The organism is Anaerococcus sp. HMSC065G05, assembly GCF_001812365.1.
Taxonomy (GTDB): domain Bacteria; phylum Bacillota; class Clostridia; order Tissierellales; family Peptoniphilaceae; genus Anaerococcus; species Anaerococcus vaginalis.
In genome coordinates this window covers 1-85,411 of the sequence record NZ_KV808696.1, presented here as the reverse complement: position 1 = coordinate 85,411, position 85,411 = coordinate 1, and the positions used below count along the sequence as shown (strand labels likewise).

Below are 85,411 nucleotides of genomic sequence, written 5' to 3'. Positions count from 1 at the left end.
TATTGGTGGGTTTGTCGACGCTCTGAGACACCTTTTAGGTGTCTTTTGCTTGCTTATTGAAAGTTTATATTTTTATTTATCTTTAATTATCTTCGTATGGCAATAAAGCTACTTGTCTAGCTCTTTTGATTGCTCTTGTAATTTCTCTTTGATGTTTCGCATTTAGTCCTGTAACTCTTCTTGGAAGGATCTTTCCTCTATCAGAAATAAATCTTTTTAGAGTTTCAATATCCTTGTAGTCTATTACTTTTGAAGGGTCTTTGACAAATGGATCGACTTTTTTTCTTGGTCTGAAATTTCTACGCATTTTATCCTCCTAAAATCTAGAAAGGAATTCTTCCGTCGTCTTCAATTTCTGTAAAGTCATCGTCAAAAAAGTCATCGTTATTATTCATGTTTTGATTGTTATTTTGTTGGAAATTATTTGAATTATTGTAAGAATTTTCTTGGTTCATATTTCCAAAACCATTGTCTTGGTTCATTGGATTATTTTGATATTGACCATCTGATCTTGATTCCAAAAATTCAACTCTGTCTGCAATAACATCTGTTGTGTAGACCATCTTTCCATCTTTGTCTTGGTAAGAACCTGTTTGGATTCTACCATCTATCGCACATTGATTTCCTTTTTTTAGATACCTTGATACATTTTCAGCTTGAACTCCCCACACTGTAATTCGTGGAAAATCGGCTGTTGGACGATTCATTGATTCCATTTCTTGTCGTTTTTGTTTACTTAAACCTCTATCAACTGCTAAAGAAAAACTAACAACTGCTTGTCCTTGTTGAGTGTATCTCAAATCTGGATCTTTTGTTAATCTTCCTATAAGAAAAACTTTATTCATTTAGTCCTCTTTTCTGATTACCATGTATCTAAGAATTAAATCAGATATTCTAAGTCTTCTTTCAAATTCTTTGATGTGGTCACCACTAGCTTTGAAATCAACGATATAATAATATCCTTCTTTGATGTAGTTGATTTCGTATGCAAGTTTTCTTTTTCCCCAGTCATCTACAGATTCTACTTCTCCACTTTCAGCTATAATGCCTTTGAAGATTTCTAAAGATTTATTTCTTTCTTCATCTGAAATTTCTGGTTTGTAAATCAATACTGCTTCGTAGTTATTCATCTTATTCACCTCCCTTTGGTCTTTGACCCCGATCTTTTGTCGGAGTAGAGAATTCTTATCTATGTTACTATAATTAGTTTTAAAAGTCAATAATTTTATTAAATAAATTCGCTAGAATTTTCTATATTAGAAAAATAAATTGCATTTGCAATTGCACGAGCCATAACTTTTGCCCCAAGGCTTCCTACAAGATTTAAATCTGCCTTTATTTTATTTGTAGCAAGAGAGAAAATTGTATCTCCATCCATCATTGTATGAACTGGTCTAATCGCTCTGGCATAGCCGTTGTGAGTCATTGAGGCGATTTTTCTAAGCTCAGTTTTATTAAATTTTCCATTTGTTGCAACAATTCCAATTGTTGTGTTCAAAGAATTTTTTTCAGATATTTTTTCTAAAACTTCAAGAGTTGGAATGAATTTATTATTTTTTAAAATTCCTGCAATTTGTTTATTTTTTTCATCATCAAAAATATCTCCCATGGCATTTACTGCAACAATAGCAGAAACTTTTAAATCGCCAACGCTTATTGTGGCAGAGCCAAGTCCTGATTTCATCAAAAATTCTTTGCCCAAAGCCTTTCCAACTGTAGCTCCAGTCCCTGCCCCAATTATTCCTTGACGATTTTCAGTAAAACTTGCATTTTTATAAGCATCACTTCCCATTTTTTTATCCGGTCTAATTTTGTAAGATTTATAATCCAAATCATATAAAATCGCTTGAGGAACTATGGGAACAATTCCACTTGGAACTTCAAATCCTCTTCCATCTTTTTCTAATTCTTCAACAACTCCAACTGATCCTGCAAGGCCATAAGAAGAACCCCCAGATAAAACTATAGCTGAAACTTCACTTACAGTATTTACAGGATTTAAAAGATCGGTTTCACGTGTTCCTGGCCCTCCTCCTCTTACATCAACACTTGCAGTATTTCCTTTTGGAGGAATTAAAACCGTAAGACCAGTTCCTGCATCAAAATTTTGAGCATGACCTACTTTTATTCCTTCAATATCTGTTATGTAGCCCTTATACATTTTTTCTCCTTATTAAAATTTTAAAAAATATAAATCCTACTTCCTATATCTATCCATCATTTCTCCAAAAACTTCTGCTGATGATGGTGCTGTGTAGGAAATTGCATTTGCTCCTGCATCAATTGTTTTTTTAATTGATTCAGCTTTACTACCGCCAGTTGCTATAATTGGAAATTTATCTCCAATTAATTTTCTAATTTCAGCGACAAGCTCTGGAGTTTTTGGTCCACCAGATACATTTAAAATTTCTGCGCCTGCTTCTATTTTCCCCAAAACATCATCTTTAAATCCAGTTACAGTTGCAATCACTGGTATGTCTACAAATTCTGAGATTGCTTTAATATCTTCATTTGGAATCGGAGAATTTACAACAACACCATAAGCTCCTTCAAGCTCTGCATCAAAAGCAATATATTTTGATCTTGCTCCTTGAGTTGTACCTCCACCAACACCAATAAAACATGGAACTGATGCAGTTGAAATTATTGATTGGGCAATTGTATTTTGTGGAGTGTAGGGATAAACTGCCATGATAGAATCTGCATTTGTATTTCTAATTATTGCAAGATCTGTTGTAAAAAGTAAAGATTTTATTCTTTTTTCGTAAATTTTTATCCCACTTGCCCTATAGATTTCTTCTGGTACTGTGATAAAAGATTTTCTTAGTTTTGAATGTACTTGTGGTACAAATTTTTTCATTTTTTCTTCCATAATTTCTCCTTTACAACTTATATTTTTTTATTGAACTTGTAAAAACAATAGACTCATAGACTCTCAAATTTATATTTTTAAAGATTTCCCTTTGAGAAATATTTCCAACTAGAAATTTCGATTTTCTTATATCAATAAATTTTGGCAAATCTACTATTATATCTTTTTGACAAAGATTATTTAAAATCACAAGAGCTTTTTTCCCATTGTAAAACATATAGGAAAGAACATCTTTATCCTTTAATTTTATGGGAAAATATCCCCCTCTAATTATATCAAGATAATCATATCTTACCAAAAAAATCTCCCTATAAAAATCAAATATTTCCTTTCTTATCCTAGAGTCAATTTTGTCTAAATAATATAAAGTTTCTTTCCCTTCTTTAATAAAAATATCATTTTGCCTTATTAGTGTAATAATAGCTATAAGTTTTGCTGATATTGTGTAAAAATGTTTAAAATCCAAAAAATTAAGACAAGAAAAATCAAAATCATCATTTAAAGAAAATATATTCGAATTTTTATTTTCATTTAAGATAAATTCTTTCAAATTTTCATTTTCCATATTTTTATAAGATAAATCTACAATTTTACAAATATTTTTATATTCTTTCCCATTTTTTGTATTTACAATTAAAATCAGATTTTTGTAAGATTTTTTCAAATATAAAAGGACTTCCCTAAAATTTATTTTAGAATTTTTACAATTATCAAATAAAAATCCATCAACTCCCTTATCAATCCAGAAATTTAAAATTGCCAAAATATTTTTCGCTTCCATTTGCCCATTCATTTTATTTATATCAATCCTTAAAATTATAGACAAATACATCTCGTGGCACAATAAAATTTCTCCTACAAAATCTCTAGTTTGACCCAAATTTTTATCAACTTGCGAATAATCAAAAAAATTCTTTTTATCCTTTTTAAAAATATCTTCTATTATCAAACAATCAATCCCAAGAATTTTTGCAAGCATAAATCTTTTATCAAGATCATAAATATCCACAAAACCCAAATCTGATTTATCTTTATTCAATTTTTTTGGATAAGTTCTATAAAAAATCTCAGCCATAATTCTCCTTATTTCTATATTATTATATTTACAATGCTAAAATATTCAAAAAGTCTAGTGATCAGTTTAATTGTCATTGGAAATAATTTTTAAAAAAATAAAAAATTCTTAGCTTTTAAAAATTTTAAAATAATTTCAAGCCAAATCTATTTAGATTTTTTTCGAAATAGATTTGACTTTTTTTATTTTGCAACCTATAATATAAATAACTATTTAGATAATTATCAAAATAGATTGAAAGGGAGTGATAACTTGTTTTCTGATACTTTTAAAGCTTTATCTGATCCAGTAAGAATTGAAATTTTAAATTTATTGAGAAAAAAAGGATCTATGAATGCGGGAGAAATTGCTGAAAATTTTGACTTATCTAAGGCAACCATCTCCCACCATTTAAAATTATTAAAAAATGAAGATTTAATTTATGAAACAAAAAAGAAAAATTTTATTTATTACGAGCTAAATACAAGTATTTTTGAGGATATAATGACTTGGTTTGTGAAATTTAAAGGAGTAGAAAATGAAAAATAAAATTAAATTTAAAAAAGAAAGTGTAATCTCAGTTATTATTTCTATCTTGTTGTTTGCCCTTGTAAATTTATTATTTTACAAAAAAATGCCAGAAACTTTGCCTACTCATTGGGGATTCAATAACAAAATTGATGGCTATTCAAGTAAATTTACAACCCTAATAACAACTCCCTTGCTTTTGATTTTTTTAAATATTTTTTCTTGCTTTATGCTTGATAACGATCCAAAAAACAAAGATAAAAATAATTTTGTAATAACAATCGGCAAGGCAACAATTCCTTTGGTTATGCTCATAACTTTTGTAATCAGCGTTTTTTATGGGCTTGGAAAAAAGATCAATGTTATGGTAATTATTTCTATATTCGTAGGTTTTCTTTTAATTTTAATTGGAAATTATTTGCCAAAAACAAAAAGAAATTATACAGTTGGAATAAAACTTCCTTGGACTTTAAATAGTGACGAAAATTGGAATAAAACTCATAGACTAGCAGGATATTTTTTTATACTTGGAGGAATATTTTTCTTATTGACTCCCTTTATAGGAAATGAATATTTGATTTTTTTAACATTTATGATAATAGGAATAATTCCTGCGATCTATTCTTTTTATCTTTATAAAAATGGAGTGTAAAATATAAAAATATAAGTCAAACACAAAAAAAGCATTGAACATAAAAGTCCAATGCTTTTTCTAAACCCTTTATTTTTCTTCTTTGAATTGTTCAAGAAGTATTTTTAATTTTTTAGGAATTGGCAAATCCATAGCAAGAGCATTTTCAAGAATTGAAAGTCCCTCATTTGCAATATAAAAAAATATTATCGAACTTCTTATCATAGGCTCATTTTTTATCAAACTTTTATCGCAAATATTTGCAATTCCTACTATTATAAAAATCATAATCTTTTTTAAAATCCCTTTAAAGCCTATTTTTGATGATAATTTTTTCTCAAATCCCGCCCTTATAATTCCAGAAATATAATCGCAAATTACAAAAGCTGTAAGAGAATAAATGAAAATATCCAAATCTCCAAGAAAAAATCCTATTAATGAGCCAAAAATAGTAAAAAAGATTTTTACTAAGTCCTTAAATTTGTCCATACTTTCTCCTTTAAAAATTTTTTCCATAAAAAAATCACCTCCTACTTATAAATAAGTAAAAAGGTGATATTATCCCAAAATATTTAATTTTCAAAAGATTTAAGCTCAATATCTCTTTTGATTTTATTTATTTCCTTAGATTTTTCTTTAGAAAGTTTTTTTATAAGAGTGATAAGTTTTTTTTCAGATTTTTGAATATCCAATTTCTTTTTTCTCATATCAATCCTTAATTTCATATCAGAAAGAGCATTTCTAGGTCTTGAAAATTCACTAAGTTTATAAGGAAGATCTAGAATGCTTGCAAGATTTGGATCAAAAATCAATAAATCAGCATGAAGTTTTAATAAAACATCTTGACTTCTATCAATCGATTTATTAATTACATTATTTTTATTTGATCTTAAAAAATCTCCAACAATATTTCGTCCAACAAGACCAGTAATAGAATAATCAGACGCCTTTCCCACTCTTATACTTGCTCTTTGCAAAACTCCAAGGGCCTCTCTTGCCTCATCAAGCAATTTATTAATTTCTTTTATTCTAGTATTTTCATAATTATAATCTTTCATAAATCTCTCCCCAAATTTTTATCTTATTATATTATACCCAAAAGTGAGCAAAATAACTTTTTGGGTATAGTAATAATAATTAAATATAAAAGGAGATTGTATGGCTTTAATAATTTTATTTAACGCTAATGATATAGAAAAAGAAAAATTAAGAATTTTATGCAAAAAAGAAAATGTAAAATTAAAAATAATTGGCATGGAAGATGTTGAACAAAAAGTAGGCTACCTTGCAGAAATTGATGGTTTTGAAAAAATAGAATCCGAAGGAGAATATATAAAAGAATTTGATTTTACCTTTGCGTTTTTTAAAGATTTTGAAGAAAATGATTTATTTCCATTTATAGATAAAATGAGAGAAAACGGCATTGTGATAGAACACAAAGCAGCAATCACTCCAACAAATATAAAATGGACACTTAGATATTTACTAGAAGAAAACGACCAAGAACACAAAACAATGCAAATTGTAGAAGAAATAAATACCTACTTAGAAAAAGCAAGCAAAATAAAAGAAGAAAGTGGCAAAGAAAATCCAGAAATAGCAAAATCAGTAAAAGAATTAAACCACTACTTCCAAACAGCTGGCGAAAATTTCGATATAAAAATCGCAAAAGAATTTAGAGATAAAATTAAAAATTTGGTAGAAAATTTATAGGTAAAACTCTTACATTAATTTGTAAGAGTTTTTAATTTTAAAAATTCAATTATTTTTATAAAAATCAAAAAATCTTTGCTGCACTCTAAAAGTGAAATATTAAAATATTTATAAATTTATTTGACAAAGTGTAAAAAGCATGGTATTATTTTATCAATACGAAGAAGAGTTTAGTAAATTAAAAAATATTAATCGCAGAGAGGTTTCGTTTGCTGAAAGGAACTATGATATTTTTAATTGAATAGAGGCTTGGAGTTGGAAGTATAATACATAAGCTTCCCGTTGACTGCGTTTTAGTCTTACTAATGAGGCAAAATTTATTTTGCGAATTAGGGTGGCAACACGTTTATATCGTCCCTTTATCGGGGCGTTTTTTTTATAGAAAAATATTAAATTTTTTTTAAAAAATTCAACTGACTACAGATTACATAAATAAATATAAACTGTTATAAAACGCTTAATTTACCTAAAATATATATAAATAAAAAATAAAACTACCTGTTTTTTGCTGGTAGTTTTATTTTTTCAATTTTTATTTTCTTTTTCTTAATAAAGCATACAATAATCCACTTAGTGAGCTTGTTAGAATTATGGATATTTTATTTCCTACTCCTGTTTTTGGATTATTTGATGATGGACTTTCAATTTTTGTTTTGCTTTGATTATCCTTTGTTTTTATTTTTTGTTTAGGTCTTTGTGCTTTTTCTTTGGCTTCTTTTAATTCTTGCCAATAAGCTTTTAAATTAATATTCTCCTTTAAATAAATTTCAGAATTTGGATAATAAATTTTATCTCCATCTTTCCAATACAAAAATTTAAATCCTTTTTTCATTGGTTTTGGTAGTTTATATTTTGTATTTCTTTGTCCTTTTATTGATACATTTCCCAAAACTCCATTTAAATCTCCTCCATCAAGATCAAGATTTATATTTACAGACATAAATCTTTCCAAATCTTTTTGAGCAAAATTGAAATCTGCAAGAGCCATAGCGTATCTTTTTTTAGCTTCGTCAAATTCATCTTTTAATTTATTTGTTTTTTCTTTTTGTCTATCAAGATTTTCTTTTGCCTTATCCAAAGCAATTTGAGCATTTTCTTTTGCCTTTACCTTTTTATTTATTTCTTCTATATTTTCATAACTTTGTGGATTATTTACATCTATATTTTGAGCAATTTCAAAATCAGCCTCAGCATTTGCTAAATTTTCATTTTTCAATTTTAAATTATTTTCGGCATCTTCTTTTGATTTTTTTAAATCTTCAAAAACTTTTTTCATAGCTTTTACTTTTCTATTTGCCTTAGCTAGATTTTCTTTTGCCTTAGAATAACTTTCAAATTCTTGATTTTTTTGTTCTAATAATTCATTTGCTAATTTTAATTCTTCGCTAGCCTCTGCAAGAGCCTTTGCCGCTTCATCTTTTTTATTTTTTAAATCACTTATATTTTTATTTGTATTTTCTATATTTTGATTTAGCTTATTAGTTTCTTCATTTAATTTATTTATTTCTTCATTTTTAGAATTTTCTTCTGATTTTTTGTCTTCTAATTCTTTTTCTTTAGCTTTCAAACTATTTTCTAAAGTTTTTCTTTTCTCATTTAAGCTTAAAATTTGATTTTGAAGATTAATTTTTTCTTCTTCTGCTTTTGTTTTTGCATCTTCTAGTGTTTTTATTTCATTATTTTTATCTTCAAGTTCTTTATTTGTACTAGCTAAATCATTTTCTAGTTTTGTTAATCTTTCTCCGTATTCCTTATTAGAAGCTATGTGATTTGCAATTTTAGTATCAAGTTCATTTATTTCAGCTGTTAAACTATTTATTTCACTTTCTAAGACTTTCTTTTCTTCTTCTAATTTTTGAATTTCCTTTTTATTTTCTTCAAGTTTATTAATTTTTTCTTGATTTTCTTTTTCCTTGTTTGCTATATCTTGCTTTATAGCTTGTAGGTCTTCCTTTTCTTTTTCAATCTCAGAATTTTTAGCTGCAATTTGTTTTTCTAAAGCATCAATTTCTTTTTTTAGATCTTCAATTTTTGCCAAATCTTCTTTGCTAGGAGTTTTTATTCCATTCATTAAATTTTGAAGATTTGTGCAATAATCATCAAAAAGTTTTTCGTATTCTTCTATAGAATGAGCTTCATTATCTTTAGTATAATTTAATTGAAGAGATTGAACGAATCCAAACATTCCAGGTCTTATAGCGTATCCAGATGTATAAGAGTCTCCAAATTTGAATTGCCCCCACATCAAATCATCTACTAGATTTGTGTAGTGTCCTACTTGTTGAAAATCTTTTGATATTCCTGTATCCTTAAATATTTCGTCGCTGTGTAAAGCTATATAGTATCCCATCTCTTCTCTACTTTTACAGCCTTTTGTCCTCAAATAATCAAATAAAATTTTTTCTTGATCCCACCAGCCTTCAATTGCTTCTTTTCCTTTGTCAGATCCACCCCAGTGTAAATTTTCAAAAGGTGGTTGATGAATTCCTGCGTGTTCGATTTTATTAGCTGAATAATTCGCATTTGCTTGGGCAACTGCCATATCAAAATCGCTGATTTGTAGAACACTTAATTTTCTTCCATCAATTCCACCATCTTTTTGTCTTTTTTCATTAACAACTTTTAAAGCCTCAATAGCTTTTTTCATATTTTCAAGACTTCTAGAATCATCAGATGACATATTTCTATTTGCATCCAAATACTCTTGACCAATTTCTTTAGCCCTATCATTGTTTGGAAGTTTTGTAAATACATCAAGAGCTTTTTGTGATTTGTTTTGTTCAAAAAATCCTACAGAGCCTTTAGCCCATTTCTCTTTTGCTTTTTGTTTTTCTTCTTCGCTTACAGTCTTCAAAGATTCTTCTAATCTTTTCAATTCTTCTTTTTTGCTTTTAAGATTTGTTTCAAGCTCTGTTTTTTCAGCAGTTTTTCCCTTAATAGAATTTTCTTTTTCAGTTTTTGCCGTATTAAGATTTTTTATTTTTTCCTTTTCTTTATCTATAGTTTTTTGTAAATTTTCATTTTCTTTGGAAAGATTTTCTATCTTGGTATTATCTGCATTCAGCTTATTTTCTTTTTCAGTTTTGCTTTCTTCTTTTTCTGTTTTTTGCTTATTTAAATCATCAAGTTTTTTGCTAAATTCTTCATTTTCTTTTTTTAGATTTTGAATATCTTCTTGAAGTTTTGATATTTTATCTTCAATAGATTTTTTTTCTGATTTTGATGTTTTAAGATTTTCTTTAATTTCTTTAAGTTCTTGTTCTTTTTCTCCTAACTTATTTTGTAAATCTTTGTAGCTTTGGCTATCTTCGCTTACTTCTCCAATGGACTTTTTTATCTCATCTATTTCATTTGATATTTTCTTTTCTTCATCTTTTATCTTAGCTAATTGTTCATTTGCTGTATTAAGGTCATTTTTCAAATTTTCTTGGTCTTTATTTAGTGAAGCTAATTTTTCTTCTTCTTGTTTTAGGCTTTCACTTTTTTCTTCCAAATCTTTTTGAGCTTGGCTTTCTTTTTCTTCTGCTTCTTTTTTCTTATTTTCGGCATCTTTTAAACTTTCTTCAGCATTTGGATTTTTTTCTTTTTCTTTTTCAAAGTCAGCACTAGCCTTCTTTTCTTCTTCATCTGCCTTATCAAGCTCTTCCTTTGCCTTATTTGTTTTTTCTTCTTTTTCTTTTAAATCTTTTTCGGCACTTTCTTTTTCATTTTTTGCATTTTCTAAGTCTTTTTCTTTTTGGGATTTATAATCTTCTACTGTTGAATCCAAATCTTCTTTTGCTTTTTTATTTTCTTCTTCCAAATTTTTATTTTCTTTTTCAAGATTTTTTTCTTCTTCTTTGGAATTTTCATAATCTTTTTGGCTTTGTTCTAGATTTTTTTCTTCTTTGTCAAGATTATCTTTTGCCTTATCGTAATTTTCTTTTGCTTGTTCGTAAGTTTTTGCCTTTGTGTCTTTTTCTCCAGAAGGATTTTCAATTGTAGAATCTTTATAAACGCTTTCATCAGCTATAGCCTTATTTGCTCCATTAATTATAAATGTGCTTGAAAGAGCCATTATCAAAGCTATTTTTTGTATATTTTTCTTTTTCATTTTACTTGCGAAAAAATCGCAGACCTCCTTTTAAAATATTTTAATTTCTTTTATTATTATATCAGATTACAGCAATAAAATAAATTATTTTGTATAAAAATAAACTTTTTACAATAAATTTTTCAACAAGTCCTTGTCCAAAATATAAATTTCTCTCCCCTTTATTTTTATTATATTTTCATCTGCCATATTTGATAATTCTCTCGAAAGGGATGGTCGTGTTGTTGCTAGAAAATCTGCTAGTTCTTCTCTCGTTTGATCTAAAATAATTTTGCCATCATTTTCTTCTATCAATAAATAATTTCCTATTTTTTGTCTTAGGGTAAATTGGTTGGTTATTTGATTTTTTTGACTTAAAATAAGACATTTTTTGCTAATTAAATCTATATAATTTATCAAAAATGATTTTGGCATAGTTTCATTAATTAATTTTCTAAATTCTTTTATCACTATTAATTTTGATTTTTTTTGAACATAGGCTGAAAAATCGTAAGGCTCTTTTAGGTAAGCATAAACTTCCCCAAAAATTGCTTTTTGATTGAATGTTTGAATTATGGATCTTTTGCCATTTGCATCAAATTTTGCGACTAGAATTGAACCTTCTATTAAAAAATATAAATCTTCTTTTATTTCGCCTTGATTAAAAATATATGAATCTTTTTCATAAATTTTTTCTTCAATTTTTATTTTTTCTTCTAAAATTTTTAAATCTTTTTCTGATAAATTTTTAAAAATTGGTATTTGTCTTAAATTCATTTTCCACCTCTACTAAAATTATATCTTTTATTAAATTTTTTCAAATTAAAAAGCGATGAAGTTTTTTCTCCATCGCTTTTTGCTTATAAAAATTTATTTCTTTTTGTATTAAAATCTAAATTTGATTCAAAAATTTCATCAATTTTTATATTATTTTCTTTTGCCAATGGTTCAATTTTTTCTAAATCTTCCTTATTATATACATAAACTGATACTCCACAAGCATGGCTAGCCTGTCTTGGCGTTGGCGCAAGGGTTGCTTTTATTTTTTCTTTTCTTAAAATTTCTAAAAGCTCTGTCGCAATCATTGCATTTTCTACTAAAATAAAATATTTCATTAGTCAAGCATTTCTATAAATGCACCAATTCTTGTTTTTAATTGTTCTGCATCTTCGTCTGTGTAGTCTGTTTCTATTCCAATGCAAGGAATATTTTCTTCTTTTAATCTTTTTTCTACAAAATATCCTTCTGTATCGTAAATATTACAGAATTTAAGGTTGATGTCGATTACTCCATCGGCATTGTATTCGTGATATAGTCTAATTATATCATCAATTCTTGATGTGTTTGGTGTAAAGCAAGCGCAATTTATACTTCCTAAATATCTTTGTGCAAGATTTTTAACTTCTGTATCCAAATCGCCCTTTGTTTCGTCTACTGGATTTTCTATATATCTAATTCCTGTACACAATTCTTCGCCAACAACTGCTCCACCGTTTGTTTCAATTATTTGGTGTAATTTCCAGTTCGGAATTGAAAGTGGTGTTCCTGTAAGAAGGATTCTTTTTGTTCCTTTTTTAAATACAGATACATTTTCTTTAACTCTTTTGTCAAGTTCATCGCAAAGTTCATTTACTTTTTGTGTAAATCTTACTGGATCATCGAAAAATGAAATTTGTGTAATTAAAAGTGTATCTCTTCCTGAAATTGGAACATTATCTAATTTTCTAAAATCGTATAGTCTTTGCATTGCACGTCTTTTGTTATTTATCATTACAATTGCATCGTGTAAGCTTTCTGCTGTTACTTTATTTCCTGTTAATTCTTCTAATTTATCAATATATAATTTGATTTCTTTTTCCCATTTTTGGAAATCTTCATCTCTTTTCATTTGTGGAATATCCATTATATACATTGGGGCATCTTCTGCCAAAATTTCCCAAGCTTTTTTCTTGCCATCGCAAGTTGTTTCTCCAACAAATAAATCTGCTATTCTAAAAAATGGACAAGTTCTATCAAATCTTGCACCAAGTGATGCTTTTATCAAAGGACAAGTTGCTGTTGGCAATTTTTTCTCGCCACCTGGAACCCAAAATTGTGAGCCTGAGCAAAGTCCTGTAGAAATTCCATTTGCTGCCCAAACAACTTCTTCTGGAACATGGATACAAAAACTTCCTATAACTTTTTGTCCATTTTTTTGAGCCTCAATCAATTCAGCAGGTCTTACTCCGTGAATATCTGCTGTAACTGCATTAAAATAATCCATTTTTTCTGGTCTGTTTTCTTGTGATAAAAAAACATCCCCAAAAGCTTGTGGTAAAACTTCACACAATAAATCGTGCTTATCAAGATCCATACTCAAATCGTCCCACATTTTATGATTTTTATCCATTTTATATCTCCTCATAAGTTAAAATTTTATCTGCCTCATAGATACAATTTTTGAAAGTAAAATCTGGTTTTTTTGATTTACTTATTTTATAATTTTCGTAAACTTTTTTGTCGATAATATCGCTTATAGCAAATGGACAAGTTGCTTTTATAATTTTTCTTTTTATGTTTTTCTTTTTATATTTGGATTTTATCTCTAATAAAAAAGAAATCCTATCATCTAAGTTTTTAATAAATCTTATGTAAAATTCTAATTTATAAAGCAAAGTCCCACTAATATCACTTTCTTGTAAATCTTTTAATATCTGATTAATTTTTTCGATTTTTCCAAGACTTTCAAAATATATTTTTTCATCAAAATTTCTATCTTCCAAATTTTCAAGAAAATTTTTTAAATCTTTCTCATAAACAATTTTTTTGTCAGTATTTTTTTCCAAATACTCATTAAATTTCTTGCAATAATCATCAAGAACAAAAAATTTTGAAGAATATATCAAGGGGCATTTTTTAGTTTTTAGATAGGCAATTGTAGAATTAATTGGATCACATACATTTTCTAATTTGTAGTAATCAAATATATAGCTATCAAGTCCAATAATTGGGTAAACAATAAAACCATAAGAGATCAAGAGAGCATCAAACTTATCTGAAAAAACTCCAACTACATTGTCATTTTCCATTTTTGCACAAATTGCATCCACATAGGCTTCTCTTCTCAAATCTTCTAGTTTTATCTTCATAAAATAGCAGCTCCAATCGCTCCTGCAAATCTGCCATCGGGATGACTTTTAACACTACTGTTAAGTTTTTCTTCCAAAGCTTTCATTATGTATTCATTATTTGAAAAACCACCAGTAAGAAAATATCCATCAGTATCAGATTTTTTTTGAGCAAGCTTTGAAACTTTTGACACAATAGAATTTATAACTCCGCTTGCAATATCTTCTCTTTTTGTTCCTTTTCCCATCAAAGAAACAACCTCAGATTCTGCAAAAACCGTGCAAGTTGAAGAAAGTTCTATGTCCTTGCCTTTTTTTGCCATTTGAAAAAATTCTTTCAAATCAAGACCAAGCCTGTTTGCCATAACTTCCAAAAATTTCCCAGTTCCAGCCGAACACTTATCATTCATCAAAAAATCTACAACCCTATCTTCATTTTGGACAATTATTTTTGTATCTTGTCCGCCAATGTCGATTATAGTTCTATCTTTTGAGCCCAAAAAATGTGCGCCCTTGCCGTGGGCAGTAATTTCTGTAATAATTTTATCAGCAAAATCTACGGCAATTCTACCATAACCTGTAGCTGTGATATGACTTTCTTTTCTATCATATCCCAAATCTTCTAGCTTTTTGATTATTTTTCTGCCAGTTTCTTTGCTATTCCATCCGCTGCTTATAACTTCTTTATAAAGTATTTCATTTTTTTCATTATTTAGGACAACATACTTACTAGCAGTTGATCCAATATCTATACCAATATAATACATATTACCTCTCTACATTTATGATAACATACAAGAAAACTTTTTCCAAATTTGATTTAAAAAATTTTCCAAAATATTTAATTAAATTTTAATTTCAAAATAAAAAATTCCCCAAAAAAATTTTTAAATTTTGGGGAAATATTTTTAAACGTATATAAATTTATTTTTTCTTTTTATGCAGTAATTATTTCCAAATCTTTTTCTACACTTGTAATTGGTGAAATATTGAAATTTTCAACCAAGAAATTTACTACAGTTTCTGATAAGAAAGCTGGAAGTGTTGGTCCAAGATGGATATTTTTTACTCCTAGACTTAATAAAGCTAATAAAACTATTACTGCTTTTTGTTCGTACCAAGCTATATTAAATTCTAATGGCAAATCATTTACTGATTCAAGTCCAAAGGCATCTTGTAATAACAAAGCAGTTTTTACCAAAGAATATGAATCGTTACATTGACCAGCATCTAAAACTCTTGGAATTCCATTTATATCTCCAAGATTTAATTTGTTGTATCTGTATTTTGCACAGCCCGCTGTCAAAATAACATAATCTTTTGGCAATTTTTCAGCAAATTCTGTGTAATATGATCTGCCCTTGTGTCTTCCATCACAGCCTGCCATTACAACAAATTTTTTAATATTTCCAGCCTTAATTTCTTTTACTACATCGCCAGCAAGTGCTTCAACTTGGTTGTGAGCAAAGCCTCCAACAATTTTTGTATTTTCTAAATTTTCTGGAGCCTTGCAAGATTTTGCCATCTCAATAATTTGAGAGAAATCTTTTTTGCCATTTTCATCAGCTTTTATGTGTTTTGCACCAGGATATCCTGCATTTCCTGTTGTAAATAACCTATCAAGATAGTCATTATCTTTTTTAAGTGGAACTATACAGTTTGTTGTCATCAAAATTGGTCCATTGAATTTTTGAAATTCTTCATTTTGACTCCACCAAGAATTTCCATAATTGCCGTGGAAGTGGTCATATTTTTTGAATTTTGGATAATAATTTGCTGGAAGCATTTCTGAGTGAGTATAAATATCTACACCAGAATCTTTGCTTTGCTCAAGTAACATTTCCATATCGTTAAGGTCGTGACCTGAAATTAAAATCGCAGGATTATCTCCAGCAGAAAAGTCAACTTCTGTAATTTCTGGATTTCCAAATTTTTCTGTGTTTGCCTTATCCAAAAGCTCCATTGCCATAAGACCATGTTTCCCAGTTTCCATTGTTAAATTTATTAAATCATTAATATCTTTATCATCTTTTAAAGTTTTTTCCAAAGTTTGGGCGATAAATTTATCAACTTCTTCATTTCTGAAACCTAAAACATTTGCGTGATGATTATAAGCTGCCATTCCTTTTAAGCCATAAGTTACAAGTTCAACCAAAGACCTTTCATCTTCATTTATTATATTTAAAACTCCAACTTCAATAGCTTTTCTTTTTAGCTCATCCCTATCATCACTTGTATATTTTGCTGCATCAGATAAATTTTCAATTTTATTTTCTTTTATTAATTTATCCTTAGCCTTTATAGTTTCTTCTACCTTTCTTAAAATATCTTCCTCATCAAAATTTGCATTTGTGATTGTAACAAACATATTATTTGAAATTAAATCATAATATTTAGAATCAACTTCTCCAATTTTATTTACAACCTCACTAAGTCCTTTTGTAACATAAATTAATAAATCTTGGCTGTTGGCAGTATTTTCATTTTTCCCACAAACACCAACTTTCGTACAACCCTTGTTGCCAGCCGTTTCTTGACATTGAAAACAAAACATAATAAAATCCTTTCTTTTTTTTATCTTTCTTACATTCTTATAATACAAAATAAAAAATATTTAATCGGTAACTTATGTTACAAGAAGAAAATTTTTTAAATCAAATCTCATTTTAAAACAAAATTTATTTTTTGAATAAATTGCTATCTCTATTATAATTAGACTATGAAAAGAAAAGGAGTGATTATGAAAAAAATTATTGCAGTTGATATAGATGGTACTTTGTTAAATTCGAAAAGACAGATTACTGAAAAAACTAAAAATGCTTTGATTAAGGCGCAAGAGCTTGGTCATATTGTTGTTATTGCATCTGGGCGTGATCCTCTTGGGGTTTATCCTTTTGCGGATATTTTGGAATTTGAAAAATATGGTGGGCTTATTTCTAATTTTAATGGTGGAAGAATTACTAATTATAAAACAAAGGATGTGATTATTAATCATCCTATGGATTTTGACCTTGCAAAAGAAATTTTGCAATTTAGCGAAAAAAATCTTTTTATGCACTATATTATTTACACTGAGGATAAAATTATTACAAGTTCTTCTAAAACTTACAAGCTTGAGGAAATTTGTCAAAAGGCCTTTACTCATTATGAAGTAATTGATGATTTGGCTTATAGTTTGGATTTTGCTCCTAATAAAATTTTATTTTCTCAAGATCCTAATTTGATTGATGATGATGCAAAAAAATTAATGGATAAATTTTCTGATAAAACTACTCAGGTAAAATCTACTCCTTATTTTTATGAAATTATGCCAAAGGGAATTGGCAAGGGAGAAAGTCTTGTTGAAATCGCTAAATATTTTGATATGGATATGAAAGATGTGATTGCTTTTGGCGATGAGGAGAACGATCAAACCATGATTGAGATGGCAGGTATTGGTGTGGTTATGGAAAATGGCGCTAATTTTATGAAAGAAAAAGCTGATTTTATTACAAAATCAAATGATGATGATGGAATTGCTTACTATTTGGAAAAATTTGTTTTTAATGAAAAATAATTAAAATTTTTGATTTTTTATTTGATTTGGGTATATTTTAATTGAGATATTTCGAAATATATAAGGAGGAAATATGATAATAGGAATACCAAAAGAGATTAAGGACCAAGAATCTAGAGTTGCAACTGTGCCTGGCGCTGTTGCGGAATTAGTTAAAGCTGGTCATGAAGTTTTAATTGAAAATAATGCTGGTTTAAATTCTGGTATTACAAATAAAGATTATGAAGATGTTGGCGCAAAAATTGTCGATTCAGCAAAAGACGTTTGGGAAAAATCTGATATTGTCTACAAGGTAAAAGAGCCTTTAAAAGAAGAATATAAATATTTAAGAGAAGGTTTGATTTTATATACTTATCTCCACCTTGCAAGTAATGAAGAATTAACAAAAGAATTAGTCGATAAAAAAGTTACAGGCATAGCTTATGAAACTTTAAAACTTGATAACAAATTACCACTTCTAGCTCCTATGAGTGAAATTGCTGGAAGAATGGCTGTTCAAGAAGGTGCAAGATATTTAACAAAGCCTGAAGGCGGAAGAGGAATTTTACTTCAAGGAGTTCCAGGAGTAAGACCTGCTCACGTTGTAATTGTTGGAGCTGGTACTGTTGGAGCTGGTGCTGTAAGAATTGCTGTAGGAATGGGTGCAAGAGTTACAGTTTTGGATGTAAATATTGACGCTTTAAGTAGATTACAAGATATTTTCCCAGATAAAATAGAAACACTCTATTCAAATCCTATAAATATTGAAGATTCTGTTAAAGATGCAGATTTAGTAATCTCCACAGTTTTAATTCCAGGAAGACGTGCTCCTCAACTTATAAAAGAAGATATGGTAAAACAAATGAAAGATGGATCAGTAATAGTTGACGTTGCAATCGACCAAGGTGGTTCAACAGATATTACAAAAGGACATCCAACAAGCCACACCGATCCAGTTTTTGTAAAACACGGAGTAATTCATTATGCTGTTGCAAATATTCCAGGAGCAGTTGCTATGACATCAACTTATGCCCTATCAAACGCAACAACAAAATATGTAAAAACAATAGCAAATCTTGGACTAAAAAATGCCTGCGAAAAATCTCCAGAAATAATTTCTGCAGTTAATACTTACGATGGATATGTTACAAACGAAGGAATAGCAGAAGATAACGGCTACGAATATAAAGAATTAAATATAAAATAAAAATCAAATAGGGACTGTTTGAAAATGAAATAATCATTTCAAACAGTCCCTTTCTTATTCACAAAATATAATTTTATTTCACTAAGCACACTAATCAAAATCAAAAAAACAATTTGGATTCCAACTAAAATCAAAACAATTTTATCATTCAAATCATATTTGTAAAAAACAAACAAGGTCATAGCCATACTAATTATCCCAAAAATCAAAGACAATTTGCTAGCATAAAGATTTCCAATTTTCCAATTTTTTTCATTTTTCATAGAAAGCCTAGTCCTAAAACCAGACCACCTCGAAATTTTTTTATAAGCCTTGTTCTTTAAGAAAAAATACATAAAAAAGAAAGAAATAGGAATAATCAAACATACAAAAAATAAAAACATACCAACCTCCAAGTTTTATCATTTTACTTATACCCAAACTTTTAAAATATTCTTAAATATCTCTAATTTTTACTTAAAATTTAAAAATAATTTATTAGTTCTTAATAAATTATTTTTTCACGTGATTTTTATTTGATAATCCCATATAATCAAAAAAATTGCCCTCTTTACTGATTTTAGTCAGTTAAGAGGGTTCCTTTTAAAATTTTTTCTTTATTATTTTTCCCAAATATTATCTGGGTATAATCCTTGGTCGAACATTTTTTGGAAGGATTTTTGTGCTGGGACTAGGTCCTCTTTGTAAGTTATTCCTATCCACTTATCATTTGTTGGAAGAATTGTTACATCTGCTTTATTTTCTTTTATTAGCTCTCCTATCATTTCTGGAAGAACGTATTCGCATGAATCTAAATTTTCTTTATTTTTTTCTAGATATTTTATAAAATAATCTTCGCTCATATCAATAAATTCTGGGAATGATGCCCAAAGGTTCATTGATACTGTTGTTTCTAGATTAAGTATATCACTATCTAAATTCTCTTTACTTGATATTTTTCCATCTTTTTCTAATTTTATTTCGTGAGTTTCTATTATGTCTACTAATTTATTTTCTTCGTTTCCTATAGATACTCCTCTTGTAACGGCTCCCTTGTCTGATAGGGTGTTTTTTAATTTATATCCTGCCATAGCTATTTGTAGCTTGTCGTCGATTTTTTTATCGCTTGTTACAAGAAATTCGTGTAGGGAATTAAACACGCCTTTTCCATAATAATCGTCTGCGTTTATTATTAAAAATGGTTCTTTTACTATATTTTTTGTAGATAGTAAAGCATCAACTGTTCCCCATGGTTTTTTTCTGTCTTTTGGACTTTCAAATCCTTTTGGCAAATCCATATCTTGGTAAGCATATTCTACTTCTACTATTTTTTCAATTCTATTTCCAATTATTTCTTTAAAGTCTTCTTCTATATCTTTTCTAATTATAAAAACAACCTTATTAAATCCAGCTTTTATTGCATCATAAATTGAATAATCAATTATTGTGTAACCATTATCATCCATTTTTGCAAGCTGTTTTATTCCTTGTCCATATCTTGAGCCAATTCCTGCAGCAAGAACTACTAGTGTTGTATTCATTATTACTCCTTTTCTTCATAACCGTTAGGATTTTGTGATTGCCATCTCCATGAATCCTCGCACATCTCATCAATGCCTTTTTCTGCTTTCCATCCTAATACTTCATAAGCTTTGCTCGCATCTGCAAAACATTTTGCTATATCGCCTTCTCGTCTTTCTACAATTTTATAGGAAATTTTCTTGCCACAAGCTTTTTCAAATGCTTTTAAAACTTCAAGGACAGAATATCCATTGCCTGTTGCAAGATTTATAATTGAAACTCCTTCTAGCTTATCAATTTTATCTACAGAAAGCACATGGCCTTTTGCAAGATCTACTACATGAATGTAATCTCTAACTCCCGTTCCATCAACTGTATCATAATCATCTCCAAAAACTCTCAAATAGTCAAGTTTTCCTACAGCAACTTGGGCGATGTATGGCAAAAGATTGTTTGGAATTCCTTGTGGATCTTCTCCAATTTTTCCTGATTCGTGCGCTCCTATCGGATTAAAATATCTCAAAAGAACAACTTTCCATTCGGGATCTGATTTTTGTAAATCTGTCATAATTTGTTCCATCATGGATTTTGTCCAACCATACGGATTTGTGCAAATTCCTTTTGGAAAATCTTCAGTAATTGGAACTTTTTCTGGATCTCCATAAACTGTTGCTGATGATGAAAAAATTATATTTTTGCAAGAATATTTTCTCATAATCTTTAATAAGGATAAGGTTCCGCTTATATTGTTATGATAATATTCTAGAGGTTTTTTCACTGATTCTCCTACAGCTTTCAAAGCTGCGCAGTGGATTACTACATCTATATTTTCTTTTTCAAAAACTTCGCTTAATTTTTTTTCATCAAGTATATCAGCTTCATAAAAAATTATATTTTTGCCAGTAATTTCCTCTACTCTTTTTACAGAAATTTTTGATGAGTTTGTTAAATTATCATATACTATAACCTTGTAATTTTTATTTAATAATTCAACTGCTACATGGCTTCCAATATAACCTGCTCCACCGGTTATCAATACATTTTTCATTTAAAATCTCCTTATAGAAGAATATTTTTTTGACTTTCTTTATCAAAGAAATGCATTTTTTCTTCGTCTAGGTATATTTTTATTTCCTTATTCTTTTCCAGTAAATTTTCAACGCTCAAAGCGCAAGTGATTTTTTCTTCTTTGCACTTAATGTATGCATATTGTTGAGCTCCTAATAATTCTACAAAATCAACTTGTCCTATTAATGTTGAATTAGTTTTTCTAAATCCATCATATATATGCTCAGGTCTTATTCCACAAACAATATCTTTTGATAAATATCCTAAATCTTGAAGTTTTAATGCTTTTTCTTGACTAATATGGAATTTTACATTTTCATTTTCCATATAATAATCGTCATCTTCTTTTATTATTTTACCACTTATTAAATTCATTTGTGGAGAACCAATGAAAGTTGCTACAAATAGATTTTCTGGTTTTGAATAAACGTTTATAGGAGTATCTACTTGTTGGATAACTCCGTTATTCATAATAACAATTCTATCTGCCATAGTCATTGCTTCTGTTTGATCGTGGGTTACATATATAAATGTTGTTGCAAGTTGCTCGTGAAGTTTTGATATTTCTGCTCTAGTTTGCACTCTAAGTTTTGCATCCAAGTTACTAAGAGGCTCGTCCATCAAAAATACTTGAGGATTTCTCACAATCGCACGACCTAAGGCAACTCTTTGTCTTTGACCACCAGAAAGAGCTGCAGGCTTTCTATCAAGATATTGTTCTAGTCCCAAAACTTCTGCTGCTGCTTTTACTTTTTTATTTATATCTTCTTTTGGAACTTTTGCAATTTTTAAAGCGTAGCTCATATTATCTTTTACAGTCATTTGTGGATATAAAGCATAATTTTGAAATACCATTGCTATATCTCTATCTTTTGGTTCAATATCATTTACTAACCTATCTCCAATATATAGCTTTCCTTTTGATATTTCTTCAAGTCCTGCAACCATTCTAAGAGTTGTAGATTTTCCACAACCAGATGGCCCAACAAAAACAATAAACTCTTCATCTTTTATTTCTAAATTAAAGTCATTTACAGCAGTAAATTTATTATCATATATTTTATAAATATGCTCGAATTTTAATCCAGCCATATCAAACCTCCTTAAACATGTCTTCTATTATATAAAAACAAAACTAAAAGCATAAGCGCTAGTGAAACAAATTGAATTAAAAGTGGACCATAGCCTGCTTTTCTATGTCCTACAAATTGCAAAATAACTCCAAGAACAAATATTATAAAAAGTACAATATTATTTAATTTTTCTTTTTTGTAATAATCCATATTTACTCCTCAAACCAGATAATTTCGCCTGCATCAATTTCTATTTCGTGCGCATTTTTATCTCCATCATAAACAATAGATTTTACTTTTTCATTTGAATTGTTTATTACACAATATTTAGAAATTTCAGGATAAGCAGTTACTTCTAGCCTAATGTCTTTAGCAAAATATTTTTCTAAAATATCTTCCTTATGAGAAACATAGTGAATAGCTCTTTTTAACAATCTTGTATTTTCTAAACTATAGGAAAGGCCCATAGCATAAAAACTTCTTCCTTTTCCATAATCATTTGCTGCCATATAGACTTCATTATTTTCATATTTTAAAATTTGAGTCTTTTCATTTATTGCATAAACATTTGGTTTTTCTTCCCCATATTTATATTCTTTTAAATCTTTAGTTATAAAATGACCTTTAGTTTCTTGTGTAAAATATCTATCAAATCCTTGTGAAAATCCTTTTTCAACATCAACTCCCAATACATCTGCAAGTTGGAAAAATCTTCCTTGATGTTGGTAAGCACTTGGCTCTCCTATTCCAATAAAACCTCCGCCTTCATAAACAAATTTTCTAATATTTGCAAGAACTTCTGGATCTAAGAAATTTTCTCCACCAGAAAATGCAGTATAAGCATCTCCAGCATTAATTATTACATCAATGTCCTTATCAATTCCTTTTTTTACATCTTCAAAATTAATAAATTTAACATCCATGTCCATACCAGAAAGTGCTTCAATTATTCCACTGTATGAATAAGCTAATTTAAACCATTTTCCATGAGCTACAACATAAGCTCCCCAAGTTCTTATAGAGCCCCAAGAATTTAAAATTGCAACTTTACAAGCCTTATAAGGTTTTGCCTTTGATGAAATATCATAAATTTCTCTAAATTCATCTGCAACTTTTGTTATATAATCAATAAATTTTGGAAATTTGTAAGCAAGAGATAAGTATCCGCCATATCCAATCCTATCAAGAGGATTTCTCAATAAAGCACGTCTTGCCTTTACCCAATTATCTTTTGCTTCAATTGATGGGTCATTTCCTTCATAAAATTCATCTGGGAAAAAGTATGGTAAAAATCTCCCCTCTGTCATAGGAACATCTATATCTGAAATTATTCTTAAAGTTGCTCCATCTCCAACAGAGCCAACAACTCCATCAAGTCCTATATTTTTAAAATATTTTCCATAAGGCTCTGTTCCAATCCAATGATCTCCCAAAAACATTATTGCTTTTTTGCCATATTTATGAACAAGATCAACTAATTTTTTTGCCTTATTAGAAACAAATCTTTGTTGAAAATCAATGTAATCTAAATATTTTTTGCTTGGTATTCTGTAATTACTATTATAAAAACCTTGGTCAACAAAATCTTCACTTGTTAATCTATAACCATATTCTTTTTCAAAGGCAATCATAGCCTCTGGGGAAACGCTGTTTGAATATCCAAACCAATCTACATATTTTTCCTTAGCATCTTCATTAAAGAAAAGTGAAAATTGATAGAAAAAAGTTGTAAATCTTACTACATTTGTTTTTGGATTTTCTTGTAACCATTTTTCTAAATTCTTTTCTACAAATTCACTAGATTTTTCATATCTAACATCAAAAGGAATATGATGAGCAACTTCATCTCCCCAATCATTTGTTATATGATTGTACATTTGAACTGGATCCCAAATTCCATAAGCCAAAAAGTTTACTGTATAAACATGATAAGGAATTGTTTTTACACTAACTATATCTTTTTCTTTATCAATTTCCCAATTTGAAGGATCAACAACTTCGCCTGTGCTTCTATCATAAACTTGCCACCATTTTTTTGGATCATAATCATAATCAGCTATTAATTGTTTTTTGTAATAACCTTTTAGAAAATCAATTTTTGTAATATCGCTTGTTGCTGTTACAAAATCACTTATCAAGAAAAATCTAGATCTTTCAAAAGGAACAGTTTCTGCAAATTCGTTGTGACCACGAGTTGGAAAGAAGTTTGTATATATGTCAACTCCTTCTATATCTTTAATCTCATCTGGAAGATATGTTCCATCAGAATCTCTTATTGCATCTGCTCCAAGCTTTTCAAGCATTTCGCAAGTTTCATCATAAAAATTTGCTTCACTTGGAAGAGTCAATCTTCCTCTTTTTTTATCTATCATCCCTTATCTCCTCCTACCATCATTCCTTCAGTAAGTTGTTTTTGAACTAAAATATAAATTATTAATGTTGGTATCATTACAATTACTAGACCTGCGTAAAGTCTTCCATAATTTGCTGCTCCTCTTGCTGCTTGTTGAAGATTTATTAATCCAACTGGCAAGGTTCTTTTTGATGGATCAGTCATAAGAGTTAGGGCTAAAATATATTCATTCCAAAACATCAAAAAATTAAACAAAATAACTGTAATAACTGCTGGTCTTGCCATAGGTATCATTATATCCATCATAGTTCTATAATAACCAGCCCCATCAATATAAGCTGCCTCTTCATAAGATTTAGAAATTGATGAGAAAAAGTTTGTCAAAAGATAAACTGTAAATGGAACTGCTGTTGACGCATATATTAATGCAAGGACAAATCTATTATTTAATAAAGCTAATGGAATAGATTTTGAAACATCTCTTAACATTAAAAATATTGGTATAACGATGTATGACAAGTTTATAAATAAACCTGCTTTTATATATGAAGTTACGAATCTTCTTCCTTTAAATTGCATTCTTGCCAAAATATATGAAAATGGAAGTGATATAAGCAAAAGCAAAGCCAAAGCAATTGCTGTAACTATCAAAGAATTTAAAAAATAATCTCCCATATTAGCAGCGGCCCACGCATCTTTAAAGTTATTTAAGTAAAAACTCATAGGCAAGGCCCAAGGGTTGCCATAAAATTCTGGATTTGTTTTTATTGATGCCATAAAAACCCAAAAAACTGGGACTAAAATTGATAAGGCAAAAATAACCAAACACAAATAAATAAATATATTAAAAAGTTTTGATTTTTTCTTCATTTTTTTCTCCTAGTATTGCATGATATCTCTTTTTGTCAATCTATGAATTATTGCTGAAAGAATAAAAGAGAATAAGAACACGACAACACCAATAGCAAGTCCATAACCAAAAGATGAATTGGTGTAGGCTTGTTCATATTGATAATTTAATAGGGTAAGACTTGCACCATCAGGTCCTCCGCCTGTCAAAGCTTTTATAATTTGGAAAGCTATATTGATATTTGAAATTACATAAAATGTTAATGTAGTTCTAATTGTTTGCCATGTAAGTGGTAAGGTAATATCAAAAAATTGACGAATTTTTCCAGCTCCATCGAGGTTTGCTGCCTCATATAAATGTTCAGGAATTTGACTCATAGTTGACATATACATTACCATATAATATCCAATTGCTTGCCAAATCATTGCAAAGCCAATTGAATAAACAACATACATCCTATCTCCTAAAAAAGGAACATTGGTATGATTACCATTAAATAATCTCATAAATCCATTTATAAGACCTTGATCCATTCCATAAATTGCTGCAAAAATTGATGCAATAACTGCTATAGAAAGGATGTTTGGTATATAAAATATAATCCTAAAGAAATTTTGGCCTGCTATTTTTTCTCTTGATAAAATTGATGCGAAAATAATTGCCAAAAACATAGTCACGATTGTAACTATTACTATTAAAAATATTGTATTTTGAAAAGACCTAATAAAATTACTATCAGAAAATAATAATTTAAAATTAGCTAGACCAACAAAAGTTTTATTTCCAGATAAGCCCCCCGTTTTAAACAAAGACTCATAAAATACATTTATGGTAGGATAGACCATAAAGATAGTATAAAGTATCAATGAAGGTAATAATCCTAAGGCTATAAATCGTTTTTTATCCTTACTATTTTTCATATTAACTCCTTATAAAAATTTAAGGCGGAATAGACCGCCTTAATTATTTTCAATTACTTTTCAGCTTTTACAGCTTCTGATATTTTTTGTGCTGCAGATACTACATCTTTTTGCCAATCTTTTACAGATTTATCTTTATTTGCTACTGAGTTTATAGCATCAAATAATTCTTTTGACATATCTACACCTTCAACTGCTGGAGCTGCTGCCCATCCACCTAGAGCTGCTTTTACATCATCGCCATAGATTGAATAGAATAATTTTTGATTTTCATCTGTTATCATATTTTCAACATCGTTGATTGGTTGAACTGCTCCACCGTTTTCTATAAATGCTTTTGCTGCTTCGTCTGAGTACAAGTAAGCAAGAAATTCTTTAGCAAGTTCTGGTTCTTTTGCAGTTTGTGTTACAAATATTTGTTCAAACCAAGAATATGCATATCTTTCGCCGTCTTTCATTGAAGGAAGTGGCATAAAGCCCCATTCAAATCCATCAGCAACGCCTTTTGCATCTTTCATTTCTTCAACTACCCAAGTTCCGTTTGGCATAAATAATGCTTCGTTTTTCATAACTTGTAGTTGATTTTGTGTAAATGATTCGTTGTTAGCTTGAGCTACTGTATTTGGATTTAAGTATTCCAAAATTTTTCCTACTGTTTCAAAATATGGTGTAGCTTCATTTTCCCAAGCTTTTGCATCGTAGTTCATCAACTTATCAAATAATTCATTTCCACCAATGTTATAGAACATCGCAAATGAGAATGTGTCAAAATATCCTGTTGTAGGATATGTAAATAATGAAATTTTATCTTTTTTAGCTTCTTCACCAAGTGCTAAGAATTCATCCATTGTTTTTGGAAGTTCATATTTTCCGCCACCGTCTTTAAACATTGCTTTGTTATACCAAAGTCCTGTTGGTGAATAGAATAATGGAGCAAGATATGTTTTGCCATCGCCGTAAGGATTTGTTACAGCGGTATCTGTAAATCCTGGAATTATTTTTTCTCCTACAGTTTTTTCTTCTCCTGGAACTTTTTTGTCCAAAACATCGCTTATATCCATAAGCATTTTTTCTTTAATCATTGTTTCTGTAAGACCTGATTCTTGTCCAATATTATTGTAAATTACGTCAGGAGCATTTCCTGCTTGGATTTCTGGTCTTATTACTTCGTGAATATTTTTTTCAAATTTTGCTTCTACTTTTGCGCCTGTCTTTTTTTCAAAGTTAGCTATAACTTTTTTCCAGCCTTTTGTTCCATATCCGCCGTCAAGACCTGCTAGTGTTAATGTCTTACCTTCGAAAGCCTTTTCAGAATTATCTGAACTTTTTTCAGTTTCTGATGACTTGTTTGACGCTGCATTATTGCTAGTATCGTTTGCTTTATTATTTCCACAAGATGTAAGTGCAAATACTGCTAACAATGCCACCAAAGTTGTTTTCCATTTTTTCATATTTTCCTCCTCGTATATGGTAATTACCTATATTGTTATTATAATTAATAACTTTCAAAAAGTCAAGAATTTTTAGAAACATTTTCAAGGCTTATAACGTGAAAATACTTTCAATTTTTTCTTTTAAAAATACCGTTTTCTAGGAAATAATTTCAAAATTTATTTTTTTATTTTAAATTTGAGTAAAAAAATAGAGTTCAATAAATAAACTAATCTTTTTTTATCAAACTCTTGTGTTTTTTATAAATCATAGAATCCTTTTTCATATTTTTTTAAAGAAGATTTATATAAAAAAATTATAGAAATTATTATTAAGCTTATTACAAATAAAAATCCCAAGTAAATATTTGTAAGATTATAAATTAAATACGCAAAAACTCCTACTATTGTCATTGTTATTCCGCTAATTACATAATAACCTACATTTTGTGATGAGCCTTTTGTAAGATCTCTTTCTTTTTGCCAATGAATGTTAATTGAATTTGCATCCATCAAAAGTCCCAAAAAAGATGAAAGAATACTTTCAAGCGTAAAGCCAAAAAATATCGCTAAGATAACAGGGATATTTATTTTAATTATAAATTTTAATACCATACAAAATGAAATATTTATAATTAAATTTACAAGATTTATTGATAGAGCTCTTCCCAAAATATTTTCTTTTGGGCTTATTGGCAAGGTTAGGGTTTGGTACAAGCTTTCTCCTTCTCTTGAAAGGGAAGAATTTATTGCCAAGTCGTTTGCTGTTATGAAAAATCTAAAGACAAATGCTCCAATAATTATAAATAAATATATTTCTACATTTGAAATATCAAGTTTTTTTATAAAATCAAACATTTCAATTGTCCCAAATCCCCATATACATGTAAAAATTATCATAGATGAAATAATTGGAAACAAATATACTGGACTTTTTATAATAGTTTTAAAGTCTTTTTTAAAAATCGCTATTATAGTTGATGATTTTTTGCTTGATATTTTTATATTTTTCTTGTGAATTTTTCTTTTTTCATTTCCTAATAGAGAATCAAAATATATTTTTGATGCAAGCTTTGCCAAAATATATAAGATTAAAAAAGTGTATATATAAAGAAGAAAAGTATAAATAATAAAATCTATTCCACTTCCTCCTAAACTTTTTCCATAAATTCTTGTATGGAAAAATAAAAGTGACAACTTATCTTTATGGTCAAGAAAAATTTTTGCTACTAACTCAACTATATTTTTATCTCCATCTTTCCTATAAGAATAAAAATATATAAAGCCCAAAAGCAAAAGCAAAAATCCATATCCAATAAATTTCAAACTGGTTTTGTAAAATCTTATGTTTGAATACCTCATAATTACCATTATAAAAATAGAAATTATGGCAACTGATGTTACAAATATTGGAAATGAATTTATTATCATGCCAAAAAATCTAATAAAGGAAAATCCCTTATTAAATAAATAAACCAAAATCATCAAAATATAAAAATAAAATATTTCAAATTTAGATAAAATTATGGCAAGAAATTTTGACAAATAAATTTCTTCATCTTTTATTGGCATAGTCATCAATATATTTGTGTCCTTGCTTTTTGAATAATCAGAAATCAAATCAACCGCCGATAAAATTATTGTAAAAATACTTATGATTAGACTAGCAGATAAAAAATAGGAATATTCATCATTTTTCCTTAAATACGAAAACGCCAACAAGGAAAATGTTGCAAGTCCCATAATAGTATAAAATCCATACATCAAAAGTATGTATAAAATCCTAAGTGTATAATCATTTGGAAGTCCATAAACTTTTGTTCCTGGCAAATATTGGGCGATTTCTTCCTTAAAATTTTTCCTAAAAAGAATTTTTAATCTTTTATTTTTCATCTGTAAGCTCCAAAAATAATTCTTCTAGGGATTTACTTTCATTAAGATTTGCTCTCATTTCTGAAAGCGAACCTACTGCTACAATTTTTCCTTTGGAAATTATAGCAAGTCTATCACAAATATTTTCAGCAACTTCCATAATATGAGTTGAAAAGAAAACCATCTTTCCTTCATCTTTTCTTTCTTTCATTATTTTTTTAAGATTAAAAGAAGATTTTGGATCAAGACCAACCATTGGCTCATCTAAAATCAAAAGATCTGGATCGTGGATAAGGGATGCAATTATGGCAAGTTTTTGCTTCATTCCATGAGAATAAGAAGAAATCAAATCAGCCATAGCCTCTCTTATATCAAAATAATCAAGATAAGTATTGAGCCTTTCATCTCTAGTTTTTTCATCAATCCCATAAATATCTGCCACAAAATTTATATATTCAACTCCTGTAAATTTATCAAATAAATCTGGATTATCGGCAAGATAGGAAAATTTATTTTTGTATGAAATAGGATCATCTTCTAATTTTAATCCATCAATACTGATCTCTCCTTTTGTATTTTTGATAAGACCTACAATTGCCTTTATAGTTGTAGATTTTCCAGCGCCATTTGGCCCCAAAAATCCAAAAATTTCTCCATTTTTCACTTCAAAAGAAATATCATCAACGGCAAGCTTGCCATTATTGTATTTTTTTGTAAAATTTTTAACTTCTAACATAAAATCTCCTTTATCTTAAAGCCTATAAAATATTTACCCAACTTCCAAACAAAAAAATCTCACAGAATTTTCCGTGAGATTTTTAAAAATTTATTTAATTTGCGCCATCAATTTTAACAACCGGCTTTTCGTATTCGCCGTGAACCTTTACAGGGTCAACTGTTAGACGAGCAATGTTAAACGCATGGTCTCCGATTCTTTCTACTGTTGATGCAATATCGACAAAAACTGAGCTTGCAACTGTAGATAATTTTTCGCCTTCGGTAAGTCTTCTATAATGAGATCTTCTTAAATTTTGTTCTAATAAATCCAAGTTTGCCTCATCTTCTCTGAGTGTTTCGTACAAGGCTGAATCTTCAGATTCAAAAACTTCTATGGCATTTACATAGTTATGAATTACAAGCTCATAAATACTATTTAAATCAGCCAAGGCCTCATCGTTATATTTTTCTCCCGCTTCATTTATTTCATCAAAATATTCTCCAAGATTTTGAGCAAGATCTGAAACTCTTTCTACATTTATTTGTACTTGCAAATAATTGTGTATATCAGCCTCAAGCTCGCTAACTAAATTTGATTTTGAAATATCTAAGATATATTTTTGAATTTTTGTATCCATTTCATTTACCAAAGCCTCAGCTTGATTGGCGGTTGATAAATCATTTTTATCTCTTGAATTTAAATATTTTTGAGTTGATTTTATAGTTTCAAGAGCAATTTTACTTTCTTTTATGATGGCAGTTTTTGCTTGGTCAAGAGCAGCTGCTGGGAAAGTATTTATTAGACTTTCTTCGAGTTCAATGTCTGAAACGTCAGAGAAAATTGAATCTTTGCCAGGAATAATTTTGTGAAGTATTGTTGATACTTGCTTAATAATTGGAACAAATAAAATCATACCCACAAAGTTAAATGAAAAATGTCCCAAGGCAATAGTCATCATTGGATTTAAGGAAAATTTATCAGAAACAAAAGAAATAAATCCTTCGTAAGGCACCAATAATACCAAAAATATTGCTGAAATTATAACATTAAACAAAACATGGAATAAGCTTGTTCTTTTTGCAGACAAAGAGCCACCCAAAGATGCAAGAACTCCAGTTATACAAGTTCCAATATTTGCTCCAAATAAAAATCCTAAAGAAAGATTTAAGCCAATAGCTCCAGACGCATACAAAGATTGAACAATACCAATAAAAGCAGATGAAGATTGGATAATAGCAGTAAGAACTGCTCCAACCAAAACAGCAATTATAGGATTTTTGCCAAGATTTGTAACTATATCTTCAAAGCCTGGAATATTTTTAAGCTCAGCAAGGCTATCTCCCATCATTTTTAGACCAATAAATAAAAGTCCAAAACCAATTAAAATTTCTCCAATATATTTGCCCTTTCTCTTTTTTGAAAATAAAAAAACAATAACTCCAATAAGGCAAATAAAATAAGATAAATAATCTAAATTAAAACCAATCAAAACAGCTGTAACAGTTGTACCAATATTAGCACCCAAAATTACACCGATTGCTTGCTCAAGGCTCATCACACCTGCCCTAACAAAAGAAATAGCTATAACTGTAGTTGCTGATGATGATTGAATTAATCCCGTAATAACAATTCCAACTAGAACTCCTTTAATAGGATTTGACGTATACTTTTCTACATATCCCCTAAGTTTTGGTCCAGCAAAATTTGTAAGAGAATCCCCCATCAAATTAATACCGAACAAAAATATTGCAAGTCCCCCTGCAATAAGGTTCCATTGCAAAGACGATAAAGTCGATAATTGCATAATTCCTCCAAATAATTTTTTTAAGATAAAAGATTTTTCAAAAATCTCACCTAGTTATAATATTATCATAAAAAATATAAAACAACAATTGAAAAATAAATATTTCAAACTAAAATACAAATTAAAATCAGACAAATATTTTCCCCTTTTAAAATTTTTTTATCTACTAAAAAATTTTTAAAAATAAACCAAATTATAATTAAAAATAAAAAAATCTTAAAAAATAAATATAATTGACAGCTAATGATTATTAGCCTATAATGGAATTAAGAAATATTTCTTAGGAGGTCTAATGAATACAAAAGAAAAAATTTTGTCAAAATCCTTGGATTTATTTTCCAAATATGGATATTCAGATATGTCTATGGAAAATCTTGCAAAAGAAGTTGGCATAAAAGCTCCTTCTATTTACAAACATTTCAAATCAAAAAAAGATATTTTTGATACTATCGTAAAAGATGCAATGATTAGAATAGACAATCAAATTGATGATGTGGATGATTACAAAATAATAAAAAATAATCAAAAAACATTAAATATAGAAAAATTATCTATAGATATTTTTAAATACTTACTTCACGATCCCTTTGTTTCAAAAGTTAGGAAAATGTTATCTATAGAAATGTACAAAAATCCACAAGCCATGCAATTTTATGTAGAAAAATTTATCCATAACCCAATGACAAAACAACAAGAAATTATAAATTATTACGGGCTAAGCAAATTTGCTGATTTGAAAGTTTTATCAACAATCTTTTATTCTCCAATTTTACTTGCAGTAAAATTATATGATGCAAATCCAGAAAAAGAAGATGAGCTTGTAGAACTATTAAAAAAATCCTACGAACAATTAGAAAAAATTATTATATGAAAATTTATTTTTATATTTCAATTACTAAAAGGAGGAATTATGAATATAAACAATAAAGTCAAAACATACGGTGTAGAAAAAACTTTAAAATATGTTCACAAAGACCCAGAAAAAAATTTGAAAAAAGCAATTGATTTAGCAAAAAAAATTTCGCCAAATGATTATAAAACACAAATAGAAACAATAGATAAAGTAATAAAAGATCCAGAAGATGTTTACCATAAATACATATTAAATATGCTAAACACAATAGATCCCGAAGTGTTCGACAAAACAATTATAAATTTTCTATTAAATTCAGTCTTGTTCAGTGAAGATTTAAAAAAAGAAAGCAGAGAAAAATATAAGTGTAATATTCCTTGGACAATTCTTCTAGATCCTACAACAGCCTGCAATTTAAAATGTAAGGGTTGCTGGGCAGCAGAATACGGTAATAGTTTGAATTTATCCTATGAACAAATCGATGATATTATTCGTCAAGGAAAAGAATTAGGAATCTATTTTTACATTTTTACAGGCGGCGAGCCACTTGTAAGAAAAAAAGATATAATAAAAATTTGCGAAAAACACAATGACTGTGAATTTTTGATTTTTACAAATTCAACCCTAATCGACCAAGATTTCATAGACGAAATGCTTAGACTTAAAAATATAGTTCCAGCCATATCCGTTGAAGGAGAAGAATTTACAACCGATGCAAGAAGAGGAGATGGAGTTTATAATAAAGTAATTAAAGCAATGGAATTATTAAAAGAAAATAAACTTCCATTTGGAATATCTTGTTGCTACACTTCCCAAAACTATGAGTCAATAATTAGCGAAGAATTTGTAGACGAAATGATAGAAAGAGGAGCCTTATTTGCTTGGTATTTCCACTTTATGCCAGTAGGAAAAGGAACAGGCAAAGAACTCTTGCCAAAACCTGACCAAAGAAAACACGTTTACCATCAATTAAGAAAATTTAGAAAAACAAAACCACTATTCTTCCTAGATTTTCAAAATGACGCTGAATATATCGGAGGCTGCATTGCAGGAGGAAGAAATTACCTTCACATAAATGCAAATGGCGATTTAGAACCATGCGTATTTATCCATTATTCAGACTCAAATATAAAAGAAAAAACCCTAGTAGAAAGCCTACAATCACCATTATTTATGGCATATCACGACGGACAACCATTTAACGAAAATATGCTAAGACCATGTCCAATGCTAGAAAATCCAAATTTATTAAGAGATATGGTAAAAAAATCAATGGCAAAATCAACAGATATATTAGAAAAAGAAAACGTAGACGACTTATGCGACAAATGCGAAGACTACGCCAAAGATTGGAAACCAGTTGCAGAAGAATTGTGGAATAAATAAACTCTAAAAATAAATCGAATTAGCAAAACTTATTGAAAATAAGAATTTAAAAAAGTGCCTTAAGGCACTCACAACTAAAAAAAACAAATCCTCATGCAAAAATATTAAAATCCTAAAATTTGCATTTGAGGATTTGTTTTATTTAAAACACATTCAAAAAAACTTAATCACTTTTTCCATCTTTCGAATAAATCGTCTCAAGTCTTTCATCTTCATTTACCACTTCCATTTTAATTATTTCATCTCCCGAAACATAGCAGATTACATAAGTTTTTTCACTTACCCCTTGCCTTATTTCAAAAACATTTTCATCCTCTAAGACCTCTCCATTAGCTTTTCCTATTTCATTTAAAAGTTTTTTATAATCAGTACTTTCTCTTATAAAATTTCTAAAAAAATCAACAGAAAGCTTCCTATCAACGGGCTCATATTCTCTTCTATTTCCATACAAAATCATAGTTTTGTAATCTTCACAAGCTTCTTTTTGCACATATATTCCATCTTTAGAATGCCAAAGGAAATATCTGTCTTCGTAAGCATTTTTTATCGCCAAATCAATGATATGAATACCCTGATTTTTTGGATTATTTTTATCCGAAGTTACAACTTTCATATAAATAAAAAATTCTTCCTTACCCTTTTTCAACATCAAATCAGCATCCAGACACCAATAACTCTTATCTTGAATGCCTTGTGTACGAGTCAAAATATCATTCCTATCAAAATCGCTGGATTTAGCATTTGCTTTATAAAATTTCAAAAAATCATCTAATTTCTTATCAAACTTATCCTTATTTCTTACATTTTCTGCAAACATCTTCTTTATAGCTTCCTTATCATTTTCATCAGCTGCACTAAGAAAATCCGTAAGAATTTTAGAAAAATCCTCATCATCAGAAGAAAATAAATAATCAGCCATAAAAGCTCTCCCACATCCAGATAAAAATATGGTAATAAATAAAAAAATTCCTATTATCCTTTTTTTAATCATTAAATTTCCCCAAACTATTCCTATAAAATTATATATCAATTGTTAAAAATTTCACTTAAAATAAAATTCAAGAAAAAATTTCATCAAACAAATCATTTTGACAATCCAAATGCCCAACAAAGCCAACAGGAATTTTCCCGCAAGTTGCATCAATAATCTCCCTTGCACCACTTTCTCCAAAAGCTCCACAAAGCTCAATAACATCAGCAATCCCAATTAAAGATTTAGCAACCACTTTAGCCTCATCCAAATTTCTAACACCAATAATTTCAGCGTTATTATTTTTCCCAATAGCTTTCCTATCAACCTTTGAATCAAAAGGTCCCATAATCAAATAAACAAATTTCATATAATTTAACTCCTTATATTTTCTAATTGCATGATTGTTTATATATTTCTATAAATTACTTCAGATTAAAACAACTTATCATTTTAAAATCCTATTTCAGCATCAAGTCTCTCTTGAATTGATTCATATTTATATCTTTCATATAAGTCATAGTATATTTGAGCTGTTTTAGGGTAAAGAGATTCTAAATATTGAGCATTTCTTTTAAAATTATTAGCTATTTCTGTTTCTTCTTTGCCTCCTGAAAAAATGTATATACCTCGTCTATTGTATATAGATGATTCATATGCATTTATCAATTCATTATCGCCGTATTTCTCAATCATTTGTCTTACTGCAATACATGGTTCATATCCATCCTCGCCAATAGGTGAAAAAGCTAAAAATCTTCCAAGAGTTTTGGTAAAGTAACTTCCATGATTATTTTTATTCAATAATTCCTTATATTTTTTTATCCACAAATCTAATTCTTCTTCAACAACAATTCCATTTTTTTCAGTAGGACAAAAACTAGAACCTTGATTAATTGTAAATAAATATTTGAAAAGTTTTTCATTATTATAATTATCAAGACCTAATTCTTTATCCTTTTTAAAAAATACAGAAATTATATTAGCAAGAATTTCGGGAAATTTTTTAAACATTCTTTGAAAACACTTCATATCTTTTAATTCTAATAAATTATTCGCCATTAAATGTAACTCAATTTTAGAAATTATTTTACATTTTTTTAAATCTTCAATATAAGCATTTTGAATCAAACTAATTAACTCTTGAGCATGATAACTTGCCAATTGATTGTTTTTTGATATAGCAATTGTTCCTATATCTTTTAAACAATCAAATATTTTATCTACAGTTATTTTCCTATTATAATTTATATAGAAAATTTGGCTTATATAAATATCTAAAGTTGCGTATTTTTTACTTTCACTTATAACCCATAAATCATTACATGCATTACAAATAATATATTTTCTCCAAAAAATATTCTTAATTGAATCTTTAGCACTATTTACTAAAGGAATTTTTTTTGTTATCATTGCCTCAATTCTATATACAATTGCTATTATATCTTCTGAATATTCGTCTTCTAATAAATCATCTATTATTAAAGCAAATTTTATTAACTTTTTTATTATTTATACTATCCAAATAATCTAGAGCAAATTGGCCGGATTTTTGTGATTTTAATAGTTTTTTGAATACTTCATAGTCCCATTGACCATCATTCCAATATTTTGCAAGATCCATACCTAATGTTAAATAATCATAACTAGAACAAATTTTTGCTAATTTAGTTAAATCATAGTCCATTTTTTGAAATTCATTAATCTTTTCTTTTATAAGATTTTCTCTAAATATCTTGTTTTCAACTTGACCAGTTTTCTTATCAAAAGTTACAGGGTATAAAATTGGATAGTCATATCCATTTTTAAATAAATAAACATATTCGTATTCTGGTGTACTAATATATATTTTATTAAGAAGTTTTTCATATTCTACAATATTATTCTCAGACATAGACCAGTCTGATGATGAAAAATATCTATGTTTAAAGATAATATTTCGTAGTTTATTTTTAACTTCCATTTTTTCATTATCAGACATTTGACCCAACTCTTCTAATAGCTGATTAAAGATTTTTACTCTAATATTTTTTGTTAATTTACTTGAATAATCAAGCATTTTAATCCAACGATTAGCAGAAAAATCCATATGTTTTAATAGTATTTTCAAATATCCCAACGCTGTTTCTTTCATTTCAGAATATGTAGCATTTTGTGGATTACAGTGTTCTCTATATTTTGGTGTAAATAGTTCTCCTATTATAAAATTTCTATTATTAATCGCTGAAAACAAGTATTCCCATGTGTTATTATAATTAATTTCAAGAGCCACTTCTGCTGCTTTAATTTTTTCTTCAGCTGTTTTTAAATAGGAATAGTTCATCCATACACAAAATATTTTATCAATAGTATCTTTAAAATAATTGTAATTAAATTTTTTTGAGTCTAATTCAAGAAGTATTCTAAAAGATTTCCAGAAGTATTTTTTTTGTGAAATCAACTCTTCAATACCAGATATTATATTAATATAATAATTTCTATCAAAAATTATATCTTTTGATTTTTGATTAAAAAGAGAAAGTAATCCTGTATCTTTAATTAATTCATTTTCCATTCTATCTATTACTTTGTTGGGAGATATTTCACATAATTCAATCCAAAAATTTGATATATAAATCCACTGTTTTCTATTTTTAACACAATTTAAAATATCTTCAACCAATTGATCAAGCGAAGATTGGATTTTTTCATCATTTTTATATGCCCCTTTAATAATAAGAGTTTTTAACATTCCTCTTCTTAAAGTTTCAGAAAAAAATAATTTTTCATTTTTAAGATCTGCAATAATTCTTTCATTTTCATTATATGTAAATATATTCTCCGATTCATTAACTACGATTAGTAAATTTGAAATAAAAGATTTCCATATTTTCTCATTAGTTAATACGTCTATGTAAGACCAAATATTTTCATATGATGCCAAATAGTAATAAATAGAGTTTCTACGATTAACCACATATAAAAAAGGATCTTCAGCTTTAGTATATGGCAAAATTTCTTCTAAGAATTTATCATATGAATCTTCATATAATGATTCAATTATTAATTTATCTCCTTCAATTTCTTGCCAACTTCCAATAAGAAGGCAAGTTTTTTTGGCTTTCTCACTTAATTCATTTACCCACGAAGGTCTTATAAGATACTCACCTTTAAAAATTTTTTTCTTCAACTGACTATATAAACCATTCGTATCAGAAACTAAGGAATAAGAACTTTCATAATCTAGACCAGATCTTTCTAATGATTTTAATAATGTATAACGTGTTCTAGGACGTAATTTTAAAACTTCTTTGTCAAACCTAGGTGTATTTTCATCCCCTACAAAAATATTAGTATTATTCTCAATAGTAACTATTTCGTCAGCATAAAAGTTAGGAATATAAATGTTATCTTTAACTCCCATAGTTTGAAGTTTATTCCAAGAATCTAAATTTTTAACAACATAAATAGGGCGCCTTTCTTTAAGTCTCCACAATTCATTAATTATACAGTATATGGTTTCTTCCTTATTAAAACCACTAACATAAACTACTTCATTATTTTTTAAATCTTTAAATTTATCTTTAAAATGATCATCATCAATAACAAAAAATTCAATTCCTATTGCTGGGGAATTTGTACTTCTTTTTAAATACATATCAATTTCTCCAGAAGATAAAATATCAAGTTTTTCTTTGAAATAAATTTTAAGATCATTTTCAATCTTATCAATACGGTTTTGAAGTTCTATAAAACATTTTTTCTCCTCAGCTCTCCATTCCTTTTGAAAATATTGACCATATTTTTGAGAATCTATATTTTTTAGTTCTTCTAAAACTGTATAAGTTATTCTATATGTATAAGATTCTGCAATTTCATTAGGAATTTCATATTTTTCCATCAATTTCATCAAAGAATTGAATAATTTTGATTTTAAATTATAACCATCTTCCTTTTTTAAATCATTAGCAATCTTGGATAAATTTTTTTTAGATAAAGTTAATTCTAAATCTTTAAAAAACAAATTTGCATATTGTTCATTTTTAATAAAAAATTCTCCAGTTTCAACAATTAACTTCTTCCACTTATGTGATTTTTTGTATCTTTTTACCCAATTCTTAGAAGCTAAATTCAAAATATTAATAGCTTCAGCTCTACCAAATGACATAATAAAATTAAGTAATAATTCAATAGCCATATCAACAACTCCTCTAATAATTAATAAAGTAAATTATTTTTATAATCTAATATCATAATTTTATTTAAAATTAATAATTGACAATTTTTTATTTATAAATAGATATTTATTTAGATATTTATTCCTATTTAAATTAAACTGAACTTAGGTTAATTTTACACATGTATAAAAATCTGTCAAATTATGTAATTCGTTCCTTAAAAATAGTTTAAACTAAAATAAGATAATCCTCAAACAAATAAATATGCAGGATAATATTTAATTCCTAAAAAATCTTATATCATTTTTATTTAAAGCTCCCATCAAATTTTCTTAATTATTAGTTTTTTCCTAATTATAATATTGGATATTTAAGAATTTATTCTCTTTAATAGAACCTACCATATTTTAAATTCCTATTTAACATTTCTTATATAATAAATTAATTACATTTTCACCAATGACATATTAAAAAAATTGAATTTTTTTCTAGATTTTCGTAAAACCATATAATTTTTTAACTTTTTTATTATTATAAGCTAATTTTTAATCCACATTAAATATTTTTAATATTTACACGATTTAATTACTTCTCATATATAAAAAACGACTCATTTTGAGCCGTTATTTATATTCTTTATTCCCATTCTTCTTTTTCAAATGTACGATATATCCCAAACCATTCAAAATACTAGATTCTATTTTTTCTAATACCACTAAATCCATATAATTATAGGGCACTTCCAAATTTTTAGTCCCGTCCAAATACCATAGGAAATTTTATAAATTTTAACTCCTTTAGTTTCCCTATCATCTATCTCGAAGGAGACGTGATTTAATTCATCAAGTCTTTTCATAAGTTTTCCAAGCAGATCAAGCATTTTGTATTTATCTTTTTTCTCTTGGTTTTTGTCAAAAAACACTGGCTGATTATTATAATTTTTTTTGGACATATTCATCATTGTCAACAAGATCTATTCCTGTAACTAACTCTTTATTTTTTGTATCAAAAACATCCTTCCTAAGTGGATCAGATATAAAATCTAACATTATGATTAATTTCTTCATTATCTTGTACCTTCTCCAGGATAAACCGATACTATAAATCCCTTTGTTCCAACCGCATAAAGAACATAATGTTTCCCACCATAGTCATAAACTTTTGTTAGTTTCATTCCATTTTCCTATTTGAAACTAATCTTTCATTTTCAATAACTGATTTTATAAAACTAGGCATTTATTCCTTATAAACGCCAAAAGCCTATTTAAGTAATTGGTATGTATCCGTTGTATTCTTTTATCCAGGCTAATAGGTTTTTTTAGTGAAGATACTATAAGAGCTAAATTTTAATTCTTCTAAATAAATTTTTCTTAAATTATTTGCGATATATAAGTCTCTATTGAATAATATTCATAAACCTAAGGTTTTCTTCTAAGTTACATACATCCACTTCATATTTTAAAATTTTATAATATACACTTTTCAAATCTTCTTTAATATTATAAGTTATTAACTCCTGTGTATTATTTATCATTTGATTAGTAACAAATACCATTAATTTATTTATCAACTCTGCATTATCTTTCGTTATTTCAATAGCTTGTGTGAAAAAATATAAAGTAGATTGCTCTATAGTAAATTCTTTATCAAATTTTTTTAATATTTCCTCTAAATTGCTAGTAAAGTAAGGAAATTTCACTAAAAATTTGATAATAAGGTTTTTTTCATGGTTAGATGTTTTTATTGGATAATTTTCTGCTCGTCTGTCTAAGAATTCTTTTATCCATTTATCAAATATTTCTTTTCTTCCCGCTTTATCTAATTGGTCAATACCTTTTGATAACTCAAAATAATATAATTCTAATGTTTCCTCTGCCATATCACTACTAAATATATTAGGAATATAATCTCTTAAAGGATTTTCTGAAAATTTAAAAATTAAAGATATATATCCTTTTAATATTATTTTTCTTAGATTTTTATCAAATATATCTATATTTTTAATAGCTTCATGATATATAGGTTCAAAAACTAATGCAAATTCTGTATATAAATATGACTGATGTACAAAACCACTCCATGCCATTTTTAGTATTTCATCATCATTGGATTTAAATTTATCTAAAGTAAACTTTTCACACCAATCACTATCAATACTATAAAAGAAAGATGCATTACCTAGTATAACAACTAAAGAATCATTATATCCTTCTTCATTTAACATTTGTTCTAAAAAATCCTTAAATCTATCATCTAAATATTTTTCTCCACTATTCTTTACTGAAATTTCTATTAATTTAATTAATGATAAAACTAAATTACCTTTGGATGAATTCAATGCTCTAGTCATATAATCAAGTGATTTTTCTTCTGTATTACTGGAATACTTCCATAATAAATTAATCTTTTTATAAAAGAAATTTACAAGTTTATCACTAATATTCTTTCTTGTATTTACAATTGAAAAAATAACACGAGATATCTCAAGATTATAGATATCAAATATCGGATTAAAAAATACCCTATTAAAAGTATATATTAACTTTTGTTCAGATAAATTAGATTTTTCTAAAGACATTATAATGCCTCTCCATAAATCGGTATCTAGTTTATTTTCCTTGATTAATAATTCTATAAGCTTCTGTCTAAAATTTTCATTTTCAGAACAAATTTTCTCTAATTTTCTAATCAGCGTTATTCTCTCCGCTCGTTCAAACCCATCTCCTTCATAGGATAATAATTCATCAATAATTCCTTCTAAGTTATTAACGATTTCTATTTCAGTGTATGGTAATTGTGCATCACCCAATCTTACAGTAGTAGGACCAATTGATTTTTCAGGATTTTCTCGTGGTTTAAAATAATCATATCTTTCTTTAATAGAATTTATCTTATTAATAATATCATGATTACTTTTATCAAACCTTTGTAGCCAAATTAGTAAGTTATATTTTTGATAAAAGTATGATTCGTCAGTAAAATTATTAGAAAGTTTTTCTTCATTCATTATTTCATTTAAAAATATTTTTTTATCATCATCTTCCAATTTAGGGAAGATATCTGCATATAGCCAAAATAACTCTTCCCTTAAGCTTAAATCTAGAATTTTAATATTATTAGATTGTAATAAATCTAGTTTTTCTTTACCAGTCAGATTGGAAATTTGTCTTAATATAAATAATGCAGATCTAAGCAATATAGAAATATCTGATGAAATATATGTTTGATACCAATATTCCTTATTCTTATTATCCATACCTAATAAAAGTTCTTTGAAAATAATAGTAAATTCTTCATGATTGCTTAGATACTCTTCAGATATTGGGTAGAAAGAAGCAAAATCAAATTCTTCTATATTAAATCCCATAATTTTGTATCTTTGCAATTTATAAATCTGATTTGAGATATTATTTAATATATTAATATAATATTTTTTTTCGAAAGATTTATACTTTTCCCATAAGTATTCATTTTCATATTTTCCGAATTTAAAATCTATATCTATTTTATCTACCGACATAATGAATTTCTTATTTAATACGAACGATAAACTTTTAGAATAAATTTCGCTTGCCACGAAATCTAATTTAGGTGTATTTAAATAGCAAACATCTAACAATCTATCCACCGAAATAAAATCTAAATTATTGAAGTCAATTAAATTAATTAATTTTTCTATTTTTTCAATTTTAGTATTTTTATTACAAATTATTGTCGCAATTTCTATCTGTAATTGGTTGCTCAACATAAAATCTTTATCATAACAAAATTTCAAAAATAAATCGGTTTTATCTACAATTATTTCTCTAGCAAGCCATTCTATCCTTTGAATACCAAAATCATCTACTTTATTATTAGAAAAAACCTCATCAAAATATCCTTTATTGAAAAGGTATTCTGCCCATTCTCTACTTTTTACTTTTGCAAAGAACTGGTTGGAATAGTGTATATTATTTAATATTTCTTTAATTTCGAAGTCAAACTCATCATTTATTTTGTTGGGTACTTCTTCTGAAATATCCTTAATTCTTAAACTCCAGCTATTATCATCCCTGGTTACCAAATTAGATACTCTAAGTAGGGACTCATATATTTGCTTATAATTATTTTTTTCATGAATTATAGGAGTTAATCCTAATGGTTTATAGTTACTAGCTTGGTCACTACTAGTAAAAATATATCTTTTTTTACCAGATAAATCTGGTAATGACCTTGTAAAATACTTCATTACAATGTCACTATAACTATATCCAATAAAAAGTACAGTATATTCTGACTCAAATAAACCTCTTAAAAACATTGTTATATTTCCATGATACATATAAGATTTTCCAAAATCAGAATCTGTAAGCACAATATCTGTAGGATTATTAACATCACCATGTAAATGAACAATTCCATTAAATTTATCACCATATGGAAATGCTGGATAAGAATATATATTTGCCTTTCTTCCTTTTTTTTCTAAGGCACTTTCAAGCATAATATCATAATTAGTAGTAACAATACGAATGTCTTTTTTAAAAAAATCAATCAAAGTTTCATGATTTGTATTTGGTTGAGTCTGAGTTGCATTGAGTATATCGCAAACTTTACTGTGTACATCATGACCTAAATTTCCAACTCTACCTAAGTATTGCTCATCGGACTCATCATTTCTTTTTTCTTGATTGGTCAATTCAGCTATTTTATCCGAAAGTTCATTAAAGCTAGGTAGATTGGTTGGTTCACTCATCGATATACCTGCCCCACAAAAAATCACAAGTTTATCATTTTTTATTGCCTCTACCAATAATTCAGGGTACTCAATATTTTTTATTATCATTATTTTCCTTCCATAATAAGTATGCAAATTGTTACATTTATATTAATTTCTATTGAATCAATTCCAGATATAATTTCAAAATTATATCACTTACTCTAATCATAATATATTTTTAACTAAAATACATAGTTATAATAACAATTTACGGTTATCATAATCAGCTGTCATTATTATTTGTTCAATCATTTATGGAGTAATATTTTCTTTTCCAAACAATCCTACATTAATGTTTGGAAATTATAAAAGTTCATCAGTATGATACTAATCTTGTTTATTTTTATTTTGATCTAGAATTCTAAATAAATTAATATGCGTTACTCAAATCAGACGTAATATCTAATATTATTTTATTATTCAAATATTTGTTTTTATATTATTTATACTTTAAGTTTTTTTATAATGAAGTCCTTATTTTTTAATTCATAAGTTTGATTATAGATATCACCATATGCCTTTATTGTTAATTCTTGACCATTATTTTTACTTAACTTAAGCACTCACCAGTCTGTCTTGTTAAAGCATTCAAACAAAATATATATTATCTAACAATCCAATAAGGTATTATTTCGATCATTTAGTGGTATAATTATAACATGAAAAAATTTGAAATAACAAACTTAATTAGTTTTATGGAAGTTCTTCAAGAAATAACATCAAATGGAAGTGAATTTTTCTTTAGAGGAGAAGGCGCTAAGTACAAAAAACCTTTACCAGCTAGCGGATATAGAAAAACACAATTTCAAAATTATCTAATAGAAGCTAGACGTGATTACTTTAGAGAAATTGCCTATATGTTAGACAGTGATAGTAGAGAAAATTTTATAGCATATAGTCAACATCATGGATTACCAACAGAACTATTAGATATAACTGAAAATCCAATAGTAGCATTATATTTCGCTTGTGAAAATGATATAGATTCTGATGGAATAATATATGCAATTAGTAATGATCTAAATATAGCCGATCCACTAACTTCTAAAGTATATAATAATGAAGATGACATAGTCTCTATTAATATTGACATGAAGGAGATAGGAAGCCACTTTCAAGAAACCGGAGGAAAATTCTTAAAAATCCCAAATTCAACTTTTTTTGAAAATATTGTGGTTGACTTCTTAGCTCAAGCATCACTAGATAAGGCTTATATAAGTAGTAATAATATTTATTCGAAATTAAAATTATGTAAATATATCTTAGAAGCTCATGATAAAGGCTTTAAAAACACAGTTATACACGAGGATTATAATATAATTAAAAACGAAGAGAAAATAATGGAATTGATGAATCTGTTAGACAGATATTGTAATACAAGTGAAAAAGATGAACTTGAGAAGTTTTATCTAGAATTTTGTAATCTAAAATTTGTCAGAGAAATAATTATAGATACTGATATTAATAAAGATAACCCATATCTTGATAGGATAAACAAATTAAATTATAAACCTTTAATTATACTATTTATATTAGCTTATGAAATACGCGATTATAAATTTCCTGCATTCCCAATAATAATATATAAACCTTCTATAAAATTTGATAGATGGAAAAATCAAGAGGGGTTGTTTATATATCAATTAAGTACTGAAAAAACCTTACCTTCGTCTAAACAAAGCTCCACTTTAAATATTAATGTGATTAAGAAGGTGGTACAGAATATTGATTATGAATATGAGATTGTAATAAGTAATAAAAAACAAATACTTCATGAACTAGATAATATAGGTATAAATAGAAAATTTATATACCCAGATTCTGATAATATTGCTCAATACATTAAAGAAAAATATAAAATATGAAATAAATATTTTATACAATTAAATTAAGACCACTTATATTTAAGGTGCCCCCACAAAATTGGACCTAATAGGGTCTGTAAATAATTTTATTTATCAAGCTAAATCCTGATAAAAGGGTAATGGTTGATACATTTTTATGTATCAATGTTTGTCTATTCCTATAGGAATGGCACTTGTCTTAATTTTACACAACTTTAATAAACTGTAAATTTTTTATAATTTATAGATAACTTACTATTTATTTTCCTAAGTTACCCCCCCTCTTCAAAATATATAGATAACTAGGACAATATTTGAGCCATTCCTCGTAATATGACTTAACAGTTTTTTTGTTATTTCTTGTGTTAATTGATAATGGATTTTCCCATACCCATAGTCTAAATGTGCTTCAAGTTCTGCTTTTGAGAGTTCATTCATTGTTTTGCCTAAAAGTTTTTTAGTGCATTTTGATTATCTTATACATTTTGAGGATTATATTCCTCAGTTAACATTTTAGATATTTTATTTCCTGTTTATTTTAGTCTTCTTCTCGGCATTAAAATTCCTCCTGATTAGTTTTTCTTTACCCTTATCAGGAGGTTTTTATACACAAAATTTTACACAGTCTTTTATTATTCAATTTATTCTTTTTTACTTCCAGTACCATTTTAGTACTAGCATCTGTTTTGCTCCCTATATAGCTTGTAATCAACCATTTTAGAAAATTTTGCTACTATTCCCACTCGTTGCCGAAAGGCTAAACTTAACGAATTTTGTTTATAAAATATATCGTGTAGTCTTCGCAGTATTTTGATAATCCATATTATCATACCTATATGACGAGAATTTATCATTTTTTTATCAGGTACGATAAAACCGATCGTTGCTAGAAAAGAATAATTGCAACCTGATTAGTTCGTTACTAGTGCCATAACATAAGTATCATTTTTTCGCAATATATTTTTGATTTATTACACGCATATTTTTTAGCAATCGTGTGTAGATAGTTTTTTTTAATGCTTACTTTTAATAATGTAACTATACTATTACATAAATGTGTGTGGAAAGTCGGTGGATTGTTGAATAAACATGAAATTTCAATTGAGGTTTTTAATAAAGTCGGAAGTGTTGCAAAAACAACATATTTTGTAGCTCAGGGATTAGAAAATATGAGGTTGTTTCCCTGTGCATTCAAGGCTATTTTGATCTAATCAGAAACGGATTTTAAAATTGCCGAATACTGATGAACTACCCAAATAAATTCTCATTTCAAAACTGTTACCTCAGGGGATAGTCTGCATTGTTTCATTACGGATATAGTGATTTTACTCCTCGTGAATAGTCAGTAGCTGTTCTCCGTTTTTTTTCAAGAGCAATTAAAGCTATGCAGGAAGTACCGGTAAAAGCATATTATATCCAAAACGAGTTTTACCTTTACGGAATTACTGTCGAAGAGTTCAATGGCGTTGCATTAAAAGTTTATGATCGAGAACGAACAATCTGTGACTGCTTTAAGTATCGAACTAAACTTGACAACGAAATATTTAATAAGGCAGTTAATGCCTACGCTTTAGATTTTAAAAATAATCTTACACATCTTTCAAAATATGCAAAGAAAATGGGTGTTTATAAGAATCTTATGAATATTATGGAAGTATTGCTTAACAGATAATAGGTAACATATAGTTATACATCAACTGATTATAAAAGCAATAAAGAGTCTCTAATCAAGGGCATAGCTGAAATAGATAATTATTTTTGATTATAGAATATTTGACACTTTAAATAGAGATAAAGCAATCAATAAAATTCAAGAATTAATAATAAAAGATAAAGAAGTTGAAGAAATTACAATAGCCGAACTTGGAAAATTTTCTATACCGTTTAGTATGTCATCAGACGAGCAAATCGTTGCTGAACTTGATATGCATAAAAAAATTCTGAAAGCAAAATTATTTTGATTGCAATAAAAAGCGAACACAAAAAAGAAAAGAGCTATCGGACTTGATGTCTGATAGCTCTTAATCTTTTGTGCTTATTGAATTGCTGTATAATTTCAAAAAATCTAAAAACTTATGAATATAATATTGATTAATTAAAAAAGGTTTTTTTAGACTTTAACTATCCTGTACTTAAAATTTTGATTTAATTTGGCACAGATTATCAAAAATTAACGAACTATTTTTTTAATTCGCTCTTTATGTCATTTACAAAAAATCCTAATAAATTACCTTTTTTTACCTTTTTTAAGCCCAAGTCTTTTCGCATATCATTCATAATTTCTTCCATTAAGAACAGATTATATTTTGCCTTTTTTGGATCTGAACCATTTTCACGAAATTCAATCCATTTATTAATTACTCGAGAAGAACCCCATAAAGTAATTTGTTTTGAAAATTTGGACAAATCTTCTAACATTTGTTCATCAGAATATGTACCAGGATTTTTTGTATTCTTTTGAACTAGATAAATCATTTCTACAAATTCACCATATGGTTTTTCTCTTTTTTGAGTTAAATATTCTTGCCTGCTTTTTCGATAGTCAACTATTTTAGCAACTACAGAACTTATAATTACACCTATTATAGAAACCACACCAGTTATCAAGGTTACTATTATTACTGCGTCTAATTTTGAAACAACGTCTGTTAAGTTTATAATTCCGTTTATAATTAGATTATATAACAGTTTTAGTAAACATATCAAAAATGCACTTATCACTATAATTAATACCAGTCCTAAAAATATATTCAACTTTGGATGTTTATCAGCAAATGAAACCTCATTATTTTTCAAATGTATACCTCCTTATCAATAATTCACTTCCTAAACACAAACAAATACTCGTGTGCAATCAGCAAAAAATTATATTTTACACTATTTGTTTTCCAATATCCTGTGGCTTTACAGTTGTGCTGTTCTTTTATAATCAATTCTTTAAGAGTAAATCCGACATCTTGGAAAATTTTCATAGCATCAAAAGATAATGGGAGCATATAACCTTTTTGTCTTGTATCGCCCATAAGTACAGCACAAAATTTATCTTTTTTCAAGACACGGTAGCTCTCTGCAGCTACCTTTTTCATTTCTTCAAGAAAATCTTTCACTCTGAGTTGCGACAAATCCCCGTCTATGCCATCGCTATATTTAATTATATAGGCATAGAGCGGGTGGGTGCAAATCAGGTTAATGCTTTCATCCGAAATAAAATCTAAATTTCGGGCATCTCCCTTCCGGATATAACCCTTTCCGTTTGCGCCTTCATGCTCAAAATCTATTTTTTCTTTGCATCTATCAAGTGCAACATCATTGACATCAACGCCGATAATATCACGGTTCAAAAGTTTTGCTTCAACGAGAGTAGTTCCACCACCTGCAAATTAGTCAAGAACTACATCTCCCTCATTTGAATATCTTAATATAATGTTTCGTGTAATATACGGCGACCAATTTCCTCACCATTTTGCATCGTGAGTTGCCCACTCGCCACGCTTTGGGAAAGACCAATGTGTTGTCATTTCCAACTCGAAATAATCAGGTTCCCATTTTGTAATTTTCTTTGCCATTATTCAAAAACCTCTGTAATTATGCCATTTTCCATATCCTTAACATTATAAATGTGTTCCATAACATCAAAGGTTTATTCAAGATTATGGCGAGCACTTGTCCAACCTTTTCCGTCGGTAAACCAAACAAAAGTAAAACCGTCGATTGTATCGATTTCGAGAGCAAGTGTTTTCTAACTGCGTGCTGTTTCGTTTAATTTACTTCCACCGCTGCCGTAAAAATCAGTTTCGATACCATAAATCATATTAGGAGTCTTAACAACAAAATCAAAACGCTTTTCTGTTTTTCCTTGATTTGAAATAGCCGAAAGATCTATGTCCCATTTATCGGTAATCTGATGAATATACATTTCTTTGAAATAGGACTCATCTTTAACAAAACCTGCTTTTTGGATAAAACTTTCAACTAAGTTTTCCATTAAATTACCGCCACGATTTTTACGACCGTTGGAGTCAAGACCTGTTTCAACACCCGTTGCATAATCTACAAGGTTGTTGACAATATGATTTTCTATTAAATCAAAAAGTCCGGTTTTAAGCATAAATATCTTATATTGCTCGACCGAAAGATTAGACTTCTTAAAATTATATGTATAGTCTCCGTCGCCATCAATCGCATATATTTAATTCGACCTAACTGCCAAAAGCAGAGGTATGCACTTCAACGTTTCAGTATATTTGTTTATCAGGTTTTCAAAATCTGTTTCTATGTTATTAGAGCCGATAAGTGAGTTCAAAATATTAAGTTCAATTTTTATACTACCCACATTTTTGTGAACCTTATCAAAATCTATGCAATAACCATAGTCCGCAATACTACCACGAAAGCCCGATAACCAAGCACTAAAATTTCTGTTTGACATATTAACCCCTTCTTCCACTAAATCCCGCTGTGGAAATAATTTTGAAAATATCTCTGTCAGCTTCAAGCAATTCCTCTATGATTTTACCAAACATATAGGCATCCTCTCTATTAGTCTTTTCTTGCAAAGCCAACAATTCCATTAATACATATAGAAATTCAACATCATATTCACCAAAAGGATTCAAGTCAAAATACTGTTCTATTTTAATATCTTTTTCACCGTTTTCAATTAAGGTCTTTAAGGTTTCAAAATCGTTATTTAGAAGCGGCACACAATTATTCCAACAATTTTGTATTGCAAAAAGATATTTCTTTGTAACTTTTTCATTTCCTTGCATTTTCATCATAATATCAACTACCCAATGAATATGTTTCGGTGTTCTAATGCGCTTACCGTCTTTTTTATACTTAATCACGATATCAAACTGAGATAAATTCCCTTGAAAAACATAAATAATATAGTCGGTGAACACAAATTCAATAATTGCCTTTTTCGTGCCATTTTCTATAAGTTTTGTGCCTTTTCTAATATCCATACCAATTCTCCTCAAAAATTACTAATAAGCAATTCCTTAATTTTTCCTCTTGCTTCGCTATTACAGTTAATCATACGAGTTGATTTAACTCGCTTAATTCTATGTGCAGAATAGATATTATCAAAGAAATCATAGTCTGTATTTGAGTTCTTTCGATCGGAATTACTAATTACAATTTATACACCCTTTTTATCCATTTCATCAACAAATTGCTCAAGCTCAATCTGAGCGTCATCATTAAACAAATTCTCAGTATATGCAGTAAAACTAGCTGTATCTGTAATAGGTCTATATGGTGGATCAAAATAAACAAAGGTGTTTTCGTCAATAAAATCAGCTGAATTTTTGTAATCCCCACATACAATAGTAACCTTTTTCAGCTTTCTCGATACGGCTCTTAAATTGTTTTCATCACAAATCATAGGATTTTTGTATGCCCCATAGGAACATTTAATAACCCCTTTTTATTTCCACGGAACAGACCGTTGAAACAAGTCTTGTTAAGGAAAATCATCAATGCCACTTTTTCGATATTGATGCTTTCATTTCCATTGACTTTCAAATCATTAAAACGCTCACGCTTTTTGATATAATACGCCTTGCGATTATCCGTATCTAACGGAATAAAGTCGTTCTGCATATCATAAAGCATTTTAATCAAATCAGCTACATTATCACGAATAATTCGATAGGTATTTATAAGTTCTTCATTGATATCGCTGATATAAACCTCTTTCAAATCATATATGCTGAGAATATCAAACAAAACTGCACCACCGCCAACGAATTCCTCGGCATATTTGGTTGTTTTGCCGTTTCAAAAGGATAATATTGTTCAATTTATTTAATAAACTGACCTTTACCGCCTGCCCATTTCAAAAAAGGTTTAACCGCTTTTTCTTCAGTTCGATTATAACGTGTACTTCTTGCATCTATGGGCTTTTCTGCGGAAGAAGGAATAATCAACATATTGCCGACCATAGTTGCTTCTTTAATTCTTTGTTCAGAACACAAAACTACCACTCTTCTTTGGGAAATACCCTATTTAGTAGCGGTTTCTCTTGCAGACATAAATTCCATACCAAGCTCTTGTTCATATACTGTGTGTCATTTACTACATTGTATTCTAAATCTCGAATAATAGCAATACCATTTTCAGAGATAAATATATTATATAACAAAAAATCAGCCGAGATTGGGTACGAGGATTAAGATGTAGAATTTTTTGATGGAGCAGACTATGAGGTCATGTATTATTTAGACGAAAATAATTTTGAATTATTTCTAGATTCTCTTGGTATATCAAAAAAGATAAAATAAAAAATCATTTAATTAAAGAGTTTGATAAAAATTTTGACTCAAATAAATTTGAGGATTTCTGTAACGAAAAAAATATAAAATTTAAAAGAAATGTTCATATTGGATAAAAACAAAGACCGTAGCTTTTAACTACGGTCTAATTTTTTTGTCCAAATGTAAACCACTTGGAACTATTTTTCTAATTATTCTTTTTTACTTCCAATACCATTTGAGTACCAGTAGCTATTTTTATTCTCTTTATAGCTTGTAATTAAGCCATTTTAGAAAATTTTGCGATTACTCCCATTCAATTGTTCCTGGTGGTTTTGAGGTTATGTCGTAGACTATTCTTCCTACTCCTTTTACTTCGTTTATCATTCTATTTGATAGGGTTTGTTGGAGTTCGTATGGCATATCGAAGGCTTCTACTGTCATGGCGTCTTTGCTTGATACTGCTCTTACCACTACTACGTAGTCGTAACTTCTTTCGTCGCCTTTTACTCCTACTGTTCTTAGTGGGGTAAATACTGTGAAATATTGCCAAATTTCTCTGTTTAATCCTGCATTTTTTACTTCTTCTCTTAGGATTGCATCTGTTTCTCTAACTATTTCTAATTTTTCTTCTGTTATATCTCCCAACACTCTTATTGCAAGTCCTGGTCCTGGGAATGGTTGTCTCCATACCATTTCTTCTGGAACGCCTATGCTTTCTCCAAGGGCTCTTACTTCGTCTTTGAAAAGTTCTCTTAGTGGTTCTACTACGCCTTCAAAAAGCATATCTTCTGGAAGTCCACCTACGTTGTGATGGGATTTTATTACTGAACCTTTTCCTTTTCCGCTTTCTATTACGTCTGGATAAATTGTTCCTTGTACTAAATATTTTGCATCGCCAAATTTTTTGGCTTCTCTTTCAAATACTTCTATGAAGTGATTTCCTATTATTTTTCTTTTTTCTTCTGGTTCTTCTACGCCTTTTAGTAAATCAAGAAATTCTTTTGAAGCATCGACCATTTTTACGTTTAGTCCAATTTTTTTGTATTGTTCCATAACGGATTTTGCTTCGTCTTTTCTTAATAAACCGTGATCTACAAATATGCATTGAAGATCATTTCCTATTGCTTTGTGTACAAGTGTTGCCGCTATTGTTGAATCTACTCCACCAGATAATCCACAAATCATTTTTTCTCCAGCATATTTTTCTTTTATATTTTCTATGGTTTCTTTGGCTAAATCTTTCATTATCCAAGTCTTTTTTGCTTTACAAATATTTAAAACGAAATTTTCTAATATTTGAAATCCGTATTCTGAATGAGCAACTTCTGGATGGAATTGTACGGCGTAGATATTTTTTTCTTCGTTTTCAAATCCTGCTATTGGACAGTTCAATGTCCAAGCAGTTTTTTTAAATCCATCTGCAATTTTTGTTACTTGATCTCTGTGATTCATCCAAATTATTGATTCTTGCGCTACATTTTCATATAATTTTGATCTTTGGTCAACAAATAAAGGAGTTTTTCCGTATTCTCCTTTTTCTGCTTCACTTATTTCTCCATCAAAATGATAAGCTAAAGCTTGCATACCATAGCAAATCCCAAGAACTGGCACGTTTAAATTTAAAATTTCTGGATTTAATTTTAGGCTATCGGCACTGTGAATTGATTGTGGGCCGCCTGTCAAAATTATTCCGTCCAAATTTTCAAGATCGAGAGTTTTTAAGTCAACATCGCAATCATGTAGTGTTGCATAAACTCCCATTTCTCTTATTCTTCTTACAATAAGTTGGTTATATTGGCCACCAAAGTCCAATACCATAATTTCGGATTTTTTTTCCATCTATCCCTCCTATATTTCTCCAAATATTGCAAAATATTTCATATAATCAAGATTATCCATCTTGTAGTAGCTATACTTTATATCTTCATCATACTTTTTAAAGTGTAAATTTTCTATAATAGATTTAAAAGCTCCATTATTTTTTTCTGCTTTTAAATAAATTTCTTTTTTCTCGCCAAGTGTAAAGAAATAATCTATAACTGCCTCAAGGGCTTCTCTTGCATATCCTCTGTTTCTTAGTGATTTATTTATAATTATAAAAAGTCCAACTCCATCATTTTTTTCGAAAGCTTTTATAACTCCTATTGAATCATTTGTTCCTTTTTTTACTATGTGCCAAAAATTATAGTCTTCTTTTTCTTTATAAAATTTTGAAGTTTTTTCAATTACTTCTTCTTTTGTTTCTAAATTTGTAAAATAAAAAAATTTTGAATCTTTTATAAATTCTAGATTTTTTTCTAAATCTTCCTTTTCAAATTTTCTAATAATAAGTCGTCTTGATAAAATAAGTTTGGTATTTTCCATAAGCCTCCTCCACATAAAAAATAAGCTGCAAAAGCAGCATATTTTTTAAGAAAAATTCTTTTTGTAATATTCTAGAACGTCTGTGGCTGTTTGTTCTATTGTATTTAATGTTACATCAAAAACTTTACAATCCAAATCTTCAAAAACTCCCTTTGCGTATTTTAATTCTCTATTAATTCTTTCCTTATCAAAATATTCACTTTTTGATTTTAAGCCAAGGCCTTTTGACCTATCTTCTCTAATTTTTGATAATTTATCAGGATCAATAGTAAGACCTATGATTCTTTTTGGATCAATTTCGAAAACTTCTTCTGGAAGTCTTATTTCTGGAACCAAAGGAAGATTAAAAACTTTATAATCTTTTGTTGCAAGAAGCATAGTCACAGGTGTTTTTGATGTTCTTGAAACTCCAAGTAGTAAAATATCTGCCTCTTTTATTCCCCTTGGATCTTTGCCGTCATCATATTTTACGGCAAATTCTATGGACTCTATCATTGAAAAATAATCATCAGATAATTTTCTTGTGAGTTTTTTCTCTCTTAGTGCCTTTTGCCCTGTAACTTCTTCAAAAAGTGAAAGAGCTGGCCCTAATATATCTATAACTTTTATATTTTCTTCATTAGCTTTTTGTTTCAAATATTCTTCAAGTTTTTTTTCAGCTATAGTTTGGATTATTATTGAATCTTCAGGAATTTTTTCAACAATTTTGTTAATTTTATTTTCACTATCAATATTAAATTTTCTATTAACTTCAAAATTTACATTTGGAAAATGAGTTATTACTGATTTTACAAATGTTTCTGCTGTTGCTCCAGTGGAATCACTGATTATATAAACATTCAATACATCGCAATCCATACTATCACCTATTTAACTAAATCTTTTATATTAAATATTCTAGAAATATTTGTTGCTAGTTTATTTAATAATGCCAACCTATTATTTTTCAACTGTTCATCTTCAACCATTATCATTGTATTGTCCAAATATTCGTTGCCAAGGCTCATAGTAGATGCAATTTCTTCTAGGGCTTTTGTGTATAATTTTTGGCTTAAATATTTTTCGCAATCCAAATTTTCTATAAGGTCGTAGTATTGTTTTTCTAAACCTTGGTCAAGCATTTCTACATTAACTTCTGTATTTTCAAAATCCTTGGTAAAATTATTGATTCTTGTAAAATAATTTAGAATTTCTTCACTATTTTCTTTTTCTACAAATTCTTCAACAGATTTTACTTTTTCTATAACTGATAAAATATTTGTTTCTCCAGTAGCAAGAACTGCATTTACAAAATCATATCGGAAGCCTTTGTCTATGAGCATATTCTTAAGCCTATCAATGAAAAATTCTATTATTTTTTCTAAAGTTTTATCATAATCAAAGGAAATTTCATTTTTTTCTGTATAAACAAAAAGGGCATCTTTGATTAAATCTTTCAAATCAACATCAATTTTATTATCTGCAATTATATTTATAACTCCAATTGCTGATCTTCTAAGTCCAAATGGATCTTGACTTCCTGTTACATAATTTTCTATTATATAAAGTCCAGCTATTGTATCAATTTTATCAGCGATTGATAAAACAATTCCTGCAACTGATTTTGGAAGTGAATCTTCTGAGCTTCTAGGCTTATAGGCTTCTTCGATTGCGTTTGCAACTTGGCTGTTTTCGCCTGAATTTGTCGCATAAATTCTTCCCATTGTTCCTTGAAGTTCTGTAAATTCTATTACCATTTTTGTTACAAGATCTGCCTTTGAAAGATAGGCTGCTCTTAATAAATTATCTGAAACATCTTCTCCAAGCTTAAATTCATCAAGATAATTTTTTGATAGAGAAATAAGTCTTTCAGTTTTTTGATAAACTGAACCAAGTCCTTCAAAAAATGTCAATCTATTAAGCTCTTCCACATAATCTTCTAATTTTTTATTATTATCTATATCGTAGAAAAATTTTGCATCTTCAAGCCTTGCAGTAAGAACTTTTTTGTTTCCATTTATAACATTTTCTTTGGCAAAATCATCCCCATTTCTTACAAGCAAGAAATATGGCATTAATTTTTCATTATCATCTACAATCGGAAAATATCTTTGATGATCTTTCATTGGTGTTACAATTACTTCTTTTGGTAATTTTAAATATTCTTGATCAAGCTCTCCCATCAAAACTGTAGGATATTCGACAATATTTATAACTTCTTCAAGTAAATCTTCGTCTTTTAAAAATTTTCCACCAATTTCTTTGGCATAGCGATTAAGACCTCTTAAAATTATTTCTCTTCTTTCTTTGTAAGAAAGAATTACATAATTTTCTCTAAGTAATTCTATATAATTTTCAATTTTTTCTACAAGAATTTCACTTTTTCCTAAAACTCTGTGACCTTTTGTTGTATTTGATACTTTAATTCCTTCAGCATCAAATTCCAAAATTTCATCATCTAATAAGGATAGAAAATATCTGATTGGTCTTGCAAATCTAATTGATCTTCCTCCCCACCTCATAGATCTTGGGAAGTTTAATGATTTCACAAGCTCATATACATTTTTTTGTAAAACTTCTTTTATTGAATGGCTTTCCTCTTTTTTTTCTACATAAATATATTCTTCGCCCTTAAAATCTTTAATAATTACATCAGAAACTTCTGCTTTTTGTCCTCTCAAAAATCCCAAAAGTGCTTTTGATGGATTACCTTCATTATCATAGGCAATTTTTTTGGAAGGACCTTTTACACTTATAAGTTCATTTGATTTATTTTCTTCAAGTCCATCAAGTAAAATTGCAAATCTTCTTGGAGTGGATTCTACTTTTATTTCTTCTACGCTTAATTTATTTTCTTCAATTAATTTTTTGAATTTTTCTTCAAGCTGTTTTTTTGTTGAATTTATATAAGCTGAAGGAAATTCTTCAACTCCTATTTCTAATAAATATTTGCTCATTACTTATCCTTTCTTAAAAGTGGATATCCTAGTTCTTCTCTTTTTTCAATATAAGATTTTGCAACCTTACTAGAAATATCTCTTACTCTTTTAATATAGTGACTTCTTTCTGATGCAGAAATTGCACCCATTGCATCCAAAGTATTAAAAGTGTGGGATGATTTTAATACATTATCATAAGCTGGATACACAAGACCTTTGTCAATTAATCTGTTTGCTTCTGATTCATAAATTTCAAATAATTTTTCCAAAACTTCGCTATCAGCATCTTCAAATGAATATTTTGAATTTTCATATTCTGGCAATTGGAAAACATCTGAATATTTTAAATCTTTTGACCACTTAATATCAAAAACATTATCTACATTTTGTAAATACATACAAACTCTTTCAAGGCCCATGGTTATTTCTCCACTTTCAAGCTCGCAGTTTATTCCGCCTACTTGTTGAAAATAAGTAAATTGGGTTATTTCCATTCCATCAAGCCAAACTTCCCATCCAAGTCCCCAAGCTCCAAGAGTTGGCGATTGCCAGTTGTCTTCTACAAATCTTATATCGTGTTCTTTTGGATTAATTCCAATTACCTCAAGACTTTTTAAATATAAATCTTGAATATTTTCTGGAGTTGGTTTAAGTAAAACTTGTAGTTGATGATGTTGGTATAATCTATTTGGATTTTCTCCATACCTACCATCAGCTGGTCTTCTTGATGGTTCTACATAAACAACTTTCCAAGGTTCTTTTCCCAAAGATCTCAAAAAAGTATGAGGATTCATTGTTCCTGCACCTTTTTCCAAATCATAAGGAAGCATGATTGATGCACCTTGTTCTTCCCAATATTTTATTAATTTTAGCATTAAATCTTCAAAATACATTTTTTCTCCTATTATTTGACTAATTTCATTACCCAATCAAGTGAGCTAAATTTTCTAATTTCCAAACATTTCAATACATAGCTTACTATCAAATTTATAATTTTTTCCTTTTCAATATTTAAATTAATCTTTGAAACCTCATCAGTTGGAGTATAGATTAATTTTAAAATATACAAATATTCTTCTCTTGTAAGATATACTATATCCTTTTTTATTTTCTTGCAAGATGAACAAACTATGCCCCCATCTTTTATAGAAAAATAAGCATCACTAGGATTAATTTTTGATCCGCACAAGGAACATTCTTTTAAATTTGGTTTAAAACCTGAAAAAGATATGTACTTTAATAAAAAGCAAAGAAAAATATTTAAATAATTTTCACTTGCTTTTTCAAAACTGTCAAAAGTCTTGTCCAACAAATTGTAAACTAAGTCTTTTTGGTCATAATCAATTGTTTTTAATAGCAAATCACAAATTGCCGATTTGTATATTATTATATCAAAATTTTTATTTGATTTCGAATAAGATTTTAATAATGACGCATCTCTTATTCCAAAAAATTTTTCTCCAGACTTATAAAGATTGTATGATGCTTTGACAAATCTTTGGGTTGAAGAAAGATTTGAATTTTTTTTATTCAAAACTCCCTTTGCAATTATGGAAATTTTTCCCATATCTTTTGAAAAAACTTCTATGATTTTGCTTGACTCTTTGTAGGAAAATTCTCTTAAAACAAATCCTTCTACATTTGAATTATCACTTGTAACCAAATCTGTTCACCAATTTTTGTTTTTTACGCCAGTCTTTTTCGACCTTAACCCACAATTTCAAATTAATTTTACTATCCATAAAAACTTCAATTTCGCATCTTGCTTCCATACCGATTTTTTTAATTTTACTACCGTTTTTTCCTATTACTATTTCCTTGTGACTTGGTCTTTCCAAAATAAGACTTGCGTATATGTCATATAAATTTTTGTCTTCTCTTTTTTTGAATTGGTCAATTCTTACAAAAATTCCGTGAGGAATTTCATTTGATAAATTTTTCAAAGCTTTTTCTCTGATAATTTCTGACACAATAAATCTTTCGTTTTTGTCTGTTATCATATCAGACGGATAATAAAGTGGGCCTTCTGGCAAAATTTCTTTTACTGTTTCTATATATTTTCCAATATTTTCATCGTTTAAAGCTGAAATTGGAATTATATAATCAAAAGTATTTAAGCCTATGTAAGTTCTTTTTATTTGTTCAATTTCTCCTTCTTCTAAAAGATCGCATTTATTTATAAGAAGAATTTTTGGAGCATTTACTTTTTCTAAAATTTCCAAAATCATCTTATCAAGTCTTCCAATACTTAGAGAATTGTCAACAATAAAAGTCACTATATCAGAATCTTTTAGGCTATCTTCTGAAACTTCTAGCAAATGTTCTTGAAGTTTATTTCTTGGTGTTTGAATGCCTGGTGTGTCTAGAAAAATTATTTGTGAATTTTCGTCATTATATATTATTTTTATTTCATCTCTTGTAGTTTGGGGTTTGTTTGAAATTATTGAAATTTTTTCTCCCAATATTTTTTCCATCAAAGTAGATTTTCCTACATTTGCCCTTCCCACTACCGATACAAAACCTGATTTCATTTCTCCTCCAAATCTTTTTTTGAAAAGTTATATGGAAGAATATCATCAAGTCCATATATCTTATAATCATCAACTGAGTTGGCTATTACAATTTTTGAATCAGAATCTAAAAACTCTGCCATAAATTGCCTGCAAACTCCGCAAGGATAAGTCATATTACTATCTCCTGTAATAATTATTGTATCAATTTCTCTATCGCCTGCGCTTATTGCTCCTGCAAGTGCAGATCTTTCCGCACAAATTGTCACTGAATAAGCTGCATTTTCTATATTTACTCCCTTGTAAATATTTCCTTTTTTTGTCAAAACTAGGCTTGATACCCTAAATTTTGAATAAGGCGAATAAGAATTTTTTTTATTTTCTATAGCCATTTGTATTAATTCTTTTAAATCTTTTTTCATGAAAATACTCCAAATATTAATAAAGCTGTCGCCGTTCCCAAAATCGCTCCTCTTATAATTTCTGGAAGAGAATGGATATTTGCCTCAAAACGACTTTCTGCAACTATAATTGCAAGACCATAAAATACAAAAATCAAAAATCCTTCATCAATTCTCATTGAGCCAATTGTAGCAAGGCAAAAGGCAATTGATGTGTGTCCTGAAACAAATCCACCATGAAAAGCTGTTCCGTGGCCCTTGTAAAAAATTCCTTTAAAAAATATGGTAGAAATTATTACAATTGATACAGTTATAAGGGCAAGGTGGGATGGTCTTCTTGAAATTCTTAGCACAACTGATGATGAAAAATTTGCAACCTTATCAAAAAATACCAAATAAGCAATAAAAAGTGTGTTCATAGCTGACACAAAAGTTGCCGCCGCAGATAAGTCCTTGCTCGCTTTTGCCTCTTTTGATTTTTTTCCTCTACCACCAAGATTTACGGCTTGTTCAAGCGAAGTATTTAAAAGCTCACAAGAAATTACAAAGGCAATTGAAAAAACCAAAAACATCATCTCTACTCTTGAAACATTTAAAAACAAAGAAATAAATAAAACAAGAATAGAAGTTAAGACATGAAATTTCATATTTTTTTCATTATTTATAGCAAAAACCAAACCCTCAAAGGCATAATCAAATCCTTTTACAAATTTTTCCCCAGGACTTTTTGCTTTTGGAATATATTTTTCCGCCTCATCTTCTTTTTTCTTTTCTTCTTTTAATTCTTTTTTTACTTGGTCTTTTATTTCTTCAATTAATTGTTTTTCATCTTTCATTTGAATACTCCAAGATTTTTCATAACTTCTTTTTCTCTTGCTCTCATAATTTTTTTATCATCATCTTCAATATGATCATAGCCCAAAAGATGAAGAATTGAATGGCAAGTTAAATACATTACTTCTCTTTCAAAAGAATGTCCCAAATCATCTGCTTGCTTTCTTGCAACATCAAGACAAATTACAACATCGCCAAGCATAAGATAGGGTTTTTCCAATATATTTTCCCTATCTTCATTAAAAAAATCTTCAATTGGAAAAGATAAAACATCAGTTACCCTGTCAATTGACCTAAAATCTTTATTTAATTGTCTTATTTTTTCCTCATCAACAAAAGAAAGTGATACTTCACATTTTTTCTCATCAATATCTTCAAGCTTTAAAACTTCTCTAATAACTTTTTCAAGATATTTTTCAATGTTTACTTCTTCTTTTGTTTCATTATTTATTATTAAATTCATTTTTTTCTTTTTCCTTATCTGCCTTATCATAAGCTTCAATTATTCTTTGAACTAAAGGATGTCTTACTACATCGATTGAAGTAAATTCCATAAATTCTATTCCTCTAACATTTCTAAGAATTCTTGAGGCAGATTTCAAACCAGAATTTTTACCACGAGGAAGGTCGATTTGAGTTATATCTCCAGTAATAATAGCTTTTGATCCATAGCCAAGTCTTGTCAAAAACATCTTCATTTGCTCAAAAGTTGTATTTTGTGCTTCATCTAAAATTACAAAAGAATTATCAAGGGTTCTTCCCCTCATGTAAGCAAGAGGTGCAACTTCGATTACACCTTTTTCAACTAAATTTTGATAAGTTTCAAAACCAAAAATTTCAAAAAGTGCATCATAAAGAGGTCTTAAATATGGATCAACTTTATCTTGCAAATCTCCTGGCAAAAATCCCAAACTCTCTCCCGCTTCAACGGCAGGTCTTGTAAGAATAATTCTATTTACCTCATTATTTTTAAAAGCTCTTATCGCCATTGCAACAGCCAAATAAGTTTTTCCAGTTCCCGCAGGCCCAATTCCAAAAACCACATCATTATTTTCAATCATATTAACATAAGATTTTTGACCCAAAGTTTTTGGCTTAATTGGTTTGCCATTTGCTGTTGTAACAATAACTTTATCAAGAGAAGATTTTATAACTTCCTTATTTTCAGAAACAAGCATATCAGAAAAATATTTTAATTTTTGATAGTCAATATTTCCTTCTTTTTTTATTACTTGAATAATTTCTTCAATAAGTTTTTTTACAAGATTTAAATTAACCTCTTCTCCATTTAAACTTATATTTCCATTTTCAGTTTTAATTTTTACATCAAATCTGTTTTCAATATATTTTCTATTTTTATCAAAATTACCGAATAAACCCATAATTATTTCGGTATTATTTATTTCTATAATATCCTTAATTTTAATCACTCCTTTAGTTTATTATACCATCTTAGTTGCAAAAGAAAAAAGATGAGAAACTCATCTTTTTGCCTTTGGCTTTCCTATTATTTCTGAATAGATAATCGCCTTTTTTAATTCATTTTTTTCTAATTTTATTTTTTCATTTTCTTTCCAATAATCTTCGATTTGATTTTTTGAAATTTGTTCGGTTTTTTTGTATGATTTTTTTGCACTTACTTTTTTTTCATTGTAAGCTTGTTGATTTTTTCTTTCAAATCTTTGGTAATCATTTGTGTATGTTTTTTTGTTATTGGATTTATTTTTTGTATCTTTTGCAAGTGATGACATAGCTTGTCCAAATGTCATCTTCTTTTTTAATTTTTTTTGTTTTTTTAGATTATTATTTTCTTTTTTCTCTATATTTTTTAACCAAGTATCAAAATCTGGTGTATCTTTTCCTTCTTCTTTATTATTTTCTTTATCAAGAAGATAAATAAATTTATAAAACTTGGTTTTTAAATTATCTTTTGCCATTAAATTTCATCTCTGCTATCAGTTTCTGATATTTTATTTCTCATTTGAGTGTCGGCGTTTATATTTTTCATATTATAATAATCTAAAACTCCAAGATTTCCGCTTTCTAGTGCTCTTGCAATTGCTAGTGGAACTTTTGATTGGGCTTCTACTACTTTCGCTCTGTTTTCTTGTTCAAGCGCTATAGCTTGGGCACGTCTTTCTTCGGCTTTCGCTTGGGCTATATTTTTATCTGCTTCTGCTTGATCTCTTTGTAATTCTGCTCCAACATTACGTCCTATATCTACATCTGCAATATCTATTGAAAGAATTTCAAATGCTGTACCGCTATCAAGTCCTTTCATTAGAACTGTTTGTGAAATATTATCTGGATTTTCTAAAACTTCTGCGTGCGTATCTGATGAACCAACCGTTGTTACAATTCCTTCGCCTACTCTTGCTATAATTGTTTCTTCGCCAGCTCCTCCTACAAGTCTTTCGATATTTGCTCTTACAGTAACTTTTGCAATAACTTTAACTTCGATTCCATTTTTTGCAACGGCTGCTATGGTTGGTGTATTTATTACTTTTGGATTTACAGAAACTTGAACGGCTTCAAAAACATTTCTTCCTGCAAGATTCATTGCTGCTGCTTGTTGAAAATTCAAATCAATATTTGCTCTTTCTGCTGCAATCAAGGCATCTACAACTTGGTTTACATCTCCTCCTGATAGAAAATGACTTTCCAAATCAGAACTTGAAATTTGAATTCCTGCTTGATGAGATTTAATCAAAGCATAAACTATATGACTTGGATTAATTCTTCTAAATCTCATTGCAACAAGTGAGCCCATTGAAACTGGCACTCCAGATGATCTTGCTGTAATCCACAAACCAATTGGCACAAGTGTCAAAAATACTATTAAAAAAATTACTACTAAAGCTGGTATTATTATCGGCATTATATATCCTCCTTAACATAAATATGTCCATCTTTTATTTCTACAACTTCTATTCCTACATCTTTTTTGATGAAATCTCCATAAGTTTTTCCATCATAAATTTTTCCATCAATTGTAATTCTTCCTGTAGGTCTTAAAATACTTATCGTTTTTCCTTTTTTTCCTAAAAGATATGTATAATCTTTTTGGAATTATATCCTCTTTCCTTAGTTTGAGTATTAACTAGAACAGCCTTGTCAAATAAATTTGCAGAAAATCCTAATCTTACAAAAATTGTTACACTCAAAAAAATTGATGCCGCAGTAATTAGTAAAATCAAAATTCCAAATAGGGAATTATCAAAACTATCAATTAGCGAATATGTCGTTAAAATAATACCCGAAATTCCCATAATACCAAAACCAGGTACAAATAGCTCAATAGCAAGTAACAAAATGCCCGATATAAAAGCTATTATTGTCATCATATCTGCTTCGCCCCTGTCAAGATTTGACTTGTAAAAATATATAAATAAAGCTATTGCTATAAGAGTAAATAAAATTTTTTTATCAGTAAAAATTATAGCAACTATACATATAAATGCAAGCGTAAATGACAGAGCCAATAAAATATCCCCTAACATACTTCTCCTTTCTATAATAAATATTACATTATTTTTATACCCAAATTAAAAATAAAAAAGGAGAAATAATTTTCTCCTTTATACTAATTTATTAAATTTTTTAAAATTAATTTTCATCTACTAATTCTTTTAATCTTCCTGTTAATTTATATGGAACTTTTTTTAATTCTTCTATATTTTTCACTCCAACTAGAGCCATAAATATTTTTATTTTTGTATTTAATTCTTTCAGATATTTGATTGCATAATCGTAATCGCCTCTGAGTAGAAATGACAAAACTTCTCCAGAAATCGCACACATATCAGCTCCAATTATTAGAGATTTGCAAACATCACTCGAATTTCTTATTCCACCGCTTGCTATTAAGAAAAAATCATCAGACAAACTTCTTACATCAAGAATTGATTTTGCCGTAGGTATTCCCCATGAATAAAATTCTGAATAATCTTTGTCAAATATTCTCATATCTTCGATTTCTATAAAATTTGTGCCACCTTTTCCTGCAACGTCAATATATTTTACGCCGATATCTAAAAGTTTTTGACCTACTTCTTTGCTCATGCCAAAGCCAACTTCTTTTACAATCAAAGGCACTGAAATATTTTTGCTAATATTTGCCAAATTTTCAAAATTTTTAGAAAAATCTCTTTCTCCCTCATCCATTACGAGCTCTTGGGCAATATTTAAGTGAGCTTGCATAGCAGATGCTCCTATTAAATCTTTTGCAAATTCAAAATTTTCGATTTTATTTTCCCAACCGAGATTTCCAATTTTTATTACATTTTTATCTTTTAATAGGGAAAAAGACTCTCTTGAATCTTTATCTTTTATGGCTATGGATTCGCTTCCAACAGCCATTGGTATATTTAATTCTCTGCAAATATTTGATAAATCTTCGTTTATATCTTCACTTATTTCAGTTCCACCTGTCATTGCATTTACCATCACAGGCATAGAAATTTTATTTCCCATAAATTCTATTGATGTATCAATTTCATCAAAATTTACATTGCTTAGGGCATTGTGTTCCACATAAACGTTGTTTAATAATGTTTTTGACTTAAATTCACTTCTAAGATAATTTTCAATATGTTCGTCTTTTCTTTCTCTTCTTTTCTCGTCCATTTTCCCACCTGTTAATTATCTTCATTAAGGTTATTCACATCTTCATCGAAATAATTTTCATCTTCTGTATTTTCTTCGTCTTCTTGGTCTATATCTTCATAATCATCATCCAAATATTCTTCGTCTTCTTCATTACTATTTGAATTTTGATAATCTTCATTTGAATTTTCATTATCGTTAGTGTAAGTATAGTTTTGATATTCCCAATAAGAACTATCTTCTTTTTTCCATGATTTTAATTTATATTTTGAAAATACTTTATCAATTATCTTCCAAGTTTCTTCGTAATTAGGAATATAATAGCTTACTCCATCAATATATTGTGGATTTCCTGGAACAGTGTAAGTTTTACATTTTTCTGAAGAAAAATTAGACATTTTGCTAGCAAAATCTATCATAGTTCCCAATGGTAAATTTGTTTTTACATCTTTAAAATATGATTCAACCAAGGAAGTCATATTTATTGTTTTTGATTTTTTTACCAATTCATTTATGATTCCTTTCATAAACTCTTGTTGAGCATTAACTCTACCAAGATCAGCATTTTGGTAAATTTTTCTAGCTCTCAAGTAAGTTAATACATCTTGTCCGTTCATTTTATTCATTCCCGGTCTTATATGTGTATTTCCTTCATCAAGTCTTACTCCTTCAGGAACTTTGTAATTTACTCCTCCAATTTCATCAACTATATTTACAACAGCCTCAAAATTTATTTCAGCATAATAGTCAATATCAAGTCCCAAAAAATCTCTTAAAGTTTTTAACGTAAGTTCAATTCCACCATAAGCATGAGCGTGATTTACTTTTGTAAATTCATCCCTAACCTTTACTCTAGAATCTCTAGGAATTGATAAAATATCAACTTTTCCCGTCTCAGAATTTATTTTACAAAGCATAATTGTATCTGTCCTTGTAGGCTCAGGATTTTCTTTATTTTGACTTGCATCAACTCCAACCAAAAGCACAAGAATTTCGTTATCAACCTTTTTTCCCTTATTATTTTCAGCAGCCTCAGCCCCATAATTATCTATATTTTTTTTATCCTGTAATTTATTTAAATAGGCATTTGAAGAAAAAAATACAAATAATGCCACCATAATCGTTGTTAAAAATCTTTTAAATCTCATAATATCTCCTTCTCATCTTGTAATTATAGCATAAAAAAAGACTTAATAAAAATAAGAAATTTCAAAAAAATATGATATAATCAAATTATGATTAAGCTAATAACAATTGATATAGACGGAACCTTGCTTACAAATACAAGACGTCTTCCAAAAAAAAATAAAGAAATGATATTAAAGGCAAAAAAATTAGGAGCACATATAGCTCTAGTAAGTGGCAGACCATTTTCTGGAATTCTTCCTTATGTCAAAGAACTTGACCTAGAACACGAAGGTCATTTTTCAATTTCCCAAAACGGATCCTATATTTTTGACAACTACACTAAGGAAGTAATTACAGGAGTTTTTCAAAAACCAAAAGATTTAATCAATCTTGATAAGGCTTTAAAAAATTTTAAAGTTCAAGTTTCAGCCATGGATGATGATAGTTTTTATACAAGACATAAAAATCCAAATATTTTGACAAGATTTGATTCTTTTATTACAAAATTAAAATTACAAAAAATATCTTATAAAGATTTTGATGAAGATAAAAATTTTGGTAGATTTTTGGTTATGGGATGGCCTTGGAATATTGAAAAAGTAATGGACAATATGCCAAGTTTTGTAAACGAAAATTATTACTACGCAAAAACTGCTCCAGTTTTAATTGAAGTTATGAACAAAAACGCAAACAAGGGAAATGCCATAAAATTAATGAGTGAAAAACTTGGTTTCAAAATCGATGAAATTATGGCAATAGGAAATGAAATGAACGATATTCCCATGCTAGATATGGCAGGATTTTCCGTTGCAATGGAAAACGCCAACGATTATCTAAAACCCCACGCAGACTATATAACTTTATCAAATAATAAAGCAGGAGTTGGAGAAGCTATAGAAAAATTAATAGAAAATAATTTTGAAAAATTTTAAAAATTTAAATAAAAAAGCATTCCTAGATTTTTTCTAAGAATGCTTTTTATTTTCTTTAAATTTTTTGTATTTTACATAGGCGTTTGCGCCCATTAATATGCTTGCTAATAAAATTATCCACCAATATTTCTTTTCACTTATATATTGAATTACGGTAAGAATTATTAAAAGCACAAAAGTTATTGCACTTGTTATAAATTCCAAAATCCTATAATCTTTGAAAATATTATTATTTGACATCTTTATCTATCACTTCATCCAAAGTTTTCCAAGATAAAAGTGCGCATTTTACTCTTTGTGGCATATTTGAAATATTTTGGAAAGCTGCCGCATCTCCAATTTTTTCCAAATCTTCATCACTTATATCTTCTCTTTTTATCATGCCAATATAAATTTTTGCCATCTCTTTCGCTTCATCAATTGTTTTTCCTACAATTTCATCACACATTACAGAAGTTGCAGCTTGGCTTATTGCACAACCGTGTCCTGTAAAAGCTGCCTCTGTTATTACATTTCCATCATGTTTTAATTCCAAAACAATTTCATCTCCACATGAAGGATTGTGGCCTGGCTCTTTTATATCTGGATTTTCTAAATTTCTTTTATTTTTTTGATTTCTAGAATTTTCTAAAATCACTTGAGTATAAACATCATTTAAGTCCATTAAAGTCCCATCACCTTTCTTACATTTTTAAGCTCTTTTGCAAAATATTCTACTTCTTCTTTAGTATTATATATGGCGAATGATGCTCTGCAAGTTGAAGATACATCAAGATAGGTGTGAAGTGGCATTGCACAATGGTGTCCGCTTCTTACAGCAATTCCTTTCATATCCAAAATTGTTGCAACATCGTGTGGATGAATATCATCAAAAGTAAAAGCTACAACTGATCCTGTATTTCTTTTTTCTGGGAAAAACACTTTTATATTATCAATGTCTTTAATCAAATCATAAGCATATCTTGCAAGTTTATTTTCATGTTCATAAATATTTTCAACACCAATTTCACTCATAAAATCAATGGCAGCAGAAAGTCCTACAACTCCACCTACATCTTGAGTTCCTGCTTCAAATTTTTGGGCAGGTTTTGCAAAAGTAGATTCTTGTTCATAAACATATTCAATCATATCACCACCAAGATTATATGGTTTTAATTTTTCAAGCAAATCATATTTTCCATACAAAATTCCGATTCCCATTGGTCCATACATTTTATGTCCTGAAAAAGCAAGAAAATCACAATCCAAATCTTTTACATCAATTTTTTTGTGAGGAGCAAGTTGGCAAGCATCTACTATTGAAATTGCCCCAACTTCATGAGCAAGTTTTGTAATTAACTTTTGATCAGTCATCTCTCCAGTCACATTTGATGAGGCTGTGATTGAAACAATTTTTGTTTTATCTGTGATTTTTTCTTTCAATTCGTCATAATTTAGAGAATAATCATCATTTAAATAAACATATTTTAAAATTGCCCCAGTTTCTTTGCAAACTCTTTGCCAAGGAACTAAATTTGCATGGTGCTCTAAAATTGAAATTACAATTTCATCACCTTTTTTCAAATTATCACAAGCGTAAGAATAAGCTACAAGATTTAAAGATTCTGTTGCATTTCTTGTATAAATTATTTCTTCATCTTTGTTAGCATTTATAAAATCTCTAACTTTTTTTCTGGTATTTTCAAAAGCCTCTGTCGCCTTCCAAGATAAAAAGTGAGCACCTCTGTGAGGATTTGCATTTGAATATTTGTAATAATCTGCTTGAGCATTTATAACTGAAATTGGATTTTGGCTAGTTGCCGCAGAATCTAGATAAATAACTTTTTTCCCAGTATTTTTTTCGTCCAAAAATGGAAATTCTTTTCTTATTTTTTCTATATCCATCTAATCCCTCGTATTCATTGTGTGAACTTTATATCTTACTTTTTCTCTCAATTCTTCGTGGTCAATTTTATCAATTGTTGGAGCAAAATTTGCTTCAAGCATCAAGCTTTCTGCTTTTCTTTTGGAAAATCCTCTGCTCATTATATAAAACAACATCGCCTTATCAAATCTTCCAACGCTTGCAGCGTGTTCTCCTGCTACATCTTTTTCTTCATTTAATAAAACGGGAGCTGACCTGTTTATGGCATCTGGGCTTAGCATTACTGCATAATCTCCAATTTTTCCATCAGCGTGTTCACATCCTCTTTTAAGATCAACTACACCTTTCCATCTTTTTTCAGCTTTTCCTTTAAGGGCACCATTAAACATACAATTTGATTTTGTTACTTTTGCCTTGTGATCGTTGAAAGCACCAATATCAAGAAAATCTTCGTTTTGTTTGAAATAAACTCCATTTTCTTCAAGATTTGATTCTTCTCCATCAAGGAAATTTCTAATATTTACATAAGACTTGTCTGCACCAAGTTCAATATAAGAAATATCAAAATTTGCCCTGTCGCCAATAATTGATGAAATTTGTTGTAGGTTAAGAGAATTTTCTAATAAATCTACTACTACAACCAATTTTACAAAAGAATCTTCTTCAAGATTTACTCTTATCAAAGAATTTAGGTAAGAAGATTCTCCTTTTGTTTGAGAAAAATTAATTAAAAATGAAGATTTTGATCCTTTTTTTGCATTTATATCAATTTTATTAACCAATTGATTTGAATTTTCGTCGAGATTTAAATTTATAAATTCTAAATCTTTTTCTCCATCAACATCTCTATAAATATCTAAATTATTAAATTCTTTATTTTCTATCAAGAAATCTTTTGAAAGTCCATAATTTTTTTGATTAAAAATTTCATCTAAAGATTTATTTTTATCATTTGAACTTTCAAAATTTTTATAAGCTTTATTTTCATTTAAACTTGGAGCTTTTTTACTATAATTTAACTTGGTATATGACCAAGTAGGCTCTCTCATTACATTTACTTTTTCCATCAGCCATTTGCTCCTTCCAATTCCATATCAATCAAATTATTCATCTCAACTGCATATTCCAAAGGCAATTCTTTTGCAACCGGCTCTGCAAATCCTCTTACTATCATAGATTTTGCTTCGTTTTCTGGAATTCCCCTACTCATTAGATAAAAAATTTGTTTTTGGTCAAGGGAACCAATTTTTGCCTCGTGACCGCAATCAACTTCATCATTTCTAATATCAAGAGTTGGAATTGTATCTGATTTTGATTCGCGTGATAACATTAAGTTTTCACAATCAACGGTTGACTTTGATCCTTTGGCATTTTTACCAATTTTTACATAAGATCTTGTCATAGATTTTCCATTTCCTTGAGTAATGGATTTTGTAAGAGCAGTTGAGTAAGTGTTTGGTGCGTTGTGAATCATTGAACAGCCATTGTCAATATATTGACCGTTTGATGCATAGGTAATTCCTGTATATTCTGCTCTTGCTCCTTCGCCATTTAAAATTGTGGTTGGATAAAGCATTGAAACTTTTGAACCAAATGATCCAGAAATCCATTCAACTTGACCGTTTTCTTCAACGATTGCTCTTTTTGTATTAAGGTTGTACATATTTCTTGACCAGTTTTCTATTGTAGAAAATCTTACTTCAGCATCTTTGTGAACAAATATTTCTACGCTTCCTGCGTGAAGATTTACAACATTATATCTTGGTGCAGAACATCCTTCTATAAAATGAACTTTTGCTCCTTCTTCTGCAATAATCATTGTGTGTTCAAATTGCCCAGCTCCTGGAGCATTCAATCTATAATAAGATTGGAGAGGAATATCTACATTTACTCCCTTTGGAACATAAATTAAAGAACCACCAGACCAAACTGCACCGTGAAGGGCTGCATATTTGTGAAGTGTTGGAGGAATTGCTCTTTGAAAATATTTGTGAACAATTTCTTCATGTTCTCTCAAAGCTGTATCAAAATCTGTAAAAATTACTCCTTGATCTGACAAATGTTTTTGAATTGAATGGTAAACTTCCTCACTGTCATATTGAGCTCCAACTCCTGCAAGAGATTCTTGCTCAGCTTGAGGAATTCCTAACCTATCAAAAGTATCTTTTATTTCTTCTGGAAGAGCATCCCAATTGCTTTTTTTGTCAGTTTTTGGCTTAACATAAGTTGTTATATCTGCCATATTTAATTCAGAAAGATCAGGTCCCCATGATGGATTTTCTGTTTTTTCAAAAATCAAAAGAGATTGAAGTCTTCTTTTTAGCATCCACTCTGGTTCATTTTTCTTTTTTGATAATTCTTCAACTATTTTTTTATTTAAACCCTTGTCGGAAATATCTGAGTATTCAAATTTGTCAATGACATCATAAATACCCCTATCAATATCCTTAAAGGATGATTCATCAAATTTTTTTTCTGTCATATTAAACCCACTCATATCCTTCTTTTTCAATTTTTTCCATTAGGCTTGCATTAGATGTTTCTTTGATTACACCGTCTTTTAAAACATGAACATAATCAACATCAATGTTTTCTAATAATTCATTGTGGTGAGTTACAACTATTACAGCATTATCTTCATTTAAATAATTTTTGATTCCTTCACTTACAATTCTTACCGCATCAACGTCAAGTCCTGAATCAGTTTCGTCAAGCATAGCAAGTTTTGGATTTAAAATTTTTAATTGCAAAATTTCAGATTTTTTTCTTTCTCCACCAGAAAATCCCACATTTACATATCTATTTGCATATTCCTCAGATAATTTTAAATCATCCATTTCTTTTTTTAGTTCTTTATTAAATCCTAAAATTGAAGGTTTTTTTCCTGTAACTTCTTCTTTTGCTTGCTTTAGAAAATCTCTAAGCTTTACACCATTAATCGCATCAGGAGATTGGAAAGACATAAAAATTCCTGCCTTTGCTCTTTTGTCAGTTGTTAAATCTGTTATATCTTCTCCTTCAAAAAATATTTTTCCTTCTGTTACATCATAAACTGGATTTGCCATTACAGCGTTCATGAATGTAGATTTTCCTGAACCATTTGATCCCATTATTACATGAACTTCTCCAGCATTAACTTTTAAATTTATTCCTTTTAATATTTCAGTATCTCCAACTGAAACATGTAAATTTTCAACTTTTAATAATTCTTTCATTTCTTACCTCTTTTTTCCTAACTTTTGAGAAAATAAATTTATATACATTTAAAGTATACTGCTTTAGTACGGATTGTCAAAACTTGAAATCTTAACATTTTTATATGAAATTTTAAAAAATAATTTTTAAATTTTTTTAGCCTTACAAAATAATTGATTTTAAAAATTTTCGCAAATAAAAAACACTTTTTCTATCAAAAGTGTTCTCTAAATAAGTATTAATTTTTATTTTTAAGTAAATTTAAATTCCTAATAATTAGATAATTTATTTTCTACCAAATCAACTAAACTTTTTACAGCTTCTTCTTCGTCATCGCCTTGAGCCTTTATTATAATTTCTTCGCCTTTTCCGGCACTCATAGACAAAACTGACATAATTGATTTTGCATTATAAATTCTTCCATCTTTTTCTACATTTATATCGCACGTATGCTTGACAGCTTCTCTAATAAATATAGAAGCAGGTCTTGCGTGTAAACCGATTTCATTTACAAGCGTAACTTTTTCCTCGTACATATTACCTCCATTAATTGTTGATAAATAAAATTCTATAACTATTATTTTTTTAACTATAATCCTTAAATCTTAAATATATTATACACGTTTTCCTATCATAATACAATACTTGCATTTTTGAAAATAATAGTTAAAAAAATATTAAATTTTTAGAAAATGATTTCCTTTTCTGTAAATATTATAGCACGAAAAAATTTTTTAACAAGGATTTTAAATATCTTACTTAGCAAAATAAAAAAAGAGGTGCAAACCTCTCTGACTGTTGACAAAATATAAACTTTTCCCATTCGACCAGATAAACAACCGCCTGTTTCGATTGTTTATCCCTATTCATCGTGAACAACGAGTGGAGAAATCTCATGAGATCTCTCCATGCGTTCATTTCACTCACACTAAAACACCTTTGCTTTGCAAACTTTTTCGTGCTTTATCACTTAGTTTTAGGGATGATTGTGCCAAATCAAGGCACAACCATCTAGTCAAGATGGTGTCTAGCCTTTTTTTATTTTTAAATTAATAATGAATTACTAAACTGACTTTATCTCCCCTATGAAAAGCTACAAATCTCTTTTTATTTTAATTCTTTTAAAAGTTCTATTAAAAATTTATAATTATTTTCTGTTGATTTTATATTTACTCTTTCTTCTGGGCTGTGAGCGCCTTCTATTTCTGGGCCGAATGATACCATTTGGGTTTGGTTCATATTTTGTTTTAACAAACCACACTCAAGCCCACCGTGAGTTGTTAAAACTTCTGGTTTTTCTCCATTTAATTTTTCCCAAACATTTTTCATCATTTCCAAAAGTTCGCTGTCTTCTCTTTCCCAGCCTGGATATTCATTTGATGTTTCTACTTTTGCTCCAAACATTTCTACTTGTTTTTTTATAACATCTCTTCTAAATCTTTTTGCTGATGTCACTTCGCTTCTTGCAAGAATTACAAAACTTATTTTTTTATCATCTTCTTCAATCAATCCAAGATTTGAACTTGTAACTAAATTTCCAGCATATTTTTTTACAGGTCCATCTGCTACAATCATTGTTGCATTTACAATTTTTTCTGACAAATCTCTTGTTAAAACTTCTCCATCAAATTTACATTCTTCTATAATTATTTCGCCTTTTGGATCTGAATTTTTGTATTCGTGGATAATTTCATCTTTTATTATTTCTAGATTTTTTATCGCTTTTTTTGCATCATCTACTTCTACTATCGCAAATGCTTCTGATGGAATTGCATTTCTTTTTACTCCACCTGAAATTTTTCCTATCCTATATGAATCTAATCCATCAATTATTCTAACAAGTCCCTTGATTGCATTTAATTTGTACTTATCAATTTCCATTCCAGAATGTCCACCTTGGAAATTTTTAAGCTCAATTGAAATAAATTCTCCGTGTGCTTTTTCATATTCTTTTTCAAAAGAATATTTTATATCCATTCCACCAGCACATCCAATTGTAAGAATTCCTTCTTCTTCGCTGTCGATATTTAATAAATATTTTGGATCATTTAATTTTTTTGTATCTAAATTATTAACTCCAACCATGGATGTTTCTTCGCCAGTTGTTATTAAAACAGAAATTGGACCGTGTGAAATTTTCTCATCATCCAAAATTGCAAGAGCGTAAGCTACTGCTATTCCATCATCTGCCCCAAGAGTAGTCTTGTTTGCTCTAAGCCATTCTCCATCTATTACAAGCTCAATTGGATCTTTAGAAAAATCGTGGTCTGAACCATTTTCTTTTACACAAACCATATCCATGTGTCCTTGAAGTAAAACTTCTGGATAATTTTCAAAGCCCTTGCTTGCTTCTTTCTTTATATATACATTTAAAAAATCATCTTGCCAATATTCTAAATTTCTTTTTTTTGCAAAATCTACCAAAAAATTTGAAATTTCTTTTTCATTTCCGCTTTCTCTTGGTATATTTGAAATTTCTTTAAACCAATGAAAAACTTCTTTTGGTTGTAAATCTTTATAATCCATATTTCCTCCTATTTTTATTTTTTTAAATATTATACTTTTAATTGTAGAAATAAAAACACGAAAATTTTCAAAAGAAAATAATAAATATTAATTTATTTTTCAATAAAATCTTCTTTTATTTGCTCTAATTTCCAATATGTAGTAAAATTTTTATATAAAATTAGAGTGGGGAGATATATGATTAATACTTATTTATTATGCGGTGGACCTTCAAGCGAGCATGAAATAGCTCTTAGAAGTGCCCTTAATATTTCAAAAAATTTAGACAAAAACAAATACAATTTAAAAATTGTTTATATTGATAAAAAAGGTAGATTTTCAAAAGCTTTCGATTTTATAAATACAGACGATGAATTTGAGCTTGTAAAAGAATGCAAAGAAAATATTTTAGAATCAATTTCTGATTTTCTTTTAGAATTAAAAGATAAGGATAAGGAAAATACAATTATAATTCCTTGTGTTCACGGAACTTATGGAGAAGATGGAACTATCCAAGGATTTTTGGATGCAATTGACACAGCTTATATTGGAAATGGACTTTTGTCATCTTCTGTTTGTATGGACAAGGTTACCGCAAACGACATTTTCGAAAAAAATAAATTAAAACAAGCAAGATACCTTTATGCTAACGAAGAATCTTTTGACCTTGATTTTGCAAAAAAATGCGAAGAATATATTAAGTTTCCAATGATTGTAAAACCATCAGCAAATGGTTCATCAGTTGGAGTAAACAAGGCTGAAAACATAGACGACCTTTTAAAATTTGGAAAAGAATCTTTAAAATATGATGAAAAAATCTTAGTTGAAGAAGCAATAATAGGTCAAGAAGTAGAAATCGCCATAATCGGCGATAATAAATTAATTGCATCAAAGCCAGGAGCTTATGTAACTGACCATATTTTCCTTGACTATGATGCAAAATATTTTGACAAATCCACAAAAGAAATGCTTCCTTATCCAATGGATGAAAATCTTGAAAAAGATTTGTTAGAATTTGCAAAAAAATGCTACAAGGCTTGTGGCTGCCAAGGATTTGCAAGAGTTGATATATTTTTAAAAGATAATGAATTTTACATCAACGAAATAAACACCTTCCCTGGCTTTACCCCAACTTCATTTTTTGCAAGACTTTGCAAAATTAGTTTTAACCTAGAATTTTCACAAATTCTTGATATGCTAATTGAAGAAGGTTTTAAAAGTTTTCAAAAAAGGAGATTTAAATGATTGAAAGAACTTTAGAAGAAATTGCACAAATGCTTGGTGGAGAAATTTCAAACCAAAAGTATTCTAAAACAAAAATCAAAGGAATATCAATTGATTCTAGAACAATCAAAAAAGATAATCTCTATATACCAATAGTTGGAGAAAAATTTGATGGAAGAATTTTTATAGAAGAATGTGAGAACTCCGGAGCTGTTGCCTTTTTGATTGACGAAAATTACAAAATTCCAAAGTCAATTTCAATTCCCTTTGTAAAAGTTTCTGATACAAAAAAAGCCTTGCAAGATTTGGCAAGAGCATACAGAGATGAGCTTGACATAAAAATAATTGCAATAACAGGTTCAAATGGCAAGACAACCAGCAAAAATTTGATTCATTCAGTTTTATCAGAAAAATATAAGGTAGAAAAAACTCAAGGAAATTTGAATAATGAAATTGGAGTTCCTTTGACTCTTTTGGATTTTTCAGACAAAACACAAATCGGTGTGGTCGAAATGGGCACAGAAGATTTTGGAGAAATTTCTCTCCTTTCAAATATCGCAAAACCAGATATGGCAATGATTACAAATATTGGCGATGCTCATCTTTTAAAATTAAAATCAAGAGAAGGAATTGCCAAAGCAAAACTTGAAATTCTTGAAGGCCTAAAAGATGATGGAACTTTTATCTATAATGGCGATGATGAAATATTAAAAAAAGTTCTTCCTTCCTATACAATAAAACAAAAAACAATAAGTTTTGGAGAAGAAGATGAAGTGGATTTTAAAGTATGCCCAAAAGAATTTTCAAGCACTTACACAAAATTCTCATACGAAAACGAAGATTATTTAGTTCCTTTGCTAGGCACTCATCAAGTTTATAATGGAGCTTTGGCAGTTCTTATTGGAAAATTATTTAATCTTTCTTATGAAGAAATTGATAATGGTCTAGCCAAAGTATCAAATAATGCAAACAGAAATGAATTAATAGAAAGAAATGGCTTTGACATTCTTGACGATGCCTACAAATCAAATCCCCAATCTTTAAAACAAGGACTTGAGCTTGCAGGATTTTTGGATGGATATTTAAATAAAATTGTAGTTTTGGGAGATATGCTTGAGCTTGGCGATGGAGAAAAAAATCTTCATTACAAATCAGGACTTGATATAGATCCAAAAAAAATAAATTATTGCCTATTCTATGGCCCACTTTGCAAAGAAATGTACAAGGCAAGTCTTGAAAATTTCCCAGAAAACAGAAGTTTTTATTTTGAAAACAAAAATGACCTTATAGATAAGTTGAAATTTTTAATAACAAAATCAACTTTAGTTTTTGTAAAAGGTTCAAGAGGACTTCACATGGAAGAAGTTATAGAAGCAATTTATGATTTAAGAGTATAAAAAATAAAAATAGAAAAGATTAATTATTGGAGGAATTATGATATATACAGTTACCCTAAATCCATCTGTGGATGTAATTTTAGAAGTAAAAAACCTGAATATTGGCGATAAAAACCATGTATCTGATGAATTTACCCTTCCAGGAGGCAAGGCCCTTAATGTTTCTAGGGTTTTATCACAATTAAAAATCCCTACAATTGCAACTGGATTTACAGGTGGACATCAAGGAAGATTTATAGAAGACTGGCTTGATAAAGAAAATATCATGACAGATTTTGTAAATATCGAAGAAGAAAATAGAACAAATATAAAATTATTACTAGATAACGAAGAAACAACAATAAATTCAAAAGGTCCAAACATAAGCCACTACGAAGTAGATGAACTTTTATATTATTTATCAAGAGTTGGCGAAGGCGATACAATTGTTATGGGAGGATCAGTCCCACCAATGGAAGAAAAATCTGACAAAGATATTTATTCTAGAATGGTTTCAATAGCAAAAGCAAACAAAGCGCAATTTATAGCAGATATACCAGCAGAATATTTACCAGACGTTATAAAAGAAGGACCAATTCTAGTAAAACCAAACATAGAAGATTTGATGGAAATTTTTGGAACAAAAATTGAAACAATAGAAGATATGGACAAATACGGCAAAAAAATTATAGAAATGGGAGCACAAAACGCCATAGTTTCATACGGCAAAAAAGGCTCAATGTTTTTTAGCCAAAATGGACATTCATATATATCCGAAGAAATTCACATAAATGAAGTAGTAAATTCAGTAGCCTGTCGTGATTCAATGATAGGAGGATTTATAGGAACTTTAGTAAGATCAAGCGATTATCTCGAAGCATACAAAGTTGCCGTAGCAGCAGCAACAGCAACAGCAGAAGTGCTAGACCTACCAACAAGAGAAGAAATTGAAAAAATAATACCAAAGGTAGTAATAAACCAATTTTCTTAAACAAAAGTGTTGGCATAAACCAACACTTTTATTATAAAAAATTTTTTATTAAAGGAGAACAAACAAAAAGGAGAAATAATGAATAAAAAAACTATAAGTATAATGCTAGCTTATGTAGGCGTATTAACCGGAGCAGGACTTGCAAGCGGTCAAGAGCTAATGCAATATTTTATTTCCTTTGGAATATCAGGGCTATTTGGACTTATAGCCATAGGAATTTTGCACGTTTTAGTTGGAGGAATAATTCTTCAACTTGGCTCTCACTATTTAGCAGAAAGTCATATCGATGTCATCGAAGAAGTTTCAAGCAAATATTTGACAAAATTTATGGATTTTGCCCTAATAATTAATTGCTTTTTGATGGGTTTCGTAATGATAGCAGGTGCAGGCTCAAATTTAAATCAACAATTTGGATTTAAACCATGGGTTGGCTCACTAATTTGTACCCTACTAGTAATTTTTATTGGAATGTTAGATTTCGATAAAGTAACAAAAGTAATCGGTGCCTTTACACCTCTAATAATTATTTTTGCTATCCTTGGAGCAATTTATACTTTTATAACCATAAAACCAGATTGGCAAAGTCTAAATCAAATTGGACAAAGTGTAAAATCCCCACTTCCAAACATAGGCTTATCCACGCTAAATTATTTTGGCTTGTGCATGATTAGCGGAATCTCCATGGCATTTGTCCTAGGAGGAAGCAAAACCGACTCAGCCGAAGCAGGACTTGGAGGAATGCTTGGAGGATTGATGGTAGCAATTCTTACAGCACTAGTAGGCCTTACCCTATTTTTTACCCTACCAATGATAAAAGATTCCGACATACCAATGCAAATTGTTTTAGAAAATATCCACCCTGTTTTGGGACTTATGATGTCTTTAATTATTTTTGGAATGATTTTTAACACAGCCATTTCCCTATTTTATTCAGCCGCAAGAAGATTTTCCGATACAGAAAATAAATTTAGAAGAAATTTAATAATATTTACCCTAATGGGTTTTGGACTTTCATTTTTAGGCTTTAAAAAATTAATGTCAATCCTCTATCCAATACTTGGATATTTAGGAATGATACTTACAATTATCCTAGTAGTTGCTTGGTTTAATGAAAGAGAAGAAATCAAACACGAAATGAGAAGAAGATTTGCAATATCTGTTCTTACAAAAAGAAAACTAGATGACGACGAAGAATTTGGAAAAATGGAAAAAGAAAAACTAGAAAGATTAGCAGAAAATTCCATAATAGACAACAAAGAAATAAAACAAGCCGTTCACGAAGAAGTGAAAGAAGAATTAGAAGAAGAAAATAGCGAAGAATAATAAAATTTAGACTGGATAAGGGCATAAATTCCCTTTTCCAGTCTATTTATTTTGCCATATTTTAAAAAGAGATCCCTCCATGCACTCCACTTCGTTTCGTTTAGTCGGGATGGGTAATTCTAAATTTAATTTTATTACTAAAGAATTATTTTATTTTTTAAATTTCTTACACCAATTTCCCAAAATAAAAAAGCTTACTAATCAAAGTAAGCAATTTTTTATATTCCCATAATTAATTTTGCAATTTGGAAATAGCATATTAATCCTATTGAATCTACAATTGTTGTTATTAGTGGACTTGCCATTATTGCTGGGTCAAAGCCTAATTTTTTTGCTCCCATTGGAAGTAAGGCTCCTACAACTTTTGCTATAATTATTATTACAAAAATTGTTATTCCTACTATGGCTGCAACTTCCATAGCTACTCCGTCAAATAATAGGCATTTTAAAAATGCTAAAAATGACATTATAACTCCTACTATAACTCCAACTTCAAATTCTTTAAATACTACTTTATACCAATCTTCAAGCTCTACATCGCCTGTTGCCATTCCACGTATTACAAGAGTTGATGATTGGCTTCCTGCGTTTCCGCCGGAGTCTGTTAGCATTGGTATAAACATATTTAGGGCAATTATTGATTCTATTACCCTTTGACTTGATTTTAAAATTGTTGATGTAAATGAAGCCGAAACCATCAAAAACATTAGCCAAGGCAATCTGTTTTTTGCAAGTTTTAAGGCTGATGTGCTTGAATATTCTTCTTCATCTGGTGTTGTACCAGCCATTCTTTGGAAATCCTCAGTTGTTTCAAGTTCCATTATATCCATAATATCGTCAACTGTAATTATTCCAATAAGCCTTCTTTCGCTATCAACAACTGGCAAAGCTGTAAAACCATATCTTCTAAAAGTTTTTGCTACATCTTCTTGGTCTTCGTAAGCTTCCACGCTGATTACATCTTCATACATCAAATCTTTAACTTTTGTATCTAATGAGCTTGTTACAATCAACCTTAGTGAAACATATCCCAATAAAGATTTTGTAGTATTTGTTACATAACAAGTGTAAATAGTTTCTTTTGTTGAACCTACTTTTTTTATCCTGTCCAAAACTTCTTGGCAGGTCATTTCTGGATTTACTTCTACAAATTCTGTTGTCATCAAACTTCCAGCAGAATCTTCTGGAAATTGTAAAAATTGATTTACTCTTTTTCTCATTTCAGAATCAGAATTTCTCAAAATTCTTTTTACAACAGTTGCAGGCATTTCCTCAAGCGTATCAATTACATCATCGAAATTTAAAGCTTTCACAATAGCATCAAGCTCAGGATCTGTAATAGAAGTCAAAAGTCTGTGCTTGCCATCTTGTTTTAATTCAGCAAACACCTCAGCGGCATCATCTTTTCTCAAAAGCCTATAAACAATCAAGCTTTCTTCATTGTCAAGCTCAGACATAAATTCTTCTATATCTACGGGGTTAGTTCTTCTCAAAGAATCCTTTAAAGCCGGAATATCTTTTTTTTCTAAAAGATTATTTAGTTCTTCAATCCTTTGCTCGCTGTTATAGCTGTTCATAATATCACCCCTTAATTTCTTCTAATAATGTATCCAAAGCCTTATTAAATTGAGTATCCTTGTCAAGATTTTCTATATCCAAAGCTCCATTTTCACTTTTATCTTCAACTTCTACATCAGGTTTTACACCAATTTTGTGAATTTTAGTTTTGTTTGGTGTAAAATATTCGCTAATAGTAATTTTTACACCAGACCCATCATCAAGAGGGAAAAGTTTTTGAACAATGCCCTTACCAAAAGAAGTTTTCCCAACAATTTTTGCTCTTTTTCTATCCTTAAAAGCTCCAGCCAAAATTTCAGACGCAGAAGCAGAATTTTCATTTATAAGAACAGTCATAGGAGTTTTGTCCATTTCCTTGTCGCTTTTTTCAACAATTTCTTTGCCTTTTTTGTCAACAGTTGAAACAATTACACCCTCATCCAAAAAAGTATCACAGATAGCAAGACACACATCAAGCCCACCGCCAGGATTATTTCTAAGATCCATCACAATACCATCAACCTTAGCATCCTTCAAAGCCTTTAGCTCCTTGCCAAATTCTTCCTTAGTAACATCCTCAAATTGTTTTATTTTTATATAGCCGATTTTTTTGTCATCTTTTTCAACAACTTTGCTTTCAACAGTATCAACCTTTACATCGGCTCTTTCAACATCAATATCTTTTTCCTCAGCCTTGCCCTCAGAATTTTTTCTAAGGACAGTAATCTTTACCTTTTCTCCAACATTTCCCCTGATTTTTGACACAGCCTCTTCCAATTGGTCAGAAGAATAAGAAACACCATCAACCTTGGTAATATAATCGCCAACTTGTATGCCAGCCTTTTTTGCAGGAGATTCATCAAAAACAGAAATCGCCTTGATATATCCCTCATCACTAGCTTGAACAGCTACACCAATGCCCGCATATTTCCCATTAACATCTTCCATAAGTTTGTCAAATTCTTCCTTTGTATAATAAGCAGTATAAGGATCGCCCAAATTTTCAAACATTCCCTTCAAAGAACCATCATATAATTGCTTATCCTCATAATCAAAAAGGAAATTCTCATCAATCAATTCCTTCATAGCTTCCATAGAAGCCATGTGCTTTTGATTTTGTTCAGAAATCATACGATTATCATTAGAAGAATTCTTTCCGAGAGTAAAACCCGTAAAGCCAGTCCCTATAATCAATAAAAAGGCCAATAAAACCTTACCAATCTTTTTCATAATACCTCCAATTAAAATTTAAAAACCAAAATATGATTTTTATAGAAATTAAATACCTATCAGTATTCTTATATTTTAACATATATAGACCTTTTTTTAAATAAAAGAAAAAGGCAAAAAAAGAATAAATCAATAAAAACAAAAATTGATTTATTCAAAATTAACATCAAAAATTAAAACCAAAATATTTCTCAACAAAATCTTCTTGAATACCAGCCTTTACACTATTTTTTACATCAATCCCCTTAATTATTTCAATCAATTTCAAAGCCAAAAAAACACTAGCACCAGCGCCCCTTGACGTAAAAATATTTCCATCCACAACAATAAGCTTGTCACTTTTAATTTTTCCAACATTCAAAAGGCTTTTTTCCACACTAGGATGACAAACAAGATTCCTATCATCAACAATACCTGCCCTATCAAGAACAGTTGGCCCTGCACAAATAGCACAAATAATTTTTTTCTCCTCATCAAATTTTTTTACAATATCAATAACCCTTTTATCATCCCTAAGATTTTTCGCACCCACACTACCCCCAGGAATATAAAGCCCATCATAAAAATCCAAATCAATATCATCAATAAGCCTATCCGCCTTAACAATAATATTGTGAGAGCCACAAACAAACAAATCATCGCCAACAGAAACCGTATCAACAAAAATATCAGCCCTTCTAAAATAATCAACCAAAGTTAAAGCCTCAATCTCCTCAAAACCATCAGCCAAAAAAACTAAAAATCTATCCATAAATTCCTCCATAAATCTATTATACCCACACCCAAAAGTCATATAAAAAAATTACATTAATAAAATAAATTTATAATTTTCCATAAAAACTTTTTAATAAAAACAAAATAAAATCAAAAATCTCAACAAAAAAATGAAGACCCGAAGGTCTTCACTAAAAATTATTTTTTATTTTCGAAAAAATTAATTTTCTTCATTTTTTCTTTTTTTAGAAGCGAATAATCCGCTTACTGCTGCAGCCAATGTTGCTAAAATAGTTGCAGAAGAACCTACACCTGTTTTAACATTTTTGCCTGTATTAGAGCTATTAACTCTATTTATGCTTCCACTAGCACCAGCATTTGCTTTTTGATTTACCAAATCATTTCCTTTAATGATGTCAACTGAACCATCTGGATAAGTTATTGTAGCAGTTCCATCTTTTCCAATCTCAACTTTTGTTCCTTGTGGGAATTTATCTTTATTAGCGTCTTCAATTGCTTTTTTAACCTTGTCTTTTTCCTCATCAGTTAAGTTGTTCTTATCCTTAACTTCAGTTTTTGAAGGAACAGTTGGATCAGTTTTGTCTGCTATTGTTTTATTATCATCTTTATCAGAATTGTTGTCATCTTTTCCTTTTTCGTGTCCTTCAACTGGAACTTCGATTTCAACTTTTCCGCCTGGTAGATCTGGATCTTCAATTGTCACAGTGATTGGTCCATCAACATTTGTTCCTGGAGTTACAATTACATTTCCATCTTTATCAATTTCAACCGGAACGTCTTTGCCATCTTCATCTTTAGCTGTAACTTTTGTATCATCATCAGGATTTTCAACTTTGATGCCAGTATCTTGTTTATCATCAGTTGGTTTAACTGGTTTAACATCTCCGCCTACTTTTGTATCCTTACCTTTAACTTTAGTTTCAACTTTATCTGATCGTTCTTTTCCATCTTCTGTTGCTGTTGCACTAATAGTTTGACCTTCTGTCATTCCTTCAGGTGCATCAACAGACCAGTTACCTTGATCGTCAGCTGTAGTTTCAGACCCATCTCCATTTGGATAAAATACATTAACTATTGCATTTGGTTTTGCAGTTCCTGTAATTTTTGTGTCGCCAACTTTTACTGGATTAATTGTTGGTGCTTCTGATTTTTCTTCATCAGCTTTACCTGTTGTTGCTGTTGT

At 28.9% G+C, this 85,411-nt stretch carries 80 protein-coding genes, 2 pseudogenes and 1 other annotated feature; of the genes and pseudogenes, 15 read left to right on the top strand and 67 right to left on the bottom strand.

The genetic code is table 11. The features are described from left to right. Positions 1-82 precede the first annotated feature (82 nt). From rpsR to HMPREF2852_RS03260, 6 genes are all read right to left on the bottom strand, one after another. Complete coding sequence (gene rpsR, locus HMPREF2852_RS03285) at positions 83-307, bottom strand: 30S ribosomal protein S18 (protein WP_019116506.1); 225 nt, start codon at positions 305-307, stop codon at positions 83-85. Between the two features lie 16 nt (positions 308-323). Continuing rightward, positions 324-845, bottom strand: coding sequence for a single-stranded DNA-binding protein (locus HMPREF2852_RS03280; RefSeq protein ID WP_070605918.1), 522 nt, complete (start codon positions 843-845; stop codon positions 324-326). Next, positions 846-1,130, bottom strand: coding sequence for a 30S ribosomal protein S6 (gene rpsF / locus HMPREF2852_RS03275; RefSeq protein WP_019118399.1), 285 nt, complete (start codon positions 1,128-1,130; stop codon positions 846-848). It abuts the gene before it with no gap. A 98-nt stretch (positions 1,131-1,228) separates the two neighbouring features. Further along, positions 1,229-2,161: a P1 family peptidase gene (locus tag HMPREF2852_RS03270; RefSeq protein WP_070605917.1), complete on the bottom strand. Its 933-nt coding sequence runs from the start codon at positions 2,159-2,161 to the stop codon at positions 1,229-1,231. Between the two features lie 36 nt (positions 2,162-2,197). Beyond that, the gene (locus HMPREF2852_RS03265) at positions 2,198-2,872 is read right to left on the bottom strand and encodes a beta/alpha barrel domain-containing protein (protein WP_070605916.1); all 675 of its coding nucleotides are present in this window, start codon (positions 2,870-2,872) and stop codon (positions 2,198-2,200) included. 10 nt (positions 2,873-2,882) lie between these two features. Next, positions 2,883-3,947: an alpha-amylase family protein gene (locus HMPREF2852_RS03260; RefSeq protein WP_070605915.1), complete on the bottom strand. Its 1,065-nt coding sequence runs from the start codon at positions 3,945-3,947 to the stop codon at positions 2,883-2,885. A 252-nt stretch (positions 3,948-4,199) separates the two neighbouring features. Here HMPREF2852_RS03260 and HMPREF2852_RS03255 point away from each other — a divergent pair, with 252 nt between their 5' ends. Both HMPREF2852_RS03255 and HMPREF2852_RS03250 read left to right on the top strand, forming a co-directional pair. Continuing rightward, positions 4,200-4,475: an autorepressor SdpR family transcription factor gene (locus HMPREF2852_RS03255; protein ID WP_026074061.1), complete on the top strand. Its 276-nt coding sequence runs from the start codon at positions 4,200-4,202 to the stop codon at positions 4,473-4,475. After that, positions 4,465-5,106 carry an SdpI family protein gene (locus tag HMPREF2852_RS03250; RefSeq protein ID WP_004839221.1) on the top strand — a complete coding sequence of 214 codons (642 nt, stop codon included), beginning with the start codon at positions 4,465-4,467 and terminating at the stop codon, positions 5,104-5,106. The genes HMPREF2852_RS03255 and HMPREF2852_RS03250 overlap by 11 nt, the downstream gene beginning before the upstream one ends. A 69-nt stretch (positions 5,107-5,175) precedes the next feature. Here HMPREF2852_RS03250 and HMPREF2852_RS03245 read toward each other — a convergent pair whose 3' ends face one another. Together HMPREF2852_RS03245 and HMPREF2852_RS03240 are read right to left on the bottom strand one after the other, a co-directional pair. Next, a complete protein-coding gene (locus HMPREF2852_RS03245; protein WP_070605919.1) occupies positions 5,176-5,574 on the bottom strand; it encodes a phage holin family protein in 399 nt (132 codons plus the stop codon). An 83-nt stretch (positions 5,575-5,657) separates the two neighbouring features. Next, a complete protein-coding gene (locus HMPREF2852_RS03240; protein ID WP_070605914.1) occupies positions 5,658-6,143 on the bottom strand; it encodes a hypothetical protein in 486 nt (161 codons plus the stop codon). A gap of 100 nt (positions 6,144-6,243) precedes the next feature. Here HMPREF2852_RS03240 and HMPREF2852_RS03235 point away from each other — a divergent pair, with 100 nt between their 5' ends. Beyond that, a complete protein-coding gene (locus HMPREF2852_RS03235; RefSeq protein ID WP_070605913.1) occupies positions 6,244-6,798 on the top strand; it encodes a DUF3783 domain-containing protein in 555 nt (184 codons plus the stop codon). A 152-nt stretch (positions 6,799-6,950) separates the two neighbouring features. Next, positions 6,951-7,160: a binding site (T-box leader), on the top strand. Positions 7,161-7,330: 170 nt separating this feature from the next. Here HMPREF2852_RS03235 and HMPREF2852_RS03230 read toward each other — a convergent pair. The 7 genes from HMPREF2852_RS03230 to hcp all read right to left on the bottom strand — a co-directional run bounded on the left by HMPREF2852_RS03230 (position 7,331) and on the right by hcp (position 16,531). Continuing rightward, positions 7,331-10,891, bottom strand: coding sequence for a hypothetical protein (locus HMPREF2852_RS03230; RefSeq protein ID WP_070605912.1), 3,561 nt, complete (start codon positions 10,889-10,891; stop codon positions 7,331-7,333). Between the two features lie 108 nt (positions 10,892-10,999). Then, positions 11,000-11,647, bottom strand: a complete 648-nt coding sequence (locus HMPREF2852_RS03225) for a Crp/Fnr family transcriptional regulator (protein WP_070605911.1) — start codon at positions 11,645-11,647, stop codon at positions 11,000-11,002. Between the two features lie 83 nt (positions 11,648-11,730). Continuing rightward, positions 11,731-11,985, bottom strand: a complete 255-nt coding sequence (locus HMPREF2852_RS03220) for a putative Se/S carrier protein (protein WP_070605910.1) — start codon at positions 11,983-11,985, stop codon at positions 11,731-11,733. Continuing rightward, positions 11,985-13,259 carry a double-cubane-cluster-containing anaerobic reductase gene (locus HMPREF2852_RS03215; protein ID WP_039920570.1) on the bottom strand — a complete coding sequence of 425 codons (1,275 nt, stop codon included), beginning with the start codon at positions 13,257-13,259 and terminating at the stop codon, positions 11,985-11,987. The genes HMPREF2852_RS03220 and HMPREF2852_RS03215 overlap by 1 nt, the downstream gene beginning before the upstream one ends. A 1-nt stretch (position 13,260) precedes the next feature. Beyond that, on the bottom strand, positions 13,261-13,998 hold the full coding sequence (locus HMPREF2852_RS03210) for a hypothetical protein (protein ID WP_070605909.1): 738 nt from the start codon (positions 13,996-13,998) through the stop codon (positions 13,261-13,263). Further along, positions 13,995-14,744, bottom strand: a complete 750-nt coding sequence (locus HMPREF2852_RS03205) for an acyl-CoA dehydratase activase (protein WP_070605908.1) — start codon at positions 14,742-14,744, stop codon at positions 13,995-13,997. The genes HMPREF2852_RS03210 and HMPREF2852_RS03205 overlap by 4 nt, the downstream gene beginning before the upstream one ends. 170 nt (positions 14,745-14,914) lie before the next feature. Then, entirely contained in the window at positions 14,915-16,531 is a 1,617-nt protein-coding gene (gene hcp, locus HMPREF2852_RS03200) for a hydroxylamine reductase (RefSeq protein WP_070605907.1), read from the bottom strand. Positions 16,532-16,717: 186 nt separating this feature from the next. Between hcp and HMPREF2852_RS03195 the strand changes: the two genes are divergently transcribed. Both HMPREF2852_RS03195 and ald read left to right on the top strand, forming a co-directional pair. After that, positions 16,718-17,533: a Cof-type HAD-IIB family hydrolase gene (locus tag HMPREF2852_RS03195; RefSeq protein WP_070605906.1), complete on the top strand. Its 816-nt coding sequence runs from the start codon at positions 16,718-16,720 to the stop codon at positions 17,531-17,533. Between the two features lie 73 nt (positions 17,534-17,606). Continuing rightward, entirely contained in the window at positions 17,607-18,719 is a 1,113-nt protein-coding gene (ald, locus tag HMPREF2852_RS03190; RefSeq protein WP_004839233.1) for an alanine dehydrogenase, read from the top strand. A gap of 38 nt (positions 18,720-18,757) precedes the next feature. On the opposite strand, the gene HMPREF2852_RS03185 is transcribed toward ald, so the two are convergent. The 12 genes from HMPREF2852_RS03185 to HMPREF2852_RS03130 form a co-directional block, all read right to left on the bottom strand. Further along, the gene (locus tag HMPREF2852_RS03185) at positions 18,758-19,054 is read right to left on the bottom strand and encodes an SdpI family protein (RefSeq protein ID WP_261667974.1); all 297 of its coding nucleotides are present in this window, start codon (positions 19,052-19,054) and stop codon (positions 18,758-18,760) included. Positions 19,055-19,318: 264 nt separating this feature from the next. Then, the gene (locus HMPREF2852_RS03180) at positions 19,319-20,239 is read right to left on the bottom strand and encodes a nucleotidyltransferase family protein (RefSeq protein ID WP_070605904.1); all 921 of its coding nucleotides are present in this window, start codon (positions 20,237-20,239) and stop codon (positions 19,319-19,321) included. Positions 20,240-20,241: 2 nt separating this feature from the next. Further along, a complete protein-coding gene (gene galE / locus HMPREF2852_RS03175) occupies positions 20,242-21,267 on the bottom strand; it encodes a UDP-glucose 4-epimerase GalE (RefSeq protein ID WP_004839236.1) in 1,026 nt (341 codons plus the stop codon). Between the two features lie 11 nt (positions 21,268-21,278). Then, a complete protein-coding gene (locus HMPREF2852_RS03170) occupies positions 21,279-22,379 on the bottom strand; it encodes an ABC transporter ATP-binding protein (protein ID WP_070605903.1) in 1,101 nt (366 codons plus the stop codon). 11 nt (positions 22,380-22,390) lie between these two features. Beyond that, the gene (locus HMPREF2852_RS03165; protein ID WP_004839238.1) at positions 22,391-22,570 is read right to left on the bottom strand and encodes a DUF6903 family protein; all 180 of its coding nucleotides are present in this window, start codon (positions 22,568-22,570) and stop codon (positions 22,391-22,393) included. A gap of 2 nt (positions 22,571-22,572) precedes the next feature. Further along, complete coding sequence (gnpA, locus tag HMPREF2852_RS03160; protein ID WP_070605902.1) at positions 22,573-24,732, bottom strand: 1,3-beta-galactosyl-N-acetylhexosamine phosphorylase; 2,160 nt, start codon at positions 24,730-24,732, stop codon at positions 22,573-22,575. Beyond that, positions 24,729-25,583 carry a carbohydrate ABC transporter permease gene (locus HMPREF2852_RS03155; protein ID WP_019118438.1) on the bottom strand — a complete coding sequence of 285 codons (855 nt, stop codon included), beginning with the start codon at positions 25,581-25,583 and terminating at the stop codon, positions 24,729-24,731. The genes gnpA and HMPREF2852_RS03155 overlap by 4 nt, the downstream gene beginning before the upstream one ends. A 9-nt stretch (positions 25,584-25,592) precedes the next feature. Further along, positions 25,593-26,483, bottom strand: coding sequence for a carbohydrate ABC transporter permease (locus HMPREF2852_RS03150; protein ID WP_070605901.1), 891 nt, complete (start codon positions 26,481-26,483; stop codon positions 25,593-25,595). Positions 26,484-26,536: 53 nt separating this feature from the next. After that, entirely contained in the window at positions 26,537-27,934 is a 1,398-nt protein-coding gene (locus tag HMPREF2852_RS03145) for a carbohydrate ABC transporter substrate-binding protein (RefSeq protein WP_019118440.1), read from the bottom strand. A 240-nt stretch (positions 27,935-28,174) separates the two neighbouring features. Then, positions 28,175-29,806: a hypothetical protein gene (locus HMPREF2852_RS03140; RefSeq protein ID WP_070605900.1), complete on the bottom strand. Its 1,632-nt coding sequence runs from the start codon at positions 29,804-29,806 to the stop codon at positions 28,175-28,177. Next, on the bottom strand, positions 29,796-30,521 hold the full coding sequence (locus tag HMPREF2852_RS03135) for an ABC transporter ATP-binding protein (protein WP_070605899.1): 726 nt from the start codon (positions 30,519-30,521) through the stop codon (positions 29,796-29,798). The genes HMPREF2852_RS03140 and HMPREF2852_RS03135 overlap by 11 nt, the downstream gene beginning before the upstream one ends. 94 nt (positions 30,522-30,615) lie before the next feature. Beyond that, on the bottom strand, positions 30,616-32,307 hold the full coding sequence (locus HMPREF2852_RS03130) for a Na/Pi cotransporter family protein (RefSeq protein WP_070605898.1): 1,692 nt from the start codon (positions 32,305-32,307) through the stop codon (positions 30,616-30,618). Between the two features lie 292 nt (positions 32,308-32,599). Here HMPREF2852_RS03130 and HMPREF2852_RS03125 point away from each other — a divergent pair, with 292 nt between their 5' ends. Then, the gene (locus HMPREF2852_RS03125) at positions 32,600-33,178 is read left to right on the top strand and encodes a TetR/AcrR family transcriptional regulator (protein ID WP_070605897.1); all 579 of its coding nucleotides are present in this window, start codon (positions 32,600-32,602) and stop codon (positions 33,176-33,178) included. Positions 33,179-33,217: 39 nt separating this feature from the next. Next, positions 33,218-34,546 (top strand): radical SAM/SPASM domain-containing protein, encoded by a 1,329-nt coding sequence (locus HMPREF2852_RS03120; RefSeq protein ID WP_070605896.1) that lies wholly within the window; start codon positions 33,218-33,220, stop codon positions 34,544-34,546. 163 nt (positions 34,547-34,709) lie between these two features. Here HMPREF2852_RS03120 and HMPREF2852_RS03115 read toward each other — a convergent pair whose 3' ends face one another. The 5 genes from HMPREF2852_RS03115 to HMPREF2852_RS03095 all read right to left on the bottom strand — a co-directional run bounded on the left by HMPREF2852_RS03115 (position 34,710) and on the right by HMPREF2852_RS03095 (position 44,498). Beyond that, positions 34,710-35,465, bottom strand: coding sequence for a DUF5104 domain-containing protein (locus tag HMPREF2852_RS03115; protein WP_261667965.1), 756 nt, complete (start codon positions 35,463-35,465; stop codon positions 34,710-34,712). Positions 35,466-35,604: 139 nt separating this feature from the next. Then, on the bottom strand, positions 35,605-35,886 hold the full coding sequence (locus HMPREF2852_RS03110) for a DUF6506 family protein (protein WP_070605894.1): 282 nt from the start codon (positions 35,884-35,886) through the stop codon (positions 35,605-35,607). 83 nt (positions 35,887-35,969) lie between these two features. Then, a complete protein-coding gene (locus HMPREF2852_RS09860; RefSeq protein ID WP_222563203.1) occupies positions 35,970-36,929 on the bottom strand; it encodes a hypothetical protein in 960 nt (319 codons plus the stop codon). A gap of 58 nt (positions 36,930-36,987) precedes the next feature. Further along, complete coding sequence (locus HMPREF2852_RS03105; protein WP_222563202.1) at positions 36,988-39,693, bottom strand: hypothetical protein; 2,706 nt, start codon at positions 39,691-39,693, stop codon at positions 36,988-36,990. A gap of 1,376 nt (positions 39,694-41,069) precedes the next feature. Continuing rightward, positions 41,070-44,498 carry an SIR2 family protein gene (locus tag HMPREF2852_RS03095; RefSeq protein WP_070605892.1) on the bottom strand — a complete coding sequence of 1,143 codons (3,429 nt, stop codon included), beginning with the start codon at positions 44,496-44,498 and terminating at the stop codon, positions 41,070-41,072. Positions 44,499-45,091: 593 nt separating this feature from the next. Here HMPREF2852_RS03095 and HMPREF2852_RS03090 point away from each other — a divergent pair. From HMPREF2852_RS03090 to HMPREF2852_RS09855, 3 genes are all read left to right on the top strand, one after another. After that, complete coding sequence (locus HMPREF2852_RS03090; RefSeq protein WP_070605891.1) at positions 45,092-46,297, top strand: FRG domain-containing protein; 1,206 nt, start codon at positions 45,092-45,094, stop codon at positions 46,295-46,297. Between the two features lie 1,058 nt (positions 46,298-47,355). Further along, positions 47,356-47,487 (top strand): hypothetical protein, encoded by a 132-nt coding sequence (locus HMPREF2852_RS09995; RefSeq protein ID WP_261667961.1) that lies wholly within the window; start codon positions 47,356-47,358, stop codon positions 47,485-47,487. A gap of 173 nt (positions 47,488-47,660) precedes the next feature. Continuing rightward, positions 47,661-47,948 carry a type IV toxin-antitoxin system AbiEi family antitoxin domain-containing protein gene (locus tag HMPREF2852_RS09855; RefSeq protein WP_222563201.1) on the top strand — a complete coding sequence of 96 codons (288 nt, stop codon included), beginning with the start codon at positions 47,661-47,663 and terminating at the stop codon, positions 47,946-47,948. 506 nt (positions 47,949-48,454) lie between these two features. Here HMPREF2852_RS09855 and HMPREF2852_RS03080 read toward each other — a convergent pair. The 23 genes and pseudogenes from HMPREF2852_RS03080 to HMPREF2852_RS02980 all read right to left on the bottom strand — a co-directional run bounded on the left by HMPREF2852_RS03080 (position 48,455) and on the right by HMPREF2852_RS02980 (position 67,316). Continuing rightward, on the bottom strand, positions 48,455-49,072 hold the full coding sequence (locus HMPREF2852_RS03080) for a hypothetical protein (RefSeq protein WP_070605890.1): 618 nt from the start codon (positions 49,070-49,072) through the stop codon (positions 48,455-48,457). Positions 49,073-49,095: 23 nt separating this feature from the next. Then, positions 49,096-49,617, bottom strand: a complete 522-nt coding sequence (locus tag HMPREF2852_RS03075) for a TRM11 family SAM-dependent methyltransferase (protein WP_369075348.1) — start codon at positions 49,615-49,617, stop codon at positions 49,096-49,098. A gap of 299 nt (positions 49,618-49,916) precedes the next feature. Next, a pseudogene (locus HMPREF2852_RS03070) lies at positions 49,917-50,705 on the bottom strand (type II restriction endonuclease). A 1-nt stretch (position 50,706) separates the two neighbouring features. Then, entirely contained in the window at positions 50,707-51,243 is a 537-nt protein-coding gene (locus HMPREF2852_RS03065) for a hypothetical protein (protein WP_070605889.1), read from the bottom strand. A 176-nt stretch (positions 51,244-51,419) separates the two neighbouring features. Continuing rightward, positions 51,420-52,009, bottom strand: a pseudogene (locus tag HMPREF2852_RS09990) (DNA adenine methylase). A 74-nt stretch (positions 52,010-52,083) separates the two neighbouring features. Further along, positions 52,084-52,257, bottom strand: coding sequence for a hypothetical protein (locus tag HMPREF2852_RS09985; RefSeq protein WP_261667957.1), 174 nt, complete (start codon positions 52,255-52,257; stop codon positions 52,084-52,086). Positions 52,258-52,839: 582 nt separating this feature from the next. Next, positions 52,840-54,375 (bottom strand): glutamine-hydrolyzing GMP synthase, encoded by a 1,536-nt coding sequence (gene guaA, locus HMPREF2852_RS03055; RefSeq protein ID WP_070605888.1) that lies wholly within the window; start codon positions 54,373-54,375, stop codon positions 52,840-52,842. Positions 54,376-54,384: 9 nt separating this feature from the next. Beyond that, positions 54,385-54,900 (bottom strand): GNAT family N-acetyltransferase, encoded by a 516-nt coding sequence (locus tag HMPREF2852_RS03050; RefSeq protein ID WP_070605887.1) that lies wholly within the window; start codon positions 54,898-54,900, stop codon positions 54,385-54,387. 45 nt (positions 54,901-54,945) lie between these two features. After that, a complete protein-coding gene (locus HMPREF2852_RS03045; protein ID WP_070605886.1) occupies positions 54,946-55,758 on the bottom strand; it encodes a pyruvate, water dikinase regulatory protein in 813 nt (270 codons plus the stop codon). 8 nt (positions 55,759-55,766) lie between these two features. Then, positions 55,767-57,836, bottom strand: a complete 2,070-nt coding sequence (gene glyS / locus HMPREF2852_RS03040) for a glycine--tRNA ligase subunit beta (protein ID WP_070605885.1) — start codon at positions 57,834-57,836, stop codon at positions 55,767-55,769. Next, complete coding sequence (gene glyQ / locus HMPREF2852_RS03035) at positions 57,836-58,711, bottom strand: glycine--tRNA ligase subunit alpha (protein WP_019118472.1); 876 nt, start codon at positions 58,709-58,711, stop codon at positions 57,836-57,838. Before glyQ ends, glyS begins: the two co-directional genes overlap by 1 nt. Positions 58,712-58,722: 11 nt before the next feature. After that, on the bottom strand, positions 58,723-59,481 hold the full coding sequence (recO, locus tag HMPREF2852_RS03030; RefSeq protein ID WP_070605884.1) for a DNA repair protein RecO: 759 nt from the start codon (positions 59,479-59,481) through the stop codon (positions 58,723-58,725). After that, the gene (gene era / locus HMPREF2852_RS03025) at positions 59,468-60,349 is read right to left on the bottom strand and encodes a GTPase Era (protein ID WP_070605883.1); all 882 of its coding nucleotides are present in this window, start codon (positions 60,347-60,349) and stop codon (positions 59,468-59,470) included. Before era ends, recO begins: the two co-directional genes overlap by 14 nt. Next, positions 60,346-60,750 carry a cytidine deaminase gene (cdd, locus tag HMPREF2852_RS03020; protein ID WP_070605882.1) on the bottom strand — a complete coding sequence of 135 codons (405 nt, stop codon included), beginning with the start codon at positions 60,748-60,750 and terminating at the stop codon, positions 60,346-60,348. Before cdd ends, era begins: the two co-directional genes overlap by 4 nt. Beyond that, entirely contained in the window at positions 60,747-61,565 is an 819-nt protein-coding gene (locus HMPREF2852_RS03015) for a diacylglycerol kinase (protein WP_070605881.1), read from the bottom strand. The genes cdd and HMPREF2852_RS03015 overlap by 4 nt, the downstream gene beginning before the upstream one ends. Further along, positions 61,562-62,026 carry an rRNA maturation RNase YbeY gene (ybeY, locus tag HMPREF2852_RS03010; protein ID WP_070605880.1) on the bottom strand — a complete coding sequence of 155 codons (465 nt, stop codon included), beginning with the start codon at positions 62,024-62,026 and terminating at the stop codon, positions 61,562-61,564. Before ybeY ends, HMPREF2852_RS03015 begins: the two co-directional genes overlap by 4 nt. Then, positions 62,007-62,945 carry a PhoH family protein gene (locus HMPREF2852_RS03005; RefSeq protein WP_070605879.1) on the bottom strand — a complete coding sequence of 313 codons (939 nt, stop codon included), beginning with the start codon at positions 62,943-62,945 and terminating at the stop codon, positions 62,007-62,009. Before HMPREF2852_RS03005 ends, ybeY begins: the two co-directional genes overlap by 20 nt. A gap of 99 nt (positions 62,946-63,044) precedes the next feature. After that, complete coding sequence (locus tag HMPREF2852_RS03000) at positions 63,045-63,500, bottom strand: hypothetical protein (protein WP_070605878.1); 456 nt, start codon at positions 63,498-63,500, stop codon at positions 63,045-63,047. After that, the gene (floA, locus tag HMPREF2852_RS02995) at positions 63,500-64,441 is read right to left on the bottom strand and encodes a flotillin-like protein FloA (protein ID WP_004839280.1); all 942 of its coding nucleotides are present in this window, start codon (positions 64,439-64,441) and stop codon (positions 63,500-63,502) included. Before floA ends, HMPREF2852_RS03000 begins: the two co-directional genes overlap by 1 nt. Beyond that, complete coding sequence (locus HMPREF2852_RS09980) at positions 64,441-64,554, bottom strand: hypothetical protein (protein WP_261667971.1); 114 nt, start codon at positions 64,552-64,554, stop codon at positions 64,441-64,443. The genes floA and HMPREF2852_RS09980 overlap by 1 nt, the downstream gene beginning before the upstream one ends. A gap of 50 nt (positions 64,555-64,604) precedes the next feature. Beyond that, entirely contained in the window at positions 64,605-65,063 is a 459-nt protein-coding gene (locus HMPREF2852_RS02990) for an NfeD family protein (protein WP_261667953.1), read from the bottom strand. A 106-nt stretch (positions 65,064-65,169) separates the two neighbouring features. Beyond that, positions 65,170-66,189: a type 2 isopentenyl-diphosphate Delta-isomerase gene (gene fni, locus HMPREF2852_RS02985; RefSeq protein ID WP_070605877.1), complete on the bottom strand. Its 1,020-nt coding sequence runs from the start codon at positions 66,187-66,189 to the stop codon at positions 65,170-65,172. A gap of 11 nt (positions 66,190-66,200) precedes the next feature. Next, entirely contained in the window at positions 66,201-67,316 is a 1,116-nt protein-coding gene (locus HMPREF2852_RS02980; protein WP_070605876.1) for an LCP family protein, read from the bottom strand. Between the two features lie 87 nt (positions 67,317-67,403). On the opposite strand from HMPREF2852_RS02980, the gene HMPREF2852_RS02975 reads away from it, so the two are divergent. Beyond that, on the top strand, positions 67,404-68,228 hold the full coding sequence (locus tag HMPREF2852_RS02975) for a Cof-type HAD-IIB family hydrolase (protein ID WP_070605875.1): 825 nt from the start codon (positions 67,404-67,406) through the stop codon (positions 68,226-68,228). Between the two features lie 33 nt (positions 68,229-68,261). Here HMPREF2852_RS02975 and HMPREF2852_RS02970 read toward each other — a convergent pair whose 3' ends face one another. From HMPREF2852_RS02970 to pepD, 8 genes are all read right to left on the bottom strand, one after another. Then, entirely contained in the window at positions 68,262-68,468 is a 207-nt protein-coding gene (locus HMPREF2852_RS02970) for a hypothetical protein (protein WP_070605874.1), read from the bottom strand. After that, positions 68,458-68,892 (bottom strand): Fe-S cluster assembly sulfur transfer protein SufU, encoded by a 435-nt coding sequence (gene sufU / locus HMPREF2852_RS02965; RefSeq protein WP_019118487.1) that lies wholly within the window; start codon positions 68,890-68,892, stop codon positions 68,458-68,460. Before sufU ends, HMPREF2852_RS02970 begins: the two co-directional genes overlap by 11 nt. Beyond that, a complete protein-coding gene (locus HMPREF2852_RS02960; protein WP_070605873.1) occupies positions 68,892-70,112 on the bottom strand; it encodes a cysteine desulfurase in 1,221 nt (406 codons plus the stop codon). The genes sufU and HMPREF2852_RS02960 overlap by 1 nt, the downstream gene beginning before the upstream one ends. Further along, positions 70,113-71,159, bottom strand: coding sequence for a SufD family Fe-S cluster assembly protein (locus HMPREF2852_RS02955; RefSeq protein WP_070605872.1), 1,047 nt, complete (start codon positions 71,157-71,159; stop codon positions 70,113-70,115). It lies immediately after the preceding gene. Further along, on the bottom strand, positions 71,159-72,574 hold the full coding sequence (gene sufB, locus HMPREF2852_RS02950) for a Fe-S cluster assembly protein SufB (RefSeq protein ID WP_039920739.1): 1,416 nt from the start codon (positions 72,572-72,574) through the stop codon (positions 71,159-71,161). Before sufB ends, HMPREF2852_RS02955 begins: the two co-directional genes overlap by 1 nt. A gap of 1 nt (position 72,575) precedes the next feature. Further along, on the bottom strand, positions 72,576-73,307 hold the full coding sequence (sufC, locus tag HMPREF2852_RS02945; RefSeq protein ID WP_070605871.1) for a Fe-S cluster assembly ATPase SufC: 732 nt from the start codon (positions 73,305-73,307) through the stop codon (positions 72,576-72,578). Positions 73,308-73,556: 249 nt separating this feature from the next. Continuing rightward, positions 73,557-73,823, bottom strand: coding sequence for an HPr family phosphocarrier protein (locus HMPREF2852_RS02940; protein WP_070605870.1), 267 nt, complete (start codon positions 73,821-73,823; stop codon positions 73,557-73,559). A gap of 571 nt (positions 73,824-74,394) precedes the next feature. Next, complete coding sequence (pepD, locus tag HMPREF2852_RS02935; protein ID WP_070605869.1) at positions 74,395-75,813, bottom strand: beta-Ala-His dipeptidase; 1,419 nt, start codon at positions 75,811-75,813, stop codon at positions 74,395-74,397. Positions 75,814-75,990: 177 nt separating this feature from the next. On the opposite strand from pepD, the gene HMPREF2852_RS02930 reads away from it, so the two are divergent. The 4 genes from HMPREF2852_RS02930 to HMPREF2852_RS02915 all read left to right on the top strand — a co-directional run bounded on the left by HMPREF2852_RS02930 (position 75,991) and on the right by HMPREF2852_RS02915 (position 80,706). Beyond that, entirely contained in the window at positions 75,991-77,037 is a 1,047-nt protein-coding gene (locus HMPREF2852_RS02930; RefSeq protein WP_070605868.1) for a D-alanine--D-alanine ligase family protein, read from the top strand. Beyond that, positions 77,034-78,413: a UDP-N-acetylmuramoyl-tripeptide--D-alanyl-D-alanine ligase gene (gene murF / locus HMPREF2852_RS02925; protein ID WP_070605867.1), complete on the top strand. Its 1,380-nt coding sequence runs from the start codon at positions 77,034-77,036 to the stop codon at positions 78,411-78,413. Before HMPREF2852_RS02930 ends, murF begins: the two co-directional genes overlap by 4 nt. Positions 78,414-78,450: 37 nt before the next feature. Continuing rightward, a complete protein-coding gene (locus HMPREF2852_RS02920; protein ID WP_019118495.1) occupies positions 78,451-79,383 on the top strand; it encodes a 1-phosphofructokinase family hexose kinase in 933 nt (310 codons plus the stop codon). 78 nt (positions 79,384-79,461) lie between these two features. After that, complete coding sequence (locus HMPREF2852_RS02915; RefSeq protein ID WP_019118496.1) at positions 79,462-80,706, top strand: YkvI family membrane protein; 1,245 nt, start codon at positions 79,462-79,464, stop codon at positions 80,704-80,706. A 218-nt stretch (positions 80,707-80,924) separates the two neighbouring features. Here HMPREF2852_RS02915 and mgtE read toward each other — a convergent pair whose 3' ends face one another. The 4 genes from mgtE to HMPREF2852_RS09780 all read right to left on the bottom strand — a co-directional run. Continuing rightward, entirely contained in the window at positions 80,925-82,283 is a 1,359-nt protein-coding gene (gene mgtE, locus HMPREF2852_RS02910; RefSeq protein WP_004839297.1) for a magnesium transporter, read from the bottom strand. A 4-nt stretch (positions 82,284-82,287) separates the two neighbouring features. Then, a complete protein-coding gene (locus HMPREF2852_RS02905) occupies positions 82,288-83,493 on the bottom strand; it encodes a S41 family peptidase (RefSeq protein ID WP_070605866.1) in 1,206 nt (401 codons plus the stop codon). 166 nt (positions 83,494-83,659) lie between these two features. Further along, complete coding sequence (locus HMPREF2852_RS02900) at positions 83,660-84,244, bottom strand: DJ-1 family glyoxalase III (protein WP_070605865.1); 585 nt, start codon at positions 84,242-84,244, stop codon at positions 83,660-83,662. Between the two features lie 183 nt (positions 84,245-84,427). Continuing rightward, the coding region (locus tag HMPREF2852_RS09780; protein WP_261667948.1) for a MiiA motif-containing surface protein at positions 84,428-85,411 on the bottom strand (984 nt) is incomplete at its 5' end.

Excerpts from the sequence above, each read along its gene's own strand:
- HMPREF2852_RS03240 (WP_070605914.1), bottom strand. The coding sequence starts at position 6,143 with ATGAAAGATTATAATTATGAAAATACTAGAATAAAAGAAATTAATAAA.
- HMPREF2852_RS03125 (WP_070605897.1), top strand. The coding sequence starts at position 32,600 with ATGAATACAAAAGAAAAAATTTTGTCAAAATCCTTGGATTTATTTTCC.
- HMPREF2852_RS03155 (WP_019118438.1), bottom strand. The coding sequence starts at position 25,583 with ATGAAGAAAAAATCAAAACTTTTTAATATATTTATTTATTTGTGTTTG.
- HMPREF2852_RS03105 (WP_222563202.1), bottom strand. The coding sequence starts at position 39,693 with ATGGCTATTGAATTATTACTTAATTTTATTATGTCATTTGGTAGAGCT.
- HMPREF2852_RS03260 (WP_070605915.1), bottom strand. The coding sequence starts at position 3,947 with ATGGCTGAGATTTTTTATAGAACTTATCCAAAAAAATTGAATAAAGAT.
- HMPREF2852_RS03280 (WP_070605918.1), bottom strand. The coding sequence starts at position 845 with ATGAATAAAGTTTTTCTTATAGGAAGATTAACAAAAGATCCAGATTTG.
- HMPREF2852_RS03150 (WP_070605901.1), bottom strand. The coding sequence starts at position 26,483 with ATGAAAAATAGTAAGGATAAAAAACGATTTATAGCCTTAGGATTATTA.
- HMPREF2852_RS03095 (WP_070605892.1), bottom strand. The coding sequence starts at position 44,498 with ATGATAATAAAAAATATTGAGTACCCTGAATTATTGGTAGAGGCAATA.
- HMPREF2852_RS03110 (WP_070605894.1), bottom strand. The coding sequence starts at position 35,886 with ATGAAATTTGTTTATTTGATTATGGGACCTTTTGATTCAAAGGTTGAT.
- HMPREF2852_RS03065 (WP_070605889.1), bottom strand. The coding sequence starts at position 51,243 with ATGGATATTAGAAAAGGCACAAAACTTATAGAAAATGGCACGAAAAAG.
- HMPREF2852_RS03165 (WP_004839238.1), bottom strand. The coding sequence starts at position 22,570 with ATGGATTATTACAAAAAAGAAAAATTAAATAATATTGTACTTTTTATA.
- HMPREF2852_RS03220 (WP_070605910.1), bottom strand. The coding sequence starts at position 11,985 with ATGAAATATTTTATTTTAGTAGAAAATGCAATGATTGCGACAGAGCTT.
- HMPREF2852_RS03045 (WP_070605886.1), bottom strand. The coding sequence starts at position 55,758 with ATGGATTGCGATGTATTGAATGTTTATATAATCAGTGATTCCACTGGA.
- HMPREF2852_RS03005 (WP_070605879.1), bottom strand. The coding sequence starts at position 62,945 with ATGGGTTTATTCGGTAATTTTGATAAAAATAGAAAATATATTGAAAAC.
- HMPREF2852_RS03130 (WP_070605898.1), bottom strand. The coding sequence starts at position 32,307 with ATGCAATTATCGACTTTATCGTCTTTGCAATGGAACCTTATTGCAGGG.
- HMPREF2852_RS02975 (WP_070605875.1), top strand. The coding sequence starts at position 67,404 with ATGATTAAGCTAATAACAATTGATATAGACGGAACCTTGCTTACAAAT.
- HMPREF2852_RS03090 (WP_070605891.1), top strand. The coding sequence starts at position 45,092 with ATGAAAAAATTTGAAATAACAAACTTAATTAGTTTTATGGAAGTTCTT.
- HMPREF2852_RS09855 (WP_222563201.1), top strand. The coding sequence starts at position 47,661 with ATGCAGGAAGTACCGGTAAAAGCATATTATATCCAAAACGAGTTTTAC.
- ybeY (WP_070605880.1), bottom strand. The coding sequence starts at position 62,026 with ATGAATTTAATAATAAATAATGAAACAAAAGAAGAAGTAAACATTGAA.
- HMPREF2852_RS03245 (WP_070605919.1), bottom strand. The coding sequence starts at position 5,574 with ATGGACAAATTTAAGGACTTAGTAAAAATCTTTTTTACTATTTTTGGC.
- HMPREF2852_RS03000 (WP_070605878.1), bottom strand. The coding sequence starts at position 63,500 with ATGGCAAAAGATAATTTAAAAACCAAGTTTTATAAATTTATTTATCTT.
- HMPREF2852_RS02990 (WP_261667953.1), bottom strand. The coding sequence starts at position 65,063 with ATGTTAGGGGATATTTTATTGGCTCTGTCATTTACGCTTGCATTTATA.
- HMPREF2852_RS03140 (WP_070605900.1), bottom strand. The coding sequence starts at position 29,806 with ATGAAAAATAAAAGATTAAAAATTCTTTTTAGGAAAAATTTTAAGGAA.
- HMPREF2852_RS02970 (WP_070605874.1), bottom strand. The coding sequence starts at position 68,468 with ATGTCAAATAATAATATTTTCAAAGATTATAGGATTTTGGAATTTATA.
- pepD (WP_070605869.1), bottom strand. The coding sequence starts at position 75,813 with ATGGATTATAAAGATTTACAACCAAAAGAAGTTTTTCATTGGTTTAAA.
- HMPREF2852_RS03115 (WP_261667965.1), bottom strand. The coding sequence starts at position 35,465 with ATGGCTGATTATTTATTTTCTTCTGATGATGAGGATTTTTCTAAAATT.
- floA (WP_004839280.1), bottom strand. The coding sequence starts at position 64,441 with ATGCCGATAATAATACCAGCTTTAGTAGTAATTTTTTTAATAGTATTT.
- HMPREF2852_RS03145 (WP_019118440.1), bottom strand. The coding sequence starts at position 27,934 with ATGAAAAAATGGAAAACAACTTTGGTGGCATTGTTAGCAGTATTTGCA.
- HMPREF2852_RS03120 (WP_070605896.1), top strand. The coding sequence starts at position 33,218 with ATGAATATAAACAATAAAGTCAAAACATACGGTGTAGAAAAAACTTTA.
- HMPREF2852_RS03170 (WP_070605903.1), bottom strand. The coding sequence starts at position 22,379 with ATGGCTGGATTAAAATTCGAGCATATTTATAAAATATATGATAATAAA.
- HMPREF2852_RS03050 (WP_070605887.1), bottom strand. The coding sequence starts at position 54,900 with ATGGAAAATACCAAACTTATTTTATCAAGACGACTTATTATTAGAAAA.
- HMPREF2852_RS02930 (WP_070605868.1), top strand. The coding sequence starts at position 75,991 with ATGATTAATACTTATTTATTATGCGGTGGACCTTCAAGCGAGCATGAA.
- HMPREF2852_RS03185 (WP_261667974.1), bottom strand. The coding sequence starts at position 19,054 with ATGTATTTTTTCTTAAAGAACAAGGCTTATAAAAAAATTTCGAGGTGG.
- HMPREF2852_RS03225 (WP_070605911.1), bottom strand. The coding sequence starts at position 11,647 with ATGAATTTAAGACAAATACCAATTTTTAAAAATTTATCAGAAAAAGAT.
- HMPREF2852_RS03180 (WP_070605904.1), bottom strand. The coding sequence starts at position 20,239 with ATGAATACAACACTAGTAGTTCTTGCTGCAGGAATTGGCTCAAGATAT.
- rpsF (WP_019118399.1), bottom strand. The coding sequence starts at position 1,130 with ATGAATAACTACGAAGCAGTATTGATTTACAAACCAGAAATTTCAGAT.
- guaA (WP_070605888.1), bottom strand. The coding sequence starts at position 54,375 with ATGGAAAAAAAATCCGAAATTATGGTATTGGACTTTGGTGGCCAATAT.
- HMPREF2852_RS02920 (WP_019118495.1), top strand. The coding sequence starts at position 78,451 with ATGATATATACAGTTACCCTAAATCCATCTGTGGATGTAATTTTAGAA.
- sufU (WP_019118487.1), bottom strand. The coding sequence starts at position 68,892 with ATGGACTTAAATGATGTTTATACTCAAGTGATTTTAGAAAATTCTAGA.
- HMPREF2852_RS02960 (WP_070605873.1), bottom strand. The coding sequence starts at position 70,112 with ATGGATATAGAAAAAATAAGAAAAGAATTTCCATTTTTGGACGAAAAA.
- HMPREF2852_RS02915 (WP_019118496.1), top strand. The coding sequence starts at position 79,462 with ATGAATAAAAAAACTATAAGTATAATGCTAGCTTATGTAGGCGTATTA.
- HMPREF2852_RS03205 (WP_070605908.1), bottom strand. The coding sequence starts at position 14,744 with ATGTATTATATTGGTATAGATATTGGATCAACTGCTAGTAAGTATGTT.
- glyS (WP_070605885.1), bottom strand. The coding sequence starts at position 57,836 with ATGAGCAAATATTTATTAGAAATAGGAGTTGAAGAATTTCCTTCAGCT.
- gnpA (WP_070605902.1), bottom strand. The coding sequence starts at position 24,732 with ATGATAGATAAAAAAAGAGGAAGATTGACTCTTCCAAGTGAAGCAAAT.
- HMPREF2852_RS02980 (WP_070605876.1), bottom strand. The coding sequence starts at position 67,316 with ATGAGATTTAAAAGATTTTTAACAACGATTATGGTGGCATTATTTGTA.
- HMPREF2852_RS02940 (WP_070605870.1), bottom strand. The coding sequence starts at position 73,823 with ATGTACGAGGAAAAAGTTACGCTTGTAAATGAAATCGGTTTACACGCA.
- HMPREF2852_RS02955 (WP_070605872.1), bottom strand. The coding sequence starts at position 71,159 with ATGGAAAAAGTAAATGTAATGAGAGAGCCTACTTGGTCATATACCAAG.
- glyQ (WP_019118472.1), bottom strand. The coding sequence starts at position 58,711 with ATGTATTTTGAAGATTTAATGCTAAAATTAATAAAATATTGGGAAGAA.
- HMPREF2852_RS03270 (WP_070605917.1), bottom strand. The coding sequence starts at position 2,161 with ATGTATAAGGGCTACATAACAGATATTGAAGGAATAAAAGTAGGTCAT.
- era (WP_070605883.1), bottom strand. The coding sequence starts at position 60,349 with ATGAAATCAGGTTTTGTATCGGTAGTGGGAAGGGCAAATGTAGGAAAA.
- galE (WP_004839236.1), bottom strand. The coding sequence starts at position 21,267 with ATGAAAAATGTATTGATAACCGGTGGAGCAGGTTATATTGGAAGCCAT.
- hcp (WP_070605907.1), bottom strand. The coding sequence starts at position 16,531 with ATGTTTTGTTTTCAATGTCAAGAAACGGCTGGCAACAAGGGTTGTACG.
- HMPREF2852_RS03195 (WP_070605906.1), top strand. The coding sequence starts at position 16,718 with ATGAAAAAAATTATTGCAGTTGATATAGATGGTACTTTGTTAAATTCG.
- HMPREF2852_RS03210 (WP_070605909.1), bottom strand. The coding sequence starts at position 13,998 with ATGAAGATAAAACTAGAAGATTTGAGAAGAGAAGCCTATGTGGATGCA.
- HMPREF2852_RS03015 (WP_070605881.1), bottom strand. The coding sequence starts at position 61,565 with ATGAAAGATGAAAAACAATTAATTGAAGAAATAAAAGACCAAGTAAAA.
- fni (WP_070605877.1), bottom strand. The coding sequence starts at position 66,189 with ATGGACGAGAAAAGAAGAGAAAGAAAAGACGAACATATTGAAAATTAT.
- ald (WP_004839233.1), top strand. The coding sequence starts at position 17,607 with ATGATAATAGGAATACCAAAAGAGATTAAGGACCAAGAATCTAGAGTT.
- murF (WP_070605867.1), top strand. The coding sequence starts at position 77,034 with ATGATTGAAAGAACTTTAGAAGAAATTGCACAAATGCTTGGTGGAGAA.
- HMPREF2852_RS02905 (WP_070605866.1), bottom strand. The coding sequence starts at position 83,493 with ATGAAAAAGATTGGTAAGGTTTTATTGGCCTTTTTATTGATTATAGGG.
- rpsR (WP_019116506.1), bottom strand. The coding sequence starts at position 307 with ATGCGTAGAAATTTCAGACCAAGAAAAAAAGTCGATCCATTTGTCAAA.
- HMPREF2852_RS03265 (WP_070605916.1), bottom strand. The coding sequence starts at position 2,872 with ATGGAAGAAAAAATGAAAAAATTTGTACCACAAGTACATTCAAAACTA.
- HMPREF2852_RS03215 (WP_039920570.1), bottom strand. The coding sequence starts at position 13,259 with ATGGATAAAAATCATAAAATGTGGGACGATTTGAGTATGGATCTTGAT.
- HMPREF2852_RS09860 (WP_222563203.1), bottom strand. The coding sequence starts at position 36,929 with ATGATAACAAAAAAAATTCCTTTAGTAAATAGTGCTAAAGATTCAATT.
- mgtE (WP_004839297.1), bottom strand. The coding sequence starts at position 82,283 with ATGAACAGCTATAACAGCGAGCAAAGGATTGAAGAACTAAATAATCTT.
- HMPREF2852_RS03235 (WP_070605913.1), top strand. The coding sequence starts at position 6,244 with ATGGCTTTAATAATTTTATTTAACGCTAATGATATAGAAAAAGAAAAA.
- cdd (WP_070605882.1), bottom strand. The coding sequence starts at position 60,750 with ATGAAAAAAGATTTAAAAGAATTAATACAAATGGCTATAGAAAATAAA.
- HMPREF2852_RS02900 (WP_070605865.1), bottom strand. The coding sequence starts at position 84,244 with ATGGATAGATTTTTAGTTTTTTTGGCTGATGGTTTTGAGGAGATTGAG.
- HMPREF2852_RS03135 (WP_070605899.1), bottom strand. The coding sequence starts at position 30,521 with ATGTTAGAAGTTAAAAATTTTACAAAAAAATACAATAATGGCAAGCTT.
- sufB (WP_039920739.1), bottom strand. The coding sequence starts at position 72,574 with ATGACAGAAAAAAAATTTGATGAATCATCCTTTAAGGATATTGATAGG.
- HMPREF2852_RS03250 (WP_004839221.1), top strand. The coding sequence starts at position 4,465 with ATGAAAAATAAAATTAAATTTAAAAAAGAAAGTGTAATCTCAGTTATT.
- sufC (WP_070605871.1), bottom strand. The coding sequence starts at position 73,307 with ATGAAAGAATTATTAAAAGTTGAAAATTTACATGTTTCAGTTGGAGAT.
- HMPREF2852_RS03230 (WP_070605912.1), bottom strand. The coding sequence starts at position 10,891 with ATGAAAAAGAAAAATATACAAAAAATAGCTTTGATAATGGCTCTTTCA.